General features: G+C 64.6%; 109 protein-coding genes (2 of these 109 running past the window's edge). 55 read left to right on the top strand and 54 right to left on the bottom strand.

Annotated features, from left to right (window positions below):
- From RPS27_RS06305 to urtA, 15 genes are all read right to left on the bottom strand, one after another.
- On the bottom strand, nt 1–169 hold the 5' end (the start) of the coding sequence (locus tag RPS27_RS06305) for an HWE histidine kinase domain-containing protein (protein ID WP_259217662.1). It extends 1493 nt beyond the left edge of the window; the window shows 169 of its 1662 coding nt (coding positions 1–169); its start codon is at nt 167–169; its stop codon lies off the left edge, out of view.
- Between the two features lie 295 nt (nt 170–464).
- Nucleotides 465–1088 carry an urease accessory protein UreG gene (gene ureG / locus RPS27_RS06300; protein ID WP_194404452.1) on the bottom strand — a complete coding sequence of 208 codons (624 nt, stop codon included), beginning with the start codon at nt 1086–1088 and terminating at the stop codon, nt 465–467.
- 40 nt (nt 1089–1128) lie between these two features.
- Nucleotides 1129–1857: an urease accessory protein UreF gene (locus RPS27_RS06295; RefSeq protein ID WP_212067920.1), complete on the bottom strand. Its 729-nt coding sequence runs from the start codon at nt 1855–1857 to the stop codon at nt 1129–1131.
- Complete coding sequence (ureE, locus tag RPS27_RS06290; RefSeq protein ID WP_211415875.1) at nt 1838–2473, bottom strand: urease accessory protein UreE; 636 nt, start codon at nt 2471–2473, stop codon at nt 1838–1840. The genes RPS27_RS06295 and ureE overlap by 20 nt, the downstream gene beginning before the upstream one ends.
- Nucleotides 2474–2485: 12 nt before the next feature.
- Nucleotides 2486–2785, bottom strand: coding sequence for a putative quinol monooxygenase (locus RPS27_RS06285; protein ID WP_007599815.1), 300 nt, complete (start codon nt 2783–2785; stop codon nt 2486–2488).
- 128 nt (nt 2786–2913) lie between these two features.
- A complete protein-coding gene (ureC, locus tag RPS27_RS06280; RefSeq protein ID WP_212067878.1) occupies nt 2914–4629 on the bottom strand; it encodes an urease subunit alpha in 1716 nt (571 codons plus the stop codon).
- Between the two features lie 34 nt (nt 4630–4663).
- A complete protein-coding gene (locus tag RPS27_RS06275) occupies nt 4664–5203 on the bottom strand; it encodes an HD domain-containing protein (RefSeq protein WP_212067877.1) in 540 nt (179 codons plus the stop codon).
- Nucleotides 5204–5260: 57 nt separating this feature from the next.
- Complete coding sequence (locus RPS27_RS06270; RefSeq protein WP_212067876.1) at nt 5261–5566, bottom strand: urease subunit beta; 306 nt, start codon at nt 5564–5566, stop codon at nt 5261–5263.
- 9 nt (nt 5567–5575) lie between these two features.
- Nucleotides 5576–5878 (bottom strand): urease subunit gamma, encoded by a 303-nt coding sequence (locus RPS27_RS06265; protein ID WP_007605424.1) that lies wholly within the window; start codon nt 5876–5878, stop codon nt 5576–5578.
- A gap of 24 nt (nt 5879–5902) precedes the next feature.
- Nucleotides 5903–6733 (bottom strand): urease accessory protein UreD, encoded by an 831-nt coding sequence (locus RPS27_RS06260; RefSeq protein ID WP_212067875.1) that lies wholly within the window; start codon nt 6731–6733, stop codon nt 5903–5905.
- Between the two features lie 36 nt (nt 6734–6769).
- Entirely contained in the window at nt 6770–7465 is a 696-nt protein-coding gene (gene urtE / locus RPS27_RS06255) for an urea ABC transporter ATP-binding subunit UrtE (protein WP_128927974.1), read from the bottom strand.
- Nucleotides 7466–7468: 3 nt separating this feature from the next.
- The gene (gene urtD, locus RPS27_RS06250) at nt 7469–8230 is read right to left on the bottom strand and encodes an urea ABC transporter ATP-binding protein UrtD (RefSeq protein ID WP_194404457.1); all 762 of its coding nucleotides are present in this window, start codon (nt 8228–8230) and stop codon (nt 7469–7471) included.
- A gap of 4 nt (nt 8231–8234) precedes the next feature.
- The gene (gene urtC / locus RPS27_RS06245; protein ID WP_212067874.1) at nt 8235–9404 is read right to left on the bottom strand and encodes an urea ABC transporter permease subunit UrtC; all 1170 of its coding nucleotides are present in this window, start codon (nt 9402–9404) and stop codon (nt 8235–8237) included.
- Nucleotides 9401–11008, bottom strand: coding sequence for an urea ABC transporter permease subunit UrtB (gene urtB / locus RPS27_RS06240; RefSeq protein ID WP_212067873.1), 1608 nt, complete (start codon nt 11006–11008; stop codon nt 9401–9403). The genes urtC and urtB overlap by 4 nt, the downstream gene beginning before the upstream one ends.
- 84 nt (nt 11009–11092) lie before the next feature.
- Nucleotides 11093–12415 (bottom strand): urea ABC transporter substrate-binding protein, encoded by a 1323-nt coding sequence (urtA, locus tag RPS27_RS06235; RefSeq protein WP_194404460.1) that lies wholly within the window; start codon nt 12413–12415, stop codon nt 11093–11095.
- Nucleotides 12416–12918: 503 nt separating this feature from the next.
- Between urtA and RPS27_RS06230 the strand changes: the two genes are divergently transcribed.
- From RPS27_RS06230 to RPS27_RS06220, 3 genes are all read left to right on the top strand, one after another.
- Nucleotides 12919–14481: a DEAD/DEAH box helicase gene (locus RPS27_RS06230; protein ID WP_212067872.1), complete on the top strand. Its 1563-nt coding sequence runs from the start codon at nt 12919–12921 to the stop codon at nt 14479–14481.
- Nucleotides 14482–14505: 24 nt separating this feature from the next.
- Nucleotides 14506–14793 carry a translation initiation factor IF-1 gene (gene infA, locus RPS27_RS06225; RefSeq protein ID WP_008131890.1) on the top strand — a complete coding sequence of 96 codons (288 nt, stop codon included), beginning with the start codon at nt 14506–14508 and terminating at the stop codon, nt 14791–14793.
- Between the two features lie 268 nt (nt 14794–15061).
- Complete coding sequence (locus RPS27_RS06220; RefSeq protein ID WP_194404462.1) at nt 15062–15274, top strand: cold-shock protein; 213 nt, start codon at nt 15062–15064, stop codon at nt 15272–15274.
- A gap of 97 nt (nt 15275–15371) precedes the next feature.
- On the opposite strand, the gene RPS27_RS06215 is transcribed toward RPS27_RS06220, so the two are convergent.
- The 4 genes from RPS27_RS06215 to RPS27_RS06200 all read right to left on the bottom strand — a co-directional run bounded on the left by RPS27_RS06215 (nt 15372) and on the right by RPS27_RS06200 (nt 18304).
- Nucleotides 15372–15986, bottom strand: a complete 615-nt coding sequence (locus RPS27_RS06215; RefSeq protein WP_211415866.1) for a TadE/TadG family type IV pilus assembly protein — start codon at nt 15984–15986, stop codon at nt 15372–15374.
- Between the two features lie 23 nt (nt 15987–16009).
- The gene (locus tag RPS27_RS06210; protein WP_212067871.1) at nt 16010–16591 is read right to left on the bottom strand and encodes a TadE/TadG family type IV pilus assembly protein; all 582 of its coding nucleotides are present in this window, start codon (nt 16589–16591) and stop codon (nt 16010–16012) included.
- A gap of 231 nt (nt 16592–16822) precedes the next feature.
- Entirely contained in the window at nt 16823–17320 is a 498-nt protein-coding gene (locus RPS27_RS06205) for a pilus assembly protein N-terminal domain-containing protein (protein ID WP_212067870.1), read from the bottom strand.
- Nucleotides 17321–17476: 156 nt separating this feature from the next.
- On the bottom strand, nt 17477–18304 hold the full coding sequence (locus tag RPS27_RS06200; RefSeq protein WP_194404466.1) for a sterol desaturase family protein: 828 nt from the start codon (nt 18302–18304) through the stop codon (nt 17477–17479).
- A gap of 268 nt (nt 18305–18572) precedes the next feature.
- Here RPS27_RS06200 and RPS27_RS06195 point away from each other — a divergent pair, with 268 nt between their 5' ends.
- The 10 genes from RPS27_RS06195 to RPS27_RS06150 all read left to right on the top strand — a co-directional run bounded on the left by RPS27_RS06195 (nt 18573) and on the right by RPS27_RS06150 (nt 27504).
- Nucleotides 18573–18737, top strand: coding sequence for a Flp family type IVb pilin (locus RPS27_RS06195; RefSeq protein ID WP_194404467.1), 165 nt, complete (start codon nt 18573–18575; stop codon nt 18735–18737).
- A 76-nt stretch (nt 18738–18813) separates the two neighbouring features.
- Nucleotides 18814–18954 carry a hypothetical protein gene (locus RPS27_RS06190; protein ID WP_313753940.1) on the top strand — a complete coding sequence of 47 codons (141 nt, stop codon included), beginning with the start codon at nt 18814–18816 and terminating at the stop codon, nt 18952–18954.
- Nucleotides 18955–19078: 124 nt separating this feature from the next.
- Nucleotides 19079–19603 (top strand): prepilin peptidase, encoded by a 525-nt coding sequence (locus RPS27_RS06185; protein WP_194404469.1) that lies wholly within the window; start codon nt 19079–19081, stop codon nt 19601–19603.
- 128 nt (nt 19604–19731) lie between these two features.
- Nucleotides 19732–20532, top strand: coding sequence for a Flp pilus assembly protein CpaB (cpaB, locus tag RPS27_RS06180; protein ID WP_211415863.1), 801 nt, complete (start codon nt 19732–19734; stop codon nt 20530–20532).
- An 11-nt stretch (nt 20533–20543) separates the two neighbouring features.
- A complete protein-coding gene (locus RPS27_RS06175) occupies nt 20544–22019 on the top strand; it encodes a type II and III secretion system protein family protein (RefSeq protein WP_194408458.1) in 1476 nt (491 codons plus the stop codon).
- 19 nt (nt 22020–22038) lie between these two features.
- Nucleotides 22039–22773, top strand: coding sequence for a CpaD family pilus assembly protein (locus tag RPS27_RS06170; RefSeq protein WP_194404471.1), 735 nt, complete (start codon nt 22039–22041; stop codon nt 22771–22773).
- Entirely contained in the window at nt 22770–24038 is a 1269-nt protein-coding gene (locus RPS27_RS06165; protein ID WP_212067868.1) for a CpaE family protein, read from the top strand. The genes RPS27_RS06170 and RPS27_RS06165 overlap by 4 nt, the downstream gene beginning before the upstream one ends.
- Nucleotides 24039–24059: 21 nt before the next feature.
- The gene (locus RPS27_RS06160; RefSeq protein ID WP_194404473.1) at nt 24060–25529 is read left to right on the top strand and encodes a CpaF family protein; all 1470 of its coding nucleotides are present in this window, start codon (nt 24060–24062) and stop codon (nt 25527–25529) included.
- 13 nt (nt 25530–25542) lie between these two features.
- Nucleotides 25543–26520: a type II secretion system F family protein gene (locus tag RPS27_RS06155; RefSeq protein ID WP_194404474.1), complete on the top strand. Its 978-nt coding sequence runs from the start codon at nt 25543–25545 to the stop codon at nt 26518–26520.
- Between the two features lie 9 nt (nt 26521–26529).
- On the top strand, nt 26530–27504 hold the full coding sequence (locus RPS27_RS06150) for a type II secretion system F family protein (RefSeq protein ID WP_211415861.1): 975 nt from the start codon (nt 26530–26532) through the stop codon (nt 27502–27504).
- Between the two features lie 61 nt (nt 27505–27565).
- Here RPS27_RS06150 and RPS27_RS06145 read toward each other — a convergent pair whose 3' ends face one another.
- Together RPS27_RS06145 and RPS27_RS06140 are read right to left on the bottom strand one after the other, a co-directional pair.
- A complete protein-coding gene (locus RPS27_RS06145; protein ID WP_211415860.1) occupies nt 27566–28381 on the bottom strand; it encodes a tetratricopeptide repeat protein in 816 nt (271 codons plus the stop codon).
- Nucleotides 28382–28571: 190 nt separating this feature from the next.
- A complete protein-coding gene (locus tag RPS27_RS06140) occupies nt 28572–28775 on the bottom strand; it encodes a hypothetical protein (protein ID WP_211415859.1) in 204 nt (67 codons plus the stop codon).
- Between the two features lie 199 nt (nt 28776–28974).
- On the opposite strand from RPS27_RS06140, the gene RPS27_RS06135 reads away from it, so the two are divergent.
- Together RPS27_RS06135 and RPS27_RS06130 are read left to right on the top strand one after the other, a co-directional pair.
- The gene (locus RPS27_RS06135) at nt 28975–30348 is read left to right on the top strand and encodes a leucyl aminopeptidase family protein (protein WP_212067867.1); all 1374 of its coding nucleotides are present in this window, start codon (nt 28975–28977) and stop codon (nt 30346–30348) included.
- The gene (locus RPS27_RS06130; RefSeq protein WP_212067866.1) at nt 30341–31195 is read left to right on the top strand and encodes a C40 family peptidase; all 855 of its coding nucleotides are present in this window, start codon (nt 30341–30343) and stop codon (nt 31193–31195) included. Before RPS27_RS06135 ends, RPS27_RS06130 begins: the two co-directional genes overlap by 8 nt.
- Nucleotides 31196–31201: 6 nt before the next feature.
- Here the strand turns inward: RPS27_RS06130 and RPS27_RS06125 are convergent, their stop codons facing one another.
- From RPS27_RS06125 to RPS27_RS06100, 6 genes are all read right to left on the bottom strand, one after another.
- Nucleotides 31202–32839 carry an ABC transporter ATP-binding protein gene (locus tag RPS27_RS06125; RefSeq protein ID WP_211415856.1) on the bottom strand — a complete coding sequence of 546 codons (1638 nt, stop codon included), beginning with the start codon at nt 32837–32839 and terminating at the stop codon, nt 31202–31204.
- 4 nt (nt 32840–32843) lie between these two features.
- Complete coding sequence (locus tag RPS27_RS06120; RefSeq protein WP_194404481.1) at nt 32844–34022, bottom strand: ABC transporter permease; 1179 nt, start codon at nt 34020–34022, stop codon at nt 32844–32846.
- Nucleotides 34022–35131, bottom strand: a complete 1110-nt coding sequence (locus RPS27_RS06115; RefSeq protein ID WP_194404482.1) for a microcin C ABC transporter permease YejB — start codon at nt 35129–35131, stop codon at nt 34022–34024. Before RPS27_RS06115 ends, RPS27_RS06120 begins: the two co-directional genes overlap by 1 nt.
- A 2-nt stretch (nt 35132–35133) precedes the next feature.
- Nucleotides 35134–37020: an extracellular solute-binding protein gene (locus RPS27_RS06110; protein ID WP_212067865.1), complete on the bottom strand. Its 1887-nt coding sequence runs from the start codon at nt 37018–37020 to the stop codon at nt 35134–35136.
- A 14-nt stretch (nt 37021–37034) separates the two neighbouring features.
- Nucleotides 37035–38930: an extracellular solute-binding protein gene (locus RPS27_RS06105; RefSeq protein WP_212067864.1), complete on the bottom strand. Its 1896-nt coding sequence runs from the start codon at nt 38928–38930 to the stop codon at nt 37035–37037.
- A gap of 210 nt (nt 38931–39140) precedes the next feature.
- Nucleotides 39141–39695, bottom strand: coding sequence for a c-type cytochrome (locus RPS27_RS06100; RefSeq protein ID WP_211415853.1), 555 nt, complete (start codon nt 39693–39695; stop codon nt 39141–39143).
- Between the two features lie 219 nt (nt 39696–39914).
- Here RPS27_RS06100 and RPS27_RS06095 point away from each other — a divergent pair, with 219 nt between their 5' ends.
- Both RPS27_RS06095 and RPS27_RS06090 read left to right on the top strand, forming a co-directional pair.
- Nucleotides 39915–40655, top strand: a complete 741-nt coding sequence (locus RPS27_RS06095) for a 3-deoxy-manno-octulosonate cytidylyltransferase (RefSeq protein WP_194404486.1) — start codon at nt 39915–39917, stop codon at nt 40653–40655.
- A 38-nt stretch (nt 40656–40693) separates the two neighbouring features.
- Nucleotides 40694–41554, top strand: a complete 861-nt coding sequence (locus RPS27_RS06090; protein WP_194404487.1) for a prephenate dehydratase — start codon at nt 40694–40696, stop codon at nt 41552–41554.
- Between the two features lie 124 nt (nt 41555–41678).
- On the opposite strand, the gene RPS27_RS06085 is transcribed toward RPS27_RS06090, so the two are convergent.
- Nucleotides 41679–42692, bottom strand: a complete 1014-nt coding sequence (locus RPS27_RS06085) for an LLM class flavin-dependent oxidoreductase (protein ID WP_212067863.1) — start codon at nt 42690–42692, stop codon at nt 41679–41681.
- Nucleotides 42693–43073: 381 nt separating this feature from the next.
- Between RPS27_RS06085 and metF the strand changes: the two genes are divergently transcribed.
- Complete coding sequence (gene metF, locus RPS27_RS06080) at nt 43074–43994, top strand: methylenetetrahydrofolate reductase [NAD(P)H] (RefSeq protein WP_212067862.1); 921 nt, start codon at nt 43074–43076, stop codon at nt 43992–43994.
- Nucleotides 43995–44000: 6 nt separating this feature from the next.
- Nucleotides 44001–47849 (top strand): methionine synthase, encoded by a 3849-nt coding sequence (gene metH / locus RPS27_RS06075; RefSeq protein ID WP_212067861.1) that lies wholly within the window; start codon nt 44001–44003, stop codon nt 47847–47849.
- Between the two features lie 355 nt (nt 47850–48204).
- On the opposite strand, the gene RPS27_RS06070 is transcribed toward metH, so the two are convergent.
- On the bottom strand, nt 48205–48834 hold the full coding sequence (locus tag RPS27_RS06070; protein ID WP_212067860.1) for a glutathione S-transferase family protein: 630 nt from the start codon (nt 48832–48834) through the stop codon (nt 48205–48207).
- Between the two features lie 131 nt (nt 48835–48965).
- Complete coding sequence (locus RPS27_RS06065) at nt 48966–49268, bottom strand: ArsR/SmtB family transcription factor (RefSeq protein WP_024340569.1); 303 nt, start codon at nt 49266–49268, stop codon at nt 48966–48968.
- Nucleotides 49269–49331: 63 nt separating this feature from the next.
- Between RPS27_RS06065 and RPS27_RS06060 the strand changes: the two genes are divergently transcribed.
- A complete protein-coding gene (locus RPS27_RS06060) occupies nt 49332–50285 on the top strand; it encodes a threonine/serine dehydratase (RefSeq protein WP_212067859.1) in 954 nt (317 codons plus the stop codon).
- A gap of 220 nt (nt 50286–50505) precedes the next feature.
- Here the strand turns inward: RPS27_RS06060 and RPS27_RS06055 are convergent, their stop codons facing one another.
- The 8 genes from RPS27_RS06055 to RPS27_RS06020 all read right to left on the bottom strand — a co-directional run bounded on the left by RPS27_RS06055 (nt 50506) and on the right by RPS27_RS06020 (nt 61531).
- The gene (locus RPS27_RS06055) at nt 50506–51099 is read right to left on the bottom strand and encodes a GNAT family N-acetyltransferase (protein WP_212067858.1); all 594 of its coding nucleotides are present in this window, start codon (nt 51097–51099) and stop codon (nt 50506–50508) included.
- Nucleotides 51100–51196: 97 nt separating this feature from the next.
- Nucleotides 51197–52702 (bottom strand): glycerol kinase GlpK, encoded by a 1506-nt coding sequence (gene glpK / locus RPS27_RS06050; protein WP_313753931.1) that lies wholly within the window; start codon nt 52700–52702, stop codon nt 51197–51199.
- Nucleotides 52703–52968: 266 nt separating this feature from the next.
- A complete protein-coding gene (locus RPS27_RS06045; RefSeq protein ID WP_211415842.1) occupies nt 52969–53742 on the bottom strand; it encodes an SDR family NAD(P)-dependent oxidoreductase in 774 nt (257 codons plus the stop codon).
- Nucleotides 53743–53891: 149 nt separating this feature from the next.
- Nucleotides 53892–55034: a pimeloyl-CoA dehydrogenase small subunit gene (gene pimD / locus RPS27_RS06040; RefSeq protein ID WP_212067856.1), complete on the bottom strand. Its 1143-nt coding sequence runs from the start codon at nt 55032–55034 to the stop codon at nt 53892–53894.
- Nucleotides 55035–55215: 181 nt separating this feature from the next.
- Nucleotides 55216–56406, bottom strand: coding sequence for a pimeloyl-CoA dehydrogenase large subunit (pimC, locus tag RPS27_RS06035; protein WP_194404498.1), 1191 nt, complete (start codon nt 56404–56406; stop codon nt 55216–55218).
- A gap of 16 nt (nt 56407–56422) precedes the next feature.
- Nucleotides 56423–57610, bottom strand: coding sequence for an acetyl-CoA C-acyltransferase (locus RPS27_RS06030; protein ID WP_212067855.1), 1188 nt, complete (start codon nt 57608–57610; stop codon nt 56423–56425).
- Nucleotides 57607–59289 carry a dicarboxylate--CoA ligase PimA gene (pimA, locus tag RPS27_RS06025; protein WP_212067854.1) on the bottom strand — a complete coding sequence of 561 codons (1683 nt, stop codon included), beginning with the start codon at nt 59287–59289 and terminating at the stop codon, nt 57607–57609. The genes RPS27_RS06030 and pimA overlap by 4 nt, the downstream gene beginning before the upstream one ends.
- Before the next feature lie 145 nt (nt 59290–59434).
- On the bottom strand, nt 59435–61531 hold the full coding sequence (locus RPS27_RS06020; RefSeq protein ID WP_313753930.1) for a 3-hydroxyacyl-CoA dehydrogenase NAD-binding domain-containing protein: 2097 nt from the start codon (nt 61529–61531) through the stop codon (nt 59435–59437).
- 130 nt (nt 61532–61661) lie between these two features.
- Here RPS27_RS06020 and RPS27_RS06015 point away from each other — a divergent pair, with 130 nt between their 5' ends.
- The 9 genes from RPS27_RS06015 (at nt 61662) to RPS27_RS05975 (ending at nt 71590) form a co-directional block, all read left to right on the top strand.
- Nucleotides 61662–62528 carry an IclR family transcriptional regulator gene (locus RPS27_RS06015; protein WP_194408460.1) on the top strand — a complete coding sequence of 289 codons (867 nt, stop codon included), beginning with the start codon at nt 61662–61664 and terminating at the stop codon, nt 62526–62528.
- 66 nt (nt 62529–62594) lie between these two features.
- Nucleotides 62595–63392: an ABC transporter ATP-binding protein gene (locus RPS27_RS06010; protein WP_211415837.1), complete on the top strand. Its 798-nt coding sequence runs from the start codon at nt 62595–62597 to the stop codon at nt 63390–63392.
- Nucleotides 63389–64102 (top strand): ABC transporter ATP-binding protein, encoded by a 714-nt coding sequence (locus tag RPS27_RS06005; RefSeq protein WP_008135694.1) that lies wholly within the window; start codon nt 63389–63391, stop codon nt 64100–64102. Before RPS27_RS06010 ends, RPS27_RS06005 begins: the two co-directional genes overlap by 4 nt.
- A gap of 13 nt (nt 64103–64115) precedes the next feature.
- The gene (locus RPS27_RS06000) at nt 64116–64994 is read left to right on the top strand and encodes a branched-chain amino acid ABC transporter permease (protein ID WP_194404503.1); all 879 of its coding nucleotides are present in this window, start codon (nt 64116–64118) and stop codon (nt 64992–64994) included.
- A 2-nt stretch (nt 64995–64996) separates the two neighbouring features.
- Nucleotides 64997–66016, top strand: coding sequence for a branched-chain amino acid ABC transporter permease (locus tag RPS27_RS05995; RefSeq protein ID WP_211415836.1), 1020 nt, complete (start codon nt 64997–64999; stop codon nt 66014–66016).
- Nucleotides 66017–66054: 38 nt separating this feature from the next.
- Nucleotides 66055–67290 carry an ABC transporter substrate-binding protein gene (locus RPS27_RS05990; protein ID WP_211415835.1) on the top strand — a complete coding sequence of 412 codons (1236 nt, stop codon included), beginning with the start codon at nt 66055–66057 and terminating at the stop codon, nt 67288–67290.
- A gap of 121 nt (nt 67291–67411) precedes the next feature.
- A complete protein-coding gene (locus RPS27_RS05985; RefSeq protein ID WP_212067852.1) occupies nt 67412–68638 on the top strand; it encodes an ABC transporter substrate-binding protein in 1227 nt (408 codons plus the stop codon).
- Between the two features lie 243 nt (nt 68639–68881).
- Nucleotides 68882–70111 carry an ABC transporter substrate-binding protein gene (locus RPS27_RS05980; protein ID WP_212067851.1) on the top strand — a complete coding sequence of 410 codons (1230 nt, stop codon included), beginning with the start codon at nt 68882–68884 and terminating at the stop codon, nt 70109–70111.
- A gap of 195 nt (nt 70112–70306) precedes the next feature.
- Entirely contained in the window at nt 70307–71590 is a 1284-nt protein-coding gene (locus RPS27_RS05975) for a glycerate kinase (RefSeq protein ID WP_212067850.1), read from the top strand.
- A 31-nt stretch (nt 71591–71621) separates the two neighbouring features.
- Here the strand turns inward: RPS27_RS05975 and RPS27_RS05970 are convergent, their stop codons facing one another.
- Nucleotides 71622–72143, bottom strand: a complete 522-nt coding sequence (locus RPS27_RS05970; protein ID WP_194404509.1) for a MarR family winged helix-turn-helix transcriptional regulator — start codon at nt 72141–72143, stop codon at nt 71622–71624.
- Nucleotides 72144–72319: 176 nt separating this feature from the next.
- Between RPS27_RS05970 and RPS27_RS05965 the strand changes: the two genes are divergently transcribed.
- The 3 genes from RPS27_RS05965 to RPS27_RS05955 are packed head-to-tail and all read left to right on the top strand — an operon-like array spanning nt 72320 to nt 75865.
- On the top strand, nt 72320–73360 hold the full coding sequence (locus RPS27_RS05965; protein ID WP_212067849.1) for a branched-chain amino acid ABC transporter permease: 1041 nt from the start codon (nt 72320–72322) through the stop codon (nt 73358–73360).
- A gap of 7 nt (nt 73361–73367) precedes the next feature.
- Nucleotides 73368–75137, top strand: coding sequence for a branched-chain amino acid ABC transporter ATP-binding protein/permease (locus tag RPS27_RS05960; RefSeq protein WP_313753929.1), 1770 nt, complete (start codon nt 73368–73370; stop codon nt 75135–75137).
- Complete coding sequence (locus RPS27_RS05955) at nt 75134–75865, top strand: ABC transporter ATP-binding protein (RefSeq protein ID WP_194404512.1); 732 nt, start codon at nt 75134–75136, stop codon at nt 75863–75865. Before RPS27_RS05960 ends, RPS27_RS05955 begins: the two co-directional genes overlap by 4 nt.
- A gap of 71 nt (nt 75866–75936) precedes the next feature.
- Here the strand turns inward: RPS27_RS05955 and RPS27_RS05950 are convergent, their stop codons facing one another.
- On the bottom strand, nt 75937–76560 hold the full coding sequence (locus RPS27_RS05950) for a pyridoxamine 5'-phosphate oxidase family protein (RefSeq protein ID WP_212067848.1): 624 nt from the start codon (nt 76558–76560) through the stop codon (nt 75937–75939).
- A gap of 121 nt (nt 76561–76681) precedes the next feature.
- Here RPS27_RS05950 and RPS27_RS05945 point away from each other — a divergent pair, with 121 nt between their 5' ends.
- Nucleotides 76682–77566: a LysR family transcriptional regulator gene (locus RPS27_RS05945; RefSeq protein WP_211415829.1), complete on the top strand. Its 885-nt coding sequence runs from the start codon at nt 76682–76684 to the stop codon at nt 77564–77566.
- Nucleotides 77567–77713: 147 nt separating this feature from the next.
- Here RPS27_RS05945 and RPS27_RS05940 read toward each other — a convergent pair whose 3' ends face one another.
- Both RPS27_RS05940 and pobA read right to left on the bottom strand, forming a co-directional pair.
- Nucleotides 77714–78133: a PaaI family thioesterase gene (locus RPS27_RS05940; protein ID WP_211415828.1), complete on the bottom strand. Its 420-nt coding sequence runs from the start codon at nt 78131–78133 to the stop codon at nt 77714–77716.
- Between the two features lie 219 nt (nt 78134–78352).
- On the bottom strand, nt 78353–79522 hold the full coding sequence (pobA, locus tag RPS27_RS05935) for a 4-hydroxybenzoate 3-monooxygenase (protein ID WP_212067847.1): 1170 nt from the start codon (nt 79520–79522) through the stop codon (nt 78353–78355).
- Between the two features lie 263 nt (nt 79523–79785).
- On the opposite strand from pobA, the gene RPS27_RS05930 reads away from it, so the two are divergent.
- From RPS27_RS05930 to RPS27_RS05890, 9 genes are all read left to right on the top strand, one after another.
- Nucleotides 79786–80802 carry a TRAP transporter substrate-binding protein gene (locus tag RPS27_RS05930; RefSeq protein ID WP_212067846.1) on the top strand — a complete coding sequence of 339 codons (1017 nt, stop codon included), beginning with the start codon at nt 79786–79788 and terminating at the stop codon, nt 80800–80802.
- Between the two features lie 211 nt (nt 80803–81013).
- Nucleotides 81014–81523, top strand: a complete 510-nt coding sequence (locus RPS27_RS05925; RefSeq protein ID WP_194404518.1) for a TRAP transporter small permease — start codon at nt 81014–81016, stop codon at nt 81521–81523.
- A 2-nt stretch (nt 81524–81525) separates the two neighbouring features.
- Nucleotides 81526–82845 (top strand): TRAP transporter large permease, encoded by a 1320-nt coding sequence (locus RPS27_RS05920; protein WP_212067845.1) that lies wholly within the window; start codon nt 81526–81528, stop codon nt 82843–82845.
- A gap of 205 nt (nt 82846–83050) precedes the next feature.
- A complete protein-coding gene (locus tag RPS27_RS05915) occupies nt 83051–83509 on the top strand; it encodes a DUF3237 domain-containing protein (RefSeq protein WP_212067844.1) in 459 nt (152 codons plus the stop codon).
- Nucleotides 83510–83761: 252 nt separating this feature from the next.
- Nucleotides 83762–84571, top strand: a complete 810-nt coding sequence (locus RPS27_RS05910; RefSeq protein ID WP_194404521.1) for a crotonase/enoyl-CoA hydratase family protein — start codon at nt 83762–83764, stop codon at nt 84569–84571.
- Entirely contained in the window at nt 84568–86451 is a 1884-nt protein-coding gene (locus RPS27_RS05905) for a feruloyl-CoA synthase (RefSeq protein ID WP_212067843.1), read from the top strand. Before RPS27_RS05910 ends, RPS27_RS05905 begins: the two co-directional genes overlap by 4 nt.
- A 25-nt stretch (nt 86452–86476) precedes the next feature.
- Nucleotides 86477–87238 (top strand): SDR family NAD(P)-dependent oxidoreductase, encoded by a 762-nt coding sequence (locus RPS27_RS05900; protein ID WP_063200588.1) that lies wholly within the window; start codon nt 86477–86479, stop codon nt 87236–87238.
- Nucleotides 87239–87247: 9 nt separating this feature from the next.
- The gene (locus RPS27_RS05895; protein ID WP_212067841.1) at nt 87248–87667 is read left to right on the top strand and encodes an acyl-CoA thioesterase; all 420 of its coding nucleotides are present in this window, start codon (nt 87248–87250) and stop codon (nt 87665–87667) included.
- A 78-nt stretch (nt 87668–87745) separates the two neighbouring features.
- Nucleotides 87746–88897, top strand: a complete 1152-nt coding sequence (locus RPS27_RS05890; protein ID WP_211415823.1) for an ABC transporter substrate-binding protein — start codon at nt 87746–87748, stop codon at nt 88895–88897.
- Between the two features lie 147 nt (nt 88898–89044).
- Here the strand turns inward: RPS27_RS05890 and RPS27_RS05885 are convergent, their stop codons facing one another.
- On the bottom strand, nt 89045–89773 hold the full coding sequence (locus RPS27_RS05885) for a glutathione S-transferase family protein (RefSeq protein ID WP_212067840.1): 729 nt from the start codon (nt 89771–89773) through the stop codon (nt 89045–89047).
- A 36-nt stretch (nt 89774–89809) separates the two neighbouring features.
- Nucleotides 89810–90070 (bottom strand): hypothetical protein, encoded by a 261-nt coding sequence (locus tag RPS27_RS05880; protein WP_212067839.1) that lies wholly within the window; start codon nt 90068–90070, stop codon nt 89810–89812.
- A gap of 113 nt (nt 90071–90183) precedes the next feature.
- Here RPS27_RS05880 and RPS27_RS05875 point away from each other — a divergent pair, with 113 nt between their 5' ends.
- The gene (locus RPS27_RS05875) at nt 90184–90882 is read left to right on the top strand and encodes a YafY family protein (protein ID WP_313753928.1); all 699 of its coding nucleotides are present in this window, start codon (nt 90184–90186) and stop codon (nt 90880–90882) included.
- Between the two features lie 16 nt (nt 90883–90898).
- The gene (locus tag RPS27_RS05870; RefSeq protein WP_211415819.1) at nt 90899–91222 is read left to right on the top strand and encodes a YkgJ family cysteine cluster protein; all 324 of its coding nucleotides are present in this window, start codon (nt 90899–90901) and stop codon (nt 91220–91222) included.
- Here RPS27_RS05870 and RPS27_RS05865 read toward each other — a convergent pair.
- Nucleotides 91219–91617, bottom strand: coding sequence for a hypothetical protein (locus RPS27_RS05865; protein ID WP_194404529.1), 399 nt, complete (start codon nt 91615–91617; stop codon nt 91219–91221). The two genes, RPS27_RS05870 and RPS27_RS05865, sit on opposite strands and share 4 nt — an antisense overlap.
- A 292-nt stretch (nt 91618–91909) precedes the next feature.
- Nucleotides 91910–92257, bottom strand: a complete 348-nt coding sequence (locus tag RPS27_RS05860; protein WP_194408461.1) for a DUF3307 domain-containing protein — start codon at nt 92255–92257, stop codon at nt 91910–91912.
- A gap of 415 nt (nt 92258–92672) precedes the next feature.
- On the opposite strand from RPS27_RS05860, the gene RPS27_RS05855 reads away from it, so the two are divergent.
- The 4 genes from RPS27_RS05855 to RPS27_RS05840 all read left to right on the top strand — a co-directional run bounded on the left by RPS27_RS05855 (nt 92673) and on the right by RPS27_RS05840 (nt 96656).
- The gene (locus RPS27_RS05855; RefSeq protein WP_212067838.1) at nt 92673–94118 is read left to right on the top strand and encodes a TAXI family TRAP transporter solute-binding subunit; all 1446 of its coding nucleotides are present in this window, start codon (nt 92673–92675) and stop codon (nt 94116–94118) included.
- 253 nt (nt 94119–94371) lie between these two features.
- Nucleotides 94372–94590 (top strand): hypothetical protein, encoded by a 219-nt coding sequence (locus RPS27_RS05850; protein WP_212067837.1) that lies wholly within the window; start codon nt 94372–94374, stop codon nt 94588–94590.
- A 160-nt stretch (nt 94591–94750) separates the two neighbouring features.
- Nucleotides 94751–95857: a cyclic nucleotide-gated ion channel gene (locus RPS27_RS05845; protein ID WP_212067836.1), complete on the top strand. Its 1107-nt coding sequence runs from the start codon at nt 94751–94753 to the stop codon at nt 95855–95857.
- Between the two features lie 13 nt (nt 95858–95870).
- Nucleotides 95871–96656: an enoyl-CoA hydratase/isomerase family protein gene (locus RPS27_RS05840; RefSeq protein WP_212067835.1), complete on the top strand. Its 786-nt coding sequence runs from the start codon at nt 95871–95873 to the stop codon at nt 96654–96656.
- Between the two features lie 94 nt (nt 96657–96750).
- Here RPS27_RS05840 and RPS27_RS05835 read toward each other — a convergent pair whose 3' ends face one another.
- Nucleotides 96751–97395: a glutathione S-transferase family protein gene (locus RPS27_RS05835; protein WP_212067834.1), complete on the bottom strand. Its 645-nt coding sequence runs from the start codon at nt 97393–97395 to the stop codon at nt 96751–96753.
- 87 nt (nt 97396–97482) lie between these two features.
- Between RPS27_RS05835 and RPS27_RS05830 the strand changes: the two genes are divergently transcribed.
- Together RPS27_RS05830 and RPS27_RS05825 are read left to right on the top strand one after the other, a co-directional pair.
- The gene (locus RPS27_RS05830; protein ID WP_212067833.1) at nt 97483–98463 is read left to right on the top strand and encodes a YafY family protein; all 981 of its coding nucleotides are present in this window, start codon (nt 97483–97485) and stop codon (nt 98461–98463) included.
- Between the two features lie 136 nt (nt 98464–98599).
- Nucleotides 98600–98845 carry a hypothetical protein gene (locus RPS27_RS05825; protein WP_194404536.1) on the top strand — a complete coding sequence of 82 codons (246 nt, stop codon included), beginning with the start codon at nt 98600–98602 and terminating at the stop codon, nt 98843–98845.
- Between the two features lie 55 nt (nt 98846–98900).
- Here RPS27_RS05825 and RPS27_RS05820 read toward each other — a convergent pair whose 3' ends face one another.
- The 4 genes from RPS27_RS05820 to RPS27_RS05805 all read right to left on the bottom strand — a co-directional run bounded on the left by RPS27_RS05820 (nt 98901) and on the right by RPS27_RS05805 (nt 103346).
- The gene (locus tag RPS27_RS05820; protein ID WP_212067832.1) at nt 98901–100133 is read right to left on the bottom strand and encodes an EAL domain-containing response regulator; all 1233 of its coding nucleotides are present in this window, start codon (nt 100131–100133) and stop codon (nt 98901–98903) included.
- A gap of 274 nt (nt 100134–100407) precedes the next feature.
- Nucleotides 100408–101370: a fatty acid desaturase gene (locus tag RPS27_RS05815; protein WP_212067831.1), complete on the bottom strand. Its 963-nt coding sequence runs from the start codon at nt 101368–101370 to the stop codon at nt 100408–100410.
- Between the two features lie 14 nt (nt 101371–101384).
- A complete protein-coding gene (locus RPS27_RS05810) occupies nt 101385–102401 on the bottom strand; it encodes an alpha/beta fold hydrolase (RefSeq protein ID WP_212067830.1) in 1017 nt (338 codons plus the stop codon).
- A gap of 141 nt (nt 102402–102542) precedes the next feature.
- The gene (locus RPS27_RS05805; protein ID WP_212067829.1) at nt 102543–103346 is read right to left on the bottom strand and encodes an MBL fold metallo-hydrolase; all 804 of its coding nucleotides are present in this window, start codon (nt 103344–103346) and stop codon (nt 102543–102545) included.
- A 174-nt stretch (nt 103347–103520) separates the two neighbouring features.
- Here RPS27_RS05805 and RPS27_RS05800 point away from each other — a divergent pair, with 174 nt between their 5' ends.
- Nucleotides 103521–104723, top strand: a complete 1203-nt coding sequence (locus RPS27_RS05800) for an MFS transporter (RefSeq protein WP_212067828.1) — start codon at nt 103521–103523, stop codon at nt 104721–104723.
- A 120-nt stretch (nt 104724–104843) separates the two neighbouring features.
- Complete coding sequence (locus RPS27_RS05795) at nt 104844–105221, top strand: helix-turn-helix transcriptional regulator (protein WP_212067827.1); 378 nt, start codon at nt 104844–104846, stop codon at nt 105219–105221.
- A 55-nt stretch (nt 105222–105276) separates the two neighbouring features.
- Here the strand turns inward: RPS27_RS05795 and RPS27_RS05790 are convergent, their stop codons facing one another.
- From RPS27_RS05790 to RPS27_RS05780, 3 genes are read right to left on the bottom strand one after another with little or no spacing between them, the layout of a single operon-like run.
- Nucleotides 105277–106284, bottom strand: a complete 1008-nt coding sequence (locus tag RPS27_RS05790) for a zinc-dependent alcohol dehydrogenase family protein (protein ID WP_212067826.1) — start codon at nt 106282–106284, stop codon at nt 105277–105279.
- A gap of 15 nt (nt 106285–106299) precedes the next feature.
- On the bottom strand, nt 106300–107910 hold the full coding sequence (locus tag RPS27_RS05785; RefSeq protein WP_211415806.1) for an acyl-CoA synthetase: 1611 nt from the start codon (nt 107908–107910) through the stop codon (nt 106300–106302).
- A 54-nt stretch (nt 107911–107964) separates the two neighbouring features.
- Entirely contained in the window at nt 107965–108732 is a 768-nt protein-coding gene (locus RPS27_RS05780) for a FadR/GntR family transcriptional regulator (protein ID WP_211415805.1), read from the bottom strand.
- 166 nt (nt 108733–108898) lie between these two features.
- Here RPS27_RS05780 and RPS27_RS05775 point away from each other — a divergent pair, with 166 nt between their 5' ends.
- The 3 genes from RPS27_RS05775 to rbbA all read left to right on the top strand — a co-directional run.
- Entirely contained in the window at nt 108899–110104 is a 1206-nt protein-coding gene (locus tag RPS27_RS05775) for an ABC transporter substrate-binding protein (protein ID WP_211415804.1), read from the top strand.
- Nucleotides 110105–110350: 246 nt separating this feature from the next.
- Entirely contained in the window at nt 110351–111418 is a 1068-nt protein-coding gene (locus tag RPS27_RS05770; RefSeq protein ID WP_212067825.1) for an HlyD family secretion protein, read from the top strand.
- Nucleotides 111415–112605, top strand: the 5' portion of a protein-coding gene (rbbA, locus tag RPS27_RS05765) for a ribosome-associated ATPase/putative transporter RbbA (RefSeq protein WP_313753927.1). It continues 1572 nt past the right edge of the window; the window shows 1191 of its 2763 coding nt (coding positions 1–1191); its start codon is at nt 111415–111417; its stop codon lies off the right edge, out of view. Before RPS27_RS05770 ends, rbbA begins: the two co-directional genes overlap by 4 nt.

Here is a 112605-nt window from a genome sequence, read left to right as displayed (position 1 = left end):
CGCGCTCGGTGAGCCGGTCCTGAACCAGGCTGGCATGCACGTCGATCGCACGCGCGAGCGCGATCCGGTCCAGCGCCAGCTCCTGGTCGTGGACGCGATAGGCCGCAAGCCCGGAGAGCAAGGCTCCGAGCAGAGCAATGAAACCGATGATGAAACCCAGCCGGACCACGCGACTACTCAGGCGAAAGCAGGAGGTCGGCAATAAACAAGGAGCATATGAACGCCGCTCGAACGGCCATGTGCCGAAACAGAGTGAACCCTGGTGGCAGAGATAATGGAGGAGGAGACATCGGCACGCAACGTAGGTCGCCTGAAAAGCTTAATCCGCCCGGCCGATGGTCTGGCCAGGATGGATCGCCCGGGCACCGGAGGTAATCAATCGCCGTGTCCGAAATTTGTTCCGCCATTGCGGCCCGGCCCCTAGGGTTAACGGCGAAAAACGCGTGCGCCAAGTCGTCGCGCCGTCAGCCCGCCCGTTTCAGGCCGCCTTTGGCCTCAATGAAGCCGATGATCCGGTCGAGCCCTTCGCTCTTCTTCAGGTTGGTCATGACGAAGGGACGCTCGCCGCGCATGCGCCTGGCGTCCGTGTCCATCTTCTCCAGGGAGGCGCCGACATGGGGAGCGAGGTCGATCTTGTTGATGACCAGGAGATCGGACCGGGTGATGCCGGGGCCGCCCTTGGACGGGATCTTGTCGCCGGCAGCGACGTCGATCACGTAGATGGTGAGGTCGGCCAATTCAGGGGAAAAAGTGGCAGCGAGATTGTCGCCGCCGGATTCGATCAGCACGAGATCGAGCCCGGGAAACTTGGCGCGCATGTCCGCGACCGCAGCCAGATTCATCGAGGCATCCTCGCGGATCGCGGTGTGCGGACAGCCACCGGTCTCGACGCCGGCAATGCGGTCCGGCGTCAGCGAGCCCGACCGCACCAGGAACTCCGCATCCCATTTGGTGTAGATGTCGTTGGTGATGGCGGCGATGTCATAGCGTTCGCGCATGGCCTTGCAGAGCAGGTCCATCAGCTGGGTCTTGCCCGATCCGACCGGACCGCCGACGCCGACACGCAAGGGGCCGTGAGATTTCGACATGTCGTTCGCTTTCTCCCGATGGGTTGAAGGCGCGGCGCCCTCACGAGCGGAACAGCCGCGTATATTGGGTCTCGTGCCGCAGGCTGGCGAGATCGGCGCGGAAGGTCGCGCCGCCGAGATCGTCCAATGTCGCATTCAGCGCACGATTGGCGGTCGCGGCCACGGCGGCTTCCAGCCTCACCAGCACGCGCTGGCTGTCGGTCTGACCGAGTGGAACGAGGCGGCTGGCCGCAGAAATCCAGTTCGAGACCAGCGCATGCAGGAAGGCGTGCAGCGTCGATCCCAGCGGCACGCCGTGCACGGCTGCGACCACACCGACCGCGACCGGATAGACCGGCGGCGTGTGGCACGCCGCAACCATGGCATCCAGCCCGTCGGCATCCCACGCCGCGCGCGCGATATCGATGAAGGCGCGGCCTTGCGAGCTCGTCTCCAGCTGCCGCTCGCGCGAAGGCACGAAGGCCGCGGCAAGCTCGGCGATCTCGTTCAACGAGACCTTCTCGCCCGCCTCTGCGGCGCGATAGGCGTGGACCAGAAACGTCGCATCGCAAAAGCCGGAGCCGTCACTGAGCATCGCGTCGAGCCAGTCGGCCAGCGTTGCAACATCGACGATGTCCCCCGCCTCGACCGCCCATTCGATGCCGCTGGAATAGGAGAAGCCGCCGACCGGGAAGGCCGGCGACAGCCAGGTCATCAGCCGATACAGCGCCGCCGCCTCGCTTTCGTCGAGGCCGCCGGCGCCGACCCGCTCATTTGTGGTCATGAGCATGCTTGTGGCCGTGGTGATGGTCCGGATGGTCGCAATGCTCGTCATGGTGATGATCGTGACCGTGGTCATGCGCGGCATGACCATGCTGGTGATCATGTCCGTGGTGATCATGGTGATCGTGACCATGATCATGATGATGGCCATGATCGTGATGCGCATGGTCGTCATGTCCATGCGCGTGGCCGGCATCGGCATAGGCGCCGCCTTCGGGATCGAACGGCGCCTCGATCTCGATCACGCGAGCGCCGAGGCCCTTCACCATGGCCTCGATGACGTGATCGCGGCGGATGCGCAAGGCCTTCGCCATGATCTGGGTCGGCAGATGACGGTTGCCGAGATGCCAGCCGACACGGATGAGGTGATGCGGATCGCGGCCGCGGATTTCCAGCAGCGGCTCGGGCGCCGCGACCACTTCGACCAGGCGACCGTCCTCGAGCACCAGCGCATCGCCGCCGCGGAGTGCTGTGGCGTGCTCAAGGTCGAGCAGGAATTCGAGCCCCCGCGTGCCCGTCATCGCCATGCGGCGGCGGTGCCGATCGTCGAAATCGAGCACAACCGTGTCCGCCGGCGTTTCCGTGAAGCGGTGCTGTCCCTTGACCTGCGTCGCCCGGATCATGCTTTTACCCCGTTACCGTGTCTCGACCTTCTCGGGCGTGATCACTTCGATCTTCGGCGGCGCCGTGAAGCACTTCACCGCGACGCGGCCGAACGTCTTCATATGCTCCATGGCACGATGCGGCACCAGCGCCTCGGCGTTCTCCCACTGCTCGACGAACACCATCTTGGCAGGGTCGGTGACGCTCTCGTGCAGATCATAGGCGATATTGCCGGGCTCTTTCCGGGTCTCCTTGATGCAGGCGGTGGCGGCCGCAATGAATTCGGCGCGCGTTTCGGGCTTGATGGTCAGGGTGGCGACGACATAGATCACGAGAAATCCTCCCGGCTTTTCTTCTGAGGTTCAATACCGGGCGGGACATTAGACCAGGCGGGATCGAACGCAAAATCGCAAGAAGCCGTCCCCGGATACAAGCCGGGGACATGCGTTGAGGCGCTATTTCAGTACATGAAATATCGCTGGGCCATCGGCAGCACCTCGGCGGGTGCACAGGTGAGCAGCTCGCCGTCGGCGCGCACCTCATAGGTCTCCGGATCGACCTCGATATTAGGCGTGGCGTCGTTGTGGATCATGCTCTTTTTCGAGATCTTGCCGCGGGTGTTCTGCACCGCATAGAGCTTCTTCTCGATGCCGAGCTTTCGCGCGAGACCACCGGTGATCGCGGCTTTCGAGGTGAACACCACAGAGGACGCCGTCCGCGCCTTGCCGAAGGCACCGAACATCGGCTGGTAGTGCACCGGCTGCGGCGTCGGGATCGAGGCGTTGGGATCGCCCATGGGGGCTGCGACGATCGTGCCGCCCTTGACGATGCAGTCCGGCTTGACGCCGAAGAAGGCCGGCGACCACAGCACGAGATCGGCCATCTTGCCCTTCTCGACCGAGCCGATCAGCTTCGACACACCATGGGCGATCGCGGGATTGATGGTGTATTTCGCGATGTAGCGCTTGACGCGAAAATTGTCGTTGTCCTTGCCCTTGTCCTGCGGCAATGACCCGCGCTGCTTCTTCATCTTGTCGGCGGTCTGCCAGGTCCGGATGATGACCTCGCCGAGCCGGCCCATCGCCTGGGAGTCCGACGACATCATCGAGAGCGCGCCGAGATCGTGCAGGATGTCCTCCGCGGCGATGGTTTCCTTGCGGATGCGGCTTTCGGCGAAGGCGAGGTCTTCCGCAATCGAGGGATCGAGATGGTGGCACACCATCAGCATGTCCAGATGCTCGTCGATGGTGTTGCGGGTGAAGGGTCGCGTAGGGTTGGTCGAGGACGGCAGCACGTTCTTCAAGCCGGCGACCTTGATGATGTCAGGGGCGTGGCCACCGCCGGCGCCCTCGGTGTGGAAGGCGTGGATGGTGCGCCCCTTGAATGCCTTGATCGTGTCCTCGACGAAGCCGGATTCGTTCAGCGTGTCGGTGTGGATCATGACCTGGATATCGTGCGCGTCGGCGACCGACAGGCAGTTGTCGATCGCGGCCGGCGTCGTGCCCCAGTCCTCGTGCAGCTTCAGCGCGCAGGCGCCGGCCTTGATCATCTCGACCAGGGCTGCGGGCCGCGAGGCGTTGCCCTTGCCGGAAATGCCGAGATTGACCGGGAAGGCGTCGAACGACTGGATCATCCGCCCTATGTGCCACGGCCCCGGCGTGCAGGTGGTGGCGAAGGTGCCGTGCGAGGGGCCGGTGCCGCCGCCCAGCATCGAGGTGACGCCGCTCATCAACGCGTGCTCGATCTGCTGCGGGCAGATGAAATGGATGTGGCTGTCGAAGCCGCCGGCCGTGAGGATCTTGCCCTCGCCCGCGATCACGTCGGTGCCGGGACCGATGATGATGGTGACACCGGGCTGGATGTCGGGATTGCCGGCCTTGCCGATCGCGGAGATCATGCCGTCCTTGATGGCGACGTCGGCCTTCACAATGCCCCAGTGATCGACGATCAGCGCATTGGTGATCACGGTATCGGCCGCGCCCTGCTTGTTGGTGACCTGCGACTGACCCATGCCGTCGCGGATCACTTTGCCGCCGCCGAACTTCACCTCCTCGCCATAAGTGGTGAAATCCTTCTCGACCTCGATGATGAGGTCGGTGTCGGCCAGCCGCACCTTGTCGCCCGTAGTGGGGCCGAACATGTCGGCATAGACGGAACGCTTCATCTTTACGGACATCACAAGCCCCGTTTGCGGTTGAACGTTTGGTGGATCACAGCAAGGCCTTCGCTGCTTTCACGGCATCATCGAATTTCTCGTCGAGCCACGCATTACCGCCGCGGCAGCCCGCAACGACTTGCGTGGCCCATCCACTGTAGTCGGCGAGGTCGTCAAGCTCCTCGGTGGTCGGATCCGTATGAAGGCGTGCCCCTATATTGCTGATCTTGTCGGCGATCTTGATCAGCTTCGCGCCGGGCGATTTGTGCAGAGCGTCCTCGATCTGCTTCCGCCGCCGCTCGGCCTTCGGCAGATTCATGTCGTCCGTGCACTCAACGACCAGGGCGGCGACTCGCTCTGAGAACGTCTGCGCAAGCTCATCGCGCGTGGTGTCGGTGTCCTCGATCGTATCGTGCAGCCAGCCGGCCGCGACCAGCTCGGCATCGGCGCCGTCGGTCGCGGTCGCAAGCAGGTTCGCAACCTCGGCGAGATGATTGATATAGGGCTCGCTGCCGCGCCCCTTGCGCGCCATGCCGTTGTGGCGCTGCGCGGCGAGCTCGGCAGCTTCGGAGATGAGACGGACGGGGGAGAGCATGGCAAGTACCTCCATTCTCGCCTCAACCGTGCCGTGCCGCGCTCGTTCCTGCGACGCTCACAGCTTCCCCATCACATCGCCGCGGAAACCGTAGATCGTCTTCTTGCCTGCCATCGCCACCAACTGCACATCGCGGGTCTGGCCGGGTTCGAAACGCACCGCGGTGCCGGCGGCGATGTCGAGGCGCATGCCGCGGGACTTCTTGCGGTCGAATTTCAGCGCCGGGTTGGTCTCGAAGAAATGGTAGTGCGAGCCGACCTGGATGGGGCGGTCACCGGTGTTGGCCACCGTCAGCAACACAGTCTTGCGGCCCGCATTGAGCTCGATCTCGCCGTCCTGGATGAAGAGTTCGCCGGGGATCATGCTGCTCTCCTACCTGATCGGCTCGTGCACGGTGACGAGCTTGGTGCCGTCCGGAAACGTCGCCTCGACCTGGATGTCGTGGATCATCTCGGGGATTCCAGGCATCACCTGGTCGCGGGTCAAGACCTGCGCGCCGGATTGCATCAGTTCGGCGACGGTGCGGCCGTCGCGCGCGCCTTCGAGGATGAAATCGGAGATGATCGCGATGGCCTCGGGGTGGTTGAGCTTGACGCCGCGGTCCAGCCGGCGGCGGGCCACGATCGCGGCCATCGAGATCAAGAGCTTGTCCTTTTCGCGGGGAGACAGGTTCATGCGAAATCTCTTCCGTTCAACACTTCAATTCAGCCAGAGCCGCGGCAGCGCGACACCGGTGAGCGCCAGCACGGCCATCATGTCGGCACGCAAACGCGCCGCATCTTGGGCACAGAACCGCGCCATTGCAAAGCCATTCCAGGCCGAGATTCCGACCTCTCCGGAGAACGAGCCCGAGGCCTCGCGGATGCGCTCGACCAGAGCCTCGTCACCGGGGACGATCAGGGCCGTGCCGATCGCCGCCCCGCTCTTGGCAACTGCCGATCGCGCGAGCTTTGCGCCGATATTGCCGTCGAGCCTCACCGTCTCGGCGAAGACCAGCCGGCCACCGCGCCGCAGCCGCCAGCGGTCGACGAACTCGCCCTGCTCCATCCGCTCGCCCATGGCGGTGCGGCCGAACACGACGATCTCGCAAAGCAGGAGCGACGCCGCCTCGTCGAGCGCGATGTCGAAGCGGCGATGGACGCGGGCGCGATCAAACAGGATCGTCTCCTGCGGCAGCCAGGCGAGATGCGCACCCGCGGCGACCTTCAGCCCGATATTGAGCTCTGCCGCCTGCCCCGGCGCGCGATAGACCTTTTCTGCGGCCGCCGTCGTCAGCGTCAGCCGCGAGCTGGCTGCGGCCGTGATCTCGATGTCGAAGCGATCCCCACCCGCAACGCCACCGGCCGTGTTGACGAACACGCCGGATAGCCCCTCGTCTTCCGGCGAAGGGAAGCGGACGCGCAAGGAGCCGGATTCATGCAAGGTGCCGCGCCGGGTCACGCCATCGCGCGCGTGGACGTCGAAGCGCACCGCGCCACGGGCACGGTTGGCTTCGAACACCGAAGATGTCGTCAAAGCGTCGCTGCGCATCCCTCTCCCCGGCCGGCCGCGGCAGAAATCCTGGGACTACAGCGCCATCTGGCGGCTGATTTCGGCCGGGTCGAGATTGGAACGGTCGCAGGTGAACTTCACCGCGCCGCGATCCATCACCGCGAAACTGTCGCCGAGTTCGCAGGCAAAGTCGAGATATTGTTCGACCAGCACGATGGCGATGTTGCCGAGATTGCGCAGGTACGAGATGGCGCGGCCGATGTCCTTGATGATGGAGGGCTGGATGCCCTCGGTCGGCTCGTCGAGCAGCAGAAGCTTCGGCCGCATCACCAGTGCGCGGCCGATCGCGAGCTGCTGTTGCTGGCCGCCTGAGAGGTCGCCGCCGCGACGGCCGAGCATGGATTGCAGCACCGGAAACAGCGAGAACACGTCGTCCGGAATGTGCTTGTCCTCGCGCTTGAGCGGACCGAAACCGGTCTTGAGGTTTTCCTCGACCGTCAGCAGCGGGAAGATCTCGCGTCCCTGCGGCACGAAGCCGATGCCCTTGCGCGCCCGCTCATAGGGCTTCAGTCCGGTAATGTCGCTACCATCGAGCACGATCGCACCCGACGAGATCGGATATTGCCCGACCATGGCACGGAGCAGCGAGGTCTTGCCGACGCCGTTGCGCCCGAGCACGCAGGTGACCTTGCCCGGCTCGGCCGAGATGGAAACGCCGCGCAGCGCCTGCGCCGCGCCGTAGAACAGGTTGATGTCCTTGACCTCAAGCATCGCTCAGCGCCCCAGATAGACTTCGATGACCCGCTCGTTGGACGAGACCTGGTCGATGGTGCCTTCCGCGAGCACCGTGCCTTCGTGCAGGCAGGTGACCTTGACGCCGAGCTCGCGCACGAACGTCATGTCGTGCTCGACCACCATCACGGTGTGAGTCTTGTTGATCTCTTTCAGCAGCTCGGCGGTCAGATGCGTCTCGACGTCGGTCATGCCGGCGACGGGCTCGTCGACCAGCAGCAGCTTCGGATCCTGCGCCAGCAGCATGCCGATCTCGAGCCATTGCTTCTGGCCGTGGCTGAGGCTGCCGGCAAGGCGATTGCGGGCGTCGGTGAGGCGGATCGTCTCCAGCACCTTGTCGATGCGCTCGGACTCGGCCTTGCTGCCGCGCCAGAACAGCGTGCCGCGGACCGAATGATCGACGTTCAGCGCGAGCAGGAGGTTGTCCTGCACGGTCTGGCTCTCGAACACGGTCGGTTTCTGGAACTTGCGGCCGATGCCGAGCTCGGCGATGCGGGTCTCGTCCAGCCGCGTCAAATCGGTGACGCCGTCGAACAGAACCGTACCCTCGTCGGGCTTGGTCTTGCCGGTGATGATGTCCATCATGGTAGTCTTGCCGGCGCCATTCGGGCCGATGATGGCGCGCATCTCGCCGGGCTCAAGGGTCAACGACAAATTATTGATGGCGTGGAAGCCGTCGAACGAGACGTGCACGCCGTCCAGGTAAAGCATCGCGGAGGTCGCGCGGTTGTCCATGACGTTCATCGCGCTACTCCGCCATCTTGGGTTCGGTGACGCCGTCCTCGGCCGCAGCGCTCGCTGAGGCCGCGGCGATGCGCTTCTCCCTCGAGGAGTCCCACCAGGCGTTGAAGGTGCCGACGATGCCCTTGGGCAGCAGCAGCGTCACCAGAATGAACAGCGCACCCAGCATGAACAGCCAGTAAGGCGCGAGCATGCCGGAGGTGAAGAACGTCTTGGCGTAGTTGACGACGACGGCGCCGAGCGCCGCGCCGACCAGCGTGCCGCGGCCGCCGACCGCGACCCAGATCACCGCCTCGATCGAATTGCCCGGCGCGAATTCGGAGGGATTGATGATACCGACCTGGGGGACGTAGAGCGCACCGGCGACGCCGGCCATGCAGGCCGATACCGTGAACACGAACAGCTTGTAGGATTCGACGCGGTAGCCCAGGAAGCGCGTGCGCGATTCCGCATCACGCACCGCGATCAGCACCTTGCCGAGCTTCGACGAGACGATGGCGCGGCAGATCAGGAAACCGACGATCAGCGCCAGGCAGCTCAGCGCGAACAGCGCCGCGCGGGTGCCCTCCGCCTGCACGTTGAAGCCGAGGATGTCCTTGAAGTCGGTCAGGCCGTTGTTGCCGCCGAAGCCGAAATCGTTGCGGAAGAAGGCGAGCAGCAGCGCGTAGGTCATCGCCTGCGTGATGATCGAGAGATACACGCCGGTGACGCGGGAACGGAAGGCGAGCCAGCCGAAGCAGAAAGCGAGCAGGCCGGGCACGACCAGCACCATCAGCGCGGCGAACCAGAACATGTCGAAGCCGTACCAGTACCAGGGCAGCTTCGAATAGTTCAGGAACACCATGAAGTCGGGCAGAACAGGATTGCCGTAGACGCCGCGGGTGCCGATCTGCCGCATCAGGTACATGCCCATCGCGTAGCCGCCGAGCGCGAAGAAGGCGCCGTGGCCGAGCGAGAGAATGCCGCAATAGCCCCAGATCAGGTCGATCGCCAGCGCCAGGATGGCGTAGCAGACATACTTGCCCCAGAGCGCGACGAGATAGGTCGGCACTTGCAGGAACGAGCCCGCGGGCAGCAGCAGGTTGGAGAGCGGGATGAGGATGCCGCAGGCCACGACGACGGCAAGGAAGACCGTCGCGCTGCGGTCCAGCGATCGCGTCAGCATGTGAGGGGTCATGCTTCCACCGCACGGCCCTTGAGCGCGAACAGGCCGCGCGGCCGCTTTTGAATGAACAGGATGATCAGAACCAGGATGGCGATCTTGCCGAGCACGGCGCCGGCGACCGGCTCCAGGAATTTGTTGGCGATGCCGAGCGTGAAGGCGCCGACCAGCGTGCCCCAGAGATTGCCGACCCCACCGAACACCACGACCATGAAACTGTCGATGATGTAGCTCTGGCCGAGATTGGGGCTGACATTGTCGATCTGCGACAGCGCCACGCCGGCAATGCCCGCGATACCCGAGCCGAGGCCGAAGGTCAGCGCGTCGACACGCGAGGTGGCGATGCCCATCGAGGCCGCCATGCGACGGTTCTGCGTCACTGCGCGCATCTCGAGGCCCAGTGCGGTGTAGCGCAGCATTGCGAGCAGGATCGCGAACACGGCCAGCGTGAACACGAGGATCCAGAGCCGGTTATAGGTGATGGTGATCTGGCCGAGCTCGAACGCGCCGCTCATCCAGGAGGGATTGCCGACCTCGCGGTTGGTCGGGCCGAACATGGTGCGCACCGCCTGCTGCAGCACCAGCGAGAGACCCCAGGTGGCCAGCAGCGTCTCCAGCGGACGGCCGTAGAGGAAGCGGATGATGCTGCGCTCGATCAGGACGCCAATGGCGCCGGCGACGAGGAAGGCGAGCGGCACGGCGATCAAGAGCGAATAGTCGAACAGGCCGGGATAGCGGGTACGGATCACCTCCTGCACCACGAAGGTGGTGTAGGCCCCGATCATCACCATCTCGCCATGGGCCATGTTGATGACGCCCATCACGCCGAAGGTGATGGCGAGCCCGATCGCGGCGAGCAGCAGCACCGAGCCGAGCGAGAGGCCGTACCAGGCATTCTGCACGCCCGACCAGACGGCGAGCGAGGACTGGATCGAGCCGATCGCGCTCGCGGCGGCCTTGGTCACCGAGGCCGGCTGGTCGCCCATGCCGGTGAGCAGCGCCAGCGCTTCCTGATCGCCGCGCGCCTTGAGCGTGGCAACCGCCTCGAGCTTCTCGACCTCGGAGGCATCCGTCTTGAACAGCAGGATGGCCGCGCGAGCCTCGCCGAGCGCAGCCTTGACCGATTTGTTGGTTTCCTTGGCGAGCGCGCCGTCGACGGCCTCGAGCGCCGTCTCCTCATGCGACTTGAAGACGGACTGCGCGGCCTGCAGGCGCGTCCCGACATCCGGCGATTGCAGCGTCAAGCCGCCGAGCGCAGCATCGACGCTGCGGCGCAGGCGGTTATTGAGGCGCACGGCGCTCGCGCTGTCGGGAACGCTGGCGACCGCCTCGCCGGTCGCGGCATCGATCGACTTGCCGTCGGTGCCGGTGACATAAACCTTCTTGCTGTCAGGATCGGCCATAAGGCGGCCGTCCTGGAGCGCGCTGATGATGGGAAAAGCCAGCTTGTTGCCGCTCCCGGCAACCACGCCGATCGCCTCTTCCGTGTCGGAGAAATCGTCATTGGCGAATTTGGCGACCCCGTCCTCGAACGGACCGGCGAAGGCCGGCAGCGCGAACGCGATCAGCAACAACGAGAGCGCAAGCGAGCAGAGGCGCGCGGACAAATAGGCTGGCACTGTGAATGACCCCGGCAGAAATGGGTGGAGAAGGCGGCGGGATCGCCGCCCTCTCCGATCGTGCAATGGCGTGTCAGATCCGGATCAGGAGCCGGAACCGAGGCACTTGTTGGTCTTGGTGTTGAAGTTGCCGCACTTCTTGCCGACCCAGTCGCCGATCAGGTCCTTGGAGCCGTCGAGCTCCTTCGACCAGGCATCGCCCGCGACGAGGCCCGGGGTCTTCCAGACCACGTCGAACTGGCCGTTGCCCTTGATCTCGCCGATGAACACCGGCTTGGTGATGTGGTGGTTCGGCAGCATCTTCGACACGCCGCCGGTCAGGTTCTTGGCTTCGATGCCCGGGAGAGCGTCGATCACCTTGTCGGGATCGGTCGACTTCACCTTCTCGACCGCCTTGACCCACATGTCGAAGCCGATCACGTGCGCTTCCATCGGATCGTTTGTCACGCGCTTCGGATTCTTGGTGTAGGCCTGCCACGCCTTGATGAACTTCTCGTTCTCCGGCGACTTGATGGACTGGAAGTAGTTCCAGGCAGCGAGATGGCCGACCAGCGGCTTGGTGTCGATGCCGGCGAGCTCTTCCTCACCGACCGAGAACGCGACGACCGGGATGTCCTTCGCCTTGATACCCTGGTTGCCGAGCTCCTTGTAGAAGGGAACGTTGGCGTCGCCGTTGATGGTCGAGACCACCGCAGTCTTCTTGCCGGCCGAGCCGAACTTCTTGATGTCGGCCACGATCGTCTGCCAATCGGAGTGACCGAACGGCGTGTAGTTGATCATGATGTCTTCCTGGGCGACACCCTTGGACTTCAGGTAGGCTTCCAGGATCTTGTTGGTGGTGCGCGGATAGACGTAGTCGGTGCCCGCGAGCACCCAGCGCTTCACCTTCTCTTCCTTCATCAAATAGTCGACGGCGGGGATCGCCTGCTGGTTCGGTGCCGCGCCCGTGTAGAACACGTTGCGCTCGCTCTCCTCACCCTCGTACTGCACGGGGTAGAACAGGATGCTGTTCAGCTCCTTGAACACCGGGAGCACCGACTTGCGCGACACCGAGGTCCAGCAGCCGAACACGACCGAGACCTTGTCCTTGGTGATCAGCTCGCGCGCCTTTTCGGCGAACAGCGGCCAGTTCGAGGCGGGATCGACGACGACGGCCTCGAGCTTCTTGCCGTTCACGCCGCCCTTCTTGTTCTGCTCGTCGATCAGGAAGAGGATGGTGTCCTTCAGCGTGGTTTCGCTGATGGCCATGGTGCCGGAAAGAGAGTGCAGCACACCGACCTTGATGGTGTCGTCGGCGGCCTTCGCGCCGGTCAATGGAGCCAGTCCGAGCATCAGTCCGGCGGTCGCGGCGAGAACGCCACGGCGGCTAAATGACGCCGCTATATCGTGAATGGATTTGCTAAGCATGAGTGTCTCATCTCCCTGACGCAGACGTGAAAACGCTGCGAAACGGCCCCACGGCCGCCTGCGATTAACGGATTCGCAAGAACCGTGCCATGGACTGGGCACCCATCAACCAATTGGTTTCGCTAAACAAATCGCCCGAAATCAAAGTTTCGCCATTAAGAAGCAGCTCAAAACTTGAGCAATTCAAATGTATGCCAAAGCGGCAGGCGGTCTATTTTTTGAGCAAAATGCTAGCTCTGGCTAAATTTCCGGCATAACTATTTCTGCACCGCAACCGCCGTTTCGGGCACGCTTGCCTTGAAAGCGCCCGCTGAATGTTCCATATGAACAGCCGAGACCTCTTGCGAATCAAGGGGTCGTTGCGAGCCGCGTGTTCTTAAGCCCCCTACGGGCCTCTGGCTTGCCCCATCTCCCAAGCCATCCGACACCCTAAACACGCAGGTGTCTTCTCGACACCCTTTTGCGCGCGCCGCGCTGAATGCGCCGGGCGTTGCGCTTTTGACATGGAAAGAACCCATCTTTTGACTTCGTTTCAGGATTTCGGCCTCGCCGAACCGATCGCGCGTGCTCTCGCCGAAGAGAACTACGTCACTCCCACCCCCATCCAGGCCCAGACTGTTCCGATCGCGCTGACCGGGCGCGACGTCGTCGGCATTGCCCAGACCGGAACCGGCAAGACCGCGTCCTTCGCGCTGCCGATCCTGCACCGCCTGCTCGAGAACCGCATCAAGCCGCAGCCTAAGACCTGCCGCGTCCTGGTGCTGTCGCCCACCCGCGAGCTGTCCGGCCAGATCCTCGATAGCTTCAACGCCTATGGCCGCCACCTCCGCCTAGCCTCGACGCTCGCCATCGGCGGCGTGCCGATGGGCCGCCAGGTCCGTGCCCTGATGCAGGGCGTCGACGTGCTGGTCGCCACCCCCGGCCGCCTGCTCGACCTCGTGCAAAGCAACGGATTGAAACTTTCGAGCGTCGAATTCCTCGTGCTCGACGAAGCCGACCGCATGCTTGACATGGGCTTCATCAACGACATCCGCAAAATCGTCGCGAAACTCCCGATCAAGCGGCAGACGCTGTTCTTCTCGGCCACCATGCCGAAGGACATCGCCGAGCTCGCCGACGCCATGCTGCGTGACCCCGCCCGCGTCGCGGTGACCCCGGTCTCCTCGACCGCCGAGCGGATCAACCAGCGCATCGTCCAGGTCGACTTCTCCGCCAAGCCCGCCTTCCTGACCAAGCTGCTGAAAGACGAGCCGGTCAACCGCGCACTGGTCTTCACCCGCACCAAGCACGGTGCCGACAAGGTGGTGAAGTCGCTCGAGAAGGCCGGCATTCCCGCCAGCGCCATCCACGGCAACAAGTCGCAGAACCATCGCGAGCGCACGCTCGCCCAGTTCCGCTCGGGCGAGATCCGCACCCTGGTCGCCACCGACATTGCCGCCCGTGGCATCGATGTCGACGGCATCAGCCACGTCATCAATTTCGACCTGCCCAACGTGCCGGAAACCTATGTTCACCGTATCGGCCGCACGGCGCGCGCCGGCGCCGAGGGCACCGCGATCTCGCTGGTGGCCGGCGGCGAGGAACTCAGCTACCTCCGCGACATCGAGCGGCTGATCAAGGTGGCGCTGCCCCGCGAAGACCTCCGTACCGATGCCGGCCGCCGGGACGCCGGTCCTCCCCCGTCCCAGCAACGGCAGGGCCGGCCGGGTGGCCGCCCGGGCCAGCGTCCGCAAGCCGCCCGGCACGGCGACGGACGGCGTGGCGACGAACGGCATGCCGACGGACGCCATCATAGCGCCGGCAGGCCCAGCGACGGACGGCCCGGCGAAGGACGTTATGGCGAGGGCAGACCTGTTGATGGCAGGCCCGCAGAGGGCCACAAGGCCTCCAAAGGGTCTCGCCGCCGCCGCGGTTCGGGTGGTAAGATGAATTCCTCACCAGCCGATCGGTCGGAACAGCGTCCCGCGCATAGCGCCGGCAAGCCTGATGGAATACAAGGCGTTGCCTTTTTGCGTCGCGAGAGTCGCCCCAACGGCCGACCGAACCGCAATCCTCATTCGAACTAACAGTCCACGACTGGAGACCCCCACATGGCTAAGGAAGAGCTGATCCAGTTCGAAGGACTGGTCACCGAAATCCTCCCCGACGCCCGCTACCGCGTGCAGCTCGACGCCGGACACGAGATCGTCGCCTACACGGCCGGCAAGATGAAGAAGAACCGCATCAAGACGCTGGCGGGCGACCGCGTGACGGTGGAGATGTCGCCCTATGACCTGGAGAAGGGCCGGTTGATTTTCCGCCACAAGGACGAACGTCCCAGCGGGGTGGGTGGACCGCCTCGTCCCGGACAGCGCGGCGGTCAGTTCCGTCGCCGCTAGCCTATGGTTGGCGCGCAAGCGCGGAAATAAAATGCCGATCCTTATTTTGATCCGCCGTGCACCCACGGCGGATCAAAAAATCGTGCGCGCCCCGATTGTTTTGAGTCCCCAATTCCGATAAAAGGAATTTATCGATTTTCGGCCGGACGACATTAGCATCCACCGGTACAGCCGGTTCAGACACGCTGACGACCCTTCCAAAAATTCGATCTAACCGGCCCGCGCGAGCGGGCTCCAACATTGTGTTATCTGAGAAGGGACTACCCCCGTGAGCATGGGAACCGTGAAGTGGTTTAACGCGACCAAAGGCTTCGGCTTCATTCAGCCCGACGATGGCGGCCAGGACGTGTTCGTCCACATCAGCGCCGTGGAACGTGCCGGCCTCGGCACGCTGCGTGAAGGTCAGAAGATCTCCTACGAGATCGTGGCCGACCGTCGTTCCGGCAAGTCGGCGGCAGACAATCTCCGCGACGCAGGCTGAACCCGCCGGGCCTCGCCCGATCGGCTCGCAAGAAAACAAGAAGGCCGTGCGCACCGCACGGCCTTTTCATTTTCATTCTACGCCGTGCTCGAGGACATCAGCACGAGGACGGTACGCCGTTGTAGGGAACGCAAGTGACCTGGCGCGGCCGCGTGTAGGACAGATCGCTCAGCGGCAGGCTCGACTTCAACACGTAGCCCACCGACGGCGTGTAAGTGTAGCTCGCCTCGCTGAGGATGAGGTAGGTCGACGGAATGAGCAGCGTCGATGGAATTTCGTTGGTCACCTTGTCGCCGGCCTTCCGAGCCGAGGTCGCCAGCGTCGCTTGCGTCGCGCCACTCGCGATGGTTCCGGCCTTGCTCCACTGGACCGTGGCAATGCTGTTCGCATCGATATAGATCTGGGAAATCGCGCCTTTCACGAGCGTTGCGTCGTAAGGCATGATGATCGAGATGCTGGCCGTGAACGTGTTCTGCATGTCGGAATCGGCAAGCGTCGTCGACTGCGACGTCAGATCGGACAGGGTCCGTGCAATCAACGTGACCTTTCGATCGATCGCCACCGCCGACGAGAACTCGACGGTGCCGAAGAACATCACCAGCATCAGCGGGACGATGACCGCGAATTCGGTCGCCGCGAGCGCGCGCTTGTCGGCGACGAAGTCACGCAATGAGCAGCGGGCATTTCCCAAGAAATTCGCAATCGCCTGCATTGGTCCGCCCAGATCCATCTGCCTCAGAAGGGTTCGTTCTTGAAGGCTGCGGTCGCCACCAGCAGCCGCTTGTTGCTGCAACCGATGTTATAGCCGAGGCCGGTGACGACGAGCGGCCACTGGTAGAACAGCCGCACCACGACGACCTGGCTGGCGCTGCCGGGATTGTATTGCACGCCGGCCGGATTGAAGGTGCAGGAATCGCCGTAATTGGTGAGGCTCAGCGTCGTGAAGGAACTGGTGCTCACCACGTCGACGTAGAGCTTATTGCAATCGAACAGCGCCGGGATCTGGCTGCAGACATAGGCTTTGAACGTGGTCTGATCGCACGCCGAAACCGTGTTGGGCACCGTCTGACAGGCCGCCACCGAGCCGCCCTGCGCTTGGGCCTGACCGGTCAGAATCGCACGTGCCGAAGCTTGGGTGACGGTCTCGAGCACCTGGCCTGCGAAGAACACCAGCGCCGTCTCGATGATGGCGAACAGCAGCCCGAAGAAGATCGGAGCAACCAGCGCGAACTCGACCGCCGCAGAGCCACGGCGGCTGCCGCGAAACCGGCATAGCGCCTTGCGGAGCGTGAATCTCGTAGACGGAAGCGATGGCATCGCGTCAAATTCCCCAGCAGCGGCGGTCCTCTGCTTCACTCAATAGCTAAAACTGATTGTTTAAGTGTTGCAGGCGATTCACGCTGCGCGAACCGCACGGCTAAGGATGCGTTAACCACGCGCGCCGGCGGCAGGAAAAACGGCGCGCGCAGCCGGACGTCGCCTTGCGTCCGGGAAGCGCCGAGGCGGATCAGGCGATCCACTCCGGCGCGAGCCGGTCAATCGGTCTGGCTAGTTGGATTTGGTGGCCGCACCGGCGTTGCCGCTGGCACTGCTGCTCAGCGAACCGGCCTGGTTCATCGTGTTGTTGAAGTAGGTGTCGCTGTCGCCGAGCGTCACCCGGCGTTGGCAAAGCGGCATGCAGCTGTAGGACTCGCGCTCGATCCCGCGATAGACGGTGACGAGCCGGTCGCTCGGGCCTTCGACCTGGATCTGGCGGTCGACCAGAATCTCGCCGCTCCGGTCGAGCGCGATGAAATTGGTGGCACCGTAGCCCTTGCCGGTCACGACGATCATTCCGCCGGGCTGCAGCGTGACATCGGCGATCAGGGGATTGCCGACCACGATGGTCGCCACCTTGCCGGGCAGCCGCACCAGCTTGGCCTGGTCGACATTGACGGCGATGGTGTCGGCGGTCGGTTCGGCAAGGCCGGCAGCCGGCGATGCCAGCACGGCGGCAGCAACCAGAAGACAGACCCGCGCCTGACGGCGCAGCAATTCTTTACGCATACTCTTACCCCCGGGACGTCACAAACCGGCAAAAGCGAACGGATAACAACGGAGCCGGTGCCCGACCCGGCTAACCTGCCCTTAATTCATGAACGTTCCGCAAACTCGCAGACGATTGTTCGACGGACCGGCATTTGCGCGGTCGCTATCTCCAGCCTAGCGGCGGAACGGATAGGCCAATTGGCCCGCGATCTCCTTCGGTATGGCCGCTTCGTCCTTGCCGTAGTCCTGCGGAAGCTGCCCCTCCGGCATGCGGAAGGTGCCGAACAGCACGTCCCAGACCGGGAACGTCCCGGCGAAATTCGTGTTGCCGCCCTCCGCGAGCGAGGTGTGGTGCCAACGGTGGAACACCGGGGTTGCCAGCAGATATTTGAACGGTCCGAAGGTCCAGTTCAGATTGGCGTGCACGAAGGCCGAATGGAAGGTGGTGAACGGGCCGACCCAGAGCATGATGTTCGGGGAGATGCCGGCCATCAGCAGAACGACGTCGACGCTGATCGTCCCGAGCATCAGATTAATGGGATGGAAGCGGGCCGCGGAAATCCACCCGATCTCCTCCGACGAATGGTGGATGGCGTGGTACTTCCAGAAACCGCCGTCGTGGAAAAGCCGGTGGATCCAGTACAGCATGAAATCAGACAGAACCAGGAACAGCAGGGCTTGCACCCACAGGGGGAGCTGCGCCAGCGGACCATGGCCGTTGTCGTAGAAGGCGATGAGCTCGTCGGCATCGTGGATGTTGAAGACGGCGCCGGCGCCGACGATCAGCAGTCCGATCCGCATGGTGCGGGCGAACACCGGAACGAAGAACCAGTAGCAGATGTCGGTGATGATCTCGCGCTTGCGCCACCACGGGGCGCCGGGATTGCACGCCCAGAAATGCTCGAGCACGGTGAAGACCGCCGCGAGCACGAAGGTGACGGGGACCACTTTCGCGATGGTCTCGCCGAGCATCAGGGCGACTTCCATGGGCAGGCTCGACATCGTCGCCTCTCTCCGCGAATTCCAATCCTCTTACGCCTACTCCGTGAAATTTAAGGGAGGATGAAGCGGCCGCTGCGCTGGCGATGCATCTGGAACCGGAGAGAATTGAAGCCCCGGCTTTAAGGCGAAATTCACTCTGGACCAAAGCATCTCGCCAGAAGCCGGTTTGCGCGATCGAATTAACTCTACCGAAAGAGCTCGGCTCTCATGTTCACCGCGTCATAGACAGCGCCGAACGAGGCGATCCCAACCGAATGGAGTTTTGTTCATGAAGAACTTGATTGCGCGTTTTGCGAAGGATGAGTCCGGCGCCACCGCCATCGAATACGGCCTGATCGCCGCCGGCATCGCGCTGGCCATCATCACCGTCGTCAACAGCCTCGGCACCACGCTGAACGCCAAGTTCACCGCGATCAGCACCTCGCTGAAGTAAGCGACAAGCGAACGACGGCAAAAGCCCCGGACCTCCGGGGCCTTTGTTTTTCTGAAGACGGCGAGTTCCAGTGGCGTTGCGCGAGTACAGAACCGATGCCGCAGTCGCGGCGAACGAGGCGGTGGCGGCGCAGGCCGGCTCGCCGGTCTATTGGGTCTGCCTTGCGCTGCTGCTCGCGACGGTCGCACTCGCCGCGCGCATTGCCAGCGTCTGGTAAGCACGCGTTCCGCGGTTTCGGCCCCGCGTGCCCCTCGCTGCCGTTGTCGGTTTGTTTAGCAACTCGTGGCTAGACTCCGGCGACGCCAGTTCCCGCGGCAAACCCAGGCCTCAAGACGCAGCCCATGATCCTCGACCTTGCGCGCCTTCTGCTCTTCCCTGCCCTGATGGCGTTCGCCGCCGCGAGCGATCTCTTCACGATGACGATCTCGAACCGCGTGTCGCTGGCGCTGGTCGCAGGCTTCTTCGCGCTCGCCCTCGCCGGTGGCATGGCACCTTACGAGATGCTCAGTCATGTCGGCGCCGGCGCGCTTCTCCTCGTCATTGCCTTTGCTTGCTTTGCAATGGGCTGGATGGGCGGCGGCGATGCCAAGGTCGCCGCCTCCGTCGCGCTGTGGTTTGGTTTCACGCCCCTGATGGATTTCCTGCTCTACGCCTCATTGTTCGGGGGCGCGCTGACGCTGCTGCTGCTCCAGTTCCGGCAATGGCCCCTGCCTTACGGCCTGGCGGGACAGGCCTGGCTTGCACGGCTGCACGACAAGCAAACCGGCATTCCTTACGGCATCGCGCTCACGCTTGGCGCGCTGATGGTCTACCCGGAGACCGAATGGGTGAAGGCGATCGACCTCGCCCACCTCGCACTGCGCTGAACGCGCCGGGTAAACCCGGCGTTAAGGCGATTTAGATACGCCTCATTAACCATGCTTTGACGAATAGCTGGTCAACTGCCGATTACGGCGGCGGCAGCGTCGCGGCGTCTTGTTGGAAAGTGAAGCGTATGAATAGGGCACGCATTGTCGTCCTGACGGTCGCCATCTGCGCCGGCGGTGTGGCCGCGTACCTGGCGAGCGGCTCGGACCAATCTGCGCCGCCTCCGGCGGCTCCGGTCGCACAGCTTCCAACCGTCGACGTTCTCGTGGCCAAGAACGACATCGGTCTCGGCCAGACCGTGAAGCCGGAAGACGTGCAATGGCAGACCTGGCCGGCCGCGACCGCCAGCGCCACCTTCATCCGCCGCAACGAGCGTCCAGAGGGCGCGACCCAGGTCACCGGTTCCATCGCCCGCGCCCCCTTCATTCAAGGTGAGCCGATCCGCGACCAGAAGCTGGTCAAGGCCGAAGGCTCCGGCTTCATGGCGGCAATCCTGCCCACCGGCATGCGGGCGATCTCGACCGAGATCTCGCCGGAAACCGGCGCGGGCGGCTTCATCCTGCCCAACGATCGCGTCGACGTCCTTCTGACGCGCCGGCTGAAGAACCCGGACCAGACCAGCGGCGCCCCCGACGTCGTCACCTCCGAGATCATCCTGGCCAATATCCGCGTCCTGGCCATCGACCAGGCGCCAAAGGAGAAGGACGGCCAGAACGCGGTGGTCGGCAAGACCGTCACCCTCGAGCTCAATCCCGCGCAGACCGCGACACTCTCCGCGGCCCGCCAGAGCGGCACGCTGTCGCTGGCGCTGCGCAGCATCGTCGACGTCAAGATGAGCGAAATCACGCTCGATGATTCCGCGCAGAAGCGGGACGGTATTTCGATCATTCGCTACGGCATTCCAAGTCAGACGGCGAAAGCACGATGAAGACAGTCGATATGAAGCACAGGGTGGATTTGACGACGATGCGAACCTCGGCGGTTCGCGCCCTGTCGTTTTCGGCCGCTTTCGCGCTGGCGCTCAACCCGGTGTTGAACCCCGTGGTCGCCGCCGATTACCGTCCCGTGGCCTCGGCCGCCGCGGATGGCCAGATGAACGCGCGCTTCCTCTCGCTCGGCGTCGGCAAATCCATCGTGATCGACCTGCCGCGCGACATCAAGGATGTGCTGGTCGCCGATCCCAAGATCGCCAACGCGGTGGTCCGCTCGGCGCAGCGCGCCTATATCATCGGTGCCACGGTCGGCCAGACCAATATCGTGTTCTTCGATTCCGCGGGGCAACAGATCGCGGCCTATGACATCGCGGTCAAGCGCGACCTCAACGGCGTGCGCGCCGCTCTGAAGCAGATCTTGCCCAATTCGGACATTCAAATCGACGGGCTCGGCGACGGCATTGTCCTGACCGGCACGGCGGCGAATCCGATGGAGGCGCAGCAGGCCAACGATCTCGCGGCGCGCCTGGCCGGCGGCGCCGACAAGGTCGTGAACTCGATCGTGGTGCGCGGCCGCGACCAGGTCATGCTCAAGGTGACGGTCGCGGAAGTCCAGCGCACCATCGTCAAGCAGCTCGGCATCGACCTGAGCGCCAGCCTCAACTACGGCACGTCGGTGGTGAGCTTCACCAACTCCAATCCGTTCACGGCTCTCGGCAAGAACCTCGTGGACGGCAACAATTTGACGACGAAGTTCGGCGGCGCGTCGTCGGTGCAGGCCACCCTGCGCGCGATGGAAACCGCGGGCGTGATCCGCACGCTGGCCGAACCGAACCTGACCGCAATCTCCGGTGAATCGGCAACGTTCATCGCCGGCGGTGAATTCCCGGTCCCGGCAGGCTATGCGTGCGACCCCACCACCCATGTCTGTACCACCCAGATCAGCTTCAAGAAGTTCGGCATCTCGCTCAACTTCACCCCCGTGGTGCTGAGCGAAGGCAAGATCAGCCTGCGCGTGATGACCGAGGTCTCGGAGCTCTCGAACGAAAACGCGATCACGCTGTCGCAGGCCGTCACCTCGACCTCGGTGAATTCGCTGACGGTGCCCTCGATCAGGACCCGCCGCGCGGAGACCTCGCTGGAAATTCCCTCCGGCGGCGCGATGGCGATGGCCGGCCTGATCCAGCAGCAGACCAAGCAGGCCATCAGCGGACTGCCGGGACTGATGCAGCTCCCGGTCCTCGGCACGCTGTTCCGCAGCCGCGACTTCGTCAACAACGCGACCGAGCTGGTCGTGATCGTGACCCCCTATGTCGTTCGCGCGGTGGCGCCAAAGGACCTGTCGCGACCGGATGACGGCTTCACCCCGCCTGCGGATCCTCAGGCCCAGCTGCTCGGCAACATCAACCGCATCTACGGCGTGCCCGGCCGGACCGAACCGGCCAAGAACTACCGCGGCACTTACGGCTTCATTACCGACTGATGCGAAACGGGGATTCACGATGATCACAAGACCACCCCAGCTTCGCAAACGCGCCATTCGCCTCGGCGGTGCGCTCGTCGGCATGGCGCTCGCGCTCGGCGGCTGCCAACACGACGAGGTCGTCACCGCTTCCATTCCGGACGACTACAAGCAGCGCCATCCGATCGCGATCGAGGAGCAAAACCGCTCGATCGTCGTCTTCGTCGGCCATGCCCGCGGCGGCTTGACCGCTGCCCAGCGCGCCGACGTGATGGGCGTCGCATCGGCTTGGTTGCACGAGGGCACAGGCGCCATCCGCATCGACGTGCCGTCCGGCACGCCCAATGCGCGTCCGGTCGCGGACTCAATGCGCGAAATCCAGGCGATGCTGGCCGGGGCAGGCGTTCCGCCGCGGGGCATCAATGTTCGCCCCTACCAGCCCGACGACAAGCGCTTCCTGCCGCCGATCCGCCTCACCTATTCCAAGGTCGCCGCGATCGCGGGCCCCTGTGGCCTGTGGCCCGACGACATCGGCCCTTCGATCAAGAACAAGACCTGGTTCGAGAACAAGGACTATTACAATTACGGCTGCGCCTACCAGCGCAACCTCGCCGCGATGGTCGACAATCCGTCGGATCTCGAGCAACCACGACCTGAAACGCCGTCCTACACGCCCCGGCGCATCACCGGCTTCGAGAAGTATCGCAAGGGAACGACGAGCGCGACCACCTATCCCGAGGCCGACAAGGCCAAACTCAGCGATACCGGCAAATGATCAGCTACGCTCGCCAGACACAAGAAGAGCAGCCGGACGCAGCGCCTCCGCCGGTCGAGGAGCATATTGCCCCAGCGCCCCGCGTCTCGGTCCAGGCCTTCTGCGAGACCGTGGAAACCGCTGCCGCGGTCCAGTCGGCCGGCGAGGATCGCCGTCTCGGCAAGGCCCACCTCAAGATCCAGATGGGCGGCATGGCGGCCGCGATCGAAGCCTACCGCTCGGCTCCCACCCCGAACGTGATCGTGCTCGAGAGCGACGGCCGCAACGACCTGCTGGGCGGGCTCGACCACCTCGCCACCGTCTGCGACGCCGGCACCCGCGTGGTCGTGATCGGCCGCATCAACGACGTCATGCTCTACCGCGAGCTGGTGCGCCGCGGCGTCAGCGACTATGTGCTCGCGCCGGTCGGCGCGATCGACGTCGTACGCTCGATCTGCAACCTGTTCTCGGCGCCGGAAGCCAAGGCGGTCGGCCGCATCATCGCCGTGGTCGGGGCCAAGGGCGGCGTCGGGGCGTCCACCATCTCCCACAACGTCGCCTGGGCGATCGCACGCGACCTCGCAATGGACGCCGTCGTCGCCGATCTCGACCTCGCCTTCGGCACCGCCGGGCTCGACTACAACCAGGATCCGCCGCAGGGCATTGCCGACGCCGTGTTCTCGCCCGACCGGGTCGACACCGCCTTCATCGACCGCCTGCTGTCGAAATGCACCGACCATCTCAGCCTGCTGGCGGCGCCGGCGACGCTCGACCGGGTCTATGATTTCGGCACCGACGCCTTCGACTCCGTGTTCGACACGCTGCGCTCCACCATGCCCTGCATCGTGCTCGACATCCCGCACCAATGGTCGGGCTGGACCAAGCGCGCCTTGATCGGAGCGGACGACATCCTGATCGTGGCCGCCCCTGACCTCGCCAATCTGCGCAATACCAAGAACCTGTTCGATCTGCTGAAGGCGGCGCGTCCCAACGACCGGCCGCCGCTCTACTGCCTGAACCAGGTCGGCGTGCCGAAAAGGCCCGAAATCGCCGCCGCGGAGTTCGCCAAGGCGATCGAGAGCCAGCCGATCGTGTCGATCCCGTTCGAGCCGCAGATCTTCGGCTCGGCGGCCAACAACGGCCAGATGATCGCGGAGATCTCCGCCAACCACAAGTCGATCGAGATGTTCCTTCAGATCGCCCAGCGCCTGACCGGCCGCAGCGAGACCAAGAAGCAAAAGTCTTCCCTGCTTTCACCCCTGATTGACAAGTTGCGGGGAAAATAGACCCCCGCGTGGAGTTGTTAAGTGTTCGGTAAGCGTAGCGGAACAGACACCGACCTTCGGGCGCCCAAGCCCGGCGCCGTGTCGCTCGAGCCTGCCCAGGCTCCGGCGCCGACGGTGTCGCGCGCCCCGCCTCCGCCGGCCGTCGCTTCGCCGCCGCTTGCCCCGGTCAAGGCGCCGCCGCCTCCCCCCATGGAGAGCCGGCGTTCGGACAATTATTACGAGGTCAAGGCGACCATCTTCGGCGCGCTGATCGAGGCGATCGACCTCGCGCAGCTCGCCAAGCTGGACTCGGAATCCGCGCGCGAGGAAATCCGCGACATCGTCAACGAGATCATCGCGATCAAGAACATCGTGATGTCGATCGCCGAGCAGGAAGAGCTGCTCGACGACATCTGCAACGACGTTCTGGGTTACGGTCCGCTGGAGCCGCTGCTGTCGCGCGACGATATCGCCGACATCATGGTCAATGGCGCCAACACCGTCTACATCGAGGTCGCCGGCAAGATCCAGCGCACCGGCATTCGCTTCCGCGACAACCAGCAGCTCCTCAACATCTGTCAACGCATCGTCAGCCAGGTCGGCCGGCGCGTCGACGAATCCTCGCCGATCTGCGACGCGCGCCTCGCCGACGGCTCGCGCGTCAACGCCATCGTGCCGCCGCTGTCGATCGACGGCCCGACACTCACCATCCGCAAGTTCAAGAAGGACAAGCTGACGCTCGATCAGCTGGTCAAGTTCGGCGCGATCTCGCCGGAAGGCGCGGAGATTCTCCAGATCATCGGCCGCGTCCGCTGCAACGTGCTGATCTCCGGCGGCACCGGCTCCGGAAAGACCACGCTGCTGAACTGTCTGACGAATTACATCGAGCACGACGAGCGCGTCATCACCTGCGAGGACGCCGCCGAGCTCCAGCTCCAGCAGCCCCATGTGGTGCGGCTGGAAACCCGTCCGCCCAATATCGAGGGCGAGGGTCAGGTCACCATGCGCGAACTGGTACGCAACTGCCTGCGTATGCGGCCCGAACGCATCATCGTCGGCGAAGTCCGCGGACCCGAGGCGTTCGACCTGCTGCAGGCCATGAACACCGGCCATGACGGCTCGATGGGCACGCTGCACGCCAACAACCCGCGCGAAGCCCTGTCGCGCTGCGAATCCATGATCACGATGGGGGGCTTCTCGCTTCCCTCGCGGACCATCCGCGAGATGATCTGCGCCTCGATCGACGTCATCGTCCAGGCCGCGCGCTTGCGCGACGGCTCGCGCCGCATCACCCACATCACCGAGGTGATGGGAATGGAAGGCGACACCATCATCACCCAGGACATCTTCCTCTACGACATGATCGGCGAGGACGCCAACGGCAAGATCATCGGCCGCCACCGCTCGACCGGTATCGGCCGCCCGAGGTTCTGGGAACGCGCCCGCTATTACGGCGAGGAGAAGCGCCTTGCCGCCGCGCTCGACGCCGCGGAAGTGGCGCCGACGACGTGAGCAGGTCAGCGCCATGAACATACAGGTTCTCGCCCTCGCATTTCTTGCCACCGCAGCGGTCGGCGGCATCGCATGGGTCTTCCTCTATCCGCTGCTCTCCGGGGAACGGAAGGCGGAAGGCCGGCGTGCCTCGATCGCCCGCGCAGACGCGCCCGCGGCCAAGCAGAGCGAAAAGAGCCAGCGATCGCGCCGCGAGCAGGTCGAGACGTCTCTGAAGGATCTCGAGGCACGGCGGCAGCAGGAAAAGAGCGTTCCGCTCAATATCCGCTTGTCCCAGGCCGGCCTGGATTGGACGCCGCAGAAATTCTGGATCGTGTCCGCCGTGTTGGCGGGCGTGCTGTTCGCAGGAGCCCTGTTCGTCGGGGGTGGCCTGCTCGGCGCCGCCGGCCTGGCCTTTGCCGGAGGTTTGGGCCTGCCGCGCTGGGCCCTCGGCTTCCTGAAGAAGCGCCGGGAAAACCAATTCCTGAAGGCACTCCCCGACGCGGTCGACGTCATCGTCCGCGGCATCAAGGCAGGCCTGCCGCTGTTCGAATCGATCAAGGTCGTCGCTGCGGATGCACCAGAGCCGCTGCGCAGCGAGTTCCTCGCCATCATCGAAACGCAGGCGATCGGCATGCCCTTGGGCGAGGCTTGCTCTCGGCTCTATGAGCGCATGCCGCTGCCCGAAGCCAACTTCTTCGGCATCGTCATCTCGATCCAGCAGAAATCGGGCGGCAATCTCTCGGAGGCACTGGGCAACCTCTCCAAGGTGCTGCGCGACCGCAAGAAGATGAAAGAGAAGATCCAGGCGATGTCGATGGAAGCCAAGGCCTCGGCCGGCATCATCGGTTCGTTGCCGCCGATCGTGATGTTCCTCGTCTACCTCACGACGCCGCACTACATCTCGCTGCTTTGGACTCATCCTACCGGCCAGCTGATGCTGGTCGGCTGCGTCGTCTGGATGTCGATCGGCATCATGGTGATGAAAAAGATGATCAATTTCGACTTTTGACGGTGCCGTATGGTCGAGTTCCTCGTTTCGAAACTGCATGACGTCCGCTTCATGACCATGTTGCTGGCGGCCATTGCCGCCAGCGCCACCGTCTATACGCTGGTGATGCCGCTGTTCGCCGGCGAGGGACTCTCCAAGCGCATGAAGGCGGTCGCGAGTGAGCGTGAGCGCATCCGGCAGCGCGAGCGTGAGCGCCTTCACAAGAACGAAAAGGTCTCGCTGCGCCAGACGCCGAAGCAGCTCGTCTCGAAGGTCGTGGAAGACTTCAACCTCACCAAATGGCTCGCGCAAGAGGCGGCGCGGGACAAGCTCATCATGGCCGGCTACCGCGGCCAGGCGCCCTACATCACCTTCCTGTTTGCCCGCATGGTCGCCCCGATCGTGCTCTTCGTCGGCTCGGTCATCTACGTCTTCGTGATCGCGCACATGGATAAGCCGATGCCGATCAAGATCGGCATCTGCGTCGGCGCGGCCTATCTCGGCCTCCAGGCGCCGATGCTGTTCCTCAGGAATGCGATCTCCAAGCGCCAGCTCTCGATCAAGCGCGCCTTTCCCGATGCACTCGACCTGCTGCTGATCTGTATCGAATCCGGCATGTCGGTCGAAATGGCGTTCCGTAGGGTCGCCGTCGAGATCGTGGGACAGTCGATCGCGCTGTCGGAAGAGTTCACGCTGACCACGGCCGAGCTGTCCTACCTGCAGGATCGCAAGGTTGCCTATGAGAATTTGGCGCGGCGCACCGGGCTCGAGGGCGTTAAGTCGGTCTGTCTCGCGCTTCAGCAGGCGGAACGCTACGGCACGCCCCTGGGTCAATCCTTGCGTGTCATGGCACAGGAAAACCGCGACATGCGCATGAACGAGGCCGAGAAGAAGGCCGCCGCGCTGCCGCCGAAGCTGACGGTGCCGATGATCCTGTTCTTCCTGCCAGTGCTGTTCGTGGTCATTCTCGGACCGACCGGCATCAAGATCACCGAGATGCAGTGAGACGCGCCACTGACCGCAGGCGGTCCGTGAGACGATCTCGGCAGTTGAAGATCGGATCAGATCAGTCGGGCTGGCTGAGCGAGGCGACCGGGGTTCGCTTCGGCGCGCCGCGATGGCCGTCGCTGCGGCTCAGCATTTCCTTGAGATAGGTGACGTTGGCCGCGGCCTGGTCCGGCGGCAGATCCGCCTTCACGATGGTTTCGGCCTCGGCGAAGCGGCCCTGGAGACCGACGACGAGGCCGAGATTCTGGCGCACGCGGCTGCTGGCGCGCGGCGAGGCGTAGGCCTGCCGCAACACCTCTTCGGCCTTGGGCAGATCCTTCGACAGCATGTAGGACAGGCCGAGATTGGAAAGCACGCCCGGATCACCCGGCGCGATCTTGAGCGCGCTCGCATAATAGGAGCGCGCCTCTTCGTGACGGCCCATCTGGTCCAGCACGGTGCCCTGCACCGAGAGCAGGCGCCAGTCCGGATTGTCGGGCGAATGCGCTTTCGACAGCACGTCGTAAGCCTGCTGGAAATTGCCGTTGTCGGCGAGCGCGCGGCCGTATAGCGCGAGCAGCGCCTTGTTGCCGGGATTGGCGATGGTCGCCTGCTCGAGCACGGCGGCGGCCTGGGCGCGTTGACCGTTGGCACGCAAGGCCTGGCCATAGGCCAGCGCCGCTTCGGAGTCCTTGGGATTGGCGCGGTAGCGCTCGCCATAGACCTCGACGGCGCGCGCGGGATCGGTCGGAGCCGCCTCTGCCCGTGGTCCGCCGATCGAGCCCGTCACATCGGAGAGTTTCGACATGCCCGTGCAGCCGCCGAGGCCCATGGCCACCGCCGCGACCAGCGAAGTGGACGCAAGAAGCCGGGCAAGACTGAACCGTTGACGCATGACGCCTTGACTCTCGAGCCGATTGATCGAGCCGAACGCGCCAGCAATAGGCTGTTAACCCTAACGGCCGGTTAACGCCCCTTCCGGCCCCCGCGCTCGCGGCGGCGTCTACGGCCGGGCTTCATTGCCGAGGCCGAGATCGAGACCGATCGCCGTCGCCTGCCGTTCAGATCCCGCAGCAATTGCCGTCTCAATATTCGATGGCAAGGCGCTTGCGGATTTCGTCGATGCGCTTGTCGAGCGCATCGAACCGCGCGTGGACGGAGCGGTCGTGAAGATAGAAGACGTAGCCGCCGGCAAGGAGCGCGAAGATCCAGTGGTGGTGCTCGACATAGCCAAAAATCGCCTCGATGGCATGGCCGACAAATGTGACCACGCTCCACACAAATTCCATTGCATTTCCTCCCGGCGCGCGTGTCGTCGGTCGCCGGATCTCCATTCCTGGCGGCCATTGCCGGAACCTAGCATGGCCCCCTTGCCGCGAGTAGCGGCTCGCCAGACGGTGACTGCAAAGCCGATTGCAGCCACGGCGAAACTCTGCGAAGTCTCGTCCGTTCGCACGACCCGTTTGATCCGACGATCCGGACCCGCCAATGCCTTCTGTCTTCGAGACGTCGCCCACCGCCATCCCGATCATTTTCGTCACGAAATCGAGCTGGGATCAGGTCGCCGAGACGTTGCCGCCGGCGCAGCGCCAGTTCGCCACCGCGAGCGCCTTTACCGCCAAGCCGGGCGGCTATCTCGCGCTGCCCACGTCCGACGGCACGATCGCGCAAGTGCTGTTCGGCCTCGAGGACGATTCGGCAAGATCGCGTGACCTGTTCCGGCCCGGCGCCCTGCCCGGCCTGCTGCCGCCCGGCATTTATCGCTTCGCCAATGCAGCACACGATACGCGGCTGGCCGCGCTCGCTTTTGCGCTGGGGTGCTACCGCTTCGCGCGCTACCGCAAGGCTGACAGGCCCGACGTCCGGCTGGTGCCGCCCCAAGGTGTCGATGCGACTGAAATCGACCGGATGGCGGACGCGGCAATGCTGGCGCGCGACCTCATCAACACGCCGTCCAACGACATGGGGCCCGAGGAACTGGCCGCCGCCGCGCTGGACCTCGCCGCGGAATTCGGCGCGAGCTTCGGCTGCACCATCGGCGACGAGTTGGAGAAGCACTTCCCCCTGATCCACGCCGTCGGCATGGCATCGAGCCGCGCGCCGCGGCTGATCGACATCGGCTGGGGCGATCCTGCTCATCCCAAGGTGACGCTGGTCGGCAAGGGCGTCTGCTTCGACACCGGCGGGCTCGATCTGAAGCCGTCGAGCGGCATGCTGATCATGAAGAAGGACATGGGCGGCGCCGCCAACGTGCTGGCGCTGGCGCGCATGGTGATGGATGCGAAGCTGAAGGTGCGGCTGCGCGTGCTGATTCCGGCGGTCGAGAACGCGGTCGCCGGCAATGCCTTCCGTCCGCTCGATATCTTCACCTCGCGCAAGGGCATCACCGTCGAGATCGGCAACACCGACGCGGAAGGCCGCCTGGTGCTCGCCGACGCGCTGGCGCTGGCCGACGAGGAGAAGCCCGACCTGCTGATTGATTTGGGCACGCTGACCGGCGCGGCGCGTGTCGCGCTGGGACCGGATCTGCCGCCCTTTTACACCAATGACGAGACCCTTGCCGCCGACCTTTCGCGCTGCGCGGTGAGGGAGAACGATCCGTTGTGGCGCATGCCGCTGTGGGCGCCTTACGATAATTGGCTGGACTCCAAGACGGCCACCATCACCAACGCGCCATCGGGCGGCTTTGCCGGCTCGATCACCTGCGCACTGTTCCTGCAGCGCTTCGTCGAGCGTGCCGACAGCTGGCTGCATGTCGACATCTATGGCTGGACACCGTCGGCGAAGCCCGCGCGTCCCGAAGGCGGCGAGTGCCAGGCCGCACGCGCCATCTACACTTTGCTGAGCGAGCGCTATGCATGATCCACAATACGATCCGCGGCTGACGCCGGCCCGGGGCGACCTCGCCGCGAAATATCTGGAAGGCAAGGTGGCGGCGGATCGCTTCGTCACCGGCGAGGAATGCGAGGTGGTCGAACCGGTCGCGCCGGTGCGCGAGCAGCCGTCGTCGAACGCGATGCTGATGACGGAGGCCCTGCGCGGCGAACGCGTCACCATCTACGACCGCAACGGCGAGGGCTGGGCCTGGGGCCAGCTCAATGACGACGGCTATGTCGGCTGGCTGCCGGACGCGGCGCTGGCGAAGCCCACGGCCGACCCGACCCACAAGGTCAGCGCCCTCAGGACGTTTGCCTTCCCCGGCCCCTCGATCAAGCTGCCGCCGGCCGACACGCTGGCCATGGGATCCAGGCTCGTCGTGGCGCGCGAGGATGGCAGCTTCGCCGTGACGCGCGACGGCAAATATCTGCCGAAGACGCATATTGCTCCGCTCGATCATCGCGAACCGGACTTCGTCGCGGTCGCCGATCGCTTCGTCGGCACGCCCTATCTCTGGGGCGGCAAGAGCAGTCTTGGCATCGATTGCTCCGGCCTCGTCCAGGTCTCGCTGACAGCAGCGGGGATCGGCTGCCCGCGCGACAGCGACATGCAACTGGCCGGTCTCGGCCGCGCACTTGAGCCGCATGAGCGAAGCCGCTTGCAGCGCGGCGATCTGATCTTCTGGAAGGGCCACGTCGCGATCGTCCGCGACGGCAGCACGATGGTTCATGCCAACGCGCATCACATGGCGACAATGATCGAGCCGATCGAGCCGGCCATTGCGCGGATCAGGCAGGCCGGCAGCGAGGTCGTCGCGATCAAGCGGCTCTGACGGGGCTTACGTCGCCACCGACCCGTTCCCGGCAGTCTCCAGCCGGAACGCCGCCGCGAACAACGCACGCGTGTAGTCCGTCTTCGGATTCTTGAACAGCTCGGCGGCCTGCCCCTCTTCCACGACCTTGCCGCCGCGCATCACGATCAAATGGCTCGCCAGCGATGCGACGACGCGCAAATCGTGCGAGATGAACATGTAGGTGAGTTCGCGCTTGCGCTGCAGCTCGCGCAGCAGATCGACCATCTGCGCCTGGAACAGCATGTCGAGCGCGCTGGTCGGCTCGTCCAGCACGACGAAATCCGGCTCGAGCACCACCGCGCGTGCGATCGAGATGCGCTGGCGCTGGCCGCCGGAGAACTCGTGGGGATAGCGGTAGCGGGTGTCGGGCTTCAGCCCGACGTCTTCCAGCGCCTTGACGACGCGCACCTCGCGCTCCTCGCGCGACAGATTTGGCTGATGAACGGTGAGACCTTCGGCGATGATGTCGGCGACCGACATGCGCGGCGAGAGTGAGCCGAACGGATCCTGGAACACGATCTGCATGTCGCGCCGGAAGGGGCGCATCTCCTTGAAGCGCAGGCCCTGGATGTCATTTCCCAGGAACACGATACGCCCGTTCGAGGAGATCAAGCGCAACAGCGCCAGTCCCAGCGTAGTCTTGCCCGAGCCGGATTCGCCGACGACGCCGAGCGTCTCGCCCTTGCGCACCGCGATGCTGACGCCGTCGACCGCCTTGATGTGGCCGACCGTCTTGCGCATCAGGCCGCGCTTGATCGGAAACCAGACCTTCAAATCATCCGCCGACATCACCACCGGCGCATCCGGCTGCGGCGGCGCCGGATCCGGTTTGGGCTCCGCCGCGAGCAAATCGCGCGTATAGGGATGCTTCGGTGCCTTGAAGACCTGCTCGACCGGCCCCTGCTCGACGATCTCGCCGTTCTTCATGACACAGACGGTGTCGGCGATGCGGCGCACGATGCCGAGATCGTGGGTGATGAAGAGCAGGCTCATGCCGAGTCGCGAGCGGATTTCGGCGAGCAGCGCCAGGATCTGCGCCTGCACGGTGACGTCGAGCGCGGTGGTCGGCTCGTCCGCGATCAACAGATCCGGCTCGTTGGCTAGCGCCATCGCGATCATCACGCGCTGGCGCTGACCGCCGGACAGCTGGTGCGGATAGCTGTTCAGCCGCGTCTCGGGCTCGGGGATGCCGACTTGCGTCAACAGCTCCAGCGTCCGCTTTCGCGCCTGCGCATTGCTGGTCGGATTGTGCAGCTGAATGATCTCGCCGATCTGCGCCTCGATCGTGTGCAGCGGATTGAGCGAGGTCATCGGCTCCTGGAAGATGATGGAGATGTCGCTGCCTCTGATCTCCCGCATCTCTGGCTCGGAGCGGTCGATCAGCTCCTGCCCCTTGAAGCGGATGCTGCCCGAGGGATGCGAGGCGTTCGGATAGGGCAGCAGCTTGAGGATCGAGAGTGCGCTGACCGACTTGCCGGAGCCGGACTCGCCGACCAGCGCGAGGCACTCGCCGCGCTTGATCTGGAACGAGACCTTGTCGACCGCGAGCGTGGTGGCGCCGCCCTGGTGGAAAGCCACCGAGAGGTCGTGAACGGCAAGCAGGGGCTGGTTGATCGCGTCCATGACCTTACCTGAACGTCTTGCGCGGATCGAAGGCGTCGCGCACGGCTTCGCCGATGAAGATCAGGAGCGACAGCATGATCGCGACCGAGAAGAAGCCGGAGAAGCCGAGCCAGGGGGCCTGCACATTGGACTTGGCCTGCGACAGCAATTCGCCGAGCGAGGGTGAGCCCGGCGGCAGGCCGAAGCCCAGGAAATCCAGCGCCGTCAGTGTCATCACCGAGCTCGACACGATGAAAGGCAGGAACGTCATGGTCGCCACCATCGCATTCGGCAGCAGGTGGCGGAACATGATGACCGGGTTGGAGACGCCGAGCGCCCGCGCCGCCTGGATGTATTCGAAATTGCGTCCGCGCAGGAATTCGGCCCGCACGAGGCCGACCAGCGAGACCCAGGAGAACAAGAGGAGGATACCGAGCAGCACGAAGAAGCCGGGCACCAGCACCGAGGACAGGATCAGCAGCAGATAGAGCGAAGGGATCGCCGTCCAGATCTCGATGAAACGCTGGAAGATCAGATCGACCCGACCGCCGAAATAGCCCTGCACCGCGCCTGCTGCGATGCCGATGACGGACGAGACGATGGTGAGGCAAAGGCCGAACAGCACCGAGATGCGGAAGCCATAGATCAGCCGGGCGACGACGTCGCGGCCCTGATCGTCGGTGCCCAGCCAGTTATATTCGAGGTCGCGGCAGCTCTTCAGGCCCTTCTTCTCCACGACCGGCTGACACTGCTTTTCGGTCAGCATCCAGGTCGGCGGCGACGGCGCCGGCGTCGGCAGGTCGAGATTGTGGGTGTCGTAGGAATAGCGGATCAGCGGCCAGACGATGCTGCCGTTCTTGTCCTTGATCAGCTTCTGCAAATAGGGGTCGCGATAGTCGGCCGCCGTCTCGAAATCACCGCCGAAGGTCGTTTCCGAATAGGTCACGAAAGCGGGCCAATAGAGATGACCGTCGAACTTGATCAGGAACGGTCGATCGTTGGCGATCAACTCGGCGAAAAGCGAGACCACGAACAGGGTGATGAAGATCCAGAACGACCAGTAGCCGCGGCGATTGGCCTTGAAGTTCTGCCAGCGCCGCCGGTTGAGCGGCGAAGGCGCGAAGGGCTTGCGCGTGATGGGAACGGCATCGCCGAGGGGCGACTTCGCTGTTGTTTCAATCGGCGTCGGCGCAGTGATCGTCATCAGACCTCCCGCGCCTCGAAATCGATCCGGGGGTCGATCCACATATAGGTCAGGTCGGAGACCAAATTGATCACGAGGCCGACCAGCGAAAAGATGTAGAGCGTGCCGAACACCACGGGATAGTCGCGGTTGAGCACGCTCTCGAAGCTGAGCAGCCCCAGCCCGTCCAGTGAGAAGATGGTCTCGATCAGAAGCGAGCCCGAGAAGAAGGCGTGGATGAAGGTGCCGGGGAAGCCCGCGATCACGATCAGCATGGCGTTGCGGAAGACATGGCCGTAGAGCACCCGGCCCTCGCTACAGCCCTTGGCGCGCGCGGTCATGACGTATTGCTTGCGAATCTCGTCCAGGAACGAGTTCTTGGTCAGGAACGTCATGGTGGTGAACGCACCAAGCCCCATGGCGATCAGCGGCAGCGTCAGATGCCAGAAATAGTCGATGATCTTCCAGTACCAGGGAAACTGCGACCAGCCGTCCGAGGTCAGTCCGCGCAGCGGAAACCAGTTGAAGAAAGAGCCGCCGGCAAACAGGATGATCAGGAGGATCGCGAACAGAAAGCCGGGAATGGCATAGCCCAGCACGAGAATGGTCGATGTCCAGGTGTCGAAGCGCGTGCCGTCTTTCACCGCCTTGCGGATGCCGAGCGGGATCGAGATCAGATAGGTGATCAGCGTCAGCCAGATGCCGAGCGAGATCGAGACCGGCAGCTTCTCCTTGATGAGCTGGAGCACGCTGACGTCGCGGAAATAGCTCTTGCCGAAATCGAAGCGCGCGAAATTCCACACCATCAGCGCGAAACGTTCCGGCGCGGGCTTGTCGAAGCCGAACTGGGCCTCGAGCTTCTTGATGAAATCAGGGTCGAGGCCCTGCGCGCCGCGGTATTTCGAGTTGATGGCATCGCCGCCGGCACCGACTTGCCCCGGCGCACGCTGCGCAAAGTCGCTGCCGCCCGAAATGCGCGAAGTGCCGCCGGTGTCGGCGCCGGAAAGTTGCGCGATCACGCGCTCGACGGGGCCGCCCGGCGCGAACTGCACGACGATAAAGGACACGAAGAGGATTCCGAGCAGCGTCGGGATCATCAGGAGGATGCGGCGGGCGATATAGGCGCTCATGATTATTTCGCCTGCTCGAGCTTGGCGGCCTTGGCGGGTTCATGCCACCAGATGTCGGGCGCGCCGACGCCATTGGCGTAACGCGGCAGCTTTGGCGGATGGCCGAACTGGTCCCAATAAGCCAGCCGGTGCGTCTTGTTGTACCATTGCGGCACCCAATAGCGGCCCGCGCGGAACAAGCGATCGAAGGCGCGGCAGGCCACGGTCAATTCCTCGCGGCTGTCGGCCGCCATGATCTTCTCGATCATGGCATCGATCGCCGGGCTGGCGACTCCAGCGAGATTGTAAGAGCCCTTGGTGTTCGCGACCTGCGAGGAGAAGAACGCGCGCATGGCATCGCCAGGGGTCGCCGACATGCTGAAGCGCTGGATCGTCATGTCGAAGTCGAAATCTTCCACGCGTGCGCGATATTGCACGGCATCGACGAGACGGAGGCTCGCTTCGATGCCGAGCGTCGCCAAATTCTTGATATAGGGCGCGTGATGCGGCTGGAGCGAAGGCTCCTCGGCCAGGAATTCAATCTTGAACACCTCCCCGCTCGGCAGCATGCGCTTGCCATCCTTTATCGGATAGCCAGCTTCGTTGAGCAGCTGCTGCGACTTGCGCAGGAGAGCGCGATCCTGTCCCGAGCCGTCGGAAACCGGCGGCGCGAAGGGCGCGGCGAACACCTCGTCCGGAACCTGGCCGCGGAATGGCTCCAGCAGCTTCAGCTCTTCCGGGGACGGAGGCCCGCTGCTCGCCATGAGATCGGAGTTCTGGAACGGCGACACCGTACGGGCATAAGCGCCGTACATGATGGTCTTGTTGGTCCATTCGAAGTCGAAAGCATCGATCAGGGCCTCGCGCACGCGCGGGTCCCTGAATTTTTCACGTCGCGTGTTGATGAACCAGCCCTGCGCGCCCGACGGCGTCTCGTCGGGCACGACTTCCATCTTGACGCGCCCCTCCTTGACGGCGGCGAAATCATAGCGCGTCGCCCAGATGCGTGACGTGAACTCCTCGCGGTAGAGATAGTTCTTGCCGGTGAAGCCTTCGAAGGCGACGTCGCGATCGCGATAGAATTCATAGCGCACGACGTCGAAATTATAGGTGCCGCGGCAGGGCGGCAGATCGGCGGCCCACCAATCCTTCACCCGCTCATATTCGATGTAGCGATTGACCTCGAACTTGCCGACTTTGTACGGACCCGAACCGAGCGGGATCTCGAGCGACGATTCGTCGAACGGGTGAGCGGCGTAATACGCCTTCGAGAAGATCGGCAGGCTCGCGGCATAGAGCGGCACGTCGCGCGCCCGCCCCTTGGCAAAGGTGACGACGAGCGTCGCGGCGTCGGCCGCTTCCGCGCTGACCATATCGCGCAGCTGCACGAGGATCAGGGGATGCCCCTTGGCCTTCAGCGCCGTCAGCGAAAACGCCGCATCATGCGCGGTGAGCTTCGTGCCGTCATGGAATTTCGCCTCCGGCCGCATCGTGAAGCGGTAGACCAGTCTGTCCGGCGAGATCTGCACGGATTTGGCGGCAAGCCCGTACATCGCATCGGGCTCGTCATTCGCGCGCACCATCAGCGGCGCGAAGGTCATGTCCATGCCTTGCGCGCCGTCGCCCTTGAGGATGAAGGCGTTGAGCGAGTTGAAGGTCTGGTAGGACTGGTTATAGGCGCGCACCGACGGGATCAGCGAGAACGTGCCGCCCTTTGGCGCATTCAAATTGATGTAGTCGAAATGGTGGAAGTCGGCGGGATATTTGAGATCGCCGAAGGCCGAGAGGCCGTGAGACTCAATCCCGGCTTCCGATGCATGCGCGCCACGGATCGACCGCGCCCCCAGCGACACCCCGAGGGCGCCGCCGACACCAATGGTCAGCACATGGCGGCGTGACATCTGCGTCATGCGGGGAATATCCTTCACGACTTCTTTGCGATCCGCGCCGCCTTGTCTGCGTCGTACCACCAGATGAACGGGAAGCCGGACTGACCATATTTGGGCAATTCCGCCGGCCGGCCGAAGCGGTCCCAGCGCGCGGTGCGCACCTTTGGATAATTCCACTGCGGCACGACGTAGTGATTCCACAGCAGCACACGGTCCAGCGCTTTGGTTGCCGCGACGAGATCGTCGCGATCACTGGCATAGATGACCCGCTCGATCAGCTTGTCGATCGCGGGATTCTTGATGCCGGCGATGTTGCGGGAGCCGGCGATGTCGGCCGTCTTGGACGACCAGAACTCGCGCTGCTCGTTGCCCGGCGACTGCGACTCGCCCCACGAATTGGTGACGATGTCGAAATCCCACTCGCGCGTCCGGTTCTCGTACTGGGTCGGGTCAACCGTCCGCACGCTGACGGCAATGCCGAGCCGCTCCAGGGACGGCTTGTAGAACAGCGTGATCCGCTCGAAGCTCGGATCCGAATTCAGCAGTTCGAGGGTGAACTGGGCGCCGGTCTTGACGTCGATCAGCTTGCGGTCGCGCACCTCGTAGCCGGCCTCCTTGAACAGGCGCAGCGCCTCGCGCAGATTGTCGCGCACGGCTTCCGGACTGCCGCCGACCGGATTGGTATAGGCGGTGGTGAAGACTTCAGGCGGGACCTGGGCGCGGACGGTTTCGAGGATCTCGAGCTCCTTGCCCTGCGGCAGGCCGGTTGCCATGAGCTCGTCGATGCCGTCGAAATAGCTGCTGATGCGCTTGTACTGGCCGAAGAAGATCTGCTTGTTCATCTCCTCGAAGTCGAACGCGTAGTTGAGCGCGCGACGTACGCGCGGATCGCTGAACTTGCCGCGGCGCAGATTCGGCACGAAGGCCTGCATCACGCCCGAGCTGCGATTGGCAAATTCCTCGAGGATCACGCGCTTTTCGCTGACGGCCGGGAAGTCGTAGGCGGTCGCCCAATTCTTCGCGCTGTTCTCGGTGCGCCAGTCGACCTGGTCGGCCTTGAAAGCCTCGATCGCCACGGTGGCGTCGCGGAAATATTCGTAGCGCAGCTCGTCGAAATTGTTGCGACCCACATTGGCAGGCAGATCGCGGCCCCAATATTCCCTAACCCGCTCCAGCGCGATCGAGCGTCCCGCAACGAAGTCCTTGATCTTGTAGGGGCCGGAGCCGAGCGGCACTTCGAGCGTGGTGGCGGACACATCGCGCTTGCGGCCCTGGGCGTCGGTCCCCTCCCACCAATGCTTCGGCAGGACCGTGAGCTGGCCCACGATCTGCGGCAGCTCGCGGTTGCCCGGCGCGTCGAACACGAACTTCACCTCGCGCTCGCCGACCTTCTCGGCCCGGACCACATGGCTGTAATAGGCCGAGTACATCGGGTGGTGCTTCTTGAAGGAATCGAGCGAGAAGATCACGTCATCCGGGGTGACCGGCTTGCCGTCGTGCCACTTGGCTTGCGGCCGCAAGCGGTAGGTGACGAAGGAGAAATCATCGGGATGGCTGACGGCCTCGGCCAGCGCGCCGTATTCGGTCGAGACCTCGTCGAGCGAGGCCGTCGTGAGGGATTCGTAGATAAATGCGACGGCACCGGCGATCTGTCCCTTCACACCCGACACGACGATGTTGAAATTGTCGAAGGTGCCGACGGCGATCTGGCGGGCGATTCCGCCTTTGGGCGCTTCCGGATTGACGTAGTCGAAGCGCTTGAAATCTGCGGGGTACTTGACCTTCCCGAACAGGGACAGCGCGTGGCGCCAGGGCAGCTCGGATGATTGCGCATGCGCCGAGCCGACGGGAACGCCCGCCACGGAACCGAGGACGGGAAGCGCTGCGGCCGCAGTGCCGGTGAGCAGGAGATCGCGTCGGGTAATGGCCAAATCAACATCCCTGTCTTGAAGGAGGCTACTCCTTTAAGTTCCCAATATAGGCGAGGTTTCGACCGAACATGTTGCTTTTTCCTCATCTTGGAAGGCCGGTCGCCCGCTAGATGCGACCAAACGCCCCGATAAATTCACCGGGAGGCCCCGATACGGAAACGGCCAGGCTTTTCAGCCTGGCCGCTTCTTCCAAGACAGGTTCTTGAGGCCTTACTTCGACGCGGTCGGCAGCGGCTGAGGATGCTCCGACAGCGAATTCAGATAGGCAATGACGTCGGCGCGCTCGGAATCCTTCTGAATACCGGCGAAGCCCATCGCGGTGCCCGGGATGAAGCCCTTCGGATTTGCGATGAACTTGTTGAGGTCGTCGAAGGTCCAGGTGCCGCCCTTGGCCTTCATTGCAGCCGAGAAGTTGAAGCCGTTGCGGCCCTCGCCCCTGGCCTCGCCGACCACGCCATAGAGGTTCGGACCGACGCGATTCGGCCCGCCCTTCTCGAAGGTGTGGCAGGCGCCGCACTTCTTGGCGGCGGCGGCACCCTTTTCGACCGAGGCGGTCTGGAGCAGCTTTTCGATCGGCTCGGAGGCGGCAGCGGAGGCGCCGCCTTCCTTGCCATGGCCGGCATCTTCCTTCACGGCGATTTCAAAGCCCGGCTTTTCCGGCATCTTGGGCGAGAACAGCGCATTCGCGGTGAAGCTCGTCACCAGCAGAAGGAGACAGGTGCCGAGCACGGCACCAAGAATCTTATTGAGTTCGAAAGAGTCCATTTCCGGCCAGGCCCCACACCGCAAGAAGAATCGGGCGGCCGGGCGGCCGCCAGGACGAGCCTCGGGAGAATCAATCGTTCCCTATCGTTTCCCCGAGTTTTGCCATTGAGATATCGGTTTGCCCGGGGTCTGGCAACCCGTATAAGCGACCCGGCTGGCAACCCATCCCCACTCCATTTCCCGGCGCGGAAAACGCCCTGTTTCCAGGCTCTTGTCCCGATGATCGATCCTCGCATTCTGGTGCTGATCCCGGCCCGCATGGCCGCCACCCGCCTGCCCGGCAAGCCGCTCGCCGATATCGCGGGCCTGCCGATGATCGTGCACGTGCTGCGCCGCGCCGAGGCCGCTGCCATCGGCCGGGTCGCGGTCGCAACCGACACGCCGGAGATCGCCTCCGTCGTCACCGCTCATGGCGGCGAGGCCGTGATGACGCGCGCCGACCACCCCTCTGGTTCGGACCGCATCCACGAGGCCATGCAGAAGCTCGACCCCGAGGGCAAGGCCGAGATCGTGATCAACCTGCAGGGCGATTTCCCGACCATCACGCCACAGACCATCCGCGAGGTGCTGCCGCCCTTTTCCGAACCCGCGGTCGACATCGTGACGCTGGCCTCGCAGATCCACACCGAGGAGGAGGACCTCGCCCCGAGCGTCGTGAAAGCCATCGGCTCGCCGATCGGGCCGCGGCGGTTGCGGGCACTTTATTTCACGCGCGCCACCGCGCCTTACGGCAACGGACCGCGTTACCACCATATCGGCCTCTATGCTTACCGCCGTGCGGCACTGGAGCGGTTCGTGGCGCTGCCGCCTTCGCCGCTCGAGCGCCAGGAAAGCCTGGAGCAGCTCCGCGCGGTTGAAGCCGGCATGCGCATCGACATCATGATCGTCGACAGCGTGCCCCGCGGCGTCGACACGCCGCCCGATCTCGAAACCGCGCGCAGCATCCTTTCCAAATCCTGAGCGGCTGCTACAAGGCGCCGCAGGAGCACTTTTGAGACATGAGCAAGCTGAAAATCGCATTCCAGGGCGAGCCCGGGGCCAATTCCCACATCGCCATCGTCGAGGCCTATCCCGACGCCGAGCCGATGCCCTGCGCCACCTTCGAGGACGCGCTGTCGGCGATCTCGTCGGGCGAGGCCGATCTCGGCATGATCCCGATCGAGAACTCGGTCGCCGGCCGCGTCGCCGACATCCATCATCTCTTGCCGGCCTCCGGCCTCTTCATCATCGGCGAATGGTTTCTCCCCGTTCGGCATCAATTGATGGCGGTGAAGGGGACCAAAATCGAAGATATCAAGAGCGTCGAGAGCCATGTCCATGCGCTCGGCCAGTGCCGCCGTATCATCCGCAAGCTCGGCATCAAGCCGATCGTGCACGCCGACACCGCCGGGAGCGCCCGCGACATCTCCGAGCGCAAGGACAAGACAGTCGCCGCGATCGCCTCGCGCCTCGCCGCGAAGATCTACGGCCTCGACATCCTCGCCGAGGACATCGAGGACGAGGCGCACAACACCACACGCTTCGTGGTGCTGGCGCGTGAGCCGAAATGGGCGGCGCAGGGCTCCGGCCCGCTGGTCACGACGTTCGTCTTCCGAGTGCGCAATTTGCCGGCCGCGCTCTACAAGGCGCTCGGCGGCTTTGCCACCAACGGCGTCAACATGACCAAGCTCGAAAGCTACATGGTCGACGGCAATTTCTTCGCCACGCAATTCTATGCCGACGTCGACGGACACCCCGAGGACAAGGGCCTGGCGTTCGCCATCGAGGAGCTGAAGTTCTTCTCGCGCGAATTCCGCATCGTCGGCGTGTATCCGGGACACCCGTTCCGCGCGACGTTCAGCGAAGCGCAGCAGGATTAGTCGCGTGTCCCGGACGCGCGAAGCGCGAGCCGGGACCCAGGAGCGGCAACACTCACAGGCGCGATAGGCCCCGGCTCAGCGGCGCATCACTGCGTGTTGCGCTGCGTCCGGGGCACGAGAATTTCTAAGTGGCTGCTTTGAGCCCGAACGCCTCCGCCAGCAGCGAATACGATTTCTTCCGCGCCTCGTGATCGTACACGGCGGTGATCACCATCAATTCGTCCGGCTTGCTCGCGTCGATCAGCGGCTGCAGCCTCCTCTGCACCGTGGCGGGGCTGCCGACGAACAGGCGGGAACGGTTGCGCAGGATCGAGGTGCGCTCGGAGTCGGTATAAGGATAGGCCAGCGCCTCCTCGACGCTCGGCAGCGGAAGATACTGGCCGCGGTCACGGCGCAGGCGGTTGAGATCGAACGAGGTGGCGAGCTTTTCGGCCTCCTCATCCGTGTCCGCCGTGATGATTGCGACGGCGAGGATCGCGTGCGGGCTCGCGCTCCAGGCCGAGGGCTGAAAACGGTTGCGGTAATGCACCATCGCGTCGATCGCATCGTGGGACGCGAAATGATGGGCGAAGGCGAAGCCCATGCCGACCTGCGCCGCCAATTCCGACGAATAGTCGCTGGAGCCGAGCAGCCAGATCGGCGGCAACGGCGTATCGTCGGGCATCGCCACGACGTTGTTGTAGGGATGACCTGAGGGGAAGTCGCGCGTCTGCCACAGGATCAGTTCGTGCAGCCGCTCCAGGAAATCGTCGCCCTCGCGGCGGTCGAGCCGGCTACGCAGCGCATAAGCCGTCGCACCGTCGGTGCCGGGCGCGCGGCCGAGGCCGAGGTCGATACGGCCCGGAAACAGCGCCTCCAGCATCTTGAAGCGCTCGGCCACCACAAGCGGCGCGTGATTGGGGAGCATCACCCCGCCGGAGCCGACGCGGATATGCGTCGTCACTGCCGCGATCTGGCCGATCATGACGTCGGGTGCCGGGCTCGCGACCGAGGCAAGGTTGTGGTGCTCGGCGAGCCAGTAACGGACGTAGCCGAGGCCGTCGACATGGCGCGCCAGGTCGATGCTGTTGCGCAGCGCCGCGGCCGGCTTGGTGCCTGTGGTGACGACGGAGAGGTCGAGGACGGAGAGCGGGATCATGGCGGCATAAGGTAACGGAGGGCCGCGCGGCGACAATGGGTCGGCTGCGCAGGTCTGACGTGTGCCGGACCGCGAGCCGGAGCGGCCGCCGAAGCAGCTCGATGGGCCAATTAACGTCTAGATAACACTTAAACCATTCTGCCCACTAGTTCTAATCCTCCAAGATCCGCATCTCTACAGACTAAACTACTGATATTATTTTATTTTACTTGAAACGGTGATATCCCACCCAGATCTAAATATGACAAATAACTCCAGTATTTCTGGCGTAAGTGGGCCATTTCCCATCTTGGATGGGCTGTCGGTCAACCCGCCTTTAGCCTATCGTGTGCACAAGCGAGACCTGACCGCCGGCCGCCAAAATCTGGAGTGAGTGGTGCCATGACCGAACTGACGACATCTGCCCGGGCCGACGGGCAAGACGGGCACCTGAAGCGGCCTGCGATCTCCTTCGAGTTCTTTCCGCCCAAGACGGAAGAGATGGAGCGCAATCTCTGGGAGACGATCAACCGGCTCGCCCCGCTCGACCCGAAATTCGTCTCGGTGACCTACGGCGCCGGCGGCTCGACCCGTGAGCGGACCCATTCGACCATCGCCCGCATCCTGAAGGAGACCGCGCTGCTGCCGGCGGCGCATCTGACCTGCGTCGGCGCCTCGCGCGGCGAGATCGACGAGATCGTCGACCGCTATCACGAGGTCGGCGTCCGGCACATCGTGGGCCTGCGCGGCGATCCCGCCGGCGGCATCGGCACGCCCTATGCGAGCCATCCCGACGGCTATCAGAGCTCGGCCGAACTCGTCGCGGGGATCAAGAAGCGGCATGCCGACATCGAGGTGTCGGTCTCGGCCTATCCCGAGAAGCACCCCGAGGCGCGCGACTTCGATGATGATATCGACACGCTCAAGGCCAAGGTGGATGCGGGCGCGACGCGCGCGATCACCCAGGTGTTCTTCGATAACGACCTCTACTTCCGCTATCTCGATCGCGTCCGCGCCCGCGGCATCAACATCCCGATCGTGCCGGGCATCATGCCCATGCACAATTTCAAGCAGGCGCGCAATTTCGTCACCCGCGCCGGCACCACCGTGCCGGACTGGTTCGCCGCGAAATTCGAAGGCCTCGACGAAGATGCCGAAACGCGGAAACTGGTGGCCGCGACCGTCGCAGCCGGCCAGGTGCAGAAGCTCGCCAAGCACGGCGTCGACACCTTCCATTTCTACACCATGAACCGTGCCGATCTCGTGTTCGCGATCAGCCATTTGCTCGGCATTCGCGCCAAGAGCGCCCAGAAGGCTGCGTGACAGACAATGACCGTACCCGTTTCCGCCAAACGAACTGCCCTCCTGAATGCCGCGCGCGAGCGTATTCTCGTGCTGGACGGTGCCATGGGCACGATGATCCAGAACCTGCAGTTCGACGAAGCCGCCTTCCGCGGCGAGCGCTTCAAGAATTTCCATCGCGACCTGCGCGGCAACAATGACCTGTTGATCCTGACCCAGCCGCAGGCGATCGAGGACATCCACGCGGCCTATTTGCGCGCCGGCGCCGACATCGTTGCGACCAACACCTTCTCGACCACCTCGATCGCGCAGGCCGATTACGACCTCACCGACATCGTCTACGAGATGGCGCGCGAAGGCGCCCGCCTCGCCGGCAATGCCGCCCGCCGCGTCGAGGCCGAGGACGGCAAGCCGCGCTTCGTCGCCGGCGCCATCGGCCCGACCAACCGCACCGCCTCGATCTCGCCTGATGTGTCCAATCCCGGCTATCGCGCCGTCACCTTCGACGATCTGCGCAAATCCTACGGCGAACAGATCAACGGCATGCTCGACGGCGGCGTCGATCTGCTGCTGGTCGAGACCATCTTCGACACCTTGAACGCCAAGGCGGCGCTCTATGCGATCGCCGAGATTACCGAAGCGCGCGGCATCGACATGCCCGTAATGGTGTCGGGCACCATCACCGACAAGTCCGGTCGCCTGCTCTCGGGCCAGATGCCGGAGGCGTTCTGGAATTCGGTGCGGCACGCAAAACCCGTCACCATCGGCTTCAACTGCGCGCTCGGCGCCGAAGATTTGCGCGCGCATATCGCGGATATCGGCCGCGTCGCCGATACGCTCGTCTGCGCCTATCCGAACGCCGGCCTGCCCAACGAGTTCGGCCAGTACGACGAGACGCCGGAATACATGGCGCGCCTCGTCGGCGAATTCGCCCGCGACGGCCTCGTCAACATCGTCGGCGGCTGCTGCGGCACCACGCCGGAGCACATCGCAGCGATCGCCGCCGCCGTTGCCCCGCACAAGCCGCGCATCGTGCCGGAGATCGAACCGCGCTTGCGGCTATCCGGCCTGGAGCCGTTCATCCTGACTGATGCGATCCCGTTCGTGAACGTCGGCGAGCGCACTAACGTCACCGGCTCCGCCCGCTTCCGCAAGCTGATCACCGCCGGCGACTATACCGCAGCGCTCCAGGTCGCACGCGACCAGGTCGAGAACGGTGCGCAGATCATCGACGTCAACATGGACGAGGGGCTGCTCGATTCCGAAGCCGCGATGGTGACCTTCCTCAACCTCGTCGCCGCCGAACCCGACATCGCCCGCGTCCCCGTGATGGTCGATTCCTCGAAATTCTCGGTGATCGAAGCCGGCCTGAAATGCGTGCAGGGCAAGCCGGTCGTCAATTCGATCTCGATGAAGGAGGGCGAGGAGAAGTTCATCTTTGAGGCCAAGATCGCCCGCCGCCATGGCGCGGCCGTGGTGGTGATGGCGTTCGACGAGGTCGGCCAGGCCGATACGTTTGCGCGCAAGACCGAGATCTGCAAGCGCGCCTACGACATCCTGGTGAACAAGGTCGGCTTCCCGCCCGAGGACATCATCTTCGATCCCAACATCTTCGCGATCGCGACCGGCATCGAAGAACACAACAACTACGGCGTCGACTTCATCGAGGCGACGCGCTGGATCCGGCAGAACCTGCCGGGCGCGCACATCTCGGGCGGCGTCTCCAACCTCTCGTTCTCGTTCCGCGGCAACGAGCCGGTGCGCGAGGCCATGCACTCGGTGTTCCTGTATCACGCCATCAAGGCCGGCATGGACATGGGCATCGTCAATGCCGGCCAGATGATCGTCTATGACGACATCGATGCCGAACTGCGCCAGGTGTGCGAGGACGTCGTCCTCAATCGCGATCCGGGCGCGTCCGAGCGTCTGCTGGCGCTGGCGGAGAAATTCCGCGGCAACAAGACCCAGACCAAGGAAGCCGATCTCGCCTGGCGCGAATGGCCGGTCGAGAAGCGGCTGTCGCATTCGCTGGTCCACGGCATCACCGAATTCATCGAGCAAGACACCGAGGAAGCCCGCAAGAAGTCCTCGCGCCCGCTCGACGTGATCGAGGGCCCGCTGATGGCCGGCATGAACGTCGTCGGCGATCTCTTCGGCGACGGCAAGATGTTCCTGCCGCAGGTGGTGAAATCCGCGCGCGTGATGAAGCAGGCGGTGGCCTGGCTGATGCCGTTCATGGAAGAGGAGAAGGCGCGCAACCTTGCGAACGGCATCGGCACGGAAGGCTCCTCGTCCGCCGGCAAGATCGTGCTCGCGACCGTCAAGGGCGACGTCCACGACATCGGCAAGAACATCGTCGGCATCGTGCTCCAGTGCAACAATTTCGAGGTCATCGACCTCGGCGTGATGGTGCCCGCCGCCAAGATCGTCGAGACCGTGAAGGCGGAGAAGGCCGACATCGTCGGGCTCTCCGGCCTGATCACGCCCTCGCTCGACGAGATGGCGTTCTTCGCCGGCGAATTGCAGCGCGAGGGCCTCAAGCTGCCGCTCCTGATCGGCGGCGCCACCACGAGCCGCGTGCATACGGCGGTCAAGATCGACCCGAGCTATCGCGCCGGTCCCGTCGTCCATGTCAACGACGCCAGCCGCGCCGTCGGCGTCGCCTCCTCGCTGCTCTCGCCCGAGAAGCGCGAGGCCTATGCCGCCGAGGTGCGCGCCGAATACGCAAAGATCTCGGACGCGCATCTGCGCGCGCAGGCCGACAAGAAGCGGCTGAAGCTCGCCGCCGCCCGCGCCAACCGCGTGCCGGTCGATTTCACCGCGAACAAGCCGGTGAAGCCGACCTTCCTCGGCATCAGGAGTTTTGACGATTACGATCTCGCCGAGCTCGTCGACTGCATCGACTGGACGCCGTTCTTCCAGACATGGGAGCTCGCCGGCCGCTTCCCCGCGATTCTCGACGATGCCAAGGTCGGCGAGGTCGCGCGCTCGCTCTATGACGACGCACGCAAGATGCTCGACATCATCGTGAAGGAAAAGTGGTTCCGGGCGCGCGCGACGATCGGCTTCTGGCCGGCAAACGCCGAAGGCGACGACATCGCGCTCTTTGCCGACGAGAGCCGCAAGAAGAAGATCGCGACGCTGCACACGCTGCGCCAGCAACTCGAGAAGCGCGAGGGCCGCTTCAACGCCGCGCTTGCCGACTTCGTCGCGCCCGCCGGCGTGCCCGACTATATCGGCGGCTTCGTCGTTACCGCAGGGATCGGCGAGGACGCCGTCGCCGATCGCTTCAAGATGGCCAATGACGACTACTCCTCGATCCTGTGCAAGGCGTTGGCCGACCGGCTCGCCGAAGCCTTTGCCGAGCGCATGCATGCCCGCGTGCGCCGCGAGTTCTGGGCCTATGCGCCGGACGAGGCGCTGTCCACCGAAGACCTGATCCTGGAGAAGTATCAGGGCATCCGCCCGGCGCCGGGCTATCCCGCGCAGCCCGATCACACCGAGAAGGCGACGCTGTTCGAGCTGCTCGATGCGGAAGCGACCTGCGGCGTGAAGCTGACCGAGAGCTTTGCGATGTGGCCGGGCTCCAGCGTGTCCGGGCTCTATTTCGCAAACCCTGCGAGCTATTATTTCGGCGTCGGCAAGATCGAGCGCGATCAGGTCGAGGACTATGCCGCGCGCAAGGGCATGAGCGTCGCGGAGACCGAGCGCTGGCTCGCGCCGGTGCTGAACTACATCCCGTCGCAACAGACCGACAACGCCTTTGCGGCAACGGCGGCGAACGACGAGACGTCAAAGGACCTTGCCTCCCACCCGCCGGGCTGCACCTGCGCGGTGCACCTGGTCTGGCAGAAGAAGCGCGCAGGGGCGGGATAGGCCCGCCTGCCAAACAGAAAATGCGAAAACAACCCCATGCACAGTAGAATGGGGTTGAAAAGGTTGAGTGATTTCGGGCGCGTCGGAGCCGCGTTTGCGGCGTCGGGCAAAACAGGGGTAGGATTGCATCATCGGCTGCTGTGGCGGTCTTCGCACTCCGGCGGATAGGCGCGCCCTTCACCTTGCGCTCGGTTTCGTGCCCCGGACGCAGCGCAACGCAAAGCGGTGCGCTGCAGAGCCGGGGCCTACATCTCCAAGCAATCCGAGTCCCCTGGGTCCCGGCTCTGCGGCGCAGCGTTACCGGACGATGCTACGCATCGCCTAGGCTACGCCGCGTCCGGGACACGAGAGTGCCTCACCCCTTCGGCGGGGCCAGCGGCTGCACGATCTCCTTGAAGGGCGGCAAGGCCTCGCAGCGCTCGGCATGCGCGCTCAGGGCTGGATAACGCGAGGCATCGAACAGCTGCGGATGCGCCTCGCGGGTGAAGCGGACGACGCAGGCCACCGCGACGTCGGCGTGGCCAATGCGCTCACCCAGCCAGTATGGCGTCGTCACCTTGGAGCGCTCAGCCTCGAGCACCTTGAGGACGTCGCCGATCTGCGCCTGGCAACGCTCGACCCATAGCGCGAGCTGCTCCTTCCGCAGCACGCGTTCATAAAGCAGGCTCACCGCCTTGTCGCCAAGGCCGGACGCGAGCGCGCAGATGCGCAAATGCTTGCGCCGCTCGGTGCCGCTGCGCGGCAGCATCGCCTTCTCGGCGCCGACGAGGTCGTCGAGATAATCCAAGATGATCGTGCTCTCGATCAGCGCCTCGCCGTCGTCGAGCACCAGGGTCGGCACCCGGCGCAGCGGATTGTACGGCGCGATCTTGTCGGCGTCGCCGAAAGTCGACCACGGCTTGTGCTCGAAGGCGAGGCCGTAGAGCCGCAGCGCAATCGCGACGCGGCGGACGAAGGGGGAATCATATTGGCCGATCAGGAACATGGTTCTCGCGCTTCCCGGTTGGACGAGGCAGGGCCGATCAGTCTCCACGACCAGCTCGGTGCGGCGCAACAGATATCTTGGAAATGGTGCGTTGCGCCGGCTGCAACGACGCGAGAGACAGCGTCACGCGGTCAAAGCCCGTCCTGGATCGATCGCTTGATCGCAGCGATGGCCGTCTCGTTGCGCTTGTACATCGTCCACTGCTTGATCCGCTTGGCGCGCACCAGCTTGGCCGATGTCAGCACCCGCATGTGCTCGCTCACAGTCGGCGCGCTGACGCCGAGCTTTTCGGCGATCAGCAATCCGCAGACGCCGTCCTCGACCAGGTCGCCATCGGCCTGCTCGCGAAAATGCTTCCGGGGATCCCGCAGCCATTCCAGGATCTGCAGGCGGCGTTCGTTGGCGAGCGCGCGCAAGGCAACGGCAAATTTCATTTAGCCATTTTGCTAATTACCTAATTGAAGTCAACTCTCCCTTACGCTAGTCTGGAGGGCATCATGACAGCGACAATGGACATCGACATCACGCGGGAGCGGATTGCGGCGACCGAGGCCGTCATCCGCCCGCATGTCAGGCGTACGCCGCTTGTTCAGGCCGATCTCGCCGATTTCGGCCTGCCCGGGGCGCCTCTCACGCTCAAGCTCGAGATGCTGCAGCATTCCGGATCGTTCAAGGCGCGCGGCGCCTTCGCCAATCTGTTGCTGCGGCCGGTGCCGCAGGCCGGTGTCGTCGCCGCGTCCGGCGGCAATCACGGCGCGGCCGTGGCCTATGCGGCGCAGCGGCTCGGCCTTCCCGCCACGATCTTCGTGCCTGACATCACCTCGCCGGCCAAGGCCGAGCGCATTCGAAATTATGGCGCCAAGCTCGTGATCGCGGGCAACCGCTACGCCGATGCGCTCGCCGCGAGCGAGGCACATGTCGCCCAGACCGGCGCGCTGGCCGTCCATGCCTATGACCAGGCCGAAACCCTGCTCGGCCAGGGCAGCGTCGGACTGGAATTGGAGCAGGATGCGCCCGGCATCGACACGCTGCTGGTGGCGGTCGGTGGCGGCGGACTGATCGGCGGCATTGCGGCGTGGTACGCCGGCAGGACGCGCATCGTCGCGGTCGAGCCGGAGCAATCGCCAACCCTGCACACGGCGTTCGAAGCGGGCGCCCCGGTCGATGCGCCGGCCGGCGGTCTTGCCGCCGACAGCCTTGCGCCACGGCGCGTCGGCGAACTGATGTTTCCGATCGCGCGCGCCCATGTCGAGCGCGTCGTCCTGGTCAGCGACGATGCGATCCGGCAGGCCCAGGCCGCGCTGTGGTCGCATCTGCGCCTCGTGGCCGAGCCCGGCGGTGCAGCCGCCTTTGCCGCGGTGCTCTCCGGCCGCTATCGTCCCTCACCCACCGAACGCGTCGCGGTGTTGGTTTGTGGGGCGAATACGACGGCGGTGAATTTCGATAGCTAGCCCGAGGATGGCAGGATCGGGGGTGGCGCCCATTGATCCTGATAACCGCTCCATTCGGCATACGACGCTATCGCGAATTGCTCCAACAATTGGAAACGCGACCGCGACGCCTTGCTGCGTCATTGCAAGCATAGCAGAGCATCTAGACTCCCTCCGCGGAGGGATTCTGGATTGCGTCGTCGCAAGAGCTCCTCGCAATGACAGTCGGGACGCAGCCGCACTACTCAATGATCGGCACATGCCGCGCCGCATCGCGCCGTGCCGTCCCGTCGAGGCGCGGGTCGTCGGCGATCTCGATCTGGCGGCGGAACGGGCGGAAGCCGGAGCGCTGGTAGAAGGCAACGGCGGAGGGATGATCGAGCGTGCAGGTGTGGACCCAGACGCGGCGGACGTCGCGCGACCAGGCGCGCTCCAGCGCGCGGTTCATCAGGAAGCGGGCGGCGCCGGTGCCGATCAGGCCAGAGGTGACCCCGAAATAGGCCAGCTCGCACTGCCCGGGCTCGCGGAAGTCGAGCTCGAGCAGGCCTTCGTCGCGGCCGTCTGCGACCAGTGCATAGACCTCGATATCCGGGGCGTGGATGATTGCTGCGAGCTCTGTGTCGCTCATGCGGGCGCGCGAGAACCATAGCCAGTCCTCGCCGACGCGGCGGAAGAGATCGCGGTACCAATCAAGTGCAGGGGCATCGGCCTTGCGCAGCGACCACGCGCCGGGCGGATCGTCGCGGCGCGCGGGCCGTGCGGTCATTTCCAGATGGGTGACGACGGCGGCGATCTTGCCGGCGGGGACATCGGAATAGCCGTCGGGGAGAGTCATTTGTTCTCACACCGTGTAGCCCGGTTGGAGCGAAGTGCAATCCGGGATTTGTGCCACAAGCGACAGCAGTCCCGGATTTCGCTGCGCTCCATCCGGGCTACGAGCCCCCCTCGTCGCTCGCCAGCACGCCCTTCACCGCCCTTGCCCACCCCGCCAGCTTCCGCTCGCGTGTCGCCTGGCTCATGTTCGGCTTGAAGCGGTGCTCCAATCGCCAATTGTCGGCGAACTTCGTCGGCTCGGGATAGACGCCGGCGTTGAGGCCGGCGAGATAGGCGGCGCCCAGCGCCGTGGTCTCCTGGATCACGGGGCGGTCGACGGGGGCATCCAGGAGATCGGCGAGACGCTGCATGGTCCAGTCCGATGCCGTCATGCCGCCGTCGACGCGGAGCACGACGCTGGCGGTCTCCGAGCTCGGCCAATCCGCGCGCATCGCAGCCCAGAGATCGAAGGTCTGGTAGCAGACGCTTTCCAGCGCGGCGTGGGCGAGCTCGGCGGGGCCGGTGTTGCGGGTGAGGCCGAACAGCGCGCCGCGCACGCGCGGATTCCAGTAGGGCGCGCCCATGCCGACGAAGGCGGGAACGAGATAGACGCTCTGCATGGAGTCGGACTGGTCGGCGAGCGGTCCGGTCTCGGCGGCGTGCTTGATAATGCCGAGACCGTCGCGCAGCCATTGCACCGCTGAGCCCGCCACGAAGATCGAGCCTTCCAGCGCGTAGGTGCGTTTTCCCTCGAGCTGATAGGCAACGGTGGTCAGCAGCTTGTTCTTGGAGACAACCGGCGTGGTGCCGGTGTTGAGCAGGGCAAAACAGCCGGTGCCGTAGGTCGACTTCATCATGCCCGGGCGGAAGCAGGCTTGACCGATGGTCGCCGCCTGCTGGTCGCCGGCGATGCCGGAGATGGCGATGGCGCCACCGAACAGATCGGGCGTGCTCTCGCCGAAGCGGGCGGAGGAATCCTTCACCTCGGGCAACATCGAGCGCGGCACGCCGATGATCTCCAAGAGCTCGTCGTCCCACTGGCCGGTGTGGATGTTGAACAGCAGCGTGCGCGATGCGTTGGTGGCGTCGGTGGCGTGCACCTTGCCGCCGGTGAGGCGCCAGAGCAGGTAGCAATCGACGGTGCCGAACATCAGCTCGCCGCGGGCGGCGCGCGCGCGGGCGCCGGGAACGTGGTCGAGGATCCACGCGACCTTGGTGCCGGAGAAATAGGGATCGATGATCAGGCCGGTCTTCTGCGAGATCACGGGCTCGCGGCCTTCCGCCTTCAGTTTGGCGCAAATGTCGGCGGTGCGGCGGTCCTGCCAGACGATGGCGCGGTGCACGGCCTGCCCGGTGGCGCGGTCCCACACCACCGTGGTCTCGCGCTGGTTGGTGATGCCGATCGCGGCGATGTCCTTCGCGCTGATGCCGGCCTGCTCGATCGCCTCGCGGCAGACCATCACCGTCGAGGTCCAGATGTCCTCCGGCTCGTGCTCCACCCAGCCCGAAGCCGGAAAATGCTGCGGGAATTCCTGCTGCGCTTTGGCAGCAATCGAGATATCGCCGCGGAACACGATCGCACGCGAGGAGGTGGTGCCCTGGTCGATGGCAAGGACGAAAGACATGGCGGCTTACCTTGGCGGTTTTCCCTGGAGGGGTCATCAAGTCGCGCCAAAGGGAGCGGATTAGGGCGGCAAGGTCAAGGTTGGATGCAGGCGAGCGGCTACTTCCCTTCTCCCCTTGTGGGAGAAGGTGGCGCGAAGCGCCGGATGAGGGGTTCTATCGGCGAAGAATAATGCGAGAGGGGGCCACACGCGGAGAGAGACCCCTCACCCGTCTCGCCGCTGCGCGGCGATCCACCCTCTCCCACAAGGGGAGAGGGAAAGCAGGCCTACACCGCCGCCGTGGTCACACCGCCGTCGATGACGATGGTCTGTCCGGTCATGAAGCTCGATGCGTCCGAGGCGAGGTAGGCTACGGCGCCGGCGATTTCGTCGGGTTCGCCGATGCGGCGGAGCGGGGTGGTGGCGGTGCGGCGCTTCAGATTGGCTTCGTCTTCCCAGAGCGCGCGGGCGAAATCGGTCTTGACGAGGCCCGGTGCGATGCAGTTGACGCGGACGCCTTTCGGGCCCCACTCGCCGGCGAGCGAGCGGCACAGCGCGAAATCGGCCGCCTTGGAGATGCCGTAGGCACCGATCACGGTGGAGCCGCGCAGGCCGCCGATCGAGGAGATGATGACCACGGAGCCCTTGCCGCGCTCCGCCATTTGCGGGATGGCGAGCGCGGAGAGCCAGATGTTGCTCTTGACGTTCGAGCCCATGATCTTGTCGAAGGCTTCGTCCGTGATGTCGAGCAGCGGGCCGTAATAGGGATTGACGGCGGCGTTGCAGACGAGGATGTCGATCTTGCCGTAATGCTTGGTGGCGCCTGCGATCAGTGCCTCGACCTCGGCCTTGCGGGCGATGTTGCAGGGGATGACGGTGGCATCGCCGCCGGCCGCGATGATGCCGTCGGCGACTTCCTGGCAGGCGTCGGCCTTGCGCGAGGAGACGACCACCTTGGCGCCGAGCCTGGCAAGGAGTTCGGCGGAGGAGCGGCCGATGCCGCGGCTGGAGCCGGTGACCACGGCGACCTTGCCGGTGAGATCGAACGGGGTGTTTTTCATTTGTTCGCCTTCTTCCTGGTCATTCCGGGGCGCGACGAACTCGCGAGCTATGGTGCGCAAGTGCGCACCTGAGAATCCATTTCACCGCGCGTACTGCCGCCCGATGGATCCCGGGTTCGCGCTACGCGCGCCCCGGGATGACAGCGTGGCTAGACCAACCCGCCCGCGTCGGCGACGCGGCGCTGGTGGTAGTCGGTATCACCGAACGAGTTCTCGATCATGGTGAGGCGCTTGAAGTAGTGGCCGATCTTCGCCTCCATGGTCATGCCGATGCCGCCGTGGAGCTGGATCGCCTGCTGTCCCACGAATTTCAGCGACTTGCCGATCTGCACCTTGGCCGCGGCGATCGCGTTGCTGCGCTCCTTGGCGTTGTCGAAATCGTTCGCCATGGTGGCGAACATCGACATCGAGCGGGCCTGCTCGGCCGCGACGAACATGTCGGAGGCGCGGTGCTGCAGCGACTGGAACGAACCGATCGCGACGCCGAACTGCTTTCGGGTCTTGATGTACTCGACGGTGGTCTTGAGCGACTCGTCCATCAAGCCGACCGCCTCGGCGCAGAGCGCGACGCGGGCTTCGTCGACCACCCGCTCGATCAACGCGAGGCTGTCGTCGGGATTGCCGAGCACGGCATCGGCGCCGACCTCGACACCGGTGAAGGTGATGTCGGCGGCGTGCAGGCCGTCCTGCGTCGGGTAGGACTTCTTCGTCACGCCCTTGGCATTCGCCGGCACCAGGAACACGCCGATTCCGGTCTTGTCGCGGCGCTCACCCTTGGTGCGCGCGGTGACGACGAGCGTGTCGGCGTTCTCGCCGTTGAGCACGACGAACTTCTCGCCGTCGATGATCCAGCCGTCGCCCTTCTTCTTCGCCGTGGTCGAGACGTCGAACAGATCGTAGCGCGAGTTCTTCTCGAGCTGGGCGAACGCCAGCGTCTTGCTGCCGTCGATGATCCCTGGCACATGCGCGGCCTTCTGCGCATCGGAGCCGGCATGGCGCAGGAAGCCGCCGCCGATCACGACCGTTGCCAGATACGGCTCCAGCACCAGCGCCTTGCCGAGCGCCTCCATCACGATCATGGTCTCGACGCCGCCGCCGCCGAAGCCGCCATCGGCCTCGCTGAACGGCAGGCCGAGCAGGCCCTGCTCGGCGAGCTTGAGCCAGACGGTTTTGCTCCAGCCGCCCTTCTCCGCCATGTATTTCTTGCGGCTCTCGAAATCGTAGGAGTCGGTCAGCAGGCCGTCGATGCTTTCCTTGAGAAGCCGCTGCTCCTCGTTCAGATCAAAATCCATTTCTCTTTCCTCGTACCCGGACTTATTTGGCTTCGTCATTCCGGGATGGCCCGAAGGGCCGGACCCGGAATCCATCCCACCTCAGCGTATGCGGCCCGATGGATTCCGGGTTCGCGACTTCGTCGCGCCCCGGAATGACGGTGGACTATTGCCCTCTCCGCCTTCGCGGAGAGGAAACGGATCACAGCCCCAGCACCGCCTTGGCGATGATGTTGCGCTGGATCTCGTTGGAGCCGCCGTAGATCGAGACCTTGCGGTTGTTGAAGTAGCTCGGCGCGATCTGGGCGGTCCAGTCCATGGCTTCGTTCGAGCCGTCGTCGCCGTGCACGTCGTAGGGCGCGGCGAACGGGCCGATGACTTCCATGAGCAGCTCGGTGGTGGTCTGCTGGATCTCGGAGCCCTTGATCTTCAGCACGGAGGATGCCGGATTGGGCTTGCCCTTGCCGTGCTTGCCCTCGTCGGCGACGACGCGCAACTGGGTCAGCTCGAGCGCCTTCAGCTCGATCTCGCAGGCCGCCAGCTTCTCGCGGAACGCCGCATCCTGGATGATCGGCTTGCCCGCGGATTCGACCTTGCCGGCGAGATCCCTGATGCGGCGCAGCCGCTCCTTGGAGACGCCAACGCGGGCGATGCCGGTGCGCTCGTTGCCGAGCAGGAATTTGGCGTAGTCCCAGCCCTTGTTCTCCTCGCCGATCAAATTCTCGATCGGAACCTCGACGTCGTCGAAGAAGACTTCGTTGACTTCATGGCCGCCGTCGATGGTCTGGATCGGGCGCACGGTGACGCCCTTGGACTTCATCGAGAACACGATGAAGGAGATACCCATCTGCTTCTTGGCGTTGTTGTCGGTGCGGCAGAGGCAGAAGATCATGTCGGCGTGCTGCGCCAAGGTGGTCCAGGTCTTCTGGCCGTTGATGATCCACTTGTCGCCACGGCGCTCGGCCTTGGTCTTGAGCGAGGCGAGGTCGGAGCCCGAGCCCGGCTCGGAGAAGCCCTGGCACCACCAATCGTCGACATTGGCGATGCGCGGCAGGTACTTCTTCTTCTGCTCCTCATTGCCGAAGGTGTAGATGACCGGGCCGACCATGCTGACGCCGAAGGCGAGCGGCTGCGGCGCCGGATAGGACTGCAGCTCCTCGTTGAAGATGTAGTGCTGCACGGAGGTCCAGCCCGTGCCGCCATATTGCTTGGGCCAGTGGCTGACGCCCCAGCCCTTCTTGTTGAGGATGCGCCACCAAGTCACCATCTCGTCCTTCGAGAGGTGGCGGCCCTCGACCATCTTGCGCCGCGTATCCGGCGGCACGTTGTCGCGGAAGAACTGCCGCACTTCCTCGCGAAACGCCTGCTCTTCTTTCGTGAATGCGAGATCCATCGGATCCTCCTGTGAATTACTGCAAAATCTCGAACAGCCCGGCCGCGCCCATGCCGCCGCCGACGCACATGGTGACGACCGCGTATTTGGCCTTGCGGCGGCGGCCTTCGATCAGGGCATGGCCGGTGAGACGCGCGCCCGACATGCCGTAGGGATGGCCGACCGCGATCGCGCCGCCGTCGACGTTGATCTTCTCGGGGTCGATGCCGAGCTTGTCGCGGCAATACAGCACCTGAACCGCGAAGGCTTCGTTGAGCTCCCACAGGCCGATGTCGTCGACGGTGAGGCCGTGGCGCTTGAGCAGGCGCGGCACGGCGAAAACCGGGCCGATGCCCATCTCGTCCGGCTCGCAGCCGGCCGAGACGAAGCCGCGGAAGATGCCGAGCGGCGCAAGACCGCGCTTGGACGCTTCCTTGTCGCTCATGATCACACTGGCGCTGGCGCCGTCCGAGAGCTGGCTGGCATTGCCGGCGGTGATCGAAAGGCCTTCGCCACGCACCGGCTTGAGGCCGGCGAGGCCCTCGATCGTGGTCTCGGGACGCGGACCCTCGTCCTGCGACAGCGTGACGTCCTTCATCGAGACAGCGCCGGTCGCCTTGTCGGTGACCGCCATCTGCGTCGTGATCGGCGCGATCTCGTCCTTGAACTTGCCGCCCTGCTGCGCCGCGGCGGTGCGGCGCTGGCTCTCCAGAGAATATTCGTCCTGCTTCTCGCGCGAGATGCCGTAGCGCTTGGCGACGACTTCCGCCGTGTCGATCATGGGCATGTAGACCTCGCCCTTGATCTTGAGCAGCGCCGGGTCCTGGGCGTGGAAGCCGTTCATCTTGTCGTTCTGCACCAGCGAGATCGACTCGCCGCCGCCGCCGACCGCGATCTCGACGCCGTCGAAGATCACCGAGCGCGCGGCGAGCGCGATCGCCTGCAGGCCCGAGGCGCATTGGCGGTCGATCGTGGTTCCGGCGACGGTGACGGGAAGGCCGGCGCGAAGCAGCGCCTTGCGCGCGATGTTGCCGCCGGTCGCGCCCTGCTGCAGCGCCGCGCCCATCACGACGTCCTCGATCTCCTTCGGATCGACCTTGGCGCGCGCGACGGCTTCGCCGATGGCGTGACCGAGCAGCGTTGCGCCCTCGGTGGCGTTGAGCGCGCCGCGATAGGCCTTGCCGATCGGGGTACGGGCGGTGGAAACGATGACGGCGTCGGTCAAGAACGACCTCCTGATGCGTGTTGAACGGATTGTGACGGTTTCTGCTGCTGGCGCAATTCGTGGCGCGACAATTTTCCGACCGGCGTGCGCGGCAAATCGTCGACGAATTCGACGGCGGCCGGCAATTCATGCTTGCCGAGCTTGCCGGCGAGCTGGGTGCGCAGCTCGTCGAGCGAGAACGGCTTTGCGTCCGGCTTCAGCTTGATGAAGGCTTTGGCGGCTTCGCCCCGATATTGGTCGGGAATGCCGAGCACGATCACCTCGTGCACGCCCGGGATGGTGTAGATCGCCTGCTCGATCATCTGCGGATAGACGTTGAAGCCGCCGGAGATGATCATGTCCTTCTTGCGATCGACCAGGAAGAAATAGCCGTCCGCATCGACATAGCCGATGTCGCCGGTGAGGAAGCGGCCGTCGACGAAGGCATCCGTGGATCCCTCCGGCTTATTCCAATAGCCCCTGGTGACGTTCGGGCCCTTGATGCGGATCTCGCCGACCTCACCTGGCGGCAGCACGCGCCTGGGATCATCCAGGGCGACCACGTCGAGCTCGATGCCGGGCAGCATCAGGCCGATCGAGCCGGGCTTCTCCGGGCCCGTGGGCGGATGACCGGTGCCGGGCGAGCAGGTCTCGGTCATGCCCCAGCCGCTCTTCAGCTTCTTGCCGACCTTGCGCTCGAAGAAGCTCGCGATCTCCACCGGCAGCGGCGCGCCGCCGGAGCCGATGGTGGCGAGCGAGGAGAAGTCGCGCCTGTCGAGATCGGGGAGCGCGGCGATCGCGATCCACATCGTCGGCACGCCCGGAAAGTAAGTCGCGCGCTTGACCTCGATGTCGCGCATCACGGCTTCGACGTCGAAGCGCTGATGCAGCGAGATCAGATTGCCGCGGCTGAGCGAGGACAACAGCACGACGGTGAGCGCATAGATATGAAACAGCGGCAGCACGCAGATCACGCGCTCGATCACCTCGCCGCGCGCGGCGCGGTTCGGCTTGCCCCAGACATCGTAGATCGACACGGCCGAGGTGAGATTGCCGTGGGTCAGCATGGCACCCTTGGGCAGGCCGGTGGTGCCGCCGGTATATTGCAGCAGCGCGACGTCGTCGGCCGTCACGGAAGGCCATTGCGCAGGGGTAGCCGCGCCCTCGACGAAGGCCTTGAAGGTGACGATGCGGGGATCATCGGGGATCGCCGCCTGCGGCGTGCCGACCTTGCCCCAATCATCGTCCTCGCAGACGACGAGGCGGTCGATCAGTCCCTTGTCCAGGAATTTCAGCGCGGTCGGCAGCAGCGCCTGGAGGTTCGAGGTGACGAGCAGGCGCGAGCCGGAATCCGAGACCTTGTGGGTCAGCGCGATCTCGCCGTCGAGCGGCGACAGATGCGCAACACGGGCGCCCGCCTTCAGCGCGCCGAAGAAACTGACGGGATGGTCAGGCGAATTGCCGAGGAACAGCGCGATCGACGTACCCTTGCCGCAGCCGGCGCGGAGGAATGCCGCGGCGGCGCGCTTGGCCATCGCGGCAAGCTCGGTATAGGTGATCGGACGGTCTCGAAATTCCAGCGCGGTGCGCGGGCCGTAGTCGGCAGCTGCCTTCGACAACAGGTCGGGCAACGTGCCCTGGACGATGGTGTCGTCCCACCGCACGCCCTCGGGATAAAACTGTTCGCCGGGATGGGTCATTGTTTGCATCACACTCGGTCGTCATTCCGGGGCGATGCGAAGCATCGAACCCGGAATCCATCGGGCCGCACGCCCTGAGGAGAGATAGATTCCGGGCCTGGCCCTGCGGGCCATCCCGGAATGACATGCGGATAGACTACGGCCATCAAGCCGCCCTCGACGCCGCCGCCAGCGAGGCGAAGGTCTTGCCTTCCGCCGCGAGCTTCTTCAGCAGCGGGGCGGGCTCGAGGCTCGGATCGTTGGTCTCCTTGGCATAGAAGGCCAGGCGATCGGCGATGTGCTTGAGGCCGACGCTGTCGGCCCAGAACATCGGGCCGCCGCGGTAGATCGGCCAGCCATAACCGTAGAGCCAGACCACGTCGATGTCGGAGGGACGCGCCGCGATGCCCTCCTCCAGGATCTTCGCGCCCTCGTTGATCATCGGATACATCATGCGCTCGAGGATCTCCTCGTCGCTGACGATTCGCTTCTTGCGGCCAAGACGCAGCAGCGTCTCGTCGATCAGCTTCTCGACCTCCGGATCCGGCATCGGCGCGCGGGAGCCGGCTTCGTACTTGTAATAGCCCTTGCCGGTCTTCTGGCCGAAACGGCCGGCTTCGCACAGCGCGTCCGCGATCTCCGACTTGATGCCGCGATCTTTCCGCGAGCGCCAGCCGATGTCGAGGCCGGCGAGATCGCCCATCGCGAACGGCCCCATCGGCATGCCGAATTTTGTCACGACGGCATCGACCTGCTGCGGCAAGGCGCCCTCGAACAGCAACTTCTCGGACTGCTTGCCGCGCTGGGCGAGCATGCGGTTGCCGACAAAACCGTCGCAGACGCCGACCACGGCCGGCACCTTCGCGATCTTGCGCGCGATGGAGACGGCCGTGACAAGAGCGTCCGGCGCCGTCTTGTCGGCGCGTACGATCTCGCACAGCTTCATGACGTTGGCCGGCGAGAAGAAGTGCATGCCGAGCACGTCCTGCGGACGCTTGGTCGACTTCGCGATCTCGTCGATGTTGAGGTAGGAGGTGTTGGAGGCCAGCACGGCGCCGGACTTGACGTATTGGTCGAGCTTGCCGAACACTTCCTTCTTCACCGCCATGGTCTCGAACACGGCTTCGATGACGAGGTCGGCATCGCCGACATTCTCGATGCCGACGACGCCGTTGATCAGCGCCATGCGCTTGGCGGGCGCGTCCGCGGGAATGCCGCCGCGCGCCGCGGTCGCTTCCCAGTTCTTCTGCATGATGCCCATGCCGCGCTTGAGCTGCTCTTCACCGGTCTCGATCAGCGTGACGGGGATGCCGGCATTGGCAAAGGACATCGCGATGCCGCCGCCCATGGTGCCGGCGCCGAGGATGGCGACGCGGTTCACGGGGCGCGACTTGGTGCCTTCAGGAACGCCGGCGATCTTGGCGGCTTCGCGCTCGGCGAAGAAGGCATAGCGCTGCGCCTTGGACTGATCGCTGGCGACGAGCTTCAGGAAGCCCTCGCGTTCCTTCTTCAGACCTTCGTCGAAAGGTAGGTCAATGGCGTAGCCCACGGCGTCGGCGGCGGCGAACGGCGCCTCCAGGCCGCGCGACTTCTTGGTCATGGCGGCGACCGCATTGGTGAAGATCGAGCGGTCGGCCTTGGCGGCCGCGATCTTGGAATCGTCGTCGCGCAGCCGCCGCAGCGGACGCTTCTCGGCCAGCAGCTTGCGCACGAAGGCTTCGCCGCCCGATGCCGGTCCCTCGACGATCTCCTCGATCAGGCCGTTCTTCAGCGCTTCCGCAGCACCGATGGGATCGCCGCCGACGATCATCTTGACGGCGAGCTCGGGACCAACCGCGCGCGGCAAGCGCTGGGTGCCGCCGGCGCCCGGCAGCAGACCGAGCTTCACCTCGGGCAGGCCGAGCTTGGCTTCCTTGACGGCGACGCGGAAATGACAGGCTAGCGCGACCTCGAGGCCGCCGCCGAGCGCGGTGCCGTGGATCGCGGCAACCACCGGCTTCGGCGAGTTCTCGATCTCGGAGAGCACGTCGTTGAGGGCGGGCGGCTTCGGCGGCTTGCCGAATTCGGTGATGTCGGCACCTGCAATGAAGGTGCGGCCGGCGCAGGTCAGCACGATGCCCTTGATGGCGGGATCGGCGATTGCGGCCTTGACGCACTCCAGGATGCCACCGCGGACTGCGGCACTCAGCGCGTTGACCGGAGGGCTGTTGACCGTGACGATCCCGATCTCGTCATGACGCTCAAGCTTGACCACTTCGCTCACGGTGTTCCCTCCTTGGTGGGATTAACTTTTGTTCGATTTCGCGGTGCGGAATTTAATTCCGCATCTTGACGGCAGGGTTATTTTGAAGCACGTGGCTTGTCAACGACTCCGCGCAAGAAGCAGATCAGGGATGAAGCGTACAGGAAAGAAGACTGCGACCGATCGGAATTTCGTCGTCGCGCTTTCCCGCGGACTGGACGTATTGCGAGCATTCCACCCCAATGACGGCCTTCTCGGCAATCAGGAGATTGCGGCGCGCACCAATCTGCCGAAGCCGACGGTGTCGCGGCTGACCTACACGCTGACCAAGCTGGGTTATCTTGCGCCGGTTCCCCGCTTCGAGAAGTACCAGCTCACGCCCGCCGCGATGTCGCTCGGCTACGCTGCGCTCGCCAATCTCGGCGTTCGGCATTTGTCCGAGCCGTTCCGCGAGGACGTGATGCGCGCGACCGGCGGCGCCGTCGCCGTCGGCGGGCGCGACCGTCACAGCATGATCTATTTCGGGCAAAGCCGCGGCAGCGAGACGGTCGGCGTTCAACTTGACGTCGGCTCCCGCGTGCCGATTGCAACCAGTGCGATGGGCCGCGCCTATTTCTGGGCGCTCGACGACGACGACCGCGCGGAGTTGTCGCGTCTGTTGCGCGAGCATTACGGCAGCCGCTGGCCCAAGATGCGCGACGGGCTGGAGCGTTCCGGCGAAACCGTCGCGAAATACGGCTTTGCGATCTCGGTCGGTGACTGGCACGACGACATCGGCGCCGCCGGCGTCGCGCTCAAGCTCAACGACGGAACCGGACCTTACGCGTTCAATTGCGGCGCGCCCGCATTCCGCTTCACGGAAGAGCGTTTGATCAACGACATTGGACCGCGTCTCCTAGCGATGGTAAGGAACATCGAAGCGGCGCTCGGGGGTCTGATGCCGCATTCCAAAAAAGACGTCAGCAAAAAGCTGAAATCAGGAGGGAAAGTTGCGCGTTTGGCCGAGGGGATCAGATAGTCTTTGTCATCGTCGGGAGCGGTTCGCATCGCCCCTTCGCTCACTGAACGACGTGAGCGAGACGAGATGACGCAGGCACAGCTCGCGCAGGGGACATCGCCCCTGCTCGCGGTTCGCGACGTCAGCGTCGTGTTCGGCGGCATTGTCGCGCTCAACGGTGTGTCCTTTGACATGCACAAGGGCCAGATCCTCGGCTTGATCGGGCCCAACGGCGCCGGCAAGACCACGCTGTTCAACTGTCTGTCCCGGCTCTATCAGCCCTCGTCCGGCGACATCCTGATGGAAGGCGCAAGCATCCTGACGCGGCCGCCGCACCGGATCGCCGAGATCGGGATTGGCCGCACATTCCAGAACGTGGCGCTGTTTCCGAACCTCTCGGTGATGGACAATGTCCGCGTCGGAACGCACGCCCGCACCTCCAGCGACATCATCAGCGACTCGCTGCGCCTTGCCTGGATCCGCCGCAGCGAGACCGACGTCAACAAGAAGGTGCACGAGATCCTCGCCTACCTCGACCTCGAGGACGTCGCCCACACCGTCGTGTCCGGGCTGCCCTTCGGCACGCAGAAGCGCGTCGAGCTGGCCCGCGCGCTCGCGGCCGACCCGAAGATCCTGCTGCTCGACGAGCCCGCCGGCGGCCTCAATCACGAGGAAGTCTACGTGCTTGGCGACCTCATCCGCCGCATTCGCGACGAACGCCATATGACGGTGCTGCTGGTCGAGCACCACATGGGCCTCGTGATGTCGATCGCCGATCACGTCGTCGCGCTGAATTTCGGCAAGAAGCTCGCGGAAGGCACGCCGGCCCAGGTGCAGGCGGACCCCGACGTCATCAAGGCCTATCTCGGGAGCAAGGACCAATGACGACACTGCTCAACGTCAAGGACCTGCGCGCCTATTACGGCCAGGTCCAGGCGCTCCACGGCCTTTCCTTCTCGCTGAACGAGGGATCGCTGACGACGCTGCTGGGCGCCAATGGCGCCGGCAAGACCACCACGCTGCGCGCGATCTGCAACATGGTGCGCTCGACGGGCGGGATCGAGTTCGACGGCAAGCCGCTGAACAACCGCTCAACCGAGAGCATCGTGCGGTTCGGTATTGCCCATGTGCCGCAGGGCCGCGGCACCTTCACCACCATGACGGTGGAGGAGAACCTCCAGCTCGGGGCCATCACCCGCAAGGACAGCGCTGGCATCGTCTCCGACATCGAGCGCATGTATGCACACTTCCCCGTGCTGAAGCAGCGGCACACCCAGCAGGCCGGCACGCTCTCCGGCGGCGAGCAGCAGATGCTCGCGGTCGCCCGCGCCCTGATGCTGCGGCCGCGGCTGATGCTGCTGGACGAGCCATCCTTCGGACTCGCGCCGCTGGTCGTGCGCGACCTGTTCGGCATCCTCGGCAAGATCAACCGCGAGGACAAGGTGTCGATCCTGGTGGTCGAGCAGAACGCCCAGCTCGCGCTCGAGCTCGCCGACCAGGCCTATGTGATCGAGACCGGCCGCATCGTGATGTCTGGCAACGCCAAGGACATCGCGAACAACGAAGAAATCCGCAAATCCTATCTGGGTTACTGAGGGAGCTGGGACAATGGAGCTGTTCACCAACCAGGTCCTGGCCGGCATTGCCACGGGCGCGATCTATGCCTGCATGGCGCTCGCCGTCGTCATGATCTACCAGGCCATCGACCATCTCAACTTCGCGCAAGGCGAGATGGCGATGTTCTCGACCTTCATATCCTGGCAGCTGATGCAATGGGGCGTGTCTTACTGGGCCGCCTTCGTGATCACGCTGGCATTCTCCTTCGTCGCCGGCATCGCGATCGAGCGTATCCTGTTCAAGCCGCTTGCGAAAGCACCGGTGCTGACCAACGTCGCCGGCTTCATCGCGCTGTTCGCGATCATCAACTCCTCGGCCGGCCTGATCTGGGACTTCACCATCAAGCAGTATCCGACCCCGTTCGGCTCCTCGCCGTTCCTCGGCAGCCAGCTGATCTCGACCCACCAGGCCGGCATGATCGGCGTCACCGTGCTGCTGCTGCTCGGCCTCTACTTCTTCTTCCAGTACACGCGGATCGGTCTTGCGATGCGCGCAGCCGCCTCGGTGCCTGAATCGGCCCGCCTCGTCGGCATCAACACGAGCTGGATGATCGCGCTCGGCTGGGGCATGGCGACCGCCATCGGATCGATCGCCGGCATGCTGATCGCACCGGTGGTGTTCCTCGAGCCCAACATGATGGGCGGCGTGCTGATCTACGGCTTTGCCGCCGCGGTGCTCGGCGGATTGTCGAGCCCGTTCGGCGCCGTGGTCGGCGGCTTCCTGGTCGGCGTCTTCGAGAACCTCGCCGGCACTTATATCCCCGGCGTCGGCAACGAGCTGAAACTCCCGATCGCGCTCGCGCTGATCATCTCCGTCCTGGTCGTCAAACCCGCTGGCCTGTTCGGCCGGCAAATTGTCAAGCGAGTTTGATCATGAGCGCTGCAGAAGAAGTCGTTGCAGAAGGCCACCAGGCGGTCGAGGCGGTTCCTAAGCGAGCCATGACGCTCGGCACGGGCACCTCGCTCCTGGTGCTGGCGGTGCTGTTGCTCGTGCCGGTGTTCGTCAAGAACTTCATCATCTTCCAGATGACGATGCTCTTGATCTACGGCCTTGCCGTGCTGGCGCTGAACATCCTGACGGGCGGAAGCGGCCAGTTCTCGCTCGGCCAGAGCGCATTCTACGCCGTTGGCGCCTATACGTCGGCGGTGCTGATGGAGTACTTCAACGTCAACTACGCGCTGACCATTCCGATCTCAGCGGTGGTTTGCTTCGGATTCGGCTACCTGTTCGGCAAGCCGGCGCTGCGGCTGTCTGGCGTCTACCTCGCGCTCGCGACCTTCGCGCTTGCAACCGCTATGCCGCAACTCCTGAAGCTGAACTTCCTGGAACACTGGACCGGCGGCGTGCAGGGCCTCGTCGTCACCAAGCCGGACGCGCCGTTCGGCCTGCCGATGTCGCAGGACATGTGGTTGTACTATTTCACGCTCGTCGTGACGCTCGCGATCTACATCTTCTCGGTGAACCTGCTGCGCTCCCGCTCGGGCCGCGCCTTCATGGCGATCCGCGACAACGAGATCGCGGCCTCCTCGATGGGCGTCAACGTCGCACTGTACAAGACGCTGGCCTTCGGGGTGTCCGCCGGCATCACCGGCGTTGCCGGCTCGCTGGGCGCCATCGCGGTCCAGTTCGTCGCGCCGGACAGCTACACCATCACGCTCGCGATCTCGCTGTTCCTCGGCATGGTGGTCGGCGGCGTCGGCTGGCTGCCCGGCTCGTTCGTCGGCGCGGCCTTCATCATCTTCGTGCCGAACATGGCGGAGAGCATCTCCAAGGGCCTCTCCGGCGCAGTGTTCGGCGTGCTGCTGTTCCTCGTCATCTACCTCGTGCCGCACGGCGCAAGGCAGATTGCGATCATGGGCCAGCAATTCGCCGGCAAGCTCAAAAGAAACTGAAACCCTCAAAGACTGTTGTTTAAACCAAGGAGACCGAATTGCATTTTGGAAGAACACTGCGAGCCGCCGCGCTGGTCACGGCAACGGCGGCCATTGCCCTCACCTCCGGCGCTGCACTCGCCCAAAAGAAATACGACACCGGAGCGTCCGACACCGAGATCAAGATCGGCAACATCATGCCGTACAGCGGTCCGGCGTCGGCCTATGGCATCATCGGCAAGACCGAAGAAGCCTATTTCAAGATGATCAACGACAAGGGCGGCATTAACGGCCGCAAGATCAACTTCGTCACCTATGACGACGGCTATTCGCCGCCGAAGGCCGTCGAGCAGGTGCGCAAGCTGGTCGAGAGCGACGAGGTTCTGGTCGTCTTCAATCCGCTCGGCACGCCCTCGAACAGCGCGATCCAGAAGTACCTCAACGCCAAGAAGATCCCGCAGCTGTTCGTCGCCACCGGCGCCACCAAGTGGAACGATCCGAAGAACTTCCCCTGGACCATGGGCTGGCAGCCCTCCTACCAGAGCGAAGCGCAGATCTACGCCAAATGGCTGATGAAGGAGAAGCCCGACGCCAAGGTCGCAATCCTCTATCAGAACGACGATTTCGGCAAAGACTACCTCAAGGGCACCAAGGATGGCCTGGGCGCCAAGGCCTCGTCCATGATCATCATGGAAGAGAGCTATGAAGTGTCCGAGCCCTCGATCGACGGCCACATCGTCAAGATCAAGGCGGCCAATCCCGACGTGCTCCTGATTTATGCGACGCCGAAGTTCGCAGCCCAGACCATCAAGAAGACGGCCGAGCTCAGCTGGAAGCCGCTGCAGATCCTCACCAACGTGTCGATCTCGGTCGGCAGCGTGATGAAGCCGGCCGGCTTCGAAAACGCGCAGGGCGTGCTGTCGGCGGCCTATGCCAAGGACTCCACCGATCCGCAGTGGGCCAACGATCCCGGCATGAAGAAGTGGAACGAGTTCGTCGACAAGTACATGCCCGGCGCCGACAAGTCCGACACCAGCATGGTCTATGGCTACGGCGCGGCGTCGACCCTCGCCAAGACGCTGGAGATGTGCGGTGACGACCTCACCCGCGCCAACATCATGAAGCAGGCGGCGAGCCTGAAGGACTTTGCCCCGGACACCCTGCTGCCCGGCGTCAAGATCAACACCAGCGCCACCGACTTCGCTCCGATCGCCCAGCTCCAGATGCAGCGTTTCAAGGGTGAGAAGTGGGAACTGTTCGGCGAGATCATCAGCGGCGACGTCGCCTCCGAGTGACACGCTGACGCGATAGTCCAACTATCGAGAAGCCCCCGCGAGCGATCGCGGGGGCTTTTTGTTGACGGCCGGCGTCAATCTTGTTCAATGCAGCGCCGACGCAACTCGGGGCAGGAGAACAATGACCGCCGTTCGTTTTCAGGTTGCGGCCCTCTGGACCGTCCTCGCTTTGTGCGCTGCAATGGGCAGCCCGGCACTGGCGCAAAAGAAGTACGACAGCGGCGCCTCCGATACCGAGATCAAACTAGGGAACATCATGCCCTATAGCGGCCCGGCCTCGGCTTATGCCGCGATCGGCAAGGCCGAGGAAGCCTATTTCAACAAGGTCAATGCCGAGGGTGGCGTCAACGGCCGCAAGATCAAGTTCATCTCCTATGACGACGGCTATTCGCCGCCGAAGACCGTGGAGCAGGCGCGCAAGCTGGTCGAGAGCGACGGGGTGCTCCTGATCTTCGGCTCGCTCGGCACCTCCACCAACGGCGCCATCCGCAAATACCTGAACGAGAAGAAGGTGCCGCAATTGTTCGTCGCGAGCGGCGCCACCAAGTGGAACGATCCCAAACAATACCCCTGGACCATGGGCTGGCAGCCGAGCTACGCGAGCGAGGCGCGCATCTATGCCAAGTACATCATGAAGGAGGCGCCGGACGGAAAGATCGGCGTGCTCTACCAGAACGACGATTTCGGCAAGGACTATCTGAAGGGGCTGAAGGATGGCCTCGGCGCCAAGGCCTCGATGATCGTGCTGCAGGAGGCCTACGACACCTCCGAGCCGGCGATCGACGAGCACATCGTGAAGCTGAAGGCTTCGGGCGCCGACGTCTTGATCAGCATTACCACCCCGAAATTCGCCGCGCAGGCGATCAAGAAGGCGGCGGAGATCAACTGGCACCCGGTCCACATCGTCTCCAACGTCTCGGCCTCCGTCGGCGGCGTGATCGAGCCGGCCGGCCTCGAGATCTCCCAGGGCCTCCTGTCGGCGAGCTACCTCAAGGATGGCACCGATCCGCAGTGGAATGCCGATGACGGCATGAAGAAATTCTATAACTTCCTCGCGCAGTACGATCCCAAGGCCAACAAGCTCGATGCCGGCGTCGTGTTCGGTTATGCCGCCGCGCAGACAATGGTGAAAGTGCTGCAGATGTGCGGCGACGATCTCACCCGCGAGAACGTCATGAAGCAGGCCGCTTCCTTGAAGGATTTCGCACCCGACACGCTGCTGCCCGGCATCAAGATCAACACCGCCCCGGACAATTTCGCCCCGATCGAGCAGCTGCAGATGATGCGTTTCAAGGGCCGGAAATGGGAGCTGTTCGGCGACATCATCTCCAGCGAGATGGGCCACTGACGTCGCGCAATTCAAGATAGCCTACTGGCGAGTTAATCAACTCAAGACAGCGGCCCCTTCTCGCAGTCGCACACGGAAAGCCGCCCGTCCGTGACTACTAAAGACGCAGCCCCTGCGACGCCGTCGCAGGGGCTTTCTGTTGAAGGTCGCAGCTAAATCGTATTGAATTGCGGTCGCGTCACCAAAAACCATCAAGCCAAGAAAAGGGACGCACACACACCAAGAAAAATTAGGGAGATTGGAATGCCCGCTGTCACCGGCAAGCTTGCGACCGCGTCACTGGCACTCGCGCTCATTGCGGCCTCGACCTCGATTGCATCGGCCCAGAAGAAATACGATACCGGCGCGACCGACACCGAGATCAAGATCGGCAACATTATGCCCTACAGCGGACCGGCCTCCGCCTACGGCATCATCGGGCGGACCGAGGCCGCCTATTTCAAGAAGATCAACGACGAGGGCGGCATCAACGGCCGCAAGATCAACTTCATCTCCTACGACGATGGCTATTCGCCGCCGAAGACGGTGGAGCAGGCGCGCAAGCTGGTCGAGAGCGACGAGGTGCTGTTCATCTTCAACTCGCTCGGCACGCCGCCGAACTCGGCGATTCACAAATACATGAATTCCAAGAAGGTGCCGCAGCTGTTCGTCGCCACCGGCGCAACCAAGTGGAACGATCCGAAGGACTTCCCGTGGACCATGGGCTGGCAACCCAACTACCAGAGCGAAACGCAGATCTATGCGAAGTGGCTCTTGAAGAACAAGCCGGATGCCAAGATCGCCGTGCTGTTTCAGAACGACGATTACGGCAAGGATTACCTGAAGGGGCTGAAGGACGGCCTCGGGGCGAAGGCCTCTTCGATGATCGTCATGGAGGAGAGCTATGAGACCTCCGAGCCGACCGTCGACAATCACATCGTCAAGCTGAAGTCGACCGGCGCCGACGTCTTCATGAACATCACGACGCCGAAATTCGCAGCGCAGGCGATCAAGAAGAACGCCGAGATCGGCTGGAAGCCGCTGCACTTCCTCAACAACGTCTCGGCTTCCGTCGGCAGCGTGCTCAAGCCCGCCGGCTTCGAGAATGCCCAGGACATCATTTCCGCCGACTATCTCAAGGACGTTTCCGATCCCGAGTGGAACAACGACCCCGGCATGAAGGATTTCCTCGCCTTCATGACCAAGTACTTCCCGGAGGGCGACAAGCTCGACCATGGCACCATCGTCGGCTACGGCGTGGCGCAAACCCTCGTCCAGGTGCTGAAGCAGTGCGGCGACGATCTCACCCGCGCGAACATCATGAAGCAGGCCGCCAGCCTGAAGGACTACCGCACCGAAGTGCTGCTGCCGGGCATCCAGATCAACACCTCGCCGACCGACTTTGCACCCATCAGCCAGCTCCGGCTCGAGAGGTTCAAGGGCGAGAAGTGGGAGCTGTTCGGCGACGTGATCAGCGCCGACGTCGGCGGCTAGACGGCTGAAATACACGATGACGAAAGAACCCCCTGGGCGCATCGCACAGGGGGTTCTTGCTTGCCTTTCGATTATGATGACGCGATTGCACAATCGAATGATGGCAAAGTCCGCTTACGCTTTGGCGGCCAATGCGGTAGGCATGTGACCGGCGCGCTCGCCGCCAGTGTTTCTGTCCGCCCAAGGCTTTTCGTCATGACCGACCGACGTCCTCTGCTCCGCGCACTCTACGACGCTGCCGTTGCCGCCGCCCATCCGAGCACAATTCTGGCGCCGCATTTGCGGCCCGCGCCGAGGGGACGCGTGATCTGCCTTGCCGCCGGCAAGGGCGCGGCAGCGATGGCCGCGGCGGCGGAGCGCCATTATCTCGACACGCTCCAGCTCGCACCGGAACGCCTCGTCGGCATCGCCACCACGCGTCACGGCTACGGTGTGCCGACGCGCCGCATCCGCGTGGTCGAAGCCGGTCATCCCGTGCCCGATGAGGCCGGCCTCAAGGGTGCCGCCGACACGCTCGCGCTCGCTGGCGAAGCCGGGCCGGACGATCTGCTGCTGGTGCTGCTCACCGGTGGCGGCTCGGCGAACTGGATCGCACCGAGCGAGGGCATCAGCTTCGCGCAGAAGCAGGCGGTCAACAAGGCGCTGCTGCGCTCGGGTGCGCCGATCGGCGAGATGAATACGGTGAGAAAACACCTGTCGCGGATCAAGGGCGGCCGGCTCGCCCGCGCCGGCAAGAATGCCGCCGAGATCGTGACGCTCGCGATCTCGGATGTGCCGCATGACGATCCGTCCGCCATCGCCTCCGGCCCGACCGTGCCTGATCCGACCACGCTGGCCGATGCACGCGCCATCGTCGCGAAATACAAGCTCGACATTGACGATGCCGTCCGCCGTGCGCTCGACGATCCCGCCAACGAAAGCTGCAAGCCCGATGATGCGGCTTTCGCGCGCGCGCATTTCGAGCTCATTGCGCGGCCCAAGCAGTCGCTCGACGCCGCGGTGAAGCTCGCGCGGCAATCCGGCTACGAGACCATCGACCTCGGCGCCGACCTCGAAGGCGAGGCGCGCGAGGTCGCCGCCGCTCACGCCAGGATGGCGCTGGACGCACGCGCGCAAGGCAAGCGCCTTGCAATCCTGTCCGGCGGAGAGCTCACGGTCACCGTGCGCGGCCAGGGACGCGGCGGCCCGAACCAGGAATACGCGCTGGCGCTCGCCAGCCTGCTCAAGGACACGCCTGATATTGCGGCGCTGGCCGGCGACACCGACGGCGCCGACGGCGGTGCCGGCCACCCGACCGACCCCGCGGGGGCGCTGATCGATGCCGCGACCTTCGCGAAGATGAAGGCGCTAGCGCTGCAACCACAGGCCTATCTGGACAACAACGACGCCACCGCCTTCTTCGAGGCGACCGGCGATCTGCTGCAACCGGGCCCGACGCTGACCAACGTGAACGATATCCGGGTGATCCTGGTGGATTGAGGCTGCTCTTACCCTCCCCTGGAGGGTAAGATCAGAACTCGCTCGCGATCTTCGAGAGCATCGCGATCAGGGCTTCGCGGTTGCTCTGCCCGAGCAGATCGTTCAGCCGCGCCTCGTGCTTGGTGGCGACGAGCTTCTTGGCGCGGGCCAGCACGGCCTTGCCCTTGTCGGTCAAAACCAGGATGTGCGAACGGCGGTCGTTGGTGGAGCGGATCCGCGCGCAAAGGTCGCGGCTCTCGAGGTTGTCGAGCATCGCCACGAAGTTCGGCCTGAGGATGCCGAGGGTGGAGGCGATCTCGGTCTGGTTACGGCCGGGATTCTTCTCGACCAGCAGCAGCACCGAGAACTGCGCCGGCGTGAGCTGGAGCGAGGCCATGCACCGCAAGAAGTTCTCGAACACCTTGAGCTGCGCCCGCTTCAGGACATAGCCGAGCTGTTCGGAGAGCTCGCCGAGCTGGAGGGCTTCCGCCTGCGGCTCGCTCGCGTCCTTGCGGCCCTTGGCCGCCTCGCCGGGCTTTTCGGAGGACTTTTCAGCGGTTTTGGAAACGGTCATCGCCTCGTGCTCGTATTCCCGCTAAATTTGGGGCGGGTCGCCCCTCACCCTTGAAGTTATATTTGATAATTGTTATGGACCATATCAAATATCGCATGCGTTTTTCAATGGCTGTGAGCGGACCGTCCACCACAATCGGGGGGACCGGTCCGAATCTTTAGGGGGAGCGTCCGGTCTTGAATACCACCATCATGCTGTTCCTGGTGCAGGACGGCATTACCAATGGCGCGATCTATGCGCTGCTCGGCCTGGCGCTGGTGCTGGTGTTCGCCGTCACCCGCGTCATCCTCATTCCCCAGGGCGAATTCGTCACCTATGGCGCGCTGACCTATGCCTCGCTGGCCGCGGGCCAGATGCCGGGGACGGCCAAGCTCGCGCTGGCGCTCGGCGTCGGCGCCTTCGCCTTCGACCTGTTCGAAGGCCGCAAGGCGCTGCACGGGCGACTGGTCGTGCGCAGCCTGATCACCAACGTCGTGCTGCCTGCCATCGTGCTGGCGCTCACCGTGTACTTCGCCGCCCAGAAGCCGCCGGTCGCCATCTGCATCGCGCTGTCGCTGATGATCGTGGCGATGATCGGCCTCTATCTCTACCGCATCGCGTTCCAGCCGCTGGCGCACACATCGGTGCTGGTGCTGCTGATCGCCTCCGTCGGCGTCCACCTCGCGCTGCAGGGCCTCGGCCTGCTGTTCTTTGGCGCCGAAGGCCAGCGCGGACCCGCCGTGCTGTCCGGCGCCTTCACCGCCGGCGCGCTGCGCTTCACCGGCCAGAGCCTCACCGTCTACGGCATCACCATCGCCTTCATCGTCGGGCTCTGGCTGTTCTTCGGCCTGACGCTCTACGGCAAGGCGCTGCGCGCGACCGCCGTGAACCGGCTCGGGGCGCGGCTCGCGGGCATCCGCACCACGTTGTCGGGGCAGATCGCCTTCCTGCTGGCCTCCGTGATCGGCGCGCTGTCGGGCATCATGATCGTGCCGATCACGACGCTCTATTACGACTCCGGCTTCCTGATCGGCCTGAAAGGCTTCGTCGCCGCGATCATCGGCGGCCTCGTCAGCTACCCCCTCACCGCCGTCGCGGCGTTGGTGGTCGGCATCGTCGAGGCGTTCTCGTCCTTCTATGCCTCCAACTACAAGGAGGTGATCGTTTTCATGCTCTTGATCCCCGTGCTGTTGCTGCGCTCGCTCGCCGCGCCCGCCGTCGAAGAAGAGAAGGACTGAGGCCAAGATGCAGAGCCGGCTTCCCATCATCCTCTTCGCAGCTGTCATGGCGGCGATCCCGTTCGTCCCGGGCACGCCTCCGTTCTGGATCGTGCTGCTCGACAATATCGGCCTTGCGGCGCTGGTCGCGATGGGCCTCGTGCTGCTGACCGGCGTCGGCGGCCTGACCTCGTTCGGCCAAGCCGCCTTCGTCGGCTTCGGCGCCTACACCACCGCGGTGCTGTCGACGGCCTATGGCCTGTCGCCCTGGCTGACGCTGCCGCTGTCGCTGGCAGTCAGCGGATCATTGGCGGTGCTGCTCGGCCTGATCACCGTCCGCCTCTCCGGCCATTATCTGCCGCTCGGCACGCTCGCCTGGGGGCTCGGCCTGTTCTACCTGTTCAGCAAGCTGGAGTTTCTCGGCCGCAACGACGGCATCTCGGCGATCCCGCCGCTGTCGATCGGCACGTTCAAGATGCTGTCGCCCGGCTCGATCTATTACGCGATCTGGGTCGCCGTGATCCTCTCGGCCCTGCTGACGATGAACCTGCTGGACTCCCGCACCGGCCGCGCCATCCGCGCGCTGCGCCGCGGCCATGTCGCGGCCGAGGCGTTCGGCGTGCACACGCCGCGTGCCAAGCTGCTCGTGTTCATCCATGCCGCCGTGCTCGCCGGCCTCTCGGGGTGGCTCTACGCGCATCTCCAGCGCGCGGTGAACCCGACGCCGTTCGGTGCGCAGGCCGGCATCGAATATCTCTTCATCGCGGTGGTCGGCGGCGCCGGCTATGTCTGGGGCGGCGTGCTGGGCGCGGCCATCGTCGTGGTCCTGAAGGAAGTGCTGCAGAGCTATCTGCCGCTGATCCTGCCCGGCTCCGGCCAGGTCGAGACCATCGTGTTCGGCATCATGCTGGTCGCGCTGCTGCAGCTTGCACCCGGCGGCCTCTGGCCCTGGCTGATGTCCTTCCTGCCGGAGCGGACGAGTGGCAAGAAGCCCGACACCTCCCTGAAGCTCGAGCAGCGCACCCGCGCCCCCGGCGAGAGCAGCATCCTGCTCCAGGTCGACAAGGCGCGAAAACAGTTCGGCGGCGTGGTCGCGGTCAACAACGTCTCCTTCGACGTCCAGGCCCGCGAGATCGTCGCGCTGATCGGCCCGAACGGCGCCGGCAAGAGCACCACCTTCAATTTGATCACCGGCGTGCTGTCGGCGACGTCAGGCTCGGTCTCGGTGCTCGGCAAGAAGGTCGACAAGGCGCCGCCGCAGGAGATCGTCAAGCTCGGCATCTCCAGGACCTTCCAGCATGTGAAGCTGGTCCCCGACATGACCGTATTGGAGAACGTCGCGATCGGCGCGCATCTGCGCGGCCATTCCGGGCCGATCTCCTCGATGCTGCGGCTCGATCGCGCCGACGAGGCAAAACTGCTTGCGGAGGCCGCCCGTCAGATCGAGCGCGTCGGCCTCACCGAGCAGATGCACCAGCTTGCGGGCTCGCTCTCGCTGGGACAACAACGCATCGTCGAGATCGCCCGCGCGCTCTGCGTCGATCCGATGCTGCTGCTGCTCGACGAGCCCGCCGCGGGCCTGCGCCACATGGAGAAGCAGCGGCTAGCTGCGCTGCTTCGCGAGCTGCGCGACGGCGGCATGAGCGTGCTCTTGGTCGAGCACGACATGGGCTTCGTCATGAACCTCGCCGACCGCATCGTGGTGCTCGATTTCGGCACCAAGATCGCGGAAGGCACCCCCGCCACGATCAAGACCAATCCCGAAGTGATCAAGGCCTATCTCGGAGTGGCGGCATGAGCGCGCTGTTGTCCGTCGCCGACGCCCACGTCGCCTATGGCAAGGTCGAAGCGGTTCGCTCGGTCTCGCTCGAGGTCGGCGCCAACCAGATCGTCACCATTGTCGGCGCCAACGGCGCCGGCAAGACCACGCTGCTCTCGGCCATCATGGGCATCCTGCCGCTGAAAGGCCGCGTCGCCTTTGCGGGGCAGGACTTGGCGCGGCTCGACATTGAGGACCGCGTCGCGATGGGCCTCGGCCTCGTCCCCGAGCACCGCGAATTGTTCGTGACCATGAATGTCGAGGACAATCTCGAGCTTGGCGCCTTCCGCATCGAGCGGTCCAAGGCGAAGGCCTCGATGGAGCGCGTCTACACGCTGTTTCCGCGGCTGAAGGAGCGGCGCAAGCAGCTCGCCGGCACGCTGTCGGGCGGCGAGCAGCAGATGCTCGCAATGGGCCGCGCGCTGATGGGCGCGCCGAAACTGCTGATGCTGGACGAGCCGAGCCTCGGCCTCGCCCCGATCATCGTCGCCGACATCTTCCGCATCGTCACGGAGCTGCGCAGCAGCGGCGTCTCCGTGCTGCTTGTCGAGCAGAACGCGCAGGCCGCACTGAAGATCGCGGACCAGGCTTACGTGATGGAGCTCGGGGAGTTCGTACTCAGCGGCAAGGCCAGCGACATCGCCGCGAACGAGCGGGTCGCGGCGAGCTATCTCGGCTTCCAGCATGAAGGTGAAAGCGCCGTTTAGCGCCGGCGAACTCCCCCTTTCTCCCCTTGTGGGAGAAGGTGGCCGAGCGTGTCGTCTCCTCTATTTGAAGATCAACCGGCTGCCTTCTCCCCCTTCAACGCCGCGACCTCCGCCTCGAGCTCTGCGATCCTGGCATCCCTCGCCGCCAGCGCGGCCGCGACATCGCCCGCATCGAACTTCTGCGGAATGTGCTGCGGGCAGTTGGTGTCCCACGCCGCAATCTTGAACAGGATCACCTGCTCTGGGCGGGCGCGGTAACCCTTCGGCATCAGCGACGTTGTCAGCGCCTCGTCGTCCTCGACGATTCGCGCCTCGCCCCAGATCTTCACGCGGCGGCGGTGGGCATAATCCATCACGAAAATGTAGGCCTTGGGATTCTCCGACAGGTTGCCTTGCGTGATGTATTGCCGGTTGCCGGCGTAGTCGGTGAAGGCCAGGGTCTGCTTGTCCAGCACCTTCAGGAAGCCCTTGGGCCCGCCGCGGTGCTGGATGTAAGGCTGGCCGTCGGCCGAGGCGGTGGCAAAGTAGAAGCTGTTGGCATCGGCGAGGAACGCCGCGAGGTTCTCATCGACCTCGGTGCGCCATCCTCGCTGCTCGGCATGGGCGTAGCCTTCGCGCGATCCCTTTCGGGTCTGGATCGCTTTCACCGCCGGCGAGAAGGCGACGTCGCTGGCGTAGGTGTGAGTTGCCGTCATCGGAATAGCTCCTGAAATTCCGGCGCATTGCTGCGTCTTTCAGCGCTTAATCTGGACCTTTCCGGCGTTAAAACAATCGAGCGGCTTGACACTTCATCGTTGCAGTATATGCAATAATGCCGTGGACCGCCTCGAAGCAATGCACGTCTTCGTCACCGTCGCCGATCTCAGCGGTTTTGCGCCGGCGGCGCGGAAGCTGCGGCTGTCGCCCTCGGCGGTGACGCGGATGATCGCGGCGCTGGAGGAGCATCTCGGCGCCCGGCTGCTGCAGCGGACCACGCGGCAGGTGACGCTCACCGACGTCGGCACGCGCTATCTGGAGCGCGCGCGGCGCATCCTCGCCGATGTCGAGGAGGCCGACGGCTCCGCGCGCGAGGAGCGCAACCGGCCGAGCGGACGGCTGGTGGTCTCGGCCCCCGTCGGCTTCGGCCGGCTGCATGTCGGGCCGGTCATGACCGATTATCTCAAGCGCTACCCCGAGGTCACCGCCGAGCTCAGGCTGTCGGATAACCTCGTCAATCTCGTCGAGGACGCCGTCGACGCCGCAGTGCGGATCGGCCACCTCGCCGATTCCTCGCTGGTGGCGCGCCAGGTCGGCGAGATGCGGCGGATCGTGGTGGCGGCGCCGGGCTATCTGAAACGGCATGGCGAGCCGAAGACCCCACAGGAATTGCTCGCGCATCAGACCATCGCATTCGGCCCATCCACGACCTGGCGCTTCGTGCAGGACGGCCGCGAGATCGAGGTGGCGCCGAACCCGCGCTTCGCCAGCAACAGCGCCGACGCGGCCCTGCAATATGCCGAAGCCGGCGGGGGCGTGACGCGCGTGCTGGCCTATCAGGCCGCCGAGGGCTTGAAGCGTGGGCGGCTCAGAATCGTGCTCGCACCATACGAGCAGCCGACGCTGCCGATCCACATCGTCTATCCGACCTCGCGCCTGCTCTCGGCCAAGGTGCGCGCGTTCATCGATCTCGTGGTGGAAAGGGCGGAGTGGCGGTTCGGGTAGGTCTCTAGTCCCGGACGCGCGGCAATGCGTAGCGTTGCTGCGCAGAGCCGGCACCCAGACGGCGGTACTGTAGCATGTCGACGGATGGGCCCCGGCTCTGCGGAGCGGCACTTCGCGCCGCACCGCGTCCGGGGGCACGGGAGAGCATCACCCCTTCTTCGGCACCACGCGGAACGTCCCGCTCGCCCGGGCGATCACGGCGTCGTCGGCCTTTGCGAGGCATTGCGCGAAGCAGATCGTGTTGCCGGTCTTGATCGCCTCGCCCTCGAGCGCGAGCCATTGGCCGATCTCGGCGGCGCCGGCATAGTCGACCGACAGCGAGATCGTCACGAACGACGTGGTCCATCCCGTCGCCTGCGCGCAACTGTAGCCCATGGCGGCATCGGCCAGCGCCGCGATCAACCCGCCGTGGATCAATCCGCGGGCATTGGTATGCGGCGTCGCCAGCCGCAATCCCACGGTGACGCCCTTGTCGGTCTTCTTCGAATAGAGCGGCTCCCAGGGATCGGTGAGCGGGGCTTTGCGGAAATGCGGCTCGAAGCCAGCGGGAATGTCGGGAGAGGTCATGGCTGTCTCGCGTTGCTGAGGTCGGAAGCATTGAACGCGACAGCCGTAACGAGCGCATCAATTACAAAGTTTTAAACGGGATTTGCGCAGATGTTTGAAACGGGCTCGGCCGTCATTGCGACGAGCTCTTGCAACGAAGCAGTCCAGACTGTCTCCGCGGAGAGATTTCTAGATTGCTTCGCTCCGCTCGCAATGACGGAGGATCCGGTAACGACGTGCCTAAAACGGCAGCCCCACGTAGTTCTCCGACAGCGACGTCATGGCCGCCTGCGACTGCGTGACATAGTCGAGCTCGGCGAGCTGGATGCGCGCGCCGATGCTCCCGGTGTCGGGGAATTTGTGCAGCATCGAAGTCATCCACCAGGAGAAGCGCACGGCCTTCCATACCCGCGCCAGCGCCGTGGCGGAATAGGCGTCGATGCCGGCGCTCGATTTTTCGTCGTAAAACTCGCGCAGCGCGCTCGACAGATAATGCGCATCGCTGGCGGCGAGGTTGAGACCCTTGGCGCCGGTCGGCGGCACGATGTGGGCGGCATCGCCGCACAGGAACAATTTGCCGAAACGCATCGGCTCGGCAACGAAGCTGCGCAAGGGCGCGATGCTCTTTTCGATCGAGGGGCCCGTGACGAGGCTGTCGGCGGCCTCCTGATCGAGCCGGCGCTTCAACTCGTCCCAGAAGCGATCGTCCGGCCATTGATCGACATGGTCATCCAGCGAACACTGCACATAGTAGCGGCTGCGTCTGGTCGAGCGCATGGTGCAGAGCGCAAAGCCGCGGGCGTGGTTTGAGTAGATCAGCTCGTGGCTGACCGGCGGCGTCTCCGACAAAATGCCGAGCCAGCCGAACGGATAGACCCGCTCGAACTCCTCGATCGCCGAGGCCGGAACGCTGGCGCGGCTGACGCCGTGGAAACCGTCACAGCCGGCGATGAAATCGCAATCCAGCGTGTGAGTGACGCCGTCCTTCACCCAGGTTACGCGCGGGTGACTGCCGTCGAAATCATGCGGCTGCACGTCCCTGGCCTCGTAGACCGAGATGAGACCGGCGGCCTTGCGCGCATTCATCAGGTCGAGCGTGACCTCGGTCTGGCCGTAGATCATGACCGTCTTGCCGGTCGCGGCCTTCATGTCGATGCGATGACGGCGGCCGGAAAAGGCGAGCTCGATGCCCTCGTGCACCAGACCTTCGGCATGCGCCCGGGTTCCGGCGCCGACCTGGTCGAGCAGCGCGACGGTTCCCTCCTCCAGCAGGCCGGCCCGGATGCGGCCGAGCACATAGTCTGGGCTCTGCCGCTCCAGGATGACGTTATCGATGCCGTAGGCATGCAGCAGTTGCCCAAGCAACAATCCGGCTGGCCCGGCCCCGATGATTGCGACCTTTGTCCGCAATACTTGCTCCTTCCTATCCTGTAGGCTTTTGGCCGGGCCGCTTGTCGCGCCGGCCCGCGGACGATAATTATATCATATAACGTTTGGGCAAAAGGGGAGCGATGGTCGCCCGGGCAGCGACAAATCCATGCAACATGGCTGACGTAGATGGCGCGCCGAGGCGAGTGCCAATTCCGGCTTGAACGCGCCGGCCAATTAGATAACATGTTAATTAACGAGACCGGGCCATCGAAGCCCGCCGTCGAAACAGGGAGAGACGCGTGATGAGAAAAGCCTGTCTGGCATTGCTGCTGGCCGCGAGCGTGACGCCTGCCTTGGCGCAGGACAAGACCTTCGATTTGAAGATCTCGCACTGGGTGCCGGCATCGCATCCGCTGCAGAAGTCGCTGGAGGACTGGGCCGCGGCGGTCGAGAAGGATTCCGGCGGCACCATCAAGGGCAAGGTGTTTCCCGCCCAGCAGCTCGGCAAGGCGTTCGACCATTACGACATGGCGCGGGACGGCATTGCCGACGTCACCTACGTCAATCCCGGCTACCAGCCCGGCCGCTTCCCGATCGTCGGTGCCGGCGAACTGCCGTTCCTGATCTCGGACGCCAAGGGCGGCTCGATGGGGCTGGACGCCTGGTATCGCAAATACGCCGAGAAGGAGATGAAGGACGTCAAATACTGCCTCGCCTTCGTCCACTCGCCCTCCTCCTTCCATTCCAAGACCAAGAAGATCGTCATGCCCGAAGACGTGAAAGGCATGAAGATCCGCCCGGCGCACGCCACCATGGCGAACTTCGTCACCTCGCTCGGCGGCACCAACGTGCAATCCTCGGCACCGGAAGTTCGCGACATCATCGAGCGCGGCGTGGCCGACGGCGTCACCTTCCCCTGGGGATCCCTGGTGCTGTTCGGCATCGACAAGGTGACCAAATACGACATGGAGGCGCCGCTCTACACCACGACCTTCGTGTTCGTGATCAACAAGGACAAGTACAATGCGATGTCCGACAAGCAGAAGGCCGCGATCGACAAGAACTGCTCGGTCGAGATGGCCGGCGTGGTCGGCGAGCACTGGGGCAAGTTCGAGGATGCCGGCATCGACAAGGTGAAGGCCGAATCCGGCCACGAGGTCTACAAGCTGACACCCGAGCAGACCGCCGCCTGGAAGAAGGCCGCCGAGCCGCTGGTAAAGACCTGGAGCGAGGGTGCCAAGAAGGGCGGTGCCGATCCCGATGCCGCGCTGGCGGAGCTCAAGGCCTCGCTGAAGAAGTACAACGCGCTGGCGGAGTGAGGCCGGACTGCGGCCGCGCACTCGCTGCACCTCTCCCGCTTGCGGGAGAGGTCGCGCCGAAGGCGCGGGTGAGGGATTTCTCCTCTTGGGCGTTCTCGATTGTGGAAGCACCCTCTCCCCAACCCTCCCCCGCAAGCGGGGGAGGGAGCGCTCCTTCTTCGCGGCAACAGCTGAACCCAGCTTCGCTAATTCTAGATAGGACTCATCGCCCATGAAGCGCTCCTGGATGGACCGCATCATCGACACGATCGAATGGATCGCGGCCGGCTTCGTCGGCATTGTCGCGCTCGACATCTTCCTGTCGGTGCTGCTGCGCAACACGCTGAACTATTCGATCCCCGACAGCTTCGACATCGGCCGCATGCTGCTCGGCATCCTCATTTTCTGGGGCATCGCGGCGACCTCCTATCGCGGCACCCACATCACGGTCGATCTCGTCTGGGGCAATGTCGGACCGCGCTACCAGCGCTGGATCGACGTGTTCGCCACGCTGGTGCTGCTGTTCGTCGTGACCGTGCAGACCTGGACGCTGTTCGACAAGGTGCGCGGCACCTACAACGACAACGTCCAGACCTTCGACATGCACATGCCGACCTGGCCGTTCTTCGCGATCGCCTGGATCGGCGACGTTTCCGCCGTGCTGCTGATCGCGATCCGCACCTACCGATTGATCTTCCATCCTGAAGACATGCACGATCCCAAATTGAAGGCGACGGAGTAATCATGAGCACCGATGCCGTCGCCTTAATCGGCTTCGTTTCCCTGTTCGCCCTGATGTTGCTGCGCGTGCCGGTCGGCATGGCCATGGGCCTCGTCGGCGTCTCCGGCTTCGCCTATCTCGTCAACGGCAATGCGGCGCTGAAGCTGGTCGGCCAGACCTCGATGCGCACGGTCACCGACTACACGTTCGGCGTCATCCCGATGTTCCTGCTGATGGGCTCGTTCGTGTCCAATTCCGGCATGAGCCGCGAGCTGTTCCGCGCCGCCAACGGTTTCGTCGGACACTTACGCGGCGGGCTCGGAATCGCCACCGTCGGGGCCTGCGGCGGCTTTGCCGCGATCTGCGGCTCATCGGTTGCGACTGCCGCGACCTTCTCCGCCGTCGCTTACCCCGAGATGCGCCGCTTCGGCTATCCGCAATCCTTTGCCACCGGCGTGATCGCCGCGGGCGGAACACTGGGCGCGATGCTGCCGCCCTCCACCGTGCTCGCCGTCTACGGCATCATCACCGAGCAGGACATCGGCAAGCTCTTCATCGCCGGCATCATTCCGGGCCTGCTGGCGATGTCGATGTATATGATCACGATCTTCCTGATCGGCTATTTCCGGCCCGACTTCCTGCCCAAGGGCAAGGTGACGCCGTGGCGTGAGCGCTTTGCCGGCCTGAAGGAGATCTGGGCGCCGGTGCTGCTGTTCGTGTTCGTGATCGGCGGCCTCTACGGCCTGCCCTTCCTGCCGCGCTTCACGCCGACGGAAGCCGGCGGCGTCGGTGCCGCGGGCGCCTTCATCATCGGCGTGCTGACGGGCCGCCTCGACCGCGAGAAGATCCTGGCCTCGCTGCTGCAGGCGACACGCACCGCGGCCGCCGTCTTCACCGTGCTGATCGGCGCGCTGATCTTCGGCTATTTCCTCACGGTGACGCAGACGCCGCAGAAAGTGACCGAGTTCCTCACCGGCCTTGGCCTGGGCAGCTACGGCGTGCTGGCGCTGATCATGGTGATGTATCTCGTGCTCGGCTGCCTGATGGACGCCATGGCGATGATCATCCTCACCGTGCCCATCATCTTCCCCGTCATCACGCATCTCGGCTTCGACCCGATCTGGTTCGGCGTCATCATCGTGATGACGGTCGAACTCGGCCTGATCCACCCGCCGGTCGGCATGAACGTCTTTGTCATCAAGAGCGTGGTGAAGGACGTCTCCTTCTCCACGATCTTCAAGGGCGTCATCCCGTTCGTGGTCACCGACCTGATCCGCCTCGTGATCCTGATCGCCTTCCCGCTGCTGGCGACCTGGCTGCCGACACGGATGATGGCGAATTAGGAGACGTGATAGAGCGGCGAGTTATCTTGCCCTCTCCCCTGTGGGAGAGGGTGGCTCGCCGCGATAGCGGCGAGACGGGTGAGGGATCTCTCTCCGCATGCACTGCGTTTGCGGAAGCAACCCCTCATCCGGCGCTTCGCGCCACCTACTCCCACAAGGGGAGAAGGAAGGGCAGCGGGGCACTGCGATACATTGGAGGCGACCGATGATCCCCATCCTCGAGACCGAGTACGTCTTCACCATCACCGCGCGCATCGGCGACGTCGTGACAGCCGGCGAGACCGGGATCGGCGTTCGCCGTATCATTCCGATCATCGGCGGCGAAGTGACGGGCGCGATATCAGGCAAGGTGCTCCCCTTCGGCGCCGACTTCCAGACCATCCGCCCCAACGAGCTGATCGATCTCGAGGCGAAATATGCCTTCGAGACCGACGACGGTGCCGTGGTCTATGTCGAGAACAAGGGCATGCGTTTTGGCCCGGTCGAACTGCTGCAGAAGCTCAAGCGCGGCGAGCCGGTCGATCCCAAGCTGATCTATTTCCGCACCGTGCCGAAGTTCGAGACCGGGCACGAGAAATATCGCTGGCTGATGGAGCACATTTTTGTCGGCTCGGCCGCGCGCCATGCAGATCGCGTGGTGATCGACGTGCATCAGGTGGTGTAACAACATCCTCCATCGTCGTCCCTGCCCGGTGCGCAATTGCGCACGGGGCGCAGGAAGCCATACCGCGTGATTTATCGAGTGCGGGCGGTTGGCGTACCGAACGACGAGCCTTCGCCAAACTCCTCCCTGGGGTTATGAGTCCCTGCGTGCGTGCGCAGGGACGGCATAGTGTGCAGAGCAGCATTCTGCGGCCCGTGACCTTGACTCCCCCAAAATTCGTTATACAACATAACTATTCTGACAAGGACGCAAATGACACAGGGAAACGCCGAGACCGCTGATGCGGGTGCCTCCGGGCTGCTCCGGATCGAGAGGGCGGACCGGGTTCTGACCGTGGGTCTGAACCGGCCGGCCAAGCGCAATGCGCTGAACGACGGCATCATCCTGGAAATCGGCGCGTGTTTCGCCAACCTGCCCGAGGACATCGGCGCGGTCGTCATCCACGGCATCGGCGATCATTTCTCCTCGGGCCTCGACCTCTCCGAGCTGACCGAGCATGACGCGACCGGCGGCCTGCTGCATTCCCAGATGTGGCACCGGGTGTTCGACCGCATCCAGTACAGCCGCGTTCCCGTGATCGCGGCGCTGAAGGGCGCCGTGATCGGTGGCGGGCTGGAGCTGGCCTGCTCGGCGCATATCCGCGTCGCCGAACCCTCGACCTATTTCGCGCTGCCCGAGGGACAACGCGGCATCTTCGTCGGCGGCGGCGGCTCGGTGCGGCTGCCCCGGCTGATCGGCGTCGCCCGGATGATGGACATGATGCTGACGGGCCGCGTCTACAGCGCGACCGAAGGCGCCTCCTACGGTTTCGCGCAATATGTGACGGAAAGCGGCAACGCGCTCGGCAAGGCGATGGAGCTTGCCACGAAGGTCGCCTCCAACGCGCCGCTGACGAATTTCGCCGTGCTCCAGGCGCTGCCGATGATCGCGGAGGCCAATCCGCAGACCGGCCTCCTCATGGAATCGCTGATGGCGACCGTCGCGCAGAGCGACAAGGAGGCCAAGCGGCGGATCCGCGAATTCCTCGAGCACAAGACCGCAAAGGTGAAGCCCAAGTCATGAGCGCGCAGCCGTCCTCTTCCAGCATGGAGCGCGGCGCGAGCACTTTCCCGCTGCGGCCCATCTCGTTCGGCGATCCCGTCGTCGACATCGAACGTCGCGACGACGGCACGATTTACCTGCGGCCCAAACAGCCGCTCGGCGACTATCCCGTCCGCATCACCGACCGCCTGCATCATTGGGCGGCGACCACGCCGGATCGCGTCTTCATGGCGGAGCGCGAAGGCGGCCGCGGCTGGCGCAAGATCACTTACGCCGAGCTGCTCACTGCGAGCCGGCACATCGCGTCGAGCCTGATTGCGCGCGGCCTGTCGGCGGAGCGGCCGGTCGTCATCCTCTCCGGCAATTCGATCGATCACGCCTTGCTCGCGTTCGGCGCGTTCTATGCCGGCATTTCGTTCTGTCCGGTGTCGCCGGCCTATTCGCTGGTCTCGAAGGATTACGGCAAGCTGTCCTATCTGATGAAGCTGCTGACGCCTGGCCTCGTCTTCGCCGAGGATGCCGACAAGTTTGCCGATGCGCTCGCCGCCAATGTCTCGCTCGGCACCGAGATTGCAGCGTCCTACGGCCATGTACCCGGGCGCGACGTCACCCTGCTCGCCGACCTCATGGCGGCGCCGATCCGCGGCGATCTCGACGAGGTCCATGGCAGGATCGGCCCCGACACGATCGCAAAGTTCCTGCTGACCTCGGGCTCGACCGGCAACCCGAAGGCCGTCATCAACACCCAGCGCATGATCTGCGCCAACCAGGTGATGCTGCGCGAGACGCTCGCCTTCCTGAAGGACGAGCCGCCCGTCATCATCGACTGGCTGCCCTGGAATCACACCTTTGGCGGCAACCACAATATCGGGCTGACGCTCTACAATGGCGGCTCGATGTATCTGGACGCCGGCAAGCCGATGCCCGGCGGCATCGAGGAGACCGTGCGCAATCTCCAGGAGATCTCGCCGACGGTCTATTTCAACGTGCCCAAGGGCTATGAATCGCTGCTGCCCTATCTGCGCGACGACCAGGGCCTGCGCGCAAAGTTTTTCGACCGGCTGCACGCGATGTTCTTCTCGGGCGCCGCGCTCTCGCCCTTCATCTGGGACAGTCTCGACGAGCTCGCGGTGAAGGAAAAAGGCTATCGCGTGCCGATGCTGACCGGGCTCGGGGCGACCGAGACCGCGCCGTTCTTCATGTCGGTCAACCCACGCACCAGCCGCTCGGGCCATGTCGGCCTGCCGGTGTCGGGCAACGACGCCAAGCTGGTGCCGAACAACGGCAAGCTGGAGGTACGCGCCAAGGGGCCGAACGTCATGCCCGGCTATTGGCGCCAACCCGACATCAGCGCGAAATCCTTCGACGAGGAAGGATTCTACAAGATGGGCGATGCGCTCAAGCCCGCAGACCCCGACGATCTCAACGCCGGCTTCGATTTCGACGGCCGCGTCGGTGAAGACTTCAAACTCGCCAGCGGCACCTGGGTCAGCGTGGGCCCCCTGCGTGCACGCCTCACGGCGGCCTGCGCGCCGCTGGTGCGCGACGTCGTCATCGCCGGCATCAACCGCGACGAGGTCTCCGCGCTGGTCGTGCTCGACCTCGACGGTTGCCGGCTGATCAACCCGACGCTGCCGACCGACGATCTCGTCGTCGCGACGCGCGACCGCCTGGTGCGCGAAGCTTTCCGCGAGCGCCTGACGCGCTTCCTCAGCCAGGCCACGGGATCCTCGACGCGGATCACGCGCGCGATCCTGATGGACGCACCGCTCTCGATCGACAAGGGCGAGGTCACCGACAAGGGCTCGATCAACCAGCGGGCCGTGCTCGAGCACCGCGCCGAATTGATCGAGGAGCTCTACGCTGCCAATCCGTCGGGCCGTGTGATATCGGTCGGATAAGAAATCATCGCATCAGGAGAACGCCATGTTGTTGAAGGATCAGGCAGCCATCGTCACCGGCGGCGCATCGGGACTGGGCGCTGCCACCGCGCGAAAGCTGGCGGCGCAGGGCGCCAAGGTCGCGGTCTGCGACCTCAATACCAAGCTTGCCGAGACGGTTGCCGCCGAGATCAAGGGCGTGGCCGTGACCTGCGACGTCTCCGATGCCGCCTCCGCTGAAGCTGCGGTCGCGCAGGCCGCGAAAGCTCATGGCCCGGCGCGCGTGCTGGTCAATTGCGCCGGCATCGGTGTTGCCAAGCGTGTGGTCGGCCGCGACGGTCCGATGGCGCTCGCCGATTTCGACAAGGTGATCAAGGTCAATCTGATCGGCACCTTCAACATGCTGCGCCTTGCGGCCACCGAGATGTCCAAGCTCGAGCCGCAGGCGACCGGCGAGCGCGGCGTCATCATCAACACGGCGTCCGTCGCGGCCTATGACGGCCAGATCGGCCAGTCCGCCTATTCGGCCTCCAAGGGCGGCATCGTCGGCATGACGCTGCCGATCGCGCGCGAGCTCGCGCAGTTCGGCGTCCGCGTGCTGACCATCGCACCCGGCCTGTTCCTGACGCCGCTGCTGGCGAACCTGCCGCAGGAAGCCCAGGACTCGCTCGCCGCCGCCATCCCCTTCCCGCGCCGGCTCGGCCAGGCCGACGAATTCGCCGCGCTCGCGCTGCACATGGTCGAGAATGCGTATCTGAACGGTGAAGTGGTGCGCCTCGACGGCTCGCTGCGCATGGCGCCGAAGTAAGGCCAGCCCATGTTCGTGAACCGGCGCGAGGTCCAGATCCAGTGGGGCGATTGCGACCCCGCCAACATCGTCTATTACCCGCGCTATTTCGCGATGTTCGACGATTCGACCTCGACCCTGTTCGAGGTCGCCGGGTTCTCCAAGCAGGACCTGGTCCGCAAATACGGCCTGGTGGGCATCCCCATGGTCGACACGCGGGCCAAGTTCTACATCCCCTCGACCTATGGCGACTGGATCACCATCGAAACGAAGATCGAAAGCATCAAGCGCTCGAGCTTCGAGGTGAAGCACAATGTCTACAAGGGCGAGTCGCTGGCGATCGAGGGGTTCGAGACCCGCGTGCTGGTCGGCCGCGATCCCGTTAACCCCGACAAGCTGAAATCGGCACCATTCCCGGCGGAAATGGTAGCCAAATTCACGGGAAGCTAAATCGCCGCATCACCAAAAGAGGGGGCTGAATTACCCCCCGATTTCTGCTTTCAAAGAAACACGTAAAGGGAGGAATAAATGAAACGCTTTTACCTGACTGCCGCGATCGCCGCGGCGACGCTAGCCCTGCCGGCACTGCCCGCACTGGCCCAGACCAGCGACATCACCATCGGCATCACCACCACAACGACCGGTCCCGGCGCAGCACTCGGCATCCCCGAGCGCAATGCGCTGGAGTTCGTGCCGAAGGAAATCGGCGGCGTGCCGCTGAAGGTGATCGTGCTCGACGACGGCGGCGATCCCACCACTGCAACCACCAACGCGCGCCGCTTCGTGACCGAATCCAAGGCCGACATCATCATGGGCTCGGCGCTGACGCCGCCGACGATCGCGGTCTCCAACGTCGCCAACGAAGCCGGCATTCCGCATTTCGGCCTCGCACCGTTCCCGATCACGCCGGAGCGCATGAAGTGGTCGGTGGCGATGCCGCAGCCGATTCCGATCGTCGGCAAGGTGCTGTACGACCACATGAAAGCCAAGGGCGTGAAGACGCTCGGCTATATCGGCTACTCCGATTCCTATGGCGATCTCTGGTTCAACGATTTGAAGGCCCAGGCCGTGCCGATGGGCATGACCATCGTCGACGAGGAGCGTTTCGCCCGTCCCGACACCTCGGTGACCGGTCAGGTGCTCAAGCTCGTCGCCGCCAATCCCGACGCGATCCTGGTCGGCGCGTCCGGCACCGCGGCCGCGCTGCCGCAATCCGAGCTGCGCGAACGCGGCTACAAGGGCCTGATCTACCAGACCCACGGTGCCGCCAGCATGGACTTCATCCGCATCGCCGGCAAAGCGGCGGAAGGTGTGCTGATGGCTTCGGGCCCGGTGATGGACCCGGAAGATCAGCCCGACGAAGCCGCCACCAAGAAGCCGGGCCTCGCGCTGAACTCGGCCTATGAGGCCAAGTACGGTCCGAACAGCCGCAGCCAGTTCGCCGGTCATTCCTACGATGCCTTCGAGATTCTCAAGCGCATCATCCCGACCGCGCTGAAGACCGCCAAGCCGGGCACGCCCGAATTCCGCGAAGCAATCCGCCAGGCGCTGCTGTCGGAGAAGGAGCTGGCGGCGAGCCAGGGCGTCTACAACTTCACTGAAAAGGACCGCTACGGCCTCGACGAGCGCTCGCGCATCCTGCTCACGGTGAAGGACGGCAAGTACTCGCTGGTGAAGTGAGCGCGCCGAGAAATTTAGGACGACGAGAGCCGGCCCATCGGGCCGGCTCTTTTAATTTTGGCTTGAAGGATGCTGGCCCCAGCAACGCTGCGCCCCCTCGCCCGCCTGCGGGAGAGGTTACAGCGAGCGTGCCGCTACGCCGCGGCCTCAAGCCGCCTGCCGCAGCGGTGCCCAGGCGAATTCGGGGTAATACGTATCCATCATGCGGTCGACGAAGGCGGTGAGGTTCGGAAACCCTTCCGCGCGCTCGCGCAAGACCGATTCGAAGAACGGCGTAAGGATGCCGGCGAGCATGCCGAAGGCGGTGGCGTCGACGCCGCAGGGCTTGTTGCCCATCAGGTACGCCTTGTCGCCAAGCTGTACCGAGAGCGCAAAGAGCGAGCGCACGGCGAGGTCGACGTCGTCATCGGGCGCGTGGCGGCCGAGGCCCGAGAGCAGATAGTTCTCGGCGACGCGGAACTGCGCGTCCTCGCGTAGCTTCTCGCGGTTGTGCTCCGGTGCGCCGTCGAAGAAATGCGCAGGTCCCTTGGCGAAATTCACCGGATCGACCCAGCGCGCCCCGACCAGCCCCCAATAGACGTGATGCTCGATCATGCGCTCGAACGCCCAGGCTTGCGCCCGCGCGGCCAGCGACAGGCCGGCGTCGAAATCGAAGCCGTAGCGGCGCTCGATATGGGCGCGAATGAAGGTGGAATCAGCCACCGCCTCGCCGCCGTCGTCGATGAACGGCAATTGCCCCTTGGGGGAGGCCGGCGGCATCGCCCGCTCCTTTCGGTAGGGCAGTCCCGCCATCTTGAGCTGCACCTCCGTCTTGGTGACGAAGGGGCTGATTTCCGGCAGGCCGAAGCCGGCGCCAAAGCCATAAAGCGTGATCATGCGAGCTCTCCTGAACCTCTCGAAAGTTGGCGGAACCTAGCGACCGGCTGCTGCCACCATGGTGGCAGCAGCCGTGATATCTTCTGCGAAGCGGGCCCCCTGCCAGGCGCGGCCCATCACATGGCGGACCAGCGCGTCCGCGGCCTGGGTCAGCGAGCGCGCCACGACGCTTGCAAGGGCAAACCGGAGGTCGACGGCCATGAGATCGAGCGAAACGAGGCGGGCGAGCGCCGACACGGACCACGCCTGGGCCCGCAGCATCGGAATGGCCGGGCCGAAATGGGTCGGAATGATCATGGACAAATCCTCTTCAGTCGCTGTGTTGTCCCGGTATAGAACCCCCCTGCTGCCAACATCCTGTCAGCAGCCGCGCGCCGCCTTCTGAAAAAACCACCGATGAGAGAATTGTCATGAGACGCGCCGACCGGCTGTTTCAGATCATCCAGGTGCTGAGGCGCACGCGTAAGCCGCTGACGGCGAACGCCATCGCGGCCGAGCTCGAGACCTCGAAGCGCACGATTTATCGCGACATCGCAACGCTGATCGGCCAGCGCGTGCCGATCCGCGGGGAAGCCGGCATGGGCTACGTCCTTGAAAAGGGTTTTGACCTGCCGCCCTTGATGCTGACGCCCGACGAGATCGAGGCGGCCGTGCTGGGCGCACAATGGGTCGCCGGCCATGCCGATTCGGCACTGGCGCGCGCGGCCGAAGATCTGATGGCGAAGATCGCCGACACCGTCCCCGAGCGCCTGCGTCCCTTCGTGCTGGAGCCGGCGAGCCGCGCACGCCCAAGCTGGAACCGGGAGCCGGACCGCCTGGACATGGTGCGCACCCGCACCCAGATCCACGAAGGCAAGAAGATCATGCTGCGCTATCGCGACGAGCAGGGCCGCGCCAGCGAGCGCATGATCTGGCCGATCTCGGTCGGCTATCTCGAGGCCGTGCGCCTGCTCGCCGCCTGGTGCGAGCTGCGCGGCGACTTCCGCAGCTTCCGCACCGACCGCGTGGTGGAGGCGAATTATCTCGAGGAGAAATATCCCGAACGACGCGACGTGCTGCGCGCAAGATGGCGGCAGAGTCTGGTCTGGGGCCCGCCCAAGGATACCTGAAGGACACGTGACGAGGATGCAAGAGAGCTCCCCCATCGATCCGTCGAGCTGCTGCCAGAGTTGCGGCGCATGCTGCGGCTATTCGGCCAACTGGCCGCGCTTCTCGATCGAGAGCGACGAGGAGCTTGCTGCGATCCCGCAAGCCCTGATCAACGAACGCCAATCCGGCATGCGGTGCGAGGGCGATCGTTGCTCGGCCCTGCAGGGCGACATCGGGAAAGCAACCGCGTGCGGCATCTATGCAATGCGGCCGGAGGTGTGCCGCACCTGCATGCCGGGCGATGCCGAATGCGCAATGGCGCGGCGGAAGTTCGGGCTGCCTGTGATCGCGAGCGCTTAGGCGGGGACTGCTTCGCTGATCTCGTCGTCGAACTCGTCCTCGAGCGGCGCGAGCACCGACAGCGGCTTGGTCGACAGCGTGATCGGCTTGCGGCCGCCCGACAGCGACGGCGAGGATTTCGCCGCGCCTTCCCGCGACAGCGCGTAGAGCGTCGAGCCGACACGGCCGCCGTTCTCGATCAGGTCGCGCTCGGTGCAGCTCGCTGCGATCACGACCGCCAGCGAGTGCAGATGGTTGCGGCGATAGCAAAACAGCGCCAGCCTGGCGCGTGCGTCAGGGGAAACACTCTCAACCAACCTCGGCAGGCCGCTCTCGCTGGCGCGATACATCTCGCCAAGGAGTTCGTCGCGAACCGGGCAGAAATCGCTTTCAAAGGCGTCGCGGCTTGAAAACATTGCAGTTCTCCCTCGTGTGAGGAAGATGCAGCGCAATTCTCTAATGAAAGGTTAACCACGCTGCCCGGTAGTCACCCGGGGTCCTTGCGCGTCCGCCGCGAATCGGAGGGGCCCCGGTGCGGGATCCGAGGACTACCGCTCCGGCTGGAGCGTGGGACACCAGGGCCTCCGCGGCGTCATGGCCGGGCTTGCCCCGGCCATCCACGAACAGCCGAGACGCACGAAAGAACGTGGTGCCAAGCCCGGGCATGACGACCTTTGGTGCCGATGAAGATTTGGCCCGCTCAAGCAGTCAGTTCGCCGCCATGAAGATGGAGAGGCCAAAACCGGTGAGATGGTGCAGCGCCTGGTCGACGCCGATCAGTGTCCAGAACCAGGGATGCGCAAGATCGACCCCGAAATTCGCCGAAACAAACCCCTTGGCACGGTCGATCGTGATGTGGATCACGAAGTCGATGAGGGCCACGAACCAGAATTTCGGCGCCACGATCAGGATCAGCGGCAGTGCAACCGCAAGGTGAATCAGGCAATGCACCAGAAGCGGCAGGGCCCAGCCGTGCTTCTGGTCCTTGCCGTGCGCCATCCAGGCGGTCTGGAGGACGAAATCGGCGATGATGTGCTTGAAGGTGAGCAGCAACATCCAGCCAATGAGCGCTTCGACCGGAATCGCCGATGACATGGGTGGAAACGACAAGGCTGACGCCCTCATTGACGTGACAAGAAAAATTGGAGCGTTCAGCGCAACTTCTTCTTGGACCAGTTCTGGACCGGTCAAATCGCCGGGACGCGCGATTTATGACATCTCCCGCGGCGGAATGCAGCCGGGGGGAACCGGAAAATCGCCAAGTGTGGCTAACTGGTGATAGGATGACCAATCGCCGCGGACGTGTCGCGTAAGGTTACCATCGGCTCGGAATTTGCATTCCGTGACCTTCGCGCTATCATTCCGGATAGAGAATATCGTTCTTTTTTCAGACCTTTACGAATTTCAGGGCGCTCCGCGCGATCGCATCCGCAAGCCGCCCGCCACCCTAGAATAAGGCCAGAGTGCTGCCATGAGTACTGAAGGCCCGGATTCGTCACTCATCGAGCCGCCGCCCCGGCGCCCCAAGGTGATCAAGACCAATCAGCAGCAGGTCTTCCTCTACGTCGTGCTGACCCTGCTGTTGTCGCTCGCCACCGTCTGGGGCGGCCGCGCCATGCTGCACAATTCGGAAACGCTGACCTTTGCCGTAGGCGCTCCCAACAGCGACGAGGCGCTGTTCGCCGCCAAGCTCGCCGCCGTGCTGAAGTCCAACGCCTCGCGCTTCCGGATCAAGATCGTCAACAACGCCGACAATGCCAAGGCGCTCGCACAGTTCGACCGCAAGCAGGCCGACCTCGCGGTCCTGCGCACCGACGCCAAGGTCCCGCTGCGGGCACGCACGCTCGCGATCCTCGAGCACGATCTCGTGCTGCTGCTGGGCCCCGGCAACAAGAAGATCAAATCGATCGCCGAACTGAAGAAGAAGAAGGTCGCCGTTCTCGCCGAGAGCGAATCCTCCCTCGCCTTCGTCCGCAGCATCCTCGACATCCCCGACGGTCCTGATGCCGCGAAGATCCAGATGGCGCCGCAGGGCGCAACGCTCGACAAGCTGTTCGCACCGTCAAACGGCTTCGGCGCGGTCATCGCCATCGTCCATGCCTCCCGGGCGGTGCGCGACAAGGCCTATGAGCAACTCGCCAAGCGCGGCGGCTTCACGCTCAACGCGATCGACGAGGCCAAGGCGCTGGCGCGCAGGCTTCCCGGCATTTCCAGCGAGACGCTGACGGCAGGCACGCTGTCGACCTCGCCGCAAATTCCCGACGACGACCTCGACACGATCGGCCTGGAATGGCTGCTGGTCGCGCAATCCAGGATGTCCCCCACCACGGCGGGCGAACTCGCACGCACCGTTTACGAGAACAAATCCGCACTCGGGCTCGACAACAGCTTTGCCACCAGAATTGAGCCGGCCTCGACCGAGAAGGACGCCTTCGTGATGGCGCACCAGGGGGCGGCCGACTACATCAACGACGACACCAAGTCGTTCATGGATAAGTACAGCGACCTGATGTATCTGGGCGCCGCCGCGCTCAGCGTCATCGGTTCGATCTTCGCCGCGATCTACGCCAAGATCACGCGCATCGCGCCAGAGAAGGCCAGCGAGCTCTCCACCGCCATCCTCGACATCGGCGAGCGGATCGAGCACGCCCACTCTCTGGATCAGCTCGAATGTCTTCAGGACGAGCTCGAGGGCATTTTGCGCGGCGCCGTCATCGGCCTACGAGACGGCACGATCAGCACCGACGGGCTCGACACCTTCAAGCTCGGCTACGAGTTCGTCCGCGACGAGATCGGCATGCGCCGCGACTACCTGAAGCGTCATGCCAACGAGACCGAGAAGACGCCGCAGGGCGCCGGCCCTGCCCAGCATGACGACAGCAATGTCGTGGTGGTGAAGACTGCCCAGAGCGCCTGAGAAGCGCGGTCGGGCCGCCCACAACTCTCTTGTCCCGAACAGGTTGCACCGCCGAAGACGTCGCAGCGCTGAACTGGGACCCGGGAGCCGCAGCATGTGCCGCTGAATGGGCCCGCTCTGCAGCGCAACACTGTGTGCTGCGCTGCGTCCGGGGCATCAGACTGGGGTTGGGCCGCCAGCCGACCGATATCGGCCGTCTGGAACCGCTGCGATCTGCAACCGTTGGTTCGCGATTGCAACCGGAGACCGCAGCATGCGTGCACTCCTCATCATCCTCCTGCTGGGAATGCTGGCGGCGGCCGGCTATTTCGCCTATTCCGCAATGACGGTTGAAGGTGACCCGATCCCGACCGAAGGCTACGTGGCGCTTGCGCTGGGCGCGGGGTTTTCCATCATCGTCGGCATCGGGCTGATGGTGCTGCTGTTCTTCAGCAGCCGCCGCGGTTACGACGAGCCGCCGCATTTCAGGTAGACGCCCCGCCGGCGACGGCGGCACAGCGGACCCCGTCGCCGCCGCGCCGATCGCACGGCCTGCCCCGTCGTTGACGGCCCCCGCCCGGGCGGGCACTTTGGCGCCGACGTCCCAGCCGGGACCCCGAAGACTTGTCCCAAAGACCGAGCCGCCCTCCCGCATGTCCAAGCCGTTGATTTCCGCTCTGGCCCAGTTTGCGGCCGCCACGGCCGGCCGCAACATGACCAAGGCGGCCTATGTCGCGGTGAGCATCGGCGTGCTCAGCATGGTGCTGCTGTCGGACAAGCGGGCCCATGAGGCGCACGACTGGATCAGCGCTCTGCTCTGGACCTGCCTCGCCTATTTCGTATTCGAATGGCTGGTCCGGCTGCGTCATATGACGCAGCAAGGGCGGCTTTCGCTGTACATGTCCTCTTCTGCCGGGCTGGTCGACGCGATCGGGGCTCTGGCGGTGCCGGTCGCGCTGGTTCTCGGCGTCGAGCCCAGGACGGCTTGGCTGCTCAGCGTGCTCTGGGTGCTCAAGGTGGTGCCGGGCATTCCGGGCCTGCGGCAGCTTCGCCGCGTGCTGGTGCTGGAATCGGGGCCCCTGCTCAGCGTGCTCGTGATCTTCCTGATGGTGGTCTTCCTCGCCTCCGTCGCCGAATATTTCCTGGAGCGGGACGTGCAGCCGCAGACCTTCGGCAGCGTCCCCGCGGCGCTGTGGTGGGCCGTCGTCACACTCACGACCACTGGCTATGGCGATGCCGTCCCGGTCACGCCGCTGGGGCGGCTGGTGGCGGCCGCGGTGATGATCTCCGGCCTCGGTGTGTTCGGCCTCTGGACCGGTATCCTGGCGACCGGATTTGCCGCCGAGACGCGGCGCGACAATTTCCTCAAGACCTGGGAGGCCGTCAGCAAGGTGCCCTTCTTCGCGGCGCTCGGCCCCGCCGCGATTGCCGACGTCACCCACATGCTGCGGACCATGGAGCTGCCGGCGCGCACCATGATCATCCGCAAGGGGGCGCAGGGCGATTGCATGTATTTCATCGCCGCCGGCGAGGTCGAGGTCGACCTTCCCGGCAAGAAGGTTCAGCTCGGCGAAGGCGCCTTCTTCGGCGAGATGGCGCTGCTCGGCAACAACAAGCGCGGCGCCAACGTTTCGACCACGAAAGTGTCGCGGCTTCTGGTACTCGACCTCGTCGACTTCCGCGTGCTGATGGCACGGCACCCGGATCTCGCCGAGACCATCGATGCCGAGGCGAAACGCCGCGCGCTCGAAAACAAGTAGAATGGAGACAAGAATGTCGGATATCACCGACGCGGCGACCAGCCCCCTGCTCGAACGCGACGGCGCACGCGCCACCATCCGCCTCAACCGTCCCAAGCATCTCAACCGGCTCCAGGCGGAAGACCTCGGCGAGCTCGTCAGGCTGTTCGACCTGGTCGAGGCTGATCCGGCCATCCGGGTGCTGGTGTTGACCGGCACCGGGCGCGCCTTCTCCGCGGGGTATGACCTCAACTCGGTCGCCGAGCGCGCCGTCAGCGCAAACGAGCAGCAGAGCGCGGGCTCCGCCTTCGAGGTCGTCGTCAACCGGTTGGAGGATCTCGGCGTGCCGACGATCTGCCGGCTCAACGGCAGCGTCTATGGCGGCTCGACCGATCTCGCACTCGCCTGCGATTTCCGGATCGGCGTCGACACCGCCGAGATGTTCATGCCGGCGGCCCGACTCGGGCTGCATTATTACCCGAGCGGCATCAAGCGCTACGTCACACGGCTCGGCCTCGACAATGCGAAAAGGCTGTTCCTGACCGCGCAAAAGATCAGCGCGCCGGAGATGCTGCGCATCGGCTACCTGACCGCCATGGTGCCGGAAGAGACGCTCGACGAAGAGGTCGACAGACTCGCCGGCATCCTCGCCGGCAACGCGCCGCAGGCCATGCGCGGCATGAAGCGCGCAATCAACGAATTTGCCCGCGGCGAGCTCGATGATCGCGCCGCCGACCAGCGCCACCGCGACAGCATGCGCGGCGACGAGATCAAGGAAGGCATCAAGGCGTTTGCGGAGAAGAGAGCGCCGAAGTTTTAGCTCCGAGTCTTCGCAAAACACCACCCTGTGGTTATGGGTCCCGGGTCTGCGCTTACGCTTGCCCGGGACGACACTGAATGTGAGGCGCGCGCCCTCAGCCTCCGACCGCCTTGGCATGCACCGCAGCCATCTCGTCATCCGCCGCGTTGATGCGCTGGTAGGCGGGCCGCGCGGTCATGCGCTCGGCATAGCGGACGAAGACGTCCTTCTTCGGCACGATGCCGAACATCATGGTCCAGCTGAACGCGACGCCCCACAACACGTCGGCGGCCGTCATGCGCTCGCCGAGCAGGTACGGTCCCTTCGACAGCTGCGCTTCGAGCGCACCGAGCATGGTGTCGTAATCCGCATAAGGCGACTGCGTGATCGGCGCCGGCTCGCGCTGCATGAACTTGTCGATCAGCGCCGGCTCGAAGGATGAGCCGTAATAGGCGATCCAGCGCAGGTAAGGACCGCGCAAGGGATCGTTCAGCGCCGGCGTCAGACCGGCCTGCGGGAAGAGGTCGGCGAGATAGATGGTGATCGCGACCTGCTCGGTCACGAGCGCCTCGCCGTGGCGGATCGCCGGGACCTTGCCGAGCGGATTGATGGCTAGATAGGCGGGCTGGCGCTGCTCGCCGGCCTTCATGTTGAGGACGTGGAGGTCGTAAGGCGCGCCCAGCTCCTCGAGCAGCACCCGCGTGCCGGTGGCACGGCTTTGCGGTGAATAATACAGGGTGATGCGGTTCGGATCGGTCATGGCAAGTCTCCTGGGGCGCCGTCTGGCGAGGCCCTAGCTCTACGCGACCATACCTGACATCCCGTGTCAGGTATGGTTTAAGGAATCATGCGCGCGAGCCGGATGTTGTCGATCCTCACCACCCTCCAGGCCAGGGGCCAAGTCACCGCGCCCGAGCTTGCGGAGGCCTGCGAGGTCTCGGTGCGCACGATCTATCGCGACATCGACGCGCTGGCGGCATCCGGCGTGCCTGTCTATGCCGACCGCGGCGCGGAGGGCGGTTATCGCCTGCTCGACGGCTATCGCGTGCGACTGAACGGCCTGTCGCAGAGCGAGGCCGGCGCGCTGTTCCTCGCAGGGCTCCCGGGCCCCGCCGCGGCGCTCGGGCTCGATGCCGCGATGATCGCCGCACAGAACAAGCTGATGGCGGCGCTGCCCGTCCACCTGCGTCAGGATGCCAGCCGGATGCAGGAGCGGTTTCATCTGGACGCGCCCGGCTGGTTCGGTGAGACGGAAGAGCCGGAGCATCTGCGCACGATTGCCGGCGCGCTGCTGCAGGGGACACTGATCAAGATCCGCTACCAGAGCTGGCGGTCCGAGAAGCGGCGCCGCCTCGCGCCGCTCGGCCTCGTGCTGAAGGGCGGGAGCTGGTACCTCGCAGGCCAGGTCGATGCCAGCGTGCGCACCTATCGCGTCGCGCGCGTGCTCGACTGCACGCCTCTCGACGATCGCTTCGAGCGTCCCGCCAATTTCGATCTCGCCGCCTATTGGCAGGCCGCGACGCTTCGCCTCGAGGCCGAGATGCATCCCAATGTCGCGGTGGTGCGGCTGTCGCCGTTCGGCGTCAAGCTGCTCGACGCGCTGAGCCAGCCCTACGTCAAGGCGCGCACGCAGCTCAAAGAAACCATCGATGCCGACGGCTGGCGCATCGCGCGCGTGCCTGTCGGCAAGACATCCTGGCACGCCGCAGCCGAATTGTTACGGCTCGGCCCTGAGGCCGAGGTGCTGGAGCCCGCCGATCTCCGCGACAAGATGGTGGAGATGACGCAGGCAATGGCCGCGCGCTATCGCACGGCGCGGAAAACATGACGACGGCACATTCCGCCGCAAGCCACGAAACAATCCTGAAACACGATTCTCACCATCACGCGTGAACGCAATCCCATCTCGGCCCGACCGAGATGCAGGGACACAACAACGGCTTCGCGCCAAATGGAGAATGAAGATGTTTCGTAAGCTTGCTCTTGGTCTGATCGCCGCCGGTTCGCTCGGCGCTGCCGCTCTCGCGCCGACCGCCGCCTCGGCCCACGGCATCCACCCGCACTGGCATCACGGCTGGGGTCCGGGCTTTGGCTTTGGCGGCGTCTACGTCAACACCGGCGTCAGCAACTGCTACCAGGAGCGCGTCGTCCAGACCCGCCATGGCCTGCGCGTGCGCGTCGTGAATGTCTGCGCCTACGGGATCTACTGAGCCCGCCTGTATCGTTGACGCAGCCCCGGTCGTTCCGCGACCGGGGCTCGCCGTCTCAACTTGCGAGCGCAGTCGGTATTGCGGAGGCGGCCCGCTCGTCCGCCAGGGCGTTGCGCTCGGAGATCCATCGTTCGGCGCGCGCACGCCGCAGCGAGGGCGCAAACAGGAACCCCTGGGCGACATCGCAACCGATCCGGCGGATGATTTCGAGCACCTCCGGGTTTTCGACGCCCTCGGCCACCACTTTCATGTTGAACGCCTTCGCAAGCGCCACGGAGGCATCGACGATCTTCATCATGTCGTCGTCGGATTCGCAGCCCTTGATGAAGGACTGGTCGATCTTCAGCTCGCTGAACGGAAGCCGCACCAAGGCGGCAAGCGACGAATAGCCGGTGCCGAAATCGTCGATCGCCGTACCGATCTTCTTGATCCGCAGCCGCACCAGAATGTCGTTGGCACGGTCGACGTCGGCCATCGCAGTGGTCTCGGTGATCTCCACCGTCAGCGAGGAGGGACAGATATTTTCGCGGCCCAGGATCTCCTCGATCCGGTCGGGCAAGGCCAGATCCGACATCAGCGAACCCGAGATGTTGACGGCGATGGTGAAACCGGGATTGCGCTCGATCAGCTTGCGGCCCTGCGACATCGCCGATGACAGGATGCAATCGGTCACCTCGCGCATGAGGCCGGCTTCCTCGGCGATCGGAATGAAGATCATGGGCGAGACCATACCGAATTCGGCGGTGCGCCAGCGTGCGAGTGCCTCGGCGCCGACGACCCTTCTGCTCTCGAGCGCGATCTTCGGCTGAAACTCAACGAAGAATTCGCGGTCGGCGAGGCCCCGCATGATTCGCTCCGGCGTGATCCGGAGCTGCGGCGCGGCGGATGTCGCGGCCAGCGGCGCGCGCCGCGGCAATTCCAGGGCGCTGCGCAGACGATTCAGATCGAGCGGTTTGGTCAGGCATCCGCCGACCGACAGCTTCAATCCGTTCGCGACCCGTCGCGTGGCCTTCATGACACGATCATCGCAGCCGCTGATGATCACGATCGACATTGCGCGAAGGCCGGCTTCCGCGACGTAGCGCAGCAGCTCCACCCCGTCACGACCGCCGAGCGACAGGTCGAGCGCCATGATCTCGAAAGCTTCGCGTGCCAGAAGCTCGGTGGCGGCCTCGTAGGAGGACGCAACGACCGTCTCGTAGCCGAGCTTCGCCCCGATCTTGCCGATCAGAACCCGCTGCACCAGATCGTCGTCGACCACCAGAAGACGGCCTCTCGTCGCACTCATCACCAATCTCCAGACACCGGCGGCGTTGATGACTTCATCGCTTAGAGCAGCGGCCTCGCCTGGTTATGAATACAAGACGGCTAAAACTTTCCCGATCCGGAAGGATTCGTTAGGCACGTTCCCCAGGGCATTCAAGTCATTGATTTTCATCGGAATTATTCGCCGCGCGTGCGAGCGGCATCTGAATCTTCCACGGCATGCGCAAGTGCAATGAACACGTCGTAAAGCTCCCTATCGGAAGCCGGCAAATGCACAACGGGCTACGGAGCCTTCATCAACGCTCGTTCGCCTGCGCTGCCTGCAGCTGCCGGCGAAACCAGGCCCAGGTCTCGCGCGTCGTCCTGATGTAGCCGTGGCCGCGATGGACAATCTCGCCGTCGACGATTGCGTTCAGCTTCGGCAGTGCGTGAAACGGGATCGACGGATAGGCGTGGTGCTCGACATGGTAGGGCATGTTCCACGCGAACCATTTGACGACCGCGCCGGTATAGGTGGTGCGCGTGTTCTCAAAAGCGCTGCGCGTGCGCTCGCAGCCGGTGTGCTCGGCATAGAGATAGGGCCGCAGGAAGAACTGCCCGATCACGAGCGGGACGAACCAGACCCAAAGCAGCAGCGCTGAGGAGAGCCACAGCGACAGCGCGAGCAGCAGGACGTAGAGCGCAGCATAGGCACGCGCCTCGCCCACGACGACGGCGCGCTTGCTCTCGGGGATCCAGGGCACGGTGACGTTGCCGGTGATCGCATGGCCGAGCATCAGCCGGAGACGGCCTGCGACCTGGAGCAGACCGCTATAGGCCACCGCGAGCTGCGTGTCGGATGCCGGTTTCACCCCGACGATCAGCTCGGGATCCTTGTCCGGATCCTGGGTGTAGCGGTGATGGTCCCAGTGAAACAGGCAGTAATATTCGTAAGGCAATCCGATGATGAAGGCCGAGAGATGGCCCACAGCGAGATTGAGGCCGCGGCTTTTGAACGCGGTCTTGTGCGCGGTCTCGTGTACCGCCATGAACAGGAAGGCGACGACATAGCCCTGCACTGCCATCAACGGCAGGGCCCAGAGCACGCCCCATGTCGAGGAAACCTTCCAGATCAGCGCACCCAGCAGCGCGATCGCGCCATAGTGGCCAAGGCTCTGCACCGCGCCCCTGAGATCGGAGCGGGCCGACAGTTGGCGCAGCATCGCGGGCGTCAGCGGCTTCAGGCGGTGGCCGGGCTCTGAAACGGTCGCGTCGGTCATGATCGGATGTTGCCCTATTTGTCGAGGAGTGATGCGACTTCGGCCTTGATGAAGGCCTGGTCGCGCGGATTGCCCACCGGATTGCCGGCCCGATGGCCATGCAGCGACGGGATCGGATGCAGCACGGCGGATCTGGCGTTCACCAGCCGGCCGAGCTCGTCCTCGTTGTCGCGAACGTCGAAATAACGATCGGTCGCGCCCGGCATCAGCAGCATGTGCGCCTTGATCGCCGCCAACGCGCGATCGAGATCGCCACCGAATGCTTCACAGCGGCTGATGTCGCCGTTCTGCCAGATGCCGATCTGCGCCAGAAGATCATTGGCATCGCGCCGGGCGAACGTCGCGTCCCAGGTGCGGACGAGATAATCCTCCAGCGAAGTGAAGCCGGCCTCGCGCCAGAGCTCGTCGCGATAGAAGCCGTGCGACATCGCCCAGCCGGCATAGACGCGCCCCATGGCGCGATAGCCGGCGAGCGGCTTCTCGGCGAAGCGGCCCTCGCGGAAAGCGGGATCGGCTGATAGCGCGGCCTTCACGCTTTCCAGGAAGACGTAGTTGTAAGGCGCGCAGCGCGCGACGCCGCAGACGACGGCGGCCCGTTCGACCATGTCGGCATGCAGCGCGGCCCAGTGATAGGCCTGCATGCCGCCCATCGACCAGCCATAGACGAGCGCAAGCTTCGAAATGCCGAAGCGCTCGGCGAGGAGCCGGTGCTGGACGGCGATCGCATCGTGATAGGTCATCGCAGGGAACGGCGCCGCGGTATTCGACGGCGAGGACGACAGGCCGTTGCCGAAGAGGTTCGGGATGATGATGAAGTAGCGCGTGGGATCGAGCACGCCGCCGGGCCCGATCAGCCATTCGGTGTCGGTGTGCTGCGCGCTGAACGAGGTCGGATAGAGGATGACGTTGTCTTTTGCCGGGCTCAGCGTGCCATAGGTCTTGTAGGCGAGCTCCAACGAAGGGAAGACGGCGCCCGATTGCAGCGGGACATCGCCGGCGTCGAAAATCTGGTAATCGTACAACCCCGCCATGCGTCCAACTCCCGCTCACGCGGCCGCAGAGCGCCGCGGCTTCCATGATGCATCGATCATGCCGGGCCCGCCTCTGCGTCATCGCTCCTAATAACTGTACTTATAGTACAGTTATTAGGAGCCGGCAAGATGAATCCGGGCTCAGGCGATGGCCGCCAGATAGCGCGCAACCGACGCCGCGAAGGCGGCCTTGGCTCCGCCAGCGATGTTGCGCCCCCACCACGCGCCATAGATGCGATCGAAGGCGAGCGGCTCGACGGCAGCCGCGATCCGCCGCACCGCGGCGGCATTGAGCGGCATGTAGTTGGGGTAGGAGTACATGAAGCTGACGAAGCGGCGGTCCATCGTCACCTGTGCGATGTCGCCAGTGAGCAACGCGCCCCTGCCGTCCGCACCACGCGCATGATGCAGCACGGTGGCGCCGGCGAAATGACCGCCTGTGCGCAGCAAGAGCAAATCGTCGGAGATGCGATGGCTTTCGCCGGTCCAGTGCACGATCGCAGAATGCGGCCGGGTGACGAAAGCGCGATCGTCGGCATGCAGATAGACCGGCACGCCGCCAAAGGTGTCGCTCCAGTCCGCGGCCGCGCCGTAATAGTGCGGATGCGAGATCGCGATCGCCTTCAGTCCGCCGAGTGCGGCGACGAATGGGATGGCTTCATCGGCTGCGAGCGGAATGCAATCCCACATCACGCAGCCGTCGCCCTGGGGCACCAGCAGCGCGCGCTGCCCGATCGCGAAGCTCGGCTCCAGGCCGATGCCGGTGAGGCCGAGATCGTCCCGTCCCACCAGCCGGTGCCCCCGCGCGAGCTCCTCGCGCGTGAGAAAGCTCTGCCCCCTCCAGTTCACGAACTGCCGCTCGTCCTCGCAGATCACGCAGGAGGCGGGGGGATTTCCGCCGTTCGGGAATTGCGCGCCGCAGGTTTCGCAGGTCCAGAGAGGCATGGTTCGAGCTCCGTGGGAAGATCGCAGGATGACACTGCGAGCCAGCCTTCAGCAAGGTCGTTGAGCCTCGAGGAGTGACTGGAACCAACGCGGCAAGCACCCGTTACGTTCAGATCAACACCAGAACGATTGGCCACGAGGCCCACGACACACGAAGAACATGTTTGGGTATCGATGACATCGCGGCCTCCTTCCTGGTCCCACCTCTGGCCTCTGTTCGCGCTCAACTTCTTCATGGCCGACATGCAGTCGGGCATCGGTCCGTTCGTCGGCGTCTTCCTTCAGGAGCGCGGCTGGGCGACTGGGCTGATCGGCACCGCGCTGACGATCGGCAATGTCGCGGGCATGCTGATCACGACGCCGATCGGCGGTTTCATCGATTCCAGCCGCAACAAGCGGCTCTGGGTCGTCATTCCCGGCATCTGCGTCGTTCTTGCGTCCGCGATCATCCTGATCTCGCAGAATTTCTGGGCGGTGACGTTCTCCCAGGTCGCGCAATCGCTGGCGAGCGCCGCCATCGTGCCGGCGGTGACAGGTATCACGCTCGGCATCGCCAAGCAGAAGGGTTTCAACGCGGTCAACGGACGCAACCAGGCATTCAACCACGCGGGCAACATGGTTGGTGCCGCGCTATCGGGCTATCTCGGCTACAAGTACGGCTACTTTGCCGTCTTCGTCCTCGCAGCGGTGTTCGGCGCCATCGCGATCGCCTGCGTCATGATGATCCCGGCCAAGGCGATCGACGATCGCGCCTCGCGCGGCTGCAAGGGGGACGATCCCGACAGCGCGCCGGACGCGTTCACGATGCTGCTCAAGCACCGGGCCCTGCTGGTGCTGGCGTTGGCGCTCGCCCTTTTCCATCTCGGCAATGCCGCCATCGTGCCGCTCTACGGGCTTGCGGCCGTGGCCGAAGGCCAGGCCAACGGCCCGAGCTTCGTCGCCACCACCGTGGTGATCGCGCAAGGCGTCATGGTCGTGACCTCGCTGATTGCGATGAAGGCCGCGAGCAAGCGCAATTACTGGCCGATCATCCTGGTGTCCTTCATGTTCCTGCCCATCCGCGGCGTGCTGGCCTTCTTCGTCACGGGATGGTGGGGCGTGGTGCCGATGCAGGTGCTCGACGGCGTCGGCACCGGATTGCAGACGGTCGCGGTGCCCGGCATGGTCGCGCGCGCGCTCAACGGCAGCGGCCGCATCAATCTCGGCCAGGGCGCCGTGATCACGGTGCAAGGCGTCGGCGCCAGCCTCAGCCCCGCACTCGGCGGCTGGATCGCGCAATGGATCGGCTACGGGCCGACCTTCCTGCTGCTCGGCGGCTTTGGCCTTGCCTCGATGGCGCTATGGTTCGCGTTCGGGGCAACGGTGAAGAAGTATTGAGTTGGCGCGCCGACGGTCGCGGCGTAACGCCTCCGTCTTCGACACGCGCCAACAAGCAAGGCTGCGGGCGATCCGAATGGTCCGGCCTACCAAAGATGGCGCGAGCAGTTCTGTCGTGAGGTGGCGAACGTCGATTTCGTACCGGTCGGCGACGGGCGGGTCCACCGGACCATAGTGCCTTCGATTCTTCCCCTATCAGGCTCTCGGCCTCCTTCGGCGCTGTCGCTCGCCGGTCTTTCGGCCGCTCATCGGATCAGCCCGCGCACCGTCCAGCTGCTGTTCGAGCAGGCCGGCATCACCTATAGCGGCTTCGTGCTGGAGCAGCGCATGCTGCGCGCAGAGCGGCTGCTGCGAAATCCTGCCATGCGCACCCGCAAGATCATCGTGATCACGCATCTTGCGGGTTTCCACGACGTCTCCTACTTCCACCGCGCGTTTCGCCGCCGCTTCGGGCAGACGCCCGACGATGTCAGGAAGCTTTCCGGCGAGACCGGCTAGACCTTTTAGCGCGTTGTCTTGACGCGAACCGGGAGCCGCTTCGCTCGAAAGCGCTTCAGGCGAACTCGACCACGATCTTGCCGAAATGGCCGCCCTGCTGCATCAGGCGCAGCGCGTCCGGCACGGTATCGAAGCTGAACACCCGGTCGATCACCGGCCTCATGGCGTTGCGTTCGATCGCGGCCGTCATGCCCTCGAACATGCGGCGGCTGCCGACGGAAAGGCCGATGACGTGCAGGTTCTTGGCGAACAGGCTCGGGATCGCGATCTGCTGCGAGAACCCCGTGAGCACGCCGATCACCAGGATGGTGCCGCCGACACGCGCGGCCTCGAGCGATTGCGCAAAGGTGTCCTTGCCGCCGACCTCGACGACGTGGTCGACGCCTCCCCCAGTCCACTCCGCTGCGGCCTTGCCCCAGTCCGGCACCGAACGATAATTGATGGTGTGATCGGCGCCGAGCGCCCTGGCCCGTTCGAGCTTGTCGTCGCTCGACGAGGTCACGATCACGCTTGCACCGGCGAGCTTTGCGAATTGCAGCGCGAAGATCGAGACGCCGCCGGTGCCCTGTACCAGCACGGTATCGCCGGGCTTCACACGTGCTTCTTCGAACAGCGCGCGCCAGGCTGTGAGCCCGGCGCAGGGTAGCGTCGCGGCCTCAGTGAATGACAGATGCGAGGGCAGGCGGCTGACGCCCTCGGCGTCGAGCACCATCACCTCCTGCAGCACGCCGGGCCGCGTGCCGCCCAGCGCGTAACGGCGGCTGGCCGTCGAAACCTGCCCGTCGATCCAGGACTGGAAGAACATTGGACAGACGCGATCACCGACCGCGACGCGCGTCACACCCTCACCGGCGGCGATCACCTCGCCTGCCCCATCCGAGAACGGGATCAGCGGCAATCTGGTGACGCCGCCCTTGCCCTGCACGGTGAGCAGATCGCGATAATTGAGCGATGCCGCCTTGATCCGCACCGCGATCTGGCCGGGTCCGGGGGTCGGCTCCGGCAGATCGGCCAGTTCCATCCCCTCGATCGACCAGTCTCGCGCGACCTGCCAGGCTTTCATGGGAAACGCTCCGTCTCAGGTGCCAAAGCTCTTCTGCACCGCCTTATCCAGCGTCTCGCCGCCGACGAAACGCTGGCGCAGCTCGCGCTTGAGCAGCTTCCCGCTCGGATTCTTCGGCAAGGCGTCCACGAAGATGACACGCTTCGGCACCTTGAAATGCGCCATCTGGCCGGCGCAGTGCTTGATGACGGCTTCTTCGTCCAGCTTTTCGCCGCTCTTGACCACGACGATCGCCGTGACCGCTTCGATCCAGCGCGGATCCGGCAGGCCGACGACGGCGACCTCGGAGACTGCGGGGATGCGATAGACCATCTCCTCGACCTCGCGGCTCGCGACGTTCTCGCCGCCGGTCTTGATCATGTCCTTGACGCGGTCGACCACGGTGATGTGGCCCTCCTCGTCGACGGTGGCGAGATCGCCGGAGTGAAACCAGCCGCCCGAGAACGCGGCCGCGGTCTTCACGGGATCGTTGTAATAGCCGGACAGCAGATGCGGCGAGCGGTGCACGATCTCGCCGACCTCGCCCACCCTGACGTCTTCCATCGCCGTGTTGACCACGCGCGTCTCGACGTTGAGCACGGGCTTGCCGGCCGAGCCGGCCTTGCGGAGCTGGTCCTCCGGCCGCAGCACGGTCGCGAGCGGCGCGATCTCGGTCTGGCCGTAGAAATTCCAGAATTTGACGGCGGGCAGGCGGCGCTGCAGTTCGAGCAGCACCTCGACCGGCATGATGGAGGCACCGTAATAGCCCTTCTGCAGGGTCGACAGATCGGTCTTGTCGAAGTTGGGCGAGCGCAGCATCGCGATCCAGATCGTCGGCGGCGCGAAGAACGACGTGATTCTGTGCGCCTGAATCAGCGCCAGGATGTTGTCGGCCGTCGGCTTGCCCGTGATCACGCCGGAGGCGCCGAGATAGACTTGCGGCCCGAGGAACACATCCAGCTGGGCGCAATGATAGAGCGGCAGCGCGTGCAGGAACTTGTCCTCCACGCTCATGCCACCGTCGATGATGCAGCTGACATACTGCCACATCACGGCTTCATGGGTCAGCATCGCGCCCTTGGGCAGGGATTCCGTGCCTGAGGTGTAGACGATCTGGGCGAGATCACGGCTGTCCACGGACGCCGCGAGAAACGAGGCGTCGGCATGAAGAAGATCGTCGAAGGTGGTGAGGCCCGCGGGCGCGGACGCGGGATCCTCGCCCGGCAGCCAGATCATCTTCTCGACCGCGCAATCCTTGGCGCTAGCTGCGCGCGCGGGCTCGACGAAGTCGGGACCAGTCGCGAGCAACTTTGCCCCGGAGCTCTTCAGGATGAAATTGATCTCGTCCGGATTGAGCATGAAGTTGATCGGCACCAGCACCGCGCCGATCCGCGCCGCCGCAAAGCGCAGCGCGGCGAAGGCGTGAGAATTGCGCGAGAGCACTGCCAGGCGATCACCCTTCTTCACACCTAGCCCGAGCAGGCCGCGGCCGAGCCGGTTGCAGATCGCGTCCATCTCGGCGAAGGTCCAGCTCACCTCGCCGCAGCTCAGCGCCAGCTTGTTCGGCTCTCGCCCCGCGGAGCGGCGCAGGAGATCGCCGATGGAATGCTCGCGGGCTTTCGAGATGGTGGCTGCGGTCTCGGTCATCTGTCCCTCCGTGTGATGTCTTTGTTTGTTGGATTTCTTCTTTGAAATCTTGCGTTATCTGCGCCGGGCCGCCTGGGCGTGCTCCATGTACATGTGCTCGACCGAGCGATCGAGCGAGGCGATCTTCTCGAAGCCGCGGCGCCAGTCCTGCAGATGCCGGCGCGTCCACAGCACGCCGGCCTCGCGGTCGCGGCGGCGGATCGCATCAATCAGATGGCGATGCGCGGCAACGAGGCGCGGGCCGCCTTCGGAGACACCTGTCACGATCATCTCGGTGGTCGGATAGAACAATTGCGCCGCGGGCTCACGCGCGAGCTGGAGCACACGGTTCTGCGAAGCTTTTGCGACCAGCACGTGGAATTCGGCGTCGCATTCGGCAAGCGCCGCGGGATTGCCGACCACGGCTTCGCTGCGCAGGAGATTGTCGTCGAGCTCGGCGAGATTCGCGTCGGTCGCGCGTTCCACGGCACCCTCGATGCTGGCGACCTCCAGCGTCATCGAGGCCTCGTAGAGCTCGCGGAACGTCACCTCGTGCAGCACCAGCGCGCGGCTAAGACGGCTTGCGAGCTTGCTGTAGCGCGGCAGGCAGGCTTGCAGGCGGCGCGAGGAATCGCGCCGGATCAACCCGCCCTCCTCCAGCACACGGATGCCCTCACGAATGGTCGAGCGGTTGACGCCGAACTGGCGGACCAGATCGTGCTCGGTGCCGATGGGATCGCCGGGCTTGATCCGGCCGTTGACGATCTCGCGTTCGATGGCGTCGGCGACCTTCTGATAGGCCGGCGCGACATCGATCGGTCGGAAGAGCGGCGCGACAGGCAAATCGGCCTCCAATGGCGATTGTCGGACAAACTATATTGTCGACCCGGAGACGCGTCAAATTGCGCCAGATATAGCTCACGCGCAACAAATTGACTCCTCTGGAGCCGGGCTCTAACTTTGTCGGACAAAGGGACAGAATAGTCCCGCTCAAAGAGGAAACGTGCCCATGAGACCTATCGCAGCCCTCGTGTCTGCGGCCGGCTTGCTGTCGGCTGCCCTGATCGCTCCCACCTCGGCCCAGCAGGCGCCGCTCAAGATTGGGGTGCTCTCCGACTTCTCCTCCGTCTATTCCGACATCGGCGGCATGGGGAATGTCGAGGCGACCAAAATGGCGATCGAGGATTTCGGCGGCCAGATGTTCGGCAAGCCGATCGACATGGTTTCGGCCGACGTGCTCAACAAGCCCGACGTCGCCTCCACCATCGCCCGCAAATGGTGGGAGACCGAGGGCGTCGACATGATCATCGACCTGCCGACCTCGGCGACCGCGCTCGCGGTGATGGAGCTGTCGAAGCAGTACGAGAAGATCATGATCGTGACGGACGCGGCGAGCTCCGACATCACGGGAAAATCCTGCTCGCCTTATACCGCGCACTGGACCTACGACACCTACGCCAACGCCCACACCGTCGGCAGCGCCATCGTCAAGAACGGGGGCGACACCTGGTTCTTCCTCACCGCCGACTACGTGTTCGGTCATTCGGTCGAGCGCGATACCGGCGACGTCGTGAAAGCCGCCGGCGGCAAGGTGCTCGGCAGCGTCAAGCATCCGCTCAACACGGCGGATTTCTCCTCGTTCCTGCTCCAGGCCCAGGCCTCCAAGGCCAAGATCATCGGGCTCGCGAACGGCGGCGGCGACACCATCAACGCGATCAAGCAGGCCGGCGAGTTCGGCATCGTCGCCGGCGGCCAGAACCTGGCCGCGATCGTGATGTTCATCTCCGACGTGCACAGTCTGGGGCTGAAGCTCGCGCAAGGGCTGATCATCACCGAGGCATATTACTGGGATCTCAACGACAAGACCCGCGCCTTCGGCAAGCGCTTCATGGAGCGCGTCAAGCGCATGCCGACGATGAACCAGGCCGCCACCTACAGCGCGACGCTGCATTATCTGAAAGCCGTGCAGGCCGCCGGCACCAGGGACACCAAGACGGTGATGGCGAAGATGCGCGAGCTCCCTGTGAAGGACGCCTTCACCGACAACGGCGTGCTGCGCGAGGACGGCCGCATGGTGCACAGCATGTATCTGTTCCAGGTGAAGAAGCCGGAGGAATCGAAGGCACCCTGGGATTATTACAAACTGCTCGCCGAGGTGCCTGCCGACCAGGCGTTCCGCCCGCTGAAAGATGGCGGCTGCCCGCTGGTGAAGTGAGTCGGTCGGCACCGAGCCGATCGCAATCCGTTCAGCAAACCTCGCTCGTCCGCTTGACCAATTTGGCGGGCGAGCGGCATGACGACGCGCAGCCCAAAATAGAGGCAAGGATGCTTCGCGCCGACGTCTGATCTGCATCAAGTTGCGATGCAAAAATCGCTGCAATGTTGAGGCCGCCCTGCCGCACGATCAGCGGCCGGGCGTACGTCTCAACAGTGGGCGCCGCCCTCACGGCGTTTTGAACAAATGAACTTCACTTCGGGTCGCGTCGTCGCCGCGATCGCCGTCCTCGTTGCCGGCGGCGGCTATTACTATTGGCAGCACCGCGATACCAACACGCTGCCGGCGGGCTTCGCCCGCGGCAACGGCCGCATCGAAGCGGTCGAGATCGACATCGCGACCAAGACGCCGGGACGGATTCGCGAGATCCTGGTCGGCGAAGGCGACTTCGTTCGCGCAGGCCAGGTTCTGGCCCGCATGGACACCGAGCAGTTGCAGGCGCAGCGCCGCCAGGCCGAGGCGCAGTTGCAACGCGCGTCCATCAATGTCGAGACCGCAAAGAGCCTGGTGAACCAGCGCGAGGCCGAACGCAAGGCCGCGGAGGCCGTGGTCGACCAACGCGTCGCCCAGCTCGACAGCACGAGCCGCAAGCTCGATCGCTCCGAACAATTGATCAAGACGAGCGCGGTGTCGCAGCAGGTCCTGGACGACGACCGCTCCGCCAACGCCACCGCAAAGGCGGCGCTCGCCGCGTCCCACGCCCAGGTCGCGGCATCGGAAGCCGCGATCAGCTCCGCCCGCGCCATGGTGATCGACGCCGGCGCTTCGGTCGACGCCGCGAAGGCCGCGATCGAGAGCATCAACGCCGACCTCGACGACAGCGTGCTGAAGGCGCCGCGCGACGGCCGGGTGCAGTATCGCGTGTCACAGCCCGGCGAGGTGCTCGCCGCCGGCGGCCGCGTCCTCAACATGGTCGATCTCGGCGACGTCTACATGACGTTCTTCCTGCCGACGGCCGACGCCGGCCGCGTCGCAATCGGCGCCGAGGTCCGGCTCGTGCTCGACGCCATTCCGCAATATGTGATCCCCGCCAAGGCCACCTTCGTCGCCGACGTCGCGCAGTTCACGCCCAAGACCGTCGAGACCGAGGAAGAACGCCAGAAGCTGATGTTCCGGATCAAGGCGCATATCGCGCCCGAACTGTTGCGCCAGCACATCGAGCATGTGAAGACCGGCCTGCCCGGCATGGCCTATGTGCAGCTCGATCCGGCCGCGCAATGGCCCGGCAATCTCAACATCAAGCTGACGAGATGAGCACGGCCGCCGCAGCCGAGCTGCCTGCCGGGCGCGGCAGCGTGGTGCATCTCGACGGCGTGGGCTTGAGCTACGGCAAGACCCGCGCGCTGGATGCCATCACGCTCGACCTGCCGTCCGGCTGCATGGTCGGATTGATCGGCCCCGACGGCGTCGGCAAATCCGGCCTGCTCTCGCTGATCGCCGGAGCCCGCGCGATCCAGCAGGGACGCATCCAGGTGCTCGGCGGCGACATGGCGAGCGCGCGCCACCGCCGCAACGTGTGCCCTGACATCGCCTACATGCCGCAGGGTCTGGGCAAGAATCTGTATCCGACGCTGTCGGTGTTCGAGAACATCGACTTCTTCGGCCGCCTGTTCGGGCACGACAAGGCCGAACGCAACAGGCGGATCGCCGGCCTGCTGCGCGACACCGGGCTGACGCCCTTCGCCGACCGGCCGGCGGCAAAACTCTCCGGCGGCATGAAGCAGAAGGTCGGCCTGTGCTGCGCGCTGATCCACGATCCCGAGCTGTTGATCCTGGACGAGCCGACCACCGGCGTCGATCCGCTGTCGCGCCGCCAGTTCTGGGAATTGATCGCCTCGATCCGCGCCGGCCGGCCCGGCATGAGCGTGATCGTCTCGACCGCCTACATGGAAGAGGCTGCTCAGTTCGACGTCCTGATTGCGATGAATGCCGGCCGCGTGCTGGCGACCGGAACGCCCACCGAGCTCAAGCAGCAGACTGGCGCCGATACGCTCGATGAGGCCTTCATCCGCCTCTTGCCTGAAGCCGATCGCGGCAACCATACCGACGTCGTGATCCCGCCGCGGAGCGCGGACCATGACGAGATCGCGATCGAGGCCGATCATTTGACCCGGCGGTTCAACGGCTTCGTCGCCGTCGACGACGTCAGCTTCCGCATCCGGAAGGGCGAGATCTTCGGCTTCCTCGGCTCCAACGGCTGTGGCAAGACCACGACCATGAAGATGCTCACCGGCCTCCTGCCTGTGAGCGAAGGCACCGCGCGGCTGTTCGGCAACACGATCGATGCCGGCGACATGTCGGTGCGGCGGCGCATCGGTTACATGTCGCAGGGCTTCTCGCTCTATTCCGAGCTGACCGTCGCGCAAAATCTCGATCTGCACGCGCGGCTGTTCGAGCTGCCGGCGGAGACCATCGCCCCGCGCATCGCCGAAATGATCGCC

Origin of the sequence: Bradyrhizobium sp. WYCCWR 12699 (assembly GCF_032144035.1) — a bacterium.
In the GTDB taxonomy this organism is placed as follows: Bacteria; Pseudomonadota; Alphaproteobacteria; order Rhizobiales; family Xanthobacteraceae; genus Bradyrhizobium.
This window is presented reverse-complemented; position numbering and strand designations above follow the sequence as displayed.

What these genes read in the sequence shown, in the direction of transcription:
- ureG (WP_194404452.1), bottom strand. Translation starts at nt 1,088, where the DNA reads ATGTCGAAATCTCACGGCCCCTTGCGTGTCGGCGTCGGCGGTCCGGTC.
- RPS27_RS06295 (WP_212067920.1), bottom strand. Translation starts at nt 1,857, where the DNA reads ATGCTCATGACCACAAATGAGCGGGTCGGCGCCGGCGGCCTCGACGAA.
- ureE (WP_211415875.1), bottom strand. Translation starts at nt 2,473, where the DNA reads ATGATCCGGGCGACGCAGGTCAAGGGACAGCACCGCTTCACGGAAACG.
- ureC (WP_212067878.1), bottom strand. Translation starts at nt 4,629, where the DNA reads ATGTCCGTAAAGATGAAGCGTTCCGTCTATGCCGACATGTTCGGCCCC.
- RPS27_RS06275 (WP_212067877.1), bottom strand. Translation starts at nt 5,203, where the DNA reads ATGCTCTCCCCCGTCCGTCTCATCTCCGAAGCTGCCGAGCTCGCCGCG.
- RPS27_RS06270 (WP_212067876.1), bottom strand. Translation starts at nt 5,566, where the DNA reads ATGATCCCCGGCGAACTCTTCATCCAGGACGGCGAGATCGAGCTCAAT.
- RPS27_RS06265 (WP_007605424.1), bottom strand. Translation starts at nt 5,878, where the DNA reads ATGAACCTGTCTCCCCGCGAAAAGGACAAGCTCTTGATCTCGATGGCC.
- RPS27_RS06260 (WP_212067875.1), bottom strand. Translation starts at nt 6,733, where the DNA reads ATGCGCAGCGACGCTTTGACGACATCTTCGGTGTTCGAAGCCAACCGT.
- urtE (WP_128927974.1), bottom strand. Translation starts at nt 7,465, where the DNA reads ATGCTTGAGGTCAAGGACATCAACCTGTTCTACGGCGCGGCGCAGGCG.
- urtD (WP_194404457.1), bottom strand. Translation starts at nt 8,230, where the DNA reads ATGAACGTCATGGACAACCGCGCGACCTCCGCGATGCTTTACCTGGAC.
- urtC (WP_212067874.1), bottom strand. Translation starts at nt 9,404, where the DNA reads ATGACCCCTCACATGCTGACGCGATCGCTGGACCGCAGCGCGACGGTC.
- urtA (WP_194404460.1), bottom strand. Translation starts at nt 12,415, where the DNA reads ATGCTTAGCAAATCCATTCACGATATAGCGGCGTCATTTAGCCGCCGT.
- RPS27_RS06230 (WP_212067872.1), top strand. Translation starts at nt 12,919, where the DNA reads ATGGAAAGAACCCATCTTTTGACTTCGTTTCAGGATTTCGGCCTCGCC.
- infA (WP_008131890.1), top strand. Translation starts at nt 14,506, where the DNA reads ATGGCTAAGGAAGAGCTGATCCAGTTCGAAGGACTGGTCACCGAAATC.
- RPS27_RS06215 (WP_211415866.1), bottom strand. Translation starts at nt 15,986, where the DNA reads ATGCAGGCGATTGCGAATTTCTTGGGAAATGCCCGCTGCTCATTGCGT.
- RPS27_RS06210 (WP_212067871.1), bottom strand. Translation starts at nt 16,591, where the DNA reads ATGCCATCGCTTCCGTCTACGAGATTCACGCTCCGCAAGGCGCTATGC.
- RPS27_RS06205 (WP_212067870.1), bottom strand. Translation starts at nt 17,320, where the DNA reads ATGCGTAAAGAATTGCTGCGCCGTCAGGCGCGGGTCTGTCTTCTGGTT.
- RPS27_RS06200 (WP_194404466.1), bottom strand. Translation starts at nt 18,304, where the DNA reads ATGTCGAGCCTGCCCATGGAAGTCGCCCTGATGCTCGGCGAGACCATC.
- RPS27_RS06195 (WP_194404467.1), top strand. Translation starts at nt 18,573, where the DNA reads ATGAAGAACTTGATTGCGCGTTTTGCGAAGGATGAGTCCGGCGCCACC.
- RPS27_RS06185 (WP_194404469.1), top strand. Translation starts at nt 19,079, where the DNA reads ATGATCCTCGACCTTGCGCGCCTTCTGCTCTTCCCTGCCCTGATGGCG.
- cpaB (WP_211415863.1), top strand. Translation starts at nt 19,732, where the DNA reads ATGAATAGGGCACGCATTGTCGTCCTGACGGTCGCCATCTGCGCCGGC.
- RPS27_RS06175 (WP_194408458.1), top strand. Translation starts at nt 20,544, where the DNA reads ATGAAGCACAGGGTGGATTTGACGACGATGCGAACCTCGGCGGTTCGC.
- RPS27_RS06170 (WP_194404471.1), top strand. Translation starts at nt 22,039, where the DNA reads ATGATCACAAGACCACCCCAGCTTCGCAAACGCGCCATTCGCCTCGGC.
- RPS27_RS06165 (WP_212067868.1), top strand. Translation starts at nt 22,770, where the DNA reads ATGATCAGCTACGCTCGCCAGACACAAGAAGAGCAGCCGGACGCAGCG.
- RPS27_RS06155 (WP_194404474.1), top strand. Translation starts at nt 25,543, where the DNA reads ATGAACATACAGGTTCTCGCCCTCGCATTTCTTGCCACCGCAGCGGTC.
- RPS27_RS06150 (WP_211415861.1), top strand. Translation starts at nt 26,530, where the DNA reads ATGGTCGAGTTCCTCGTTTCGAAACTGCATGACGTCCGCTTCATGACC.
- RPS27_RS06145 (WP_211415860.1), bottom strand. Translation starts at nt 28,381, where the DNA reads ATGCGTCAACGGTTCAGTCTTGCCCGGCTTCTTGCGTCCACTTCGCTG.
- RPS27_RS06140 (WP_211415859.1), bottom strand. Translation starts at nt 28,775, where the DNA reads ATGGAATTTGTGTGGAGCGTGGTCACATTTGTCGGCCATGCCATCGAG.
- RPS27_RS06135 (WP_212067867.1), top strand. Translation starts at nt 28,975, where the DNA reads ATGCCTTCTGTCTTCGAGACGTCGCCCACCGCCATCCCGATCATTTTC.
- RPS27_RS06130 (WP_212067866.1), top strand. Translation starts at nt 30,341, where the DNA reads ATGCATGATCCACAATACGATCCGCGGCTGACGCCGGCCCGGGGCGAC.
- RPS27_RS06125 (WP_211415856.1), bottom strand. Translation starts at nt 32,839, where the DNA reads ATGGACGCGATCAACCAGCCCCTGCTTGCCGTTCACGACCTCTCGGTG.
- RPS27_RS06120 (WP_194404481.1), bottom strand. Translation starts at nt 34,022, where the DNA reads ATGACGATCACTGCGCCGACGCCGATTGAAACAACAGCGAAGTCGCCC.
- RPS27_RS06115 (WP_194404482.1), bottom strand. Translation starts at nt 35,131, where the DNA reads ATGAGCGCCTATATCGCCCGCCGCATCCTCCTGATGATCCCGACGCTG.
- RPS27_RS06110 (WP_212067865.1), bottom strand. Translation starts at nt 37,020, where the DNA reads ATGACGCAGATGTCACGCCGCCATGTGCTGACCATTGGTGTCGGCGGC.
- RPS27_RS06100 (WP_211415853.1), bottom strand. Translation starts at nt 39,695, where the DNA reads ATGGACTCTTTCGAACTCAATAAGATTCTTGGTGCCGTGCTCGGCACC.
- RPS27_RS06095 (WP_194404486.1), top strand. Translation starts at nt 39,915, where the DNA reads ATGATCGATCCTCGCATTCTGGTGCTGATCCCGGCCCGCATGGCCGCC.
- RPS27_RS06090 (WP_194404487.1), top strand. Translation starts at nt 40,694, where the DNA reads ATGAGCAAGCTGAAAATCGCATTCCAGGGCGAGCCCGGGGCCAATTCC.
- RPS27_RS06085 (WP_212067863.1), bottom strand. Translation starts at nt 42,692, where the DNA reads ATGATCCCGCTCTCCGTCCTCGACCTCTCCGTCGTCACCACAGGCACC.
- metF (WP_212067862.1), top strand. Translation starts at nt 43,074, where the DNA reads ATGACCGAACTGACGACATCTGCCCGGGCCGACGGGCAAGACGGGCAC.
- metH (WP_212067861.1), top strand. Translation starts at nt 44,001, where the DNA reads ATGACCGTACCCGTTTCCGCCAAACGAACTGCCCTCCTGAATGCCGCG.
- RPS27_RS06070 (WP_212067860.1), bottom strand. Translation starts at nt 48,834, where the DNA reads ATGTTCCTGATCGGCCAATATGATTCCCCCTTCGTCCGCCGCGTCGCG.
- RPS27_RS06065 (WP_024340569.1), bottom strand. Translation starts at nt 49,268, where the DNA reads ATGAAATTTGCCGTTGCCTTGCGCGCGCTCGCCAACGAACGCCGCCTG.
- RPS27_RS06060 (WP_212067859.1), top strand. Translation starts at nt 49,332, where the DNA reads ATGACAGCGACAATGGACATCGACATCACGCGGGAGCGGATTGCGGCG.
- RPS27_RS06055 (WP_212067858.1), bottom strand. Translation starts at nt 51,099, where the DNA reads ATGACTCTCCCCGACGGCTATTCCGATGTCCCCGCCGGCAAGATCGCC.
- glpK (WP_313753931.1), bottom strand. Translation starts at nt 52,702, where the DNA reads ATGTCTTTCGTCCTTGCCATCGACCAGGGCACCACCTCCTCGCGTGCG.
- RPS27_RS06045 (WP_211415842.1), bottom strand. Translation starts at nt 53,742, where the DNA reads ATGAAAAACACCCCGTTCGATCTCACCGGCAAGGTCGCCGTGGTCACC.
- pimD (WP_212067856.1), bottom strand. Translation starts at nt 55,034, where the DNA reads ATGGATTTTGATCTGAACGAGGAGCAGCGGCTTCTCAAGGAAAGCATC.
- pimC (WP_194404498.1), bottom strand. Translation starts at nt 56,406, where the DNA reads ATGGATCTCGCATTCACGAAAGAAGAGCAGGCGTTTCGCGAGGAAGTG.
- pimA (WP_212067854.1), bottom strand. Translation starts at nt 59,289, where the DNA reads ATGACCCATCCCGGCGAACAGTTTTATCCCGAGGGCGTGCGGTGGGAC.
- RPS27_RS06015 (WP_194408460.1), top strand. Translation starts at nt 61,662, where the DNA reads ATGAAGCGTACAGGAAAGAAGACTGCGACCGATCGGAATTTCGTCGTC.
- RPS27_RS06010 (WP_211415837.1), top strand. Translation starts at nt 62,595, where the DNA reads ATGACGCAGGCACAGCTCGCGCAGGGGACATCGCCCCTGCTCGCGGTT.
- RPS27_RS06005 (WP_008135694.1), top strand. Translation starts at nt 63,389, where the DNA reads ATGACGACACTGCTCAACGTCAAGGACCTGCGCGCCTATTACGGCCAG.
- RPS27_RS06000 (WP_194404503.1), top strand. Translation starts at nt 64,116, where the DNA reads ATGGAGCTGTTCACCAACCAGGTCCTGGCCGGCATTGCCACGGGCGCG.
- RPS27_RS05995 (WP_211415836.1), top strand. Translation starts at nt 64,997, where the DNA reads ATGAGCGCTGCAGAAGAAGTCGTTGCAGAAGGCCACCAGGCGGTCGAG.
- RPS27_RS05985 (WP_212067852.1), top strand. Translation starts at nt 67,412, where the DNA reads ATGACCGCCGTTCGTTTTCAGGTTGCGGCCCTCTGGACCGTCCTCGCT.
- RPS27_RS05980 (WP_212067851.1), top strand. Translation starts at nt 68,882, where the DNA reads ATGCCCGCTGTCACCGGCAAGCTTGCGACCGCGTCACTGGCACTCGCG.
- RPS27_RS05975 (WP_212067850.1), top strand. Translation starts at nt 70,307, where the DNA reads ATGACCGACCGACGTCCTCTGCTCCGCGCACTCTACGACGCTGCCGTT.
- RPS27_RS05970 (WP_194404509.1), bottom strand. Translation starts at nt 72,143, where the DNA reads ATGACCGTTTCCAAAACCGCTGAAAAGTCCTCCGAAAAGCCCGGCGAG.
- RPS27_RS05960 (WP_313753929.1), top strand. Translation starts at nt 73,368, where the DNA reads ATGCAGAGCCGGCTTCCCATCATCCTCTTCGCAGCTGTCATGGCGGCG.
- RPS27_RS05955 (WP_194404512.1), top strand. Translation starts at nt 75,134, where the DNA reads ATGAGCGCGCTGTTGTCCGTCGCCGACGCCCACGTCGCCTATGGCAAG.
- RPS27_RS05950 (WP_212067848.1), bottom strand. Translation starts at nt 76,560, where the DNA reads ATGACGGCAACTCACACCTACGCCAGCGACGTCGCCTTCTCGCCGGCG.
- RPS27_RS05940 (WP_211415828.1), bottom strand. Translation starts at nt 78,133, where the DNA reads ATGACCTCTCCCGACATTCCCGCTGGCTTCGAGCCGCATTTCCGCAAA.
- RPS27_RS05930 (WP_212067846.1), top strand. Translation starts at nt 79,786, where the DNA reads ATGAGAAAAGCCTGTCTGGCATTGCTGCTGGCCGCGAGCGTGACGCCT.
- RPS27_RS05925 (WP_194404518.1), top strand. Translation starts at nt 81,014, where the DNA reads ATGAAGCGCTCCTGGATGGACCGCATCATCGACACGATCGAATGGATC.
- RPS27_RS05920 (WP_212067845.1), top strand. Translation starts at nt 81,526, where the DNA reads ATGAGCACCGATGCCGTCGCCTTAATCGGCTTCGTTTCCCTGTTCGCC.
- RPS27_RS05915 (WP_212067844.1), top strand. Translation starts at nt 83,051, where the DNA reads ATGATCCCCATCCTCGAGACCGAGTACGTCTTCACCATCACCGCGCGC.
- RPS27_RS05910 (WP_194404521.1), top strand. Translation starts at nt 83,762, where the DNA reads ATGACACAGGGAAACGCCGAGACCGCTGATGCGGGTGCCTCCGGGCTG.
- RPS27_RS05905 (WP_212067843.1), top strand. Translation starts at nt 84,568, where the DNA reads ATGAGCGCGCAGCCGTCCTCTTCCAGCATGGAGCGCGGCGCGAGCACT.
- RPS27_RS05900 (WP_063200588.1), top strand. Translation starts at nt 86,477, where the DNA reads ATGTTGTTGAAGGATCAGGCAGCCATCGTCACCGGCGGCGCATCGGGA.
- RPS27_RS05895 (WP_212067841.1), top strand. Translation starts at nt 87,248, where the DNA reads ATGTTCGTGAACCGGCGCGAGGTCCAGATCCAGTGGGGCGATTGCGAC.
- RPS27_RS05890 (WP_211415823.1), top strand. Translation starts at nt 87,746, where the DNA reads ATGAAACGCTTTTACCTGACTGCCGCGATCGCCGCGGCGACGCTAGCC.
- RPS27_RS05885 (WP_212067840.1), bottom strand. Translation starts at nt 89,773, where the DNA reads ATGATCACGCTTTATGGCTTTGGCGCCGGCTTCGGCCTGCCGGAAATC.
- RPS27_RS05880 (WP_212067839.1), bottom strand. Translation starts at nt 90,070, where the DNA reads ATGATCATTCCGACCCATTTCGGCCCGGCCATTCCGATGCTGCGGGCC.
- RPS27_RS05875 (WP_313753928.1), top strand. Translation starts at nt 90,184, where the DNA reads ATGAGACGCGCCGACCGGCTGTTTCAGATCATCCAGGTGCTGAGGCGC.
- RPS27_RS05870 (WP_211415819.1), top strand. Translation starts at nt 90,899, where the DNA reads ATGCAAGAGAGCTCCCCCATCGATCCGTCGAGCTGCTGCCAGAGTTGC.
- RPS27_RS05865 (WP_194404529.1), bottom strand. Translation starts at nt 91,617, where the DNA reads ATGTTTTCAAGCCGCGACGCCTTTGAAAGCGATTTCTGCCCGGTTCGC.
- RPS27_RS05860 (WP_194408461.1), bottom strand. Translation starts at nt 92,257, where the DNA reads ATGTTGCTGCTCACCTTCAAGCACATCATCGCCGATTTCGTCCTCCAG.
- RPS27_RS05855 (WP_212067838.1), top strand. Translation starts at nt 92,673, where the DNA reads ATGAGTACTGAAGGCCCGGATTCGTCACTCATCGAGCCGCCGCCCCGG.
- RPS27_RS05850 (WP_212067837.1), top strand. Translation starts at nt 94,372, where the DNA reads ATGCGTGCACTCCTCATCATCCTCCTGCTGGGAATGCTGGCGGCGGCC.
- RPS27_RS05845 (WP_212067836.1), top strand. Translation starts at nt 94,751, where the DNA reads ATGTCCAAGCCGTTGATTTCCGCTCTGGCCCAGTTTGCGGCCGCCACG.
- RPS27_RS05840 (WP_212067835.1), top strand. Translation starts at nt 95,871, where the DNA reads ATGTCGGATATCACCGACGCGGCGACCAGCCCCCTGCTCGAACGCGAC.
- RPS27_RS05835 (WP_212067834.1), bottom strand. Translation starts at nt 97,395, where the DNA reads ATGACCGATCCGAACCGCATCACCCTGTATTATTCACCGCAAAGCCGT.
- RPS27_RS05830 (WP_212067833.1), top strand. Translation starts at nt 97,483, where the DNA reads ATGCGCGCGAGCCGGATGTTGTCGATCCTCACCACCCTCCAGGCCAGG.
- RPS27_RS05825 (WP_194404536.1), top strand. Translation starts at nt 98,600, where the DNA reads ATGTTTCGTAAGCTTGCTCTTGGTCTGATCGCCGCCGGTTCGCTCGGC.
- RPS27_RS05820 (WP_212067832.1), bottom strand. Translation starts at nt 100,133, where the DNA reads ATGAGTGCGACGAGAGGCCGTCTTCTGGTGGTCGACGACGATCTGGTG.
- RPS27_RS05815 (WP_212067831.1), bottom strand. Translation starts at nt 101,370, where the DNA reads ATGACCGACGCGACCGTTTCAGAGCCCGGCCACCGCCTGAAGCCGCTG.
- RPS27_RS05810 (WP_212067830.1), bottom strand. Translation starts at nt 102,401, where the DNA reads ATGGCGGGGTTGTACGATTACCAGATTTTCGACGCCGGCGATGTCCCG.
- RPS27_RS05805 (WP_212067829.1), bottom strand. Translation starts at nt 103,346, where the DNA reads ATGCCTCTCTGGACCTGCGAAACCTGCGGCGCGCAATTCCCGAACGGC.
- RPS27_RS05800 (WP_212067828.1), top strand. Translation starts at nt 103,521, where the DNA reads ATGACATCGCGGCCTCCTTCCTGGTCCCACCTCTGGCCTCTGTTCGCG.
- RPS27_RS05790 (WP_212067826.1), bottom strand. Translation starts at nt 106,284, where the DNA reads ATGAAAGCCTGGCAGGTCGCGCGAGACTGGTCGATCGAGGGGATGGAA.
- RPS27_RS05785 (WP_211415806.1), bottom strand. Translation starts at nt 107,910, where the DNA reads ATGACCGAGACCGCAGCCACCATCTCGAAAGCCCGCGAGCATTCCATC.
- RPS27_RS05775 (WP_211415804.1), top strand. Translation starts at nt 108,899, where the DNA reads ATGAGACCTATCGCAGCCCTCGTGTCTGCGGCCGGCTTGCTGTCGGCT.
- RPS27_RS05770 (WP_212067825.1), top strand. Translation starts at nt 110,351, where the DNA reads ATGAACTTCACTTCGGGTCGCGTCGTCGCCGCGATCGCCGTCCTCGTT.